The sequence below is a fragment of the Marinobacterium nitratireducens genome (genome assembly GCF_014645375.1).
Lineage (GTDB): Bacteria > Pseudomonadota > Gammaproteobacteria > Pseudomonadales > Balneatricaceae > Marinobacterium_A > Marinobacterium_A nitratireducens.
In genome coordinates this window covers 341,724-457,066 of record NZ_BMLT01000005.1, presented here as the reverse complement: position 1 = coordinate 457,066, position 115,343 = coordinate 341,724, and the positions used below count along the sequence as shown (strand labels likewise).

The following is a 115,343-nucleotide window of genomic DNA, read 5'->3' as shown; positions in this document are numbered from 1 at the left end:
TTAAGATTCCTTGTGCCTGTTGTGGGGTGGTCAGTCTATAAAAATAGCTCAAATTTTTTCCCACGGTTCCTTAATGACGATTGAACGAAACCGTCACAACTCCGTGGTATCCGGGTTTGTTGACAGCTGTTGTCAGCTACCGTCTAGGGTACATCAAATCGACCATATACTAACATACAGATATTGGTCTTAAGGTAAAACTTTTTTGTACGGTTTAACCTGTACCCGATCGTAGACACCTGCCTTTATATAGGGATCTTCATCGGCCCATTGCTGTGCCGCATCGAGCGACTCGAATTCGGCGATCACCAGGCTGCCGCTGAAACCCGCAGGGCCCGGATCCTCGCTGTCAATGGCCGGGTGTGGGCCCGCGACCAGCAGGCGGCCTTCGTTCTTGAGCTGTTCAAGTCGAGCCAGGTGGTCGGGACGGGCCTGCATTCTCTTTTCAAGACTGTTGGGCCTATCCTCGGCCATGATTGCGTAAAACATGTTACGGTCTCTTCCTCTTTCCGGATTATCGATTATTCCCGGGAATCACTCTGGATATGGCGGGACATATAGAGCCCCTGCAGCAGGATAAAGATCAGGGTCAGTCCCAGCATGCCGAACAGTTTGAAATTGACCCAGGCTTCTTCACTGAGGCTGTAGGCGACCGCGAGGTTGAGGCCGCCCATTAGGATAAAGAAGATCACCCAGGCAATATTGAGTTTGCGCCAGACGAAATCCGGCAGTTCCAGATTGCTTTCCATCAGTCGCTGTACGATGGGCTTGCTGCCAATGTACTGGCTGCCGAGAAAGGCGAGAGCAAAGAGCCAGTTGACCACCGTCGGCTTCCACTGGATGAAAGTCTTGTCGTGAAAGAGTACAGTGGCGCCGCCCAGCAGCACGACCAGTGCCAGGGTGACAAGCTGCATCTTCTCGATGGTGTGGGTGCGGATCCAGGTATAGAGCATCTGGGCCAGCGTCGCCGGGATCAGCACGGCGGTGGCGAGGATGATGTTGTCTGTCGCCTTGTAGACGATAAAGAAGATGATGACCGGAAGAAAATCGAGCAGCAGTTTCATGAGCTTGGCGTCTACTGAGTGGACACCCAGTATAATGGTCGTACAGACAGTAATAAAGAAACCTGCGTTCAAGTCCCGGACCGCCGGGCCGCGGACGGTATGCGGTTTCCCCGGGACGTGCCGATGACCCTGCCAAAATACGATCTTCATTGCCATACCACCGCCTCGGACGGCTCCCTTGCGCCGGCGCAGCTGGTGGAGCGCGCCGCCGGGCAAGGCGTCGAGGTGCTGGCCATCACCGATCATGACAGTGTCGCCGGTCTCGACGAGGCCAGCGAGGCTGCGCGCTCGCACGGGCTCGTCCTGGTGAGCGGCGTCGAGCTGACCGCGCTCTGGGGGCGTCAGGTGGTGCACCTGGTCGGGCTTGGTTTCGACCGCCATGCCGACAGTCTGCAACGTTATCTGGTCCGCCTGGAGGACATGCGGCGCGAGCGGGCCGAGCGAATCGCCCACAAGCTGCAGCAGCGCAACCTTCCGGATCTTCTGCCCGATGTGACCGCGCGCGCCGGCGCAGGCCAGGTCGGGCGGCCGCATTTCGCCGCGGCGCTGGTCGCGGCCGGCGTGTGCGAAAACGAGCAGCAGGCCTTCAAGCGTTATCTGGGGCCGGGCAAGGTGGGCGACGTCAAGATGCCCTGGCCGGCAATGAGCGAGGCGCTGGAGATGCTGCACGGTGTCGGTGGTCTCGGCGTGCTGGCCCATCCAACCAAGTATCGTCTGACCTTCACCCGGCTGCGCTCGCTGCTCAATGATTTCGTCAAGGCCGGTGGCGACGGTCTGGAGGTGAGCTATTCCGGAATCAAGCCGGATCACCAGCGGGAAATGCACAAGATCGCCCGCAGGGCGGAGTTATTGCTCTCTGCCGGCAGCGATTTTCATCATCCGGGCCAGGTCTGGGTGGAACTGGGGCGTTTCATGCCGCTTGAAGAAAACGGGCGGCATGTTCTCGAGCGGCTTCTTTAGACGAAGGTGCCTGCTGTCGGCTACACTCCGTGCTACAGGAGCTTCAAATAGAAGGCGGGGAAATGAGCCAGTTTTTCCAGATTCATCCGGAAAATCCGCAGAAGCGGCTAATCAATCAGGCTGTTGAGATATTAAACAAGGGTGGGGTCATCGTATATCCCACCGACAGTGCCTATGCCCTTGGCTGTCATTTGGGTGACAAGTCGGCAATGGAACGCATACAGCGTATCCGCCAGCTCGACGACAAGCATAACTTTACGCTGGTCTGCCAGGACCTCAGCCAGATTGGCATCTATGCCAAGATGGATAATCAATGCTACCGACTGATCAAGGCGCATACGCCGGGAGCCTATACCTTTATCCTCAATGCGACGACGGAGGTGCCGCGCCGGCTGTTGCACCCGAAGCGCCGAACGATTGGCATCCGTATACCGGATAACCCCATTGCGCTCGATCTGATGGCGGCGCTGGGCGAGCCGATTATGAGTACGACGCTGATAATGCCGGGCGAGGACCAGCCATTGATGGATCCCTACGAAATTCGTGAGTTGCTGCAGCACAGCGTCGACCTGGTCATCGACGGCGGTTATTGCGGTATGGAGGCCACGACCGTTGTGAGCCTTGTGGAAGGCGTGCCCGAGGTCGTGCGTTCCGGCGCCGGGCCGGTCGATGTTTTTGGCTAAGGCCTTTTCGGCTGGCGACTTAATCGTTTATGCGGGAGCGGTTTTCGCTGGCAATAAATAAAATTCTTACTAAACGATGCTCTTCCTTGAAAATGTATTATTTATAACGATAATTGCAGTATCAGGTTCATCAATTAAAGAGCATCCCGAGACATGTCAGATTTTGTTAAAAACCTCACCCGCAAGAATTCGCTGCGTAAACACTGTCAGGAGCTGTCGGTAGGCGATATTGAGAAGGCGCTGGCGGATCTCGGCGAGATAATCGAAGAACGCAAAGCCGCAGAGGCTGAAATGCAGGCGGAACTCGAGGCGCGCAAGGCCAAGATTGAAGAGATCCGCAAGCAGATGGAAGCGGCGGGCATCGGTCTCGACGAACTGCAGGCGCTGAAAGGCGGTGAAACCGGCAAGCGCAAGGTCGAAGCCAAATACCGCATCACCGATGAAGAAGGGCAGGTCCACGAGTGGTCCGGTCGCGGTCGTACGCCGGTCGTTTTCAAGGAATACTTCGAGAAGCACGGTGTGAGCAAGGAAGATACCCGCATCTGATCGGCTCCGTGCTATGATTCACCGAAGCTCTCCGGGTCTGTCCTGGGGAGCTTTTTTTATTCGCGCGTAACGCGTAACGTTTTAATAGGAAGCGTCAAATGTCAGATGAAAAGCTGCAAAAGGTATTGGCGCGCTCCGGTTTGGGCTCACGTCGTGAGATGGAGCGTTGGATAGAAGAAGGGCGGTTCAGCATCGATGGTGAGCGCGCGGGCCTTGGTGACCGTATCGGTCCTGCTGCTCGGGTCACGCTCGATGGCCGCCCGGTGAAGTTGATTTTCGAGCGCGAGAGCCAGCGGCGGGTGCTGATCTACAACAAGCCGCTGGGCGAGATTTCGACGCGGCACGACCCGGAAGGGCGCAAGACGGTGTTCGATCACCTGCCGGCGCTCAGTCAGGGGCGCTGGATTGCCATCGGGCGCCTCGATATCAATACCACGGGTCTGTTGCTGTTCACCACCGATGGTGAACTGGCCAACGCCATGATGCACCCGTCGGCGCAGATCGATCGCGAATACGCGGTACGTGTGCTGGGTGATGTCGACGATGCCATGCTCGAGCGGCTCAAGCAGGGGGTTCTGCTGGAAGACGGTATGGCGCGTTTTACCGACGTGCAGTACTTCGACGGCGAAGGCGCCAACAAGTGGTACCACTGCGTGGTCATGGAAGGGCGCAATCGCGAGGTGCGCAGGCTCTGGGAATCCCAGGGGGTCCAGGTCAGCCGGCTCAAGCGCGTCCGCTACGGGCCGCTGTTCCTGCCGAGCGACGTGCCGGTCGGTACCTGGAAGGAGCTGACGCCGAAGGAGATCAAGGCCTTGTCGAAGATGCTGGGCCTGGCGGATAAAAAGCCAACGCGTCTCAAGCCTGCCGAAAAGGCCAGCCTGGAGCGCCGCTTCAAGCGCCAGCGCAGCCGTCGCGAAGAAGGGCCGAAGCACAAGCCCAAGGGCGACGCTCAGGTTTGAGCATGGGGGGAGCGGCGCCTCGCCGCGAATTGCCCGGGCGGAGTTAAAAGCTTCGCCGCGGGGCGCGGCTCCTACGGTAACCGGTAGGCGCCGCGATATCCGTAGGAGCGGCGTCACGCCGCGAACGGTTTGGCACGATGCGGGTTTGATTCGCCGCTGCAGCAGTCGCCAAGTTGGCTGTTAGGGTGCGGTTCGCTGCGTTCACCGGCACCCTATCACTCACCACTCACCACTCACCACTCACCACTCACCACTCACCGCTCCTGCCTACTGCGCATCCAGAGACTGGCCGTTGACCTCGCGGCTGTCAGGTCCCAGCAGGTAGAGATACACCGGCATGATCTCATCCGGTGCCGGGTTGCTGTTCGGGTCCTCGGCGGGGTAGGCGTTGGCGCGCATCTGGGTGCGGGTGGCGCCGGGGTTGATGCAGTTGACGCGGATGTTGGTGGTGTTTTCCAGTTCGTCCGCCAGGATCTGCGACAGCCCCTCGGTGGCGAACTTGGATACGCTGTAGGCGCCCCAGAAGGCGCGTCCCTTTCGACCCACGCCGGAGCTGGTGAAAATGATCGAGGCGTCCTCGGATTGCGCCAGCAGCGGCAGCAGGGCCTGGGTCAGCAGAAAGGCGGCGGTGACGTTGACCTGCATGACCTGGTTCCAGACCACCGGATCGTAGGATTCCACCGGCGTGCGCAGGCCCAGCAGACTGGCGTTGTGCAGCAGTCCGTCGATCTTTCCGAATTCCTGCTCCAGCTTGGCGGCGAGCTCCTGGTAATCGTGCTCGCCGGCGCTTTCCAGGTTCATCGGTACGATTGCCGGCTGAGGATGTCCGGCCGCCTCGATTTCGTCATACACCTTTTCCAGCTTTTCCAGCGTGCGCCCGAGCAGGACCACGGTCGCGCCGCGGGCGGCGCAGGCCTTTGCCGCCGCCCGGCCAATGCCGTCTCCGGCGCCGGTAATGACGATGGTACGGTCTTGCAGCAGATTTTCCGGGGCGCTGTAGTCGAACATGGTACTTCCTTGCGGGCACTTAGCCAGGTTAAAGATGATACAGGGATTGTAGCAGCGGTTTGATGGCGCGGGCGCTGTCGACGCCGTGATCGGCCTGCCAGTCGTCCGGGTTTTCCCCGGGGGCGACATAGCCGTATCGGGCGGCGATGGTGGGCATGCCGGCATTGCGGCCGGCCTCGATATCGCGCACGTGGTCACCGATGTACAGACTGTGCTCGGGGCGACAGCCGAGCTCGCGGCAGGCCAGCCACAGCGACTCGGGGTGCGGTTTGCGCTCGCACACCTGTTCCGGACAAACGATACTGCCGGCGCGGCGGTCGAGCTGCAGCGCCGCCAGCAGGCCGCGGGTATAGCGTTCGGGTTTGTTGGTCACCACGCCCCAGGGAATGCCGATCTCGTCGAGCCAGAACAGCAGCTCGTCGATACCGTCGAAAGCGCGGCTCTCGATCGCCAGGTGATCGCCGTAGATATCCAGAAAGCGCGTGCGCAGGCCGGCGAACTCCTCATGCGTCTCGTCGATGCCGAAAGCGGTGCGGATCATGGCATTGGCGCCGTTCGACACCTGCTCGCGCAGGCTGTCGAACGCCATCACTGGCCTGCCTTCCTCGCCCAGCAGGCGGTTGATGACCCAGATGAAGTCCGGTGCGGTGTCGAGCAGGGTGCCGTCGAGGTCGAACAGCACGGCGTCCAGCGGCTGTTTCATCTCAAACGGGTTTCCGGGTGGCGATCATGTAGTTGACGTCGACATCCTTCGGGTCGAGCCGGTAGCTCTTGGTCAGAGGGTTGTAGACCAGACCGGTGATGTCTTCCATGCGCAGGCCGGCGGCGCGAATCCAGGCGCCGAGCTGCGAAGGCCGGATGAATTTGCTGAAGTCGTGGGTGCCCTGCGGGACCAGCTTGAGCAGCCGTTCGGCGCCAAGGATGGCGAACAGGTAGCTCTTGGGGTTCTTGTTCAGCGTGGAAAAGAACAGGTGGCCGCCCGGGCGGGCCAGGCGCGCGCAGGCGGTGACGATCGAAGCGGGGTCCGGCACGTGCTCGAGCATTTCCATGCAGGTCACGACGTCATAGTGCTCCGGGCGCTCGTCTGCCAGCTGCTCGACGGTGATCTGGCGGTACTCGATCGCCAGTTCGCTCTCCAGGCTGTGCAGTCTGGCCACCTTGAGCGGGGCTTCGCCCATGTCGATACCGTTGACCTCGGCGCCGCGCCGGGCCATCGACTCGGAGAGGATGCCGCCGCCGCAGCCGACGTCCAGAACCTTCTTGCCGGCAAGCGAGGCGATACGGTCTATATAGCCGACCCGCAGCGGATTGATATCGTGCAGCGGCTTGAACTCGCTGTTGCGATCCCACCAGCGGCTGGCCAGTTCTTCGAATTTGGCAATTTCGTCCGGGTCGATATTGAGGCTTCGGGTATCGGTCATTGCGGTCGCTGCTGCAGGACTGGAGTTGAAAGTCGGCCATTCTAGCATTTAACAGAAGAGAAGACAGAAGGCTGTCGCAGGGTGTCGGTGAGTCCTGCGAGGCACCGGCTGTCTCGGGGCGCCCCGGGTGTTCGGTGCGCATCGTCGGTATCTGCTCCTGCTATACCGATCTTCCCTCCATCCATGGAGCTTGCGGCGCTCAGCAGCAACCTGCTCGGTCGCAAGGCATTGGGCGGCAACTGTTAACTCCCAACTGTGAAGGCGCGTCTTTGTGGTATACTCGCGCGGTTATTCAGGCCGGCAAGTGGGCCTCTATCGAGCAGACCGGATCTAAGGAAAGCTGAGACGAATGGGTGATCTAGCCAAAGAAATTTTGCCAGTCAATATCGAGGACGAGCTCAAGCAGTCGTATCTCGATTACGCCATGAGCGTCATCGTCGGCCGCGCGCTGCCGGATGTGCGTGACGGCCTCAAGCCTGTGCATCGACGCGTGCTGTTCGCGATGAGCGAGCTGGGCAACGACTGGAACAAACCGTACAAGAAGTCCGCGCGTGTCGTCGGCGATGTTATCGGTAAATATCACCCGCACGGCGACAGCGCGGTATACGACACCATCGTGCGTCTGGCGCAGGATTTCTCGATGCGCTACCCGCTGATCGATGGCCAGGGGAACTTTGGCTCCATCGACGGCGACTCCGCCGCGGCCATGCGTTACACCGAGATTCGCATGGCCAAGATCGCCCACGAGCTGCTGGCCGATCTCGACAAGGAAACCGTCGATTACGTGCCCAACTATGACGGCACCGAAGAAATACCGGACGTGCTGCCGACCAAGGTGCCGAACCTGCTGATCAACGGCTCCTCCGGCATCGCCGTGGGCATGGCGACCAATATTCCGCCGCACAACCTGACCGAGGTGGTGCGCGGATGTATCGCGCTGATCGACAACAGCCAGCTCTCCGTCGACGAGCTGATGGAATACATCCCGGGTCCCGATTTTCCGACCGGTGGCATCATCAACGGCCGTGCCGGCATACTCGAGGCTTACCGCACCGGTCGCGGCCGCATCTACGTGCGTGCCAAGCACCATGTGGAGGAAGATCCGAAGACCAGCCGTGCCGCCATCATCGTCACCGAGATCCCGTACCAGCTCAACAAGGCGCGGCTGATCGAGAAGATCGCGGATCTGGTCAAGGAAAAGCGTATCGAGGGCATCTCGGAGCTGCGCGACGAGTCCGACAAGGACGGCATGCGCATCGTTATCGAGCTGCGCCGCGGCGAAGTGCCCGATGTGGTGGTCAACAACCTGTTCGCCCAGACGCAGATGGAAAGTGTCTTCGGCATCAACGTGGTGGCGCTGGTGGACGGCCAGCCCAAGGTGCTCGATCTCAAGGCGCTGCTGGAGAACTTCATCCGCCATCGCCGCGAGGTGGTGACCCGTCGCACCGTCTACCTGCTGCGCAAGGCGCGCGAACGCGGCCATATTCTCGAGGGTCTGGCGGTCGCGCTGGCCAATATCGACCCGGTGATCGAGCTGATCAAGAACTCGCCGACGCCGGCCGAGGCGAAGGAAGCGCTGATCGCGCGCGGCTGGGCACCGGGCGACGTACTGCAGATGCTCGAGCGCGCCGGCGAAGATGCCTGCCGTCCCGAGGACCTGGAAGAGCGGTACGGGCTGCGAGAAGGCCTTTACCACCTGTCGCCGGCCCAGGCGCAGGCGATTCTCGACCTGCGGCTGCACCGCCTGACCGGCCTCGAGCACGAAAAGCTGATCGCCGAGTATCGCGAGCTGCTCGATCGTATCGCCGAGCTGCTGAAGATTCTCGGCTCCCACGAGCGCCTGATGGAGGTGATCCGCGAGGAACTCGAGGCGATCCTCGAGGAATACGGCGACGAGCGCCGCACTGAAATCACCGCGTCGCGCCGTGACCTGACCGTCGCCGACCTGATCACCGAAGAGGATATGGTCGTGACCATTTCCCACGGTGGTTACGCCAAGACGCAGCCGCTGGCGGACTATCAGGCACAGCGTCGCGGCGGCCGTGGCAAGTCGGCAACGTCGATGAAGGACGAGGACTTCATCGAGCACCTGCTGATCGCCAGCACCCACGACACCATCCTGTGCTTCACCAGCCGCGGCAAGGTGTACTGGCTGCGGGTGTTCGAGATTCCGCAGGCCAGCCGTACGGCGCGGGGGCGGCCGATCGTCAATATTCTGCCACTGGAGGAGGGGGAGCGCATCACCACCATCCTGCCGGTCAACGAATACAGCGAAGACCGGTTCGTGTTCATGGCGACCGCCAACGGCACCGTCAAGAAAACCCCGCTGGACAGCTTCTCGCGGCCGCGCAGCAATGGCCTCATCGCACTGGGTCTGGACGAGGGCGATCACTTGATCGGCGCCGCCATCACCGACGGTGACAACGATGTGCTGCTGGTGACGAGCGCCGGCAAGGCGATGCGCTTCGACGAGGCTCAGGTGCGCGCCATGGGGCGCACGGCGCGTGGTGTGCGCGGCATTCGCATGGCGGACGATACCGCGGTGATCTCGTTGATCATTCCGCGCCCGGGCGGCAAGATCCTGACCGCTTCCGATCGCGGCTACGGCAAGAAGACCTCGGTCGACGAATTCCCGATCAAGGGGCGCGGCGGACAGGGCGTGATTGCCATGCAGTGCACCGAGCGCAACGGCGGCCTGGCCGGCGCGGTGCAGGTGTTCGAGGGTGACGATGTGATGCTGATCAGCAATCGCGGCACCATGGTGCGTACCCGTACCGAGGAAATCTCGGAGCTGAGTCGCAATACCCAGGGTGTGATGCTGATCCGGGTCGCCGAGGACGAAACCCTTGTCGGTCTGGCGCGTATCGAGGAGGCCGACGAGCCGGAGAGTGCCGAGGCCATCGAGGCGCAGGAGCCGGCCACCGGGACAGCGCCAGGTGAAGCGGGTGATGGCGTCGCCGACGCCGACGCCGACGAATAGGCCGCCGGCAACTGCGGTCGGGTGGCGCAGCCGCCCGGTCGCGTAACCTGAAGCCAATCTTGCCGCGGGTTCAGACACCCGCGGCATTGCCAGAATATCAGTCTGTCGAGTTCGAACGAGAAAATGAGCCGCAAATTCAATTTCAGTGCAGGTCCGGCGGCATTGCCGGATGAGGTCCTCCAACAGGCGCGCGACGAGATGCTCGACTGGCACGGTGAGGGCCTGTCGATCATGGAAATGAGCCACCGCAGCGATGCCTTCGTCTCGGTGGCCACGCAGGCCGAACAGGATCTGCGCGAGCTGATGGGTATTCCGGACAACTACCGGGTGCTGTTCCTGCAGGGCGGTGCGACCAGCCAGTTCGCGATGGTGCCGCTGAACCTGCTCGGCGGCAGGGACAGTGCGGATTACATCAACACCGGCATCTGGTCGAAAAAGGCGATCCAGGAAGCCGGCCGCTACGCCACGGCGCGCATCGCCGCGAGCACCGAGAGCGCGGGCTTTACCCGGGTGCCTTCGCAGGACGAACTCGACCTGGATCCGTCGGCGGCCTATGTCCATTACACCCCGAACGAAACCATCGGTGGCGTGGAGTTCGGCTATGTGCCGGAAACCGGCGAGGTGCCGCTGGTCGCGGACATGTCCTCGACCATACTGTCACGTCCCTGCGACGTCAGCCGCTTCGGTCTGATTTACGCCGGCGCTCAGAAGAATATCGGACCGGCGGGTCTTACGGTGGTGATTGTGCGTGACGACCTGCTGGGCAGGGCCGCCGCCAGCGCGCCGACCATGTTCGACTACCAGGTCCATGCCGAGGCCGACTCGATGAACAATACCCCGCCGACCTTCGGCTGGTATCTGGCCGGGCTGGTGTTTCAGTGGCTCAAGCGCCAGGGTGGCGTGGAGGCGATGGAGGCGATCAACCGTCGCAAGGCCGACAAGCTCTATGGTTATATCGATGGCAGCGACTTTTACGCCAATCCCATCGATGCCGGCAGCCGCTCCTGGATGAACGTGCCCTTCACCCTCGCCGACAGCGCGCTGGACAAGCTTTTCCTCGAGCAGGCGGATGCCGCGGGGCTGTTGAACCTGAAGGGGCATCGCTCGGTTGGCGGCATGCGCGCCAGTCTCTACAACGCCGTACCCGAAGCGGCGGTCGATGCCCTGATCGACTTCATGCGAGAGTTCGAGAAGAGCAACGGTTGAATACCAGGGCGTTAAAGGAGTAGCTATTGCCGGACCGGAACATAGGGCAGCCTTTATCTCCATGGATGGCGTGTATCCCGGTATTGCAGGAGCGAATACCGGGAAAGCGGAGCGAAACGTGCCGCCATTGATGCCTCTGCAAAGGGCACGGTGCGCTTCGCTGCGCTCAGGGCACCCTACGTCGATTGGTCAGGTAATGTCGGCCGAAGCGATACTCTTCGGTATCGACAAGGCGCGATGAACACAGAAGAGCGGCATGAATATGAGCGACCAGGAAAAGGAACTGCGGGTACTGCGGGATCAGATCGACCAGATCGACCAGCAGATTCAGTCCCTGCTCAACCAGCGGGCGCTCTGCGCCCAGCAGGTGGCGGAGGTCAAGCAGAAGCATCAGGGACAGGGCGATGCGGTGTTCTATCGCCCGGAGCGCGAAGCTCAGGTACTGCGCCGGGTCATGGCACGCAACAGCGGGCCCTTGCCGGCGCAGGACGTGGCGCGGCTGTTCCGCGAAATCATGTCGGTGTGCCTGGCGCTGGAGCAGCCGATGCGCATTGCCTTTCTGGGGCCGGAGGGCACCTTCACCCAGCAGGCCGCGGTCAAGCATTTTGGTCTCTCGGCGATCACCGCGCCGCTGGGTACGCTTGACGAAGTCTTCCGCGAGGTCGAAGCCGGCACCGCCCACTATGGCGTGGTGCCGGTCGAGAACTCCAATGAGGGTATGGTCAACCATACCCTCGACCTGTTTGGCCGTTTCCAGCTATCGATCGTCGGAGAGGTCGAGCTGAAGATCCATCACCACCTGCTGATGAAAGCCGGCGCCGACCGTCATCATGTGACGCGCATCTATGCCACCCAGCAGGCACTGGCGCAGTGCCGCCGCTGGCTCGACGCCCACTATCCGTCGGTGGAACGCATCACTGTCGCGACCAACGCCGATGCGGCGCGGCAGGCGTCCGCCGATGCCGAGGTCGGTCTCGGCGCGGCAATCGGAACTGAACTTGCGATCGAGCTGTACCCGCTGCAGGTCGCGGTGCGCAATGTCGAGGATCAGGCCGAGAGCAGCAGCCGCTTCCTGATACTGGGGCGTCAGGAGGTCGGGCCCAGCGGCAAGGACAAGACCTCGCTGCTGATCTGCGCCCATGACAAGCCGGGTGCGCTGTACGAGCTGCTGGCGCCGTTTCGCGCGCGCGGCATCAGTCTGACCCGTATCGAGACCCGCACGTTGTCCGGTCCCTGGAACATGGTGTTCTATATTGATTTTGAAGGCCATGTGGCCGATCCGGAAGTGCAGGCGCTGATCAAGGAGCTTGAATCGGAGTCGGTCGAGCTGAAACTCCTCGGTTCCTATCCGCAGGCGGTTCTGTAAGCTTATCCACCGGAGTCCCGTTATGGGTTGTGATTTTATCGCCCGGGCCACGCCGGGCGTTCAGGGGCTGGAGCCCTACGTGCCGGGCAAACCGGCCCAGGAGCTCGAGCGTGAGCTCGGGCTCAGCCAGGTGGTCAAGCTGGCAAGCAACGAAAACCCCCTGGGACCGAGCAGGGTGGCGCTTGCCGCGGCGCAGCAGGCGCTGTCGCAACTGCATCTGTATCCCGATGCCAGCGGCTACCGCTTCAAGCAGGCGCTGCAGCGGGTACTGGGTCTGGCGCCCGAACACCTGACCCTGGGCAATGGCTCCAACGACGTGCTCGAGCTGCTGGCGCGTACCTTTGTGCGACCGGGCGACGAGGTCATCTATTCTCAATACGCTTTTCTTGTCTATCCGATCGTGACCCGTGCCAGCGGCGCTACCGCGGTGGTGACGCCGGCGCACAACTGGGGGCACGACCTTGACGCCATGCTGGCGGCGGTGACCGAACGCACCCGTCTGATTTTCATCGCCAACCCCAACAACCCGACCGGCACCTGGCTCGACGAAACCGCACTGACGGCCTTTCTCGACGCCCTTCCCGAGCAGGTGATAGTGGTGCTGGACGAGGCCTACACCGAGTATGTGCGCGAGCCCGGTTTCCCCGACGGGCTCGAGCTGCTGCGGCGTTACCGGAATCTGGTGGTGACACGCACCTTCTCCAAGGCCTACGGCCTGGCCGGCCTTCGGGTGGGCTACGCCGCGGCGGATCTCCAGATCACCGATCTGCTGAACCGGGTGCGCCAGCCCTTCAACGTCAGCGTTCCGGCGCTGGCGGCCGCCGAAGCCGTGCTTGACGATCACGACTACCTTGCCCGCACCCGTGACTGCAACAGTGCGGGCATGGCGCAGCTGACCGAGGGGCTGCGACGGCTTGGGCTCGACTTTATCCCGTCGGCGGGCAATTTCGTCGCGTTCGACTGCGGGCGTCCGGCGGCGCCGGTGTATCAGCAGCTGCTCGAGCGCGGCGTGATACTGCGGCCGGTGGCGAACTATGCAATGCCCAATCATCTGCGGGCGACCATCGGTCTGGCGGCGGAAAACGAGCGCTGCCTCGAGGCGCTGGCCGAGGTGCTGACGTGAGGCATTCGGTCGACCGGATACTGGTTGTCGGGCTGGGACTGATCGGCGGTTCGCTGGCGAAGGCGCTGAGGGAGCGCCGCTATTGCCGAACGCTGGTCGGTTACGATCGTAATACCGACGAACTCGAAGCCGGGCTGGCGCTCGGGGTGATCGACGAAGCGGCGACAGACCTTGCCGAGGCGGTCCATGCCGCCGATATCGTGGTGCTGGCGGTACCGGTGAAGGCGACCGACGCGGTGCTGGCCGAGATCCGGCCCGCGCTGCGCCCTGAAACCCTGCTGACGGACGTCGGCAGCACCAAAGGCAATGTGGTCGAGGCGGCGCGGGCGGTATTCGGCCAGCTGCCGCCGACCTTCGTGCCGGGCCACCCGATCGCCGGCTCGGAAAAAAGCGGTGTAGCGGCGGCCGATGCGCAGCTGTTCGAGCGCCACAAGGTCATCCTGACGCTGACCGAGACCAGTTCGGCGCAGGCGACGCTGGCGATCGCGCGCATGTGGCAGGCGACCGGGGCCGAAGTGCTGCAGATGGAGCTGTCGCGCCACGACGAGGTGCTTGCGGCCACCAGTCATCTGCCGCACCTGCTGGCGTTTTCGCTGGTGGATACCCTCGCCGCCGAGGCCGAAAACACCGATATCTTCCGCTACGCCGCCGGCGGTTTTCGCGACTTCACCCGCATCGCGGCCTCCGATCCGACCATGTGGCACGATATCTGCTTGGCCAACCGCGAGGCGATCCTCGGCCAGATCGACCGCTTCAGCGAAGGCGTGGCGCGGCTGCGCCAGGCCGTGGCGACGTCGGACAGCCAGACGATGCTGGGCATCTTCACCCGCGCCAAGGCCTCGCGAGACCACTTCACGCGGATTCTGTCCAGTTCCGCCTATTCACAGAAACAGCATCCGGGACCGGTAAACTTCGTGCTCCAGCCCGGTGGTGCCCTGAGCGGCCAGCTGCGCCTGCCCGGCGATATGTCGATTTCGCATCGCGCCATCATGCTCGGCTCGCTGGCGGACGGCATCACCGAAATCGAGGGCTTTGCCGAAAGCGAGGACAGCCTGGCGACGCTGCAGGCGTTTCGCGATATGGGCGTGGTGATCGAAGGGCCGCATCAGGGGGCGGTGAAAATATACGGTGTTGGCCTCGAGGGCCTGCAGCCGCCGCCGGGGCCGCTGTACCTGGGCGATTCCGGCACCACCATGCGTCTGCTTGCAGGGGTGCTGGCGGGGCAGCCGTTCGATACCGAGCTGACCGGCGGGGCCGGACTGTCGCGGCGCAGTATGGCCGCCGTTATCGAGCCGTTGCAGAACATGGGCGCCGGCATCGAGGCGCAAGATGCCGGCCGCCCGCCGCTGCGTATCCGCGGCGGGCAGCGGCTGCGGGGGATCGAACACCGGCTGCCGGCCGCCAGCGCCCAGGTCAAGTCGGCGCTGCTGCTGGCTGGCCTGCGTGCCGAGGGCGCCACCCGGGTGCTGGAGCCTGCGGCGACGCGGGATCATACCGAACGCATGCTGCGCGGCTTCGGCTGGCCGGTCGAGGTGGTGAGCGGCTGCAGTACGGTCCATAGTGGCGGTCGCCTGAGTGGGGCTAAAATCGCGGTACCGGGCGATATCTCCGCCGCCGCGGCCTTCATCGTCGCGGCGTCGATCGCCCCGGGCTCGGACATCCGGCTCGAGCACGTCGGCATCAACCCGACGCGCCGCGGGGTGATCGATATCCTGCTGCTGATGGGGGCCGATATCGAGCTGTGCAACGAGGACCTGGTCGGTGCGGAGCCTGTCGCGGATATTCAGGTGCGCTATCGTCCCCTGCAGGGGATCGAACTGCCGTCACAGCTGCTGACGACGGCGCTGGACGAGTGCCCGCTGCTGATGGTGGCGGCCGCCTGCGCAGTCGGCGAAAGCCGCTTTCACGGACTCGGAGAGCGTGGCGCCCGGGTGCAGGAGCGGCTGGCTGTCACAGCCTCGGCGCTGCGTGCGCTGGGAGTCGATGCGGTGCTGGAGGGCGACGGCGCCCGGGTCCGTGGCGGCCGTATCGGCGGCGGCTCGCTCGACTGCGGCGGTGATGCGCGGGTGGCGGTGGCGCTGGCGGTGGCGGCGCTGCGCGCCGAGAACGAAATTCATATAGGGGGCTGCGACGCCGTCGCGGCGTCGTTTCCCGACTTTATCGCTCTCGCCCGACGGGCGGGAATCAGAATACGTAAGGAGGAGGCCTGATGGCCGCAAGAGAGAAGCAGGTGCCGGTAATCAGTGTCGATGGACCCAGCGGGTCCGGAAAAGGCACCATCTGCCGGCTGCTCGCACGTCAGCTCGGCTGGCACCTGCTCGACAGCGGCGCACTCTACCGGCTGACTGCGCTGGCGGCGCAGCACCATGGAGTGGCGCTGGATGATGAGCAGGCGCTGGTCGTGCTGGCGGCTCACCTGGATGTGAAGTTCGTCGCCCGGGGCGAGGACGACGAGGTGCAGATCTTCCTCGAAGGTGAGGAGGTCACGCATGCGATCCGGACCGAAGAGGTCGGTAACGCCGCCTCGAAGGCTGCCGCCAGTGGCCCGGTTCGCGAGGCATTGCTGGAGCGCCAGCGGGCGTTTCGCGAAGCCCCGGGCCTGATTGCCGATGGCCGGGATATGGGTACCGTGGTATTCCCCGGCGCGGAGCTGAAAATCTACCTCGACGCCAGTGCCGAAGAGCGCGCGCGACGCCGTTATAACCAGTTGATAAATAAGGGGGTCGGTGCTAGCCTTGAAGCAATATTGGTTGATATTCAGGCACGTGACGACCGTGACATGAAACGTCCGGTGGCGCCGCTGAAGCCCGCGTCCGACGCGGTGATTCTCGATTCCACCTCGATGTCGATCGACGAAGTCCTCAACGTGGTTCTGGATCAGGCGAGGCACAAGGGGTTGACCGGGTAGGCCATCCCGATGGCGAAGGTGAGCATTGATGAGCGAAAGTTTTGCCGAACTCTTTGAGGAGAGCCTCAAGGATATAGAAATGGCACCGGGTTCGATCGTGACCGGCACAGTGGTGGCGATCGATACCGAGGTGGTCACGGTGCATGCCGGGCTCAAGTCCGAAGGTATCATTCCGCGCTCCCAGTTCGAGGACGAGAACGGGGAGCTGACCGTCAAGGTCGGCGACGAGGTCCAGGTGGCGCTCGAGTCGGTCGAGGACGGCTTCGGCGCCACCCAGCTCTCGCGCGAGAAAGCCAAGCGTGCCGAGACCTGGAAAGAGCTGGAGCGCGCCTACGAAAACGACGAGGTGGTCAAGGGCCAGATCATCGGCAAGGTGCGCGGCGGCTTTACCGTTGGCCTCGACACCGTGCAGGCATTTCTGCCGGGGTCGCTGGTGGATGTGCGCCCGACCCGGGACGTGTCCCATCTCGAGGGTCACGAACTCGAGTTCAAGCTCGTCAAGCTGGACCCCCGCCGCAACAATATCGTCGTGTCCCGTCGCGCGGTGCTGGAAGCTGCCAACAGCGAGGAGCGCGAAAAGCTTATCGAGCAGTTGCAGGAAGGCGTCGTGCTCAAGGGCATCGTCAAGAATCTCACCGACTACGGTGCCTTCATCGACCTTGGTGGCATCGACGGCCTGCTGCACATCACCGACATCGCCTGGAAAAGGGTCAAGCATCCGAGCGAGGTGCTCAACGTCGGTGACGAGATCGACGTCAAGGTGCTGAAATTCGACCGCGAGCGCAACCGCGTTTCGCTGGGTCTCAAGCAGCTGAGCGAAGACCCCTGGAACCAGCTGCTCGACAACTACGCGGTGGGCTCCAGGGTCAAGGCGCGGGTGACCAACGTGGCCGATTACGGCTGCTTCGCCGAGCTGGAAAGTGGCGTCGAAGGGTTGGTGCACGTGTCCGAGATGGACTGGACCAACAAGAACATCCACCCGTCCAAAGTGGTGCAGATCGGCGACGAGATCGAGGTCATGGTGCTCGATATCGATACCGAGCGCCGGCGTATCTCGCTGGGTATGAAGCAGTGTCAGGAAAACCCCTGGCAGGCCTTCGCCAACAGCTACGGCAAGGGCGACATCCTCACCGGCAAAATCCGTTCGATTACCGACTTCGGTGTCTTCATCGGACTGGAAGGTGGTATCGACGGCCTGGTGCATCTCTCCGATCTGTCCTGGGATGAGCCCGGTGAGCAGGTGGTCAAGGAGCTGAACAAGGGCGACGAGCTGACTGCCGTGGTGCTGTCGGTCGATCCCGAACGCGAGCGTATTGCGCTCGGAGTCAAGCAGCTGGCGGGCGACCCCTTCGGCGACTTCGTGTCGGCTCATGGCAAGGGCTCGGCGGTTCGCGGCCGGGTCACCGAAGTCACGGACCGTCAGGCAACCCTGGAGCTGGCCGAGGGCGTGAGCGGGCAGTTGCGTATCGCCGAGGCTTCGCGCGATCGCATCGACAGCCTGACGTCACTGTACAAGGTCGGCGACGAAGTCGAGGCGGCGATCATCAATATCGACCGTCGCAGCCGCAATATTCAGCTCTCCGTCAAGCAGCTGGATGCGCAGGCCGAAAAACAGGCGTTGAAGTCGATTCAGGACAAGCCGGTCGAAGCGGCGGGTCCCACGACCATCGGCGAGCTGATAAAGGCTCAGATGAACAAGTCGTCGGATAACGACTGAGGCGCAGGGGAGGGCAATAGCTCTCCTCTGCGGTTTTCCGCGCAGCGTAGTCGTGCGGAATCAGGGGCTGCAACGCGGCCTGAATCTTTGGGAGAGTTGTCATGACCAAGTCGGAACTGATCGAACGACTGATAGACCGTCATAATCAGCTGTCTGTAAAAGATGTCGAGCTGGCCGTGAAGACCATGCTGGACCACATGACCGAGGCGCTGGCCCATGGCGACCGTATCGAAATTCGCGGCTTCGGCAGTTTTTCGTTACACTACCGCGCGCCGCGAATCGGCCGTAATCCGAAGACTGGCGAGTCGGTCCCCCTGACCGCCAAGCACGTACCCCATTTCAAGCCGGGCAAAGAGCTGCGAGAGCAGGTCAACGACAGTATGGCGGAGCGCCCGGGATATTAGTCATGCACGCCGGAGGCCATATCAAGTGCGCTGGTTGAGATCTTTGCTGACAGGCCTCGTATGCCTGCTAATCCTGCTGATCGGTATACTGTTCACCATTCACAATACCGACAAGGTCGCTATCGACCTGATTTTCGTGCAACTGCCCCAGGCGAGTCTGTCGCTCTGGCTGATCGCCGCTTTCGTCTGTGGCGGCATCCTTGGCGTGGTGCTCAGCAGTTTCGCCATTCTCGGGCTCAAGACCCGGTTGCGCTCGGCGCGCAAGCGTGCCACCCAGGCGTATCGTGAACTCGACCAGCTAAGGACGACCGGCGCCAAAGACAGCGCCTGAAATGGCCGACTATCTGCTGATCGTACCGCTGTTTCTGGCGGTTGCAGCCGGCTGGTGGCTGGGGCGACGGGAAGCCGGGGTCCGCGCGATGGCGCGGGAACAGGCGTTGAGTCGCGACTACCTGACAGGCCTCGATCACCTCGTCGACGAGCGCACGGATGATGCCATCGAGAGCTTTATCCGTGCCCTCGAATTCAAGCCCGAAAGTCTTACCGCCCATCTGGCGCTGGCCAAGCTGCTGCGCAAGAAGGGCGACGTCGAGCGCGCCATCAAGTTGCATCAGGGGTTACTGGACCGTCCGGGACTGGCGCCCAACGATCGCCTCCGGGTGCAGATGGCGCAGGCGCGCGATTACGATGCCGTCGGTCTGCTGGACCGTGCCGAAGTCCTGTTGCAGGAAGTGATCGACAGTTCGCCGCCGGCCGAGATGCGGATCGAAGCGCTGCAACTGCTGGTCAAGCTGTACGAGAAGGAAGGCGAATGGCAGCGGGCGCTCGAGGTCGCGGCGTCTCTGGATCGCGACTGTCGCAAGGATATCCGCCATGAGCTGGCGCATTATTGTTGCGAGCTGGCGGAGCATCAGTTGCGTCATGCCGGGTACGATGCGGCCGAGGACTGGCTGAAGCGGGCGCTGAAGCACGATCCGCAGGCGGTCAGGGCAAGTCTGCTGCAGGCAGGGGTGCGTATTGCCCGGCAACAGTGGCGCCCGGCCATTCAGGCGCTGCAGCAGGTGGTGGAGCAGGACCCGCTGTTCGTGTCCGAGATCCTGCAGCCGCTGCAGCAGTGCTATCGCGGGCTGGATCGGGAGGACGACTACCAGAACAGCCTGCGCGGGTTGATGGCGCGGGCGCCCTCGACCAGCCTGATTCTGGCCCTGGCGGAGCAGATACGCGACACCCGGGGTGTTTACGCCGCGGGGGCCTTTATCACCGCAGAGCTGAAACGGCGCCCGTCCATCCGGGGCTTCAATCGCCTGATCGACATGCACATCGAGCATGGCGCGCGCAGCGCCCGGGACAGCCTCGAGGTACTGCACGGTCTTACCGACCAGCTTGAGCAGAGCAAGCCGCGCTACCGCTGCGACCAGTGCGGGTTTGCGGGCCGGCTGTTGCTCTGGCAATGCCCGTCCTGTCGGCAGTGGGGCTCGACCCGGCCGATCCAGGGCCTCGAGGGCGAATAGCGTTCAACCGATTACCAAGCGGTGACGGTCATCGACCGGCACCGGCCAATAGGCGAGACAACGATGACGACAGATTCGAAGCAGATACTGGTGGCGCTGGATTATCCGGATCAGGCGCAGGCCCTGGCAATGGCACAGCGGCTCGATCCGGCGCAGTGCCGGGTCAAGGTGGGCAAGGAGCTGTTCACGCGCAGCGGGCCAGCGGTGGTCGAGGCGCTGCAGGCGCGCGGGTTCGATGTTTTTCTGGACCTCAAGTTTCATGATATTCCCAATACCACGGCGATGGCCGTGCGTGCGGCCGCAGAGCTCGGCGTCTGGATGGTGAACGTGCACGCCAGCGGCGGGCGCCGGATGATGGAGGCGGCCCGTAACGAGCTGGAAAAGGTGGCCGGCGAGCGGCGTACCCTGCTGATCGCGGTTACGGTGCTGACCAGCATGGAACAGCAGGATCTGCGCGAGATCGGCATCGACCTGGAGCCCCTGGAGCAGGTCCGGCGGTTGGCGCAGCTGACCGAGCGCAGCGGGCTCGACGGCGTGGTCTGTTCGGCGCAGGAGGTCGAGCCGCTGCGTGAACTGATTTCCCCGTCCTTCAAGCTGGTAACGCCGGGTATTCGTCCGGCCGATGCCGAGGCGGGTGATCAGCGTCGGATCATGACGCCGGGTCAGGCCGTGACCGCCGGAAGCGACTACCTGGTCATCGGCCGTCCGATCACGCGTGCCAGCGATCCGCTCGCCACGTTGTCTGCTATCCAGCAAGAGATTGCCGAGGCTCGCGCAGTCTGAGTCGCGCTGGCGATCACGGAACCTCTGTGCTATTCGTTTATGGGCCGGAACGGATGTCCGGCTCAATGATGACAATACATGGAGGTTCATGATGAACAGTCCCCTTGCACGGGCGCTGATGCTGGCTTTTTGCCTCGTCTTTCTGCCCTTTTCCGCAGCGAATGCCGAAACCCTCGATATCAACAGCGCCAGCGCCGAACAGCTGTCCAGCGTGATGGTGGGTATCGGGCCGGCCAAGGCCAAGGCAATTGTCGAATACCGGCAGGCCAACGGCCCCTTTAGCAGCGTCGATCAGCTCAGTGCCGTCAAAGGCATCGGCAGCGCGACGATCGACAAAAACCGCGACCTGATCGGCGTGTCCACGCCGGCGGAGTAGACGGAACCCGGCGCCTCCGCCGGAGGCGCCGTCATCTTTTCTTTGTCGTCCCGCAGGTTGGGTCTAGGTCCGAAGGACCGTAACCAACACCCTAATACCTCGGTGCCAACCGACACCAATCGATCTGGAATGCGATCGATATTGCGGGTTACGGCGCGGTATGGATCCATGCTGGCCGGAACGATTTACCGGTGTTGCGTCTTCACCCACCCTCCGCTTCGTGCCTTCGATATCTCCTGTAGGTTGGGTGAAGCGGCGAAGCCGCGGAACCCAACACCCGCTCTGCCAGCCGACACCAATCGATCTGCAATGCGATCGATTTGACGGGTTTCGCGATGCCCGAGCAACGTGGAAACCGTTTGGTTTCATTGGGATGCATCGCTCTACCCATCCTCCGGCCCGTGCCTTTTATCACTTCGGGTCAGAGTATAAACGCCAGCACCAGTGGAATGATGATCAGGCTCGCCATATTGCTAAGCAAAACGATGGAGGCGACCTGCTGCGGCTCCTGGTTGTAACGCTCTGCGACCAGGTAGTTGAGCAGTGCCGGCGGCAGCGCGCCGAACAGCAGCAGGTACAGGTACTGGGTTTCGTCGAGTTGCAGGATCTGCTGTACCGCGACCGCCAGCAGCAGGCCGCTTGCAGGGCAAAGGATGGCGCCGAGCACGCCGCTGCGCCAGTTGGTGAAATCGATGCTGAGCATTCTTACGCCGAGCGAAAACAGCATCAGTGGAATGGCGATCTGGCCGAGCATGTCGATGAAGGTTTTAATCGCCGCCGGCAGCGCCAGGCCGGCGCTGCTGATAACCAGCCCCGCAATCGCCGCCAGAATCATCGGGATGCGCAGCAGCGACAAGGGGTGGACGCGAGGGTTCAGCATGTACATTCCCACGGTGAAATGCAGGCTGTTCTCGACCAGAAACAGCACCACCGCGGCAGGCAGTGCCTGTTCGCCGAACGCCAGTACGGCCAGCGGTATGCCGAGGTTGCCGCTGTTGTTGAACATCATCGGAGGCAGGAAGGTTTTCGGCGCGATCCCGATCAGGCGGCACAGCGGAAGCAGCAGCAGGCCGGAGCCCAGCACCACGCAGAGCGCACCGATCGCCAGCGGCTGGTAAAGCGCCAGGTCGAACGACTTGTCCGCCATGACCGAGAGGATCAGGGCCGGCGTGAACACGTCCATGTTGATGCGGTTGGCCACCGACATGTCGGTATGGACCCGGCGGGCGTAGAGGTAGCCGACCGAAACGATCGCCAGCAGCGGGAAAACGACCTGGAAGATACGCTCCAGCAGAGAATAGGTGGTGCCGTCCATCAAGCGTCCTTAATCTGAAGTCCGTGCGGCCGTGGCTGCTGCGGGCGATGACCCGGCCAGGCAGCGCCCATGATACTGTGAACGCCGGCGGCCGTCATATATACGCTGTTGGGCTTCGTCCTGCGTCCTCCGCCCAACCTACGCGCTTCTCGCCATCCCTGGCGGTTGCTGCGCTCAAGGTGCCCTACCTGTAGGGCGCACCGAGCGAAGCGAGCTGCGCCGCCCGTGGCTCCGGCGTATAAATCCGGCACGTTTCGCTGCGCTCAAGGTGCCCTACACGAAGCGCACCGGAAAAGTCGGTGCGGTTCGCTGCGCTCTACTGTAAACCGCTCCTGCGTTTACAGCATTTCCATCGTCCATGGCGGTTACCGGCACCCTACGGCTGCACATTCATCGCTCGGCTGCAGCGGTCGAGCAGGTAGACGATCGAGTGGTAGTCGATGCCGCTGTGGTGGGTCAGGCCGATCTCGCAGGTGCGGCTGGTCGATACGCCTTCGCCGCAGTGCTGCACGGTGTCTTTCAATGTCCGCAGCGCCGAGGCATTGAGCTCCGGCGTGCTGAAACCCTTGTCGCCGGCGAAGCCGCAGCAGCCGATCTGCTCTGGAACCACGACCTGGCGGCTGCAGAAGTCGGCGATTCTTTTCAGCTTCCCGGTCTGGTCCAGGCGGGTGGCGCTGCAGGTGACATGCAGCGCGACCGGTTCGTCGAGCGGCTCGAATTGCAGCCGCTCGAGGAGGAAAGCGTCGATGAAGTCGACGCTGTCGTAGAGGCGAATACGCGGATCCAGCTGCTCTTTCAGTTGCAGGCTGCAGGGACTGGTATCGGAGTACACCGGCAGCGCGCCGTTGCCGGTTGCCTCTAGCAGCAGTCGCTCCGTCTCGCGGGCTTTGTTATCGGCGGCATCGAACATCCCCTTCGACTGGAAGGGCATGCCGCAGCACTGGGCGTCCAGGCCCTGTGGATAAATCACTTCGTAACCGGCCTTGCGCAGCAGCTGTTCGGTAACCTCCGCCAGCGAGCGGCTGTCGATGGCGCCGCGCGGCGGGCCCATGGTGCGGCTGGCGCAGCTGGGCAGATAGACGACCTTCGGTCGATGCGTATCGGCCCCCTTCGTTGCCAGCGGGATTCTCGCCGCTGCGGTCGGCATCGCCGGCGTCCACTGCTGCAGCCGGTTGCCGGACAGCCGGCGCAGGCCGCCGGTCAGCCGCTGCATACGTTCGCGGCCCAGCACTCCGTGGGTGGCATCGGCCAGGCGGAACAGGGTTCGGCTGGTGCGGGTCACGCCGCCGTAGTGGTCTGCCAGCCACTGCGCCAGCCGGGCATGGTTCCCGTTGTCGCGGCTGCGGATCGAGCGCGTCAGATCGCCGGTATTGATACCGACCGGGCAGGTGGTGGAGCAGAGGCCGCAGCCGGCGCAGGTATCGGTGCCCTGATAGCGATACTCCTGACGCATCGCCGCCAGACGTTCGGGGTCCTCGCCGCTGGCCTCGAGCCGGGCGATTTCGCGCCAGATGACGATCCGCTGGCGCGGCGTCAGGGTCAGGTCCCGGGACGGACAACTCGGCTCGCAGAAGCCGCACTCGATGCATTTGTCGACCAGCGGATCGGCGGCCGGCAGCGGCTTGAGATTGTCGAGATGCACCCGCGGGTCGCGGTTGAGCAGCACGCCCGGATTGAGAATGTTGCCAGGGTCCAACAATTCCTTGAGCTGCCACATCAGGCGGTAGGCGTCCTGGCCCCACTCGAGTTCGACGAAGGGGGCCATGTTGCGGCCGGTGCCGTGCTCGGCCTTCAGCGAGCCGTCGAACCGGCCGACCACGAGCTGCGCCACATCCTCCATCAGGCCTTCGTAGCGTTGCAGTGCGTCGGCGGTATCGAATGCCTGGGTGAAGACGAAATGCAGGTTGCCCTCCAGCGCATGGCCGAAGATCAGCGCTTCCGGATAATGCCACTTCCGGAACAGCGCGTGCAGTTCGGTGACGGCTTCCGCCAGGCGCTCGACCGGGAAGGCGACATCCTCGATGATCACCGTGGTGCCGGTTTTCCGGACTGCCCCCACGGCCGGAAACAGGCCCTTGCGGATGGCCCAGTAGCGGCCGTACTCGACGGGGTCGGTGGTAAAGGACAGCGGCTGGCTGGTGGGCAGGTGGGCAATCGCCGAGCTGATGGCGGCCACCTGGGTTTCGAGTTGTTCCGGCGTCGCGGCCCGGGTTTCGACCAGCAGCGCGGCGGCATCGTTCGGCAGCGCGCGGATGAAATCCGGCAGGCCCGGCTTGTCCTCCACCGAGCGCAGACCGGCGCGGTCGATCAGCTCGACCGCAGAAACCGGTGTGGCCTTGAGCAGCGCCACGGCTTCGCAACAGGTCTGCAGCCGGTCGAAAGCGATCAGCGCCGATGCCTTGTGCGGATGTTCTTCGACGGTGTGGTAGCCGATCTCGGCCATGAAGCCGAGTGTCCCCTCGGAGCCGATCATCAGATGCTGCAGGATCTCGACCGGATCCTCGAAGTCGACCAGGGCGTTGAGCGCATAGCCGGTGGTGTTCTTGAGCCGGTACTTGTGCTCGATGCGTGCCCGCAGCGCTTCGTTGGACCGGGTTTCCCGCGCCAGCCGATCGAGCTCGGCCAGCAGTGAACCATGGCTTTGGCGCAAGGCCGCGACCGACACGGGGTCGGCGGTATCGACCAGGGTGCCGTCGGCCAGGATCAGTCGCATCGACGCCAGGGTGCGGTAGCTGTTCTGGGCGGTGCCGCAGCACATGCCGCTGGCGTTGTTGGCGGCGATGCCGCCGATACGGGCGGCGTTGATCGAGGCCGGGTCGGGGCCGATCTTGCGGTTGAAGGGCGCCAGAATGCGGTTTGCCTGGGCGCCGATCACGCCGGGCCGAAGCCGTATCCGCCGTGCTCCGTCCTCAAGACGATGCCCGTTCCAGCCGTCCCCGAGCTGCACCAGCACCGAGTCGGTGATGGCCTGGCCCGAAAGGCTGGTGCCGGCGGCGCGAAAGGTCAGGGGTATCCGCTCGGCGCCCGCCCGTGCGATCAGCTCGATCACTTCCTGCTCCGACTCGACGCGGACCACGATCTGCGGAATCAGCCGGTAGAAGCTGGCATCGGTACCGTAGGCCAGTGTTCGCAGCGGATCGGTGATCAGCCGCGACTCCGGTATGAAGGTTTCGAGCTGCTGCAGGAATGCCCGGTAAGCCGGTTTCATCGTTGTGGACCTCGATTGGAAATCATAAGGCGTGACGGGTGACGGGTGACGGGTTACGGGTTACGGGTTACGGGTTACGCGTAACCCGTAACCCGTAACCTGTTACCCGTAGGCTTTCGCTGGCAGCCAGAGCACCAGCTCCGGTGCGAACACCAGGATCAGCAGGCCGATCAGCTGCAGCACGATGAACGGAATCACGCCGCGGTAGATCTGGCTCAGCTTGACCCCCGGCGGGCAGACGCCCTTGAGGTAGAACAGCGCGAAGCCCACCGGCGGTGTCAGGAAGCTGGTCTGCAGCGTCATCGCCACCAGCATCACGAACCACACCAGCTCCGGGTTGTCGACCACGCCGTAGCCGTCGATGCTCAGCCCCAGTGCCGAGATCACCGGCGCCAGCAGTGGCAGCACGATCAGGGTGATCTCGATCCAGTCGAGGAAGAAGCCGAGCAGGAAGATCACCCCGAGGATAAAGAAGATGATGCCGTAGGGGCCGAACGGCAGTCCGGTGAGGAAGGACTCGATCAGCTCGTCGCCGCCGAGCTCGCGCAGCACCAGCGCGAAACAGGTGGCGCCGATGAAGATCGCGAAGATGTAGGCAGTGGTGTTGGTGGTGCCGGCGACCACGTCCTTCAGCACCTTGAGACTGAACTTGCGGTTGTAGACCGCCAGCAGAGTGGCCCCCAGGGCACCGACGCCGGAAGCCTCGGTCGGGGTGGCGATACCGGTGAAGATCGAGCCCAGCACCACCAGTATCAGCAGCAGCGTCGGCAGCACCGCGCGCAGCACGTTGAACACCACCTTGAATGTCACCGGCTGGGCATCGGCCGGTACCGGCGCCGCCGCGGGTTTGAGCAGGCCGTAGCCGAGGATGTAGACGATGTAGAGCGCGCCCAGCATCAGTCCCGGCGCCACCGCGCCCATGAACAGGTCGCCCACCGACAGCGCCAGCTGATCGGCCATGATCACCAGCATGATGCTGGGCGGTATCAGGATGCCGAGGGTCCCTGCCGAGGCGATGGTCCCGAGCGCCAGCGGCATCGAATAGCCCTGGCGGGTCATCGCCGGCAGCGACATCACCGCCAGCAGCACCACCGAAGCGCCGATGATGCCGGTCGAGGCGGCGAGGATGATACCGATGGCGGTGACGGTGACGGCAAGACCGCCGCGCACCCGGCCGAACAGTTCCTGCATCGAGTGCATCAGCTTTTCGGCGACGCCGGACTTGTCGAGCATGATGCCCATGAAGATAAACATCGGCAGCGCCACCAGGATCCAGTTGTCCATGATCTTCCAGAGCCGGTTCACCACCAGCCCCAGGGTCAGGAAGTCGAGCCCGGTAATGGTATCGAAATAGGTATCGGACAGCTGGCCGATAAAGGCGAAAATGATGCCGATGCCGCCCAGCACCCAGGCCACCGGAAAGCCGGTGAACAGCAGTGCGATGAACGACAAAAACATCGCTATTACGAGTATTTCGTTGGCTTCCATCAGAATCAGACTCCCCGGCAAGCCGTTATATCAAGCGACAGGAACCGGCCTTCCCGGGACACGAGAACTTCATTGATTTCCATCGTTTTTATTCTCCCCGCGCCAGCAATACGATTTCACGGTAAAGCCGCGACAGCACGGCCAGCGCCAGCAGCGCCATGCTGACCGGGATCGCGCCCTTGATCAGCCAGCGCCAGGGCAGGCCGGACGGCGCCGAGGAGCTCTCGTTGATGCGCCAGGAATCGGCGACGAAGTCGAGGCTGTGCAGAAAGATCACCGCGATGAACGGCAGCAGCAGCAGCAGGATACCGAGGATCTCGATGATGCGCTTGTTGGCGGTCTTGAAGCCGGTGTGGAACAGATCCACGCGGATATGGGAGTCGGTGGTCTGGGCCAGGCTAAGGCCGAACATCACGCCGATGGCGTAGAGGTGCCACTGCAGCTCTTCGAGAGCGATCAGTCCGTGGGAAAAGCCCTTGCGCAGCACCACCTGCAGCATGATCACCAGAACCAGCGCCACGTAGCACCAGCCGATGCCGAGCGTCAGGCGTCGGATGCCTCTGTCGATGCGGTCCGCCAGCGGCACCGCCGGCAGTGTGTTGTTGTCATGCACGAAGTAATACCTTCCAAAGAAGCTGGCTGAAAAAGTGAAGGATTCTGGGGGGGCTCGTAAGGCGTAAGGCGTTAGGCGTGAGACGTAAGGATGAAACTTTACGTCCTCACGTCCTCACGTCCTCACGTCCTTACGCCTAGTTCGCCTGCTTGCGCGGCAGGAAGGCGTTGCTTTCCCACAGGTCGTAGCCCTGGCGGAACTGGCTCAGGTCATCCCAGACCTTCTTGAAGAAGGGGTCCTCGGCGGATTTCTCGGCCGCCACTTCCTGCCATTTTTCGCTGAAGGTATCAAGCATGGTCTGGTTCCAGTAGCGGATCTCGACGCCGTTTTGCCTGGCATCGGCCATCACTGGGAACTGCATCGCCTCGCCCTCGGCGATGGAGTTGGTCACCGAGGCCATGCAGGTGGTCTCGACCACGGCCTGCTGGCCTTCGCTCATGCCGTTCCAGGCGTCTTTGTTGACCAGCAGCTCGAAGATGGTCGCCTGCTGGTGCCAGCCCGGGAAGTAGTTGTACTTGACGATCTTGTTGAGACCCAGGCGGGTATCGATCGCCGGCTGGGAGAATTCGGTGGCATCGATGGCGCCCTTTTCCAGGGCGCCGAAGATTTCACCGCCCGGCAGCTGCACGGTGCCGACGCCGAGCTTTTCCATCACCGAGGCGCCGAGGCCGAAAAAGCGCATGTTCAGCCCCTGCAGGTCTTCCGGCTTCTCGATGGGCTTGGAAAACCAGCCGGAGGTCTCCGGGGACAGGATGGCGCAGGGCAGCACCTTCACGTTGTAGCCGGCGCTGTCGTACATCTCCTGGTAGAGGTTCATGCCGTTGCCGTAGTACAGCCAGGCCATGTACTCGCCGGCCTCCGGGCCGAAGGGCACGGCGGAGAACAACGCCGCGGCCGGAATCTTGCCCTGCCAGTAGCCGGCGGTGGCGTAGCCGGAGTTGACCTTGCCGGACGAGACGGCATCGAGGATCTCCGGTGGACTGACCAGTTTTCCGGGCTCGTAGATTTTCATCCGTATGGAGCCGTCGCTGACCTTGTCGAGGCGGTCGGCAACCCAGGTGATGGTAGTGCCTAGCGCCGGCAGGTTGGTGCCGAAGGCGACCGGGGTTTTCAGCAGTACCCTGTCTGCGGCGAGGCTGGATGTGGCGGCAGCGGCGAGTGTTGTGCCCAGTACGGCGGCGGAAAGCATGGACTTGGCAAAAGTTCTCATGAGGCATCCTCGATAGCAGTTCATTGTTGTTGTTGCTTCGCCGGGAGGCCGTCCGGCGTGGTCGGCCCGAAGTTTTTACGCCTAAATTGGTAATACCAATTTACCATCGGCTTGCGTTGTACTGTATTTTTTTTGATCGCTGCTTGTCAATCCCTTCCTTGTGGGTAATTCCCGGGTTCGGGAAAGGTGGTTGAACAACGGCAGGCTCAGGAGTGATAATTGGTTTTACCAATTGTTGTGCATCAGTCGGCTGTCGGCTATTCACTCATGTCATCGGCCGGAAAGGTGGCCTTGCCGCTTCCGCCGCCATCAGCGTCGAGGGAGGAACCCATCCAATGGCCTATCAAAGGGTCAAGCAGCCCCGGATTTCCGATGTCATCGTGCAGCAGCTGGAAGAGATGATTCTGGAGGGAACTTTCAAGCCGGGACAAAAGCTGCCGCCGGAGCGACAGCTGGCCGTACAGTTCGAGGTATCCCGGCCATCGCTGCGCGAAGCGCTGCAGAAACTGACCGCCAAGGGGTTGCTGGTCAGCCGTCAGGGTGGCGGAACCTATGTCTCCGAGGACCTGGGCGGGTCCTTTTCGGATCCGCTGCTCGAGCTGTTCAAGACCCACCCGGAAGCCCAGTACGATTTGCTCGAGTTCCGTCATGCCCTGGAGGGGGTGTCGGCCTATTATGCGGCGCTGCGGAGCACGGCTGCGGATCGCGAGGAGATCAAGGCGCGTTATGAGGACCTGCAGCGCTTTCATGTTGCCAAGGCGTTCGAAAAGGAGGTCGACGCCGACCTCGACTTTCACCTGGCCATCGCCGCCGCCACCCACAATATGGTGCTGCTGCACATGATGCGGGCGCTTTTCACCCTTCTGCGCCAGCACATCACCGACAACCTGCTCAATATCTATCCCCGGGCGGGCTACCGCGAGAAGATCCATGATCAGCACAGGGAGCTGATGGATGCTATCCTTGCCGGAGAGCCGGACAACGCACGCAAGGCCGCGCATCATCATCTGTCCTATGTCGAAGAGGCGCTGCTCGAGGGCGAGCGCGAGCATACGCGGCTGGAGAGGTCCCTGCGGCGGGCCAATATCAGTCAGTAGGCGCGGTCAGGGCAGTGCAGGGTCTGAAGGGCATGCCGTTTTGCGACGGTTTTGTAGTGGCTATGTCACGAAATGTATTTTTACTACAAGAAAGGCCGTGAAAGCGGTGGTTGTTGCGATCTTTTGTTGATCTGTGCATAATCGTCGACACCATTATGTAGTATTACTACAAGATAATAAGAACGAAACGATGGTCGGCGGGGCGGAGCCTGCACAACAGGCCGAACGCCTTGGCGCTTAAAGTGGGATTGACTGCTCGAACAATAATGAGTGGAGAAGGCAAAGTGCTAGATTTCGTAGAAGACATAGATCCGATTGAAACCCAGGAATGGCTGGACGCGCTGGAGTCGGTCGCCAAGAACGACGGTGACGAGCGCGCGCGCTACATATTGAAACAGCTGGGTCAGAAAGCGACCGATATCGGCGTCGGCGGCGCCGGTGCCATGACCACCCCCTACCGCAACACTATCAAGCCGAAAGACGAAGCCCGTATGCCGGGCGACCTGTTCGTCGAACGCCGCATCCGATCCTTTATCCGCTGGAACGCCATGGCCATGGTCATGCGCGCCAACGACAACAAGGAAGGTCTGGGCGGCCACATCTCGAGTTTTTCTTCGTCGGCGACGCTGTACGATATCGGCTTCAACTACTTCTTCCGGGGTAACGAAGGCGAGCAGGACTCCGACATGGTGTTCTTCCAGGGGCATATCGCGCCGGGCATCTACGCCCGTGCTTACCTCGAGGGGCGTCTGACCGAGGAGCAGCTGGACAACTTCCGCCGCGAGGTGGATGGCAACGGTCTGTCCTCCTACCCGCACCCCTGGCTGATGCCGGACTTCTGGCAGTTCCCGACCGTTTCCATGGGTCTGGGTCCGATCCAGGCGATCTACCAGGCGCACGTGATGCGTTACCTGTCCGCGCGCAGCCTGATCAACCGCGGCGACCGCAAGGTCTGGGCTTTCCTCGGCGACGGCGAGTGCGACGAACCGGAAACCCTGGGCGCCATTTCCCTGGCCGGCCGCGAGCAGCTGGAAAACCTGATCTTCGTCATCAACTGCAACCTGCAGCGTCTGGACGGACCGGTGCGCGGCAACGGCAAGATCGTCCAGGAACTGGAAGGCATTTTCCGTGGTGCCGGCTGGAACGTGATCAAGTGCCTCTGGGGTCGTCACTGGGATCCGCTGTTCGAGAAGGACGACAAGGGTCTGCTGCAGAAGCGCATGGACGAGGTCGTCGACGGCGAGCTGCAGAACTACAAGGCCAACGGCGGCGCCTATACCCGCGAGCACTTCTTCGGCAAGTACCCGGAGCTGGCGGAGATGGTTGCCGACCTGTCCGACGACGACATCATGAAGCTGAACCGCGGCGGCCACGACCCCTACAAGGTTTACGCGGCCTATCACGAGGCCTACCACCACAAGGGCCAGCCGACCGTCATCCTGGCGCAGACCGTCAAGGGTTACGGTACCGGTACTTCCGGTCAGGCGAAGAACGATACCCACTCGATCAAGAAAGTTGCGCTGGAGGATCTCAAGGCGTTCCGCGACAACTTCAACATTCCGCTTAGCGACGATCAGCTCAAGGACGTGCCGTACTACCGTCCGTCGCCCGAGTCGCCGGAAATGAAGTACATGTTCGAGCGCCGCAAGAGCCTCGGCGGTTTCTATCCGACCCGTCGTTCCGAGTTCGAGAAGCTGGAAACCCCGGCGCTGGATGCTTTCTCCGGTCAGCTCAAGTCCAGCGGCGAGCGTGAGCTCTCGACCCAGATGGCGCTGAACCGTGTGCTCAACGTGCTGGTCAAGGACAAGCAGATCGGCGAGCGCATCGTGCCGATCGTGCCGGACGAGGCCCGTACCTTCGGTATGGAAGGCATGTTCCGACAGCTCGGCATTTACAGTTCCGAAGGTCAGCGTTACGTGCCGCACGACTCCGATCAGATCATGTTCTACAAGGAGTCCAAGACCGGCCAGATCCTTGAAGAGGGCATCAACGAGTCCGGTGCTTTCTCGGCCTGGCTGGCCTGTGCGACCTCGTACAGCAACAACAACTGCCCGATGGTGCCGTTCTACATCTTCTACTCGATGTTCGGTTTCCAGCGTGTGATGGACCTGACCTGGGCCGCCGGCGACAGCCAGGCCCGCGGTTTCCTGATCGGCGCGACCTCCGGTCGTACCACCCTGAACGGCGAAGGCCTGCAGCACCAGGACGGTCACAGCCACCTGATGGCGCAGATGATCCCGAACTGCGTCAGCTACGATCCGACCTACAGCTACGAGGTTGCGGTCATCATCCAGGACGGCCTCAAGCGCATGTACCAGGATCAGGAGAACAAGTTCTACTACGTCACCACGCTGAACGAGAACTACACCCATCCGGAAATGCCGGTCGGCGCCGAAGAAGGCATCGTCAAGGGCATGTACCTGCTCAAGGAAGGCAAGGATGCGGAACTCAAGGTTCAGCTGATGGGTTGCGGTTCCATCCTGCGCGAGGTCGAGGCGGCTGCGGACATCCTGCGCGACGAGTACGGCATCGAGTCCGATGTCTGGAGCACCACCTCCATCAACGAGCTGCGCCGTGACGCTCAGGCGGCCGATCGCTGGAACCTGATGCACCCGGAAGCCGAGCCGAAAGTGGCCTACGTCACCGAGTGCCTGCAGGGTCGCAAGGGGCCGGTCATCGCATCGACCGACTACATGCGCATGTATGCCGATCAGCTGCGCGAGTTCATCCCGGCGCGCTACAAGGTGCTGGGCACCGACGGCTTCGGCCGTTCCGACACCCGCACCAAGCTGCGCGAGTTCTTCGAAGTCAACCGTCACTACGTCGTACTGGCGGCGCTGAAAGCGCTGCAGGAAGAGGGCAAGGTGCCGGTCTCCGATGTCGCCAAGGCGATGCAGAAGTTCAACCTGAACCCGGAAAAGCCGGCCCCCTGGACCGTCTGACCCGCAGGTACCCGCCGGCGACGGCCGGCGGGCTTTCAGAACTTCGAACGGTTGAAAAGATTTTGAGGACATTATCGTGAGCACAATCACCATTACAGTTCCCGACCTGAGCGGCGCTTCCGATGTGGATGTCATCGAGGTGCTGGTCAAAGCAGGCGACGTCATCGCCGAAGGCGACAGCCTGATCGCGCTGGAAACCGACAAGGCTTCGATGGAAGTGCCGGCCACCGAGGGCGGTACCGTCAAGGAAGTCATCATCCAGGAAGGCGCTACCTGCAACGAAGGCGACCAGATCCTGGTACTCGAAACCGAAGCCGCCGCGTCGGCCGAGGCGCCGGCCGAGCCGGCTCCTGCAGCCGAAGCGCCCGCTGCCGAGGCGCCGCAGGCTCCCGCGGCGGCACCGGCGGCCGCCGGCGCTGTCGAGGAAGTACGCGTTCCGGATCTCAGCGGCGCCAGCGACGTTGACGTTATCGAAGTGCTGGTCAAGGCTGGCGATGTCATCAGCGAGGGCGACAGCCTGATCGCGCTGGAGACCGACAAGGCCTCGATGGAAGTGCCTGCTCCGGCGGCCGGCACCGTCAAGGAAGTCAAAATCAGCGAAGGCGGCACCTGCAACGAAGGTGACCTGATTCTGCTGCTGGAAGTCGCGGGCAGCACCGCGGCAGCCGAAGCGCCCAAGGCCTCGGCTCCGGCTGCAGAAGCACCGGCGCCTGCCGCTGCAGCACCGGCACCGGCTCAGTCCGGCGGCACCGAAGAGGTCAAGGTTCCGGATCTGAGCGGCGCCAGCGACGTCGATGTCATCGAGGTCATGGTCAAGGCCGGCGATGTGATCGAAGAGGGCGACAGCCTGATCGCGCTGGAGACCGACAAGGCTTCCATGGAAGTGCCGGCGCCCAAGGGCGGCACCGTCAAGGAAGTCAAAATCAGTGAAGGCGGCACCTGCAACGAAGGTGACCTGATCCTGATTCTGGAAGTCGCGGGCGCGGCGCCGGCTCCGGCCGCTCAGGCCGCCGCTCCGGCACCTGCTCCGGCCGCTCAGGCACCGGCAAAAGCCCCGGCGGCAAGCGCTCCGGCGCGGGCCGAAGCCGGCGAAGCGGTTACCGCAGACCTGGTGGCGCTCGAGCAGAAGAATCGCAAGGTTCACGCAGGCCCCGCGGTACGTGCCATCGCGCGCGAGTTCGGCGTCGAGCTTGAAAAGGTCAGCGGTACCGGCCGCAAGGGACGTATCCTGAAGGAAGATGTGCAGAAGTTCGTCCGCGAGACGCTCAAGCGCATTTCCCAGCAGCCGTCGTCCGCCGCAACCGTGACCAGTGGCAGCGGCATTCCTGCGGTGCCCGAGATCGATTTCAGCCAGTTCGGCGAAATCGAGATGCAGAAGATGAGCAAGGTGGCCAAGGTCACCGCCGCGAACATGACCCGCTGCTGGCTCAACGTGCCGCACGTGACCCAGTTCGACAAGGCCGACATTACCGAGCTCGAAGCCTTCCGCAAGGAAATGAAGGATGCGGCGTTGAAGGAAGGCGTCAAGCTGACCCCGCTGCCGTTCATGATCAAGGCCGTCGCCAAGGCGCTGCAGGAGAACCCGAAGTTCAACGCTTCACTGCACGCCGATGGCGAGCACATCGTGTACAAGAAGTACATCAACATCGGTCTGGCGGTGGATACGCCGAATGGCCTGATGGTGCCGGTGATCAAGGATGCCGACAAGAAGTCGATCTACGAGCTGTCGCGTGAAGCCGTGGAACTGGCCGGCAAGGCCAAGGACCGCAAGCTGAAGCCGAACGAGATGCAGGGCTCCTGCTTCACCATCTCGAGTCTGGGCGGCATCGGCGGCACCGGCTTCACGCCGATCGTACCGACACCGGAAGTGGGCATCCTCGGCGTATCGAAGGCGGACATCGAACCGCGCTGGAATGGCAAGGAGTTCGAGCCGCGCATGATGCTGCCGCTGTGCCTGTCCTACGACCACCGGGCGATCAACGGCGGTGACGCAGGTCGCTTCCTGACCTACCTGAACAGTCTGCTGAGCGATATCCGTCGCCTGGCGCTGTAGCACTTTGGAAAAACCTTTCCAAAATCCCTTGGCTTGGGGTCCCCCGGGACCCCGGTTTTTAGCGGAAGCTACAGATAGACAGCAACAAAAAAGGCTACTCTAACGAGTGGCCTTTTTTGTTGCGTACAGAACGCACGAATCGGAGGGTGGGTGAAGGCGCGAATCCCGCGGTTCTTTCCGATTGGCACCGCATATCAACGCGCCGTAACCCGCCATATCGATCGCAGTGCAGATCGATTGGTGTCGGCTGGCAGAGCGGGTGTTGGGTTCCGCGGCTGCGCCGCTTCACCCAACCTACAGGAGATATCGAAGGCGCGAACCGGAGGGTGGGTGAAGGCGCGAATCCCGCCGTTCTTTCCGATTGGCACCGCATATCAACGCGCCGTAACCCGCCATATTGATCGCATTGCAGATCGATTGGTGTCGGCTGGCAGAGCGGTTGTTGGGTTACGCGACTTCGTCGCTAGACCCAACCTACGGGAGATATCGAAGGCGCGAACCGGGGGGGGTGAAGGCGCGAATCCGCCGTTCTTTCCGATTGGCACCGCATATCAACGCGCCGTAACCCGCCATATCGATCGCATTGCAGATCGATTGGTGTCGGCTGGCAGAGCGGGTGTTGGGTTCCGCGGCTGCGCCGCTTCACCCAACCTACAGGAGATATCGTTCCCGTCACCCGTCACCCGTCACCCGTCACCCGTCACCCATCATTCCTCGGCCAGCTGGCGTTCGAGGAAGGCGCGCAGCTCGTTGCCGGTCTGCGGGTTCTGCAGACCCCAGACCATGTTGGCCTGCAGGTAGCCGAGCTTGTTGCCGCAGTCGTAGGACTTGCCGTGCATATGGTAGGCCTCGATCGGCATCTGCTCGAGCAGGGCGGCCAGGGCATCGGTCAGCTGGATTTCGCCACCGGCGCCGCGGGGGGTGGTTTTGAGCAGCTGCATGATCTGCGCCGGCAGAATGTAACGGCCGACGATGGCGAGGTTGGAAGGAGCGCTGCCCTGCGGCGGCTTTTCGACCATGCCGCGGATGGGGTGAGCGTCGCCGCCGCTGAGGCTGGCGCCCCCGCAGTCGACGATGCCGTAGCGCTCGGCGTGAGCTTCCGGCACCGGCTCGACCATGATCTGGGCCGTGCCCTCGCGGGCAAACGCCTGCATCATGCCGGCCATGTCTGCAGGGTGGCGGTCGGTGATCTTGCGGTTTATCAGCACGTCCGGAAGCAGTACCGCGAAAGGTTCGTCGCCGACGATGCCGGCGGCGCAGAGTACCGCGTGCCCGAGGCCCAGCGCACGGGGCTGGCGTACCGACACGATCTCGACTTCAGGCGGCTGAATATTGCGCACCGAGGCCAGCTCGGCGATCTTGCCCTTGATCTCCAGCTCCGCTTCCAGCTCGTAGTGGGCGTCGAAGTGGTTTTCGATCGCCTCTTTCCCGGAGCGTGTGACCAGGATGATCTGGGTGATGCCGGCGGCGATGGCTTCCTCGACCACATGCTGGATGACGGGCTTGTCGCCGACCGGCAGCATCTCCTTGGGAATGGCCTTGCTGGCCGGCAGTACCCGGGTGCCGAGGCCGGCAACTGGAATTACGGCTTTGGTGACGGTTCGCATCGTGACAGGTTCCTGTTTTCGATTCCTGTTTGGCAGCCTGTTCTGTGCTACCCCTTAAATCAGATTAGAAGCAAGTTCCGGGCCGTGCAGCCCGGATGCCGTCAGGCGCGCGCCATGAACTTGCCGGTTTCGGTATTGATCTTCACCATCTCGCCCTGTTTGATGTATTCCGGCACCTGAATCTCCAGCCCGTTGGCGAGAATCGCCGGCTTGGTGCGACCGGTGGCGCTGGCCGACTGCATGCCGGGCACGCATTCCCGGACCTCGAGTACCACGGAGGAGGGCAGTTCGACGGTGACGATCTGGCCGTCGATCAGCAGCGCCATGATGCCTTCGAGGCCGTCGCTGAGGAAAGCGGCCTGGTCTTCGATGGTGGAGGCATTGAGGCTGTACTGGTTGTAGTCCTCAAGGTCCATGAAGGTCAGCAGGTCGTCTTCGCGATAGAGGTACGAAACCCTGCGACGCTCCAGCGCCACGCTTTTGACGACATCGTCGCCGCTGAAGGTGACTTCGTGCTTGCCGCCGTCCGGCAGCTTGCTGAAGCGGATCTTGTACAGGGTATTGGCGCCGCGCGAGGTGGGGTTGCGCACGTCGATATGCTGCACCACATAGTTGTTGCCGTTGAGTTCTACGACATGGCCACGCTTCAGTTCGGACGCTTTGGGCATCGCAGCAAACCTCATGATGAATGGTAGAGAACCGGCATTCTATTGGAAATCCATGTTTGCCTGATAGCGATATTGTAATCGTGCATTGCGTAAAAATGCCGCACCACGCATTCCCGAAACCATAGATTGGAGGATGGGTGCAGCGATGCATCGCAGAAGATTTTGGCTCTGCAGCGGATAATTGGCATCGCGGAACCCGTCATATCGATCGCATTACAGATCGATTGATGTCGGTTGGCAGAGGCTGTGTTGGGTTACGGCCCTTCGGGCCTGCAGCCAACCTACAAACTTACCGCTCCTTGATCCTGTCGACATCGACTGCGACCCGTGGCGGCTGGGATTTGCCGCCGTCGAAGATGATGCCGCCGAGCGGCGTCACGTCCGAGTAGTCGCGTCCCCAGGCGGTGGTGATGTGCTGATGTGCCGGCATGTTGTTGTTGGTCGGGTCGAACTCGAACCAGCCTTCGCCGGGCGAGTATACCGAGAACCAGGCATGGGAGGCGTCGGAGCCGACCAGCTTCTCCTGTCCCGGCGGCGGCAGGGTCTCGAGGTAGCCGCTGACGTAGCGGGCCGGGAAGCCGAGCGCGCGCAGGCAGCCGATCGCCAGGTGCGCGAAGTCCTGACAGACGCCGCGCCGGTGTTCCAGCACGTCGGACAAGGGCGTCGCCACGGTGGTGAATTCGGGATCGTAGGTAAAGTCGGTGAAGATGCGCTGGGTCAGTTCTCGCGCCGCCGACAGCAGCGGCCGGTCGGGGGCGAAGGAGGGTTCGGCATACTCGCGCAGCTCGTCTATGGTGCGCACCATTGGCGAATCGAGCACGAACTCCCGCGCCGCCAGGGTGTTCTTGCCCTGGCCTGCGCTCAGAGCCTCGAGCGCCTGGGCGCAGGTGTTGCCCAGATCCAGGTTCAGCTCGGGACTGGCGCGGGCTTCGTCGATACGAACCTCGCTGATGACCTCGATGCTGAGTTTCTTGTGCGGCACCTCGATCGAGAAGTGCAGGGTATTGTTGCCGAAGTAGTCCTTGCGCTTACGGCTGTAGGACGGCAGCGGATCGATATGCAGCTTGCTGCTGACGCAGCTCTGGTAGCTGGTATTGCGCGGCTGCAGGTGGGCCAGGTTGTAGCACAGGCTCACCGGCGACTGGTACTCGTATTCGGTCAGGTGGCGGATGCGGTAGATCATAGTTCGCTTTTCCATCCGGTGTTCACCAGCTGCTGCGGGCCGCCGGTGTGGTCGAAGAAGTCTTCGGAGATCGCCACGGCAACGGCATTGAGGCGCTGTTGCACCAGCTTCAGCAGGGTGTCGAGGGCGACCCGGCTGGCGGCGGTGGCATCGGGACCTGCCAGCAGTCGCATCTCGGCAAGCTGCACGGCGGAGTAGACCTCCAGCACCAGGCGCTGTTCGCGGGGCATCTCGGGGCCCTGGCTGCGCTTCGGCAGCTGGGCGAGGTCGGTGCGCAGCTTGTCGAGCTGATAGATCAGCGAGCGCGGGTTGCTGCGGTCGACCAGCAGCAGTCCCAGACCGCTGACGATATTGGTTTCGGCCCGGTAGCGTCGACGGTAGGTGTTGAGGGCTTCGGCGGTGAGCAGGGCCGACTCCAGCGCCAGGCCGTCGTCGCTGTCGCCGTGCACCGGAACCAGCAGGGTGCGCAGCAGGGTGGCGACCTGCTGGGCCTTTTCGAGGCGCCGGCCGATCTGCAGGAAGCGCCAGCCCAGGCCGCGGAACATGCTGTCCTGATAAAGGCCGCTGAGCGCCAGCAGGGCGGTGATCAAAGGATCCAGTGACTCTTCCGGCGCCGAGGTCATGCCGCGGGATACCGAGCCCTCGAGGCCGTTGAGCTCGTCGCGTATATCGTTGATGATGCGCTGGATGTCGGCCGACAGCAGTTCCTTCACTTCTTCGGCGCAGTTGAGCATTGCCATCAGCGAAGACTTGACGCTGCCGGTGCGATGGCTGTCGCAGATGACCGAGAGCAGCTCGGCTTCCGGGTGGGCGTAGAGTTTTGGGTCGTCGCTGGTAAAGCCCGGCAGTGTCAGCGTCATCTCGGTAACGGCGCGCAGCAGCAGCCGTTCGGAGTCCTCCGGCAGGCGTTGGGCGGCGTTCAGCTGCATGAAGACGGTTCGCAGCAGGCGGATGGCGGTATCCGCTCTTTCGCCGTAGCGGCCCATCCAGAACAGGTTTTCCACCATTCGGCTTGGCAGGTTGGTGTACTGGCGCAGCTGAGGCTGGGGTTCGTCGCCCGGGCGCGGCTGCAGCGACAGGTGTTTTTCCGGTTCCGAGGCCAGAACCCAGGTGTCCTTGCTGAGCGAGCCGATCTGGTTGGCGATCAGTCGGCTGTCGATATCGACGCCGATACGGGTGAGCCCGCCCGGCATCACGGCGTAGGCGCCCTGGCCGGCAACGGTGAAGCTGCGCAGCAATGACGGCCGCGAGGTCAGGCTGTTGTCATGCCAGCTCGGCGTCAGTGACGGCGACAGGAAGTCCTGGGCGGCGAAGTGATGGGGGTGCTGCTTGATGCGTGCGATCAGCTCCTGCTTCTGTCGGGCATCGAGGTCGCTGACGAAGACGCCGTATTCGCCGCTTCGGCGCGAGCAGCGCTTGATGACCAGCTTGTCCAGGTTGGCGAGCACGTACGCCAGGTCGTCCGGCTCGCCGCACCAGTAGCTCGGGACCGAGCTCAGCTGCAGGTCGTGGCCGAGGAAATACTGGCTGATCCTGGGCAGGTACTTGAGCAGCGCCGGGTTCTCCAGCACGCCGCTGCCCAGCGGGTTGGCGACCGCGACCCGGCCCGCGCGCAGGACCTCGAGCAGGCCGGGCACGCCCAGGTGCGAATCGCTGCGCAGTTCGACCGGGTCGCAGAAGTTGTCGTCGACCCGGCGCAGGATGACGTCGACCCGTGTCAGGCCGTCGAGGGACTTCATCCAGACGTAGCCGTTGCGCACCGTGAGGTCGCCGCCCTGTACCAGGGGGTAGCCCAGGTAGTTGGCGAGGTAGGTGTGTTCGAAATAGGTTTCGCTGTAGGCGCCGGGCGTCAGGATGACCACCGTCGGCAGGTCGCCGTTGGACAGGTTGCCCGGCGGCGCCAGCCGGTTGAGCGTATGACGCAGGGTGTTGAAAAACAGCGACAGCCGGTGGACGTGACTGTCGCGGAACAGGCTGGGAAAGACGCGCCGCATCACGGTACGGTTTTCCAGCGCGTAGCCGGCGCCGCTCGGGGTCTGGGTACGGTCGCCGATGACGACCATGCTGCCGTCGGCCGCGCGCAGCATGTCGGCGCTGTGCAGTATCAGCTGGTGCTCGCCGGGCAGCTGGACTCCCTGGCAGGGGCGCAGGAATCCCTGGTGACTGTAGATCAGCTCCGGTGGCAGGATGCCGCAGCGCAGCAGTTCACGCGGGCCGTAGATATCCTGCAGCAGCAGGTTGAGCAGCTCTGTGCGTTCAATGAGCCCGGCTTCGATCTGGCTCCATTCCTCGCTTTCCAGCAGCAGCGGGACGGGGTCGAGCCCCCAGGTGCGGCTGTTGAGGCTGTCGCTGGCCAGGGTATAGGTCGCGCCGTCGTCGCGCAGGATCCGCTCGGCCTTTAGCTGGCGCTCCCTGAGGCTGTCGCTGCCCAGCTGCTGCAGGCTGTCCAGCAGATACTGCCAGTGGCCGCGCATGCGGCCTTCCCGGTCGTAAACCTCGTCGGTCAAGCCCGGCGGCCGGGTGTAGACCATCGGGTCCGGCGGGTCGCCGGTCATTTTGTTTCCGGTCACGCTCATCGAAAGTTAACCTGTCCCGTTGCGCACGGTTGTATACCGAAGTCGGATAGTATATCCGACAATCGACCGCAACTGCGTACCCGGTGATGCGGCATTTGCCCTGGGCGCTTCAGGGGGCGGACTCCGGCACGCGCCGGCGGCCCCGAAGCGGGGCCGCTGACGCCGTCGGCGGTCATGCACGGCTCCGTCAGGGCTGACGGCGGAGGTCGAGGGTATGGGGGTACTCGCCGGTCGGCTCCTCCGGCGGCGGCGCCATCGGTTTAGGCGCCTCCTCGTGGGGGAAGAACTCGCGAATGGCATCGAACTCCGGCCGTGGCGTGAAGGGGCCCGGGGTGTGGCCATAATCCCAGAAACGGTTGACGCGGCGCGACTCGGCTTCGAAATCGTTGACCGGGTAGGTGTCGTAGCTGCGCCCGCCGGGATGGCTGACATGATAGGTGCAGCCGCCGACCGACAGGCCGTTCCAGGTATCGATCAGGTCGAACACCAGCGGTGCATGGATGCCGATGGTCGGGTGCAGCGCCGAGGGCGGCTGCCAGGCACGAAAGCGCACGCCGGCGACATATTCGCCGTGACGGCCGGTATTGTGCAGCGGCACCCGGCGGCCATTGCAGGCCAGCACGTAGCGCCCGTCGGTGAGGCCGTCGAGTTTGATCTGCACACGCTCGACCGACGAGTCGACGTAGCGCGCGGTGCCGAAACTGCTGATTTCCTCGCCGAGCACGTGCCAGGGCTCGATCGCCCAGCGCAGCTCCAGCGACATGTCGTCGATCTGTACCCGGCCGTAGTGGGGATAACGAAACTCCTCGAACGGCGCCAGCCATTCCAGCTGGAACGGGATGCCGTGCGACTGGAGGTCCGCAACCACGTCCTTGACGTCGGACCAGGCATAGTGCGGCAGCATGAAGCGGTCGTGCAGCGCAGTGCCCCAGCGCACCAGCGGCTTGCGATAGGGTTCTTTCCAGAAGCGCACCAGCAGCGCCCGCAGCAGCAGCGCCTGCACCAGCGCCATGCGCGAGTGCGGCGGCATCTCGAAGCCGCGGAACTCCAGCAGCCCGAGGCGGCCGGTGGGGCTGCCGGGCGCGTAGAGCTTGTCGATACAGAACTCGGCGCGGTGGGTGTTGCCGGTGATGTCGACCAGCAGATTGCGCATCAGGCGGTCGACCAGCCAGGGCTGATCGACGATGCCTTCGGGCATCTGCTGGAAGGCGATTTCGAGTTCGTACAGGGCTTCGTCCCGGCCCTCGTCGACGCGGGGAGCCTGGCTGGTGGGGCCGATGAACATGCCCGAGAACAGATACGAAAGGCTCGGGTGGTGCTGCCAGTAGGTGACGAAACTGCGCAGCAGGTCAGGGCGGCGCAGCATCGGGCTGTCGGCGGGCGTGCGGCCGCCGAGGGTGATATGGTTGCCGCCGCCGGTGCCGCTGTGGCGGCCGTCGAGCATAAAGGCTTCGGTACCGAGGCGCGACTGGTGCGCTTCCTCGTACAGCGCGCTGGTGTTGTCGACCAGCTCCTTCCAGCTGCCCGCCGGATGGATGTTGACCTCGATGACCCCCGGGTCCGGGGTCACCAGCAGGCGCTGCAGGCGGTGGTCCCGCGGCGGCTCGTAGCCTTCCAGTATCACCGGCAGCTTGAGCTGGGCGGCGGTGCGCTCGATGGCGTTGATCAGCTCGACGTAGTGCTCGAGGTACTGCAGCGGCGGCAGGAAAACGTGCAGCTTGCCGTCGCGCGGTTCGACGCACAGCGTGGTACGGATAACCTCGGTCACCCGGTTGTCCTCAGGCCGGGCGTCGGCCGGGGTGTCCATCACGGTGCGGTTTTCCCGCGGCGAGTCCGAATGGGACACCTGATAGGCGGTATCGGGGAGCGGCTCGCGCTCGGCGAAGGGGTCGCGTTCGGCTTCGCGCTCGCGTTTTTCCTCCGCCACCCAGGGCAGGGAATTCAGCGGCAGGCGAAAGCCCATGGGCGAATCGCCGGGGATCAGGGTCAGGGTGTCGCGTCGCAGCGGCCAATGACAGCTGCGCCATTGCGAGACGCCATAATCCCAGCTCAGTGGCAGGATGTAGCCGGTGGCGGTATTGAGGCCCCGCTGCAGCAGCCTGGCGATACGCCGGCGCTCAAGGTCGTCGGAAAGGTCGGCCTTGAGCGGGTCTACGTTGGCCGGGAGTTCCTGTTCCCTGGCGATATAGTGCAGTACGTCCTCGTAGGCCGTCTGGATGTAGCTGCTGTCCAGCTGAAGCTCGCTGCACAGATGTGCCATGAAGCGCTCTGCATCCGCGACGCTGTGGCCAAGATCCTTGTCGACCCGGGCCAGCAGTTTGGGATCATGCCACAGCGGCTTGTCGTCGAGCCGCCAGAAACAGCCCAGCGCCCAGCGCGGTACCTCCTCGCCCGGATACCATTTGCCCTGGCCGTAGTGCAGCATGCCGCCGGGGGCGAAGCGCTCGCGCAGGCGTATCAGCAGGTCCTTGGCCAGGCGCAGCTTGTCTGCGCCGAGGGCCTCGGTGTTCCACTGCGCCGACTCCATGTCGTCCACCGAGACGAACGTCGGTTCGCCGCCCATGGTCAGGCGCACGTCGAGTGCCTGCAGCTCGGCCTCGACGGCTTCGCCGACGGCCATGATTTCCGCCCACTGCTCATCGCTGTAAGGCTTGGTGGTCCTTGGGTCCTCGTGAATGCGGTAGACGTTGTTGCTGTACTCGAACTCGACCTCGCACTTGTCGGTGAAGCCGGTGATCGGTGCCGCCGAGCCCGGGCTCGGCGTGCAGGCCAGCGGGATATGGCCTTCGCCGGCGAACAGGCCGGAGGTCGGGTCGAGGCCGACCCAGCCCGCGCCGGGGATGTAGACTTCGCACCAGGCGTGCAGGTCGGTGAAGTCCTCCGTCGCACCGGCCGGGCCGTCGAGCGGCTTGACGTCGGGCTTGAGCTGGATCAGATAGCCCGAAACGAAGCGCGCGGCGAGCCCGAGGTGACGCAGAATCTGTACCAGCAGCCAGCCGGTATCGCGGCAGGAGCCCTTTTTCAGCTCGAGGGTTTCCTGGCAGCTTTGCACGCCGGGCTCGAAACGCAGGCTGTACTCGATCTCCTGCTCCAGGCGGTGGTTCAGCGACACCAGGAAGTCGATGATACGGATTTTCTCGCGCGGCACCCTGGCGAGCCAGGCCTGCAGCAGCGGGCTGTCGTGTTCTTCTGTTTCGAGGTAGGGTGCCAGCTCCTTCTTGAGTTCGGCTTCGTACTTGAAGGGGTAGTCCTCGGCGTACTCCTCGACGAAGAAGTCGAAGGGGTTGATCACCGTCATATCGGCGATCACTTCGACTTCGATGCTCAGCTCGTCGGTTTTCTCCGGGAACACCAGGCGCGCAAGGTAGTTGCCGTAAACATCCTGTTGCCAGTTTATGAAGTGGTTTTCCGGCTTCACCCTCAGCGAATAGCCGTGAATCGGCGTCCGTGAGTGTGCCGCCGGACGCAGCCTGACGACGTGCGGCGACAGACTGATATGCCGGTCGAACTTGTAGCGGGTCAGGTGGTGCAGCTTGGTGCGAATCGTCATCTTGACCTCTGTTTACCCGGTAAACAAACAGGTAACTCTGGCAGTTTAGTTGTCGTGCAGGAACCAGTTTTCGGCAATGCTGGCGTGAACCTCCATCAGTCGCAGCTGAAGGTCGTTCAGGTGATCGCGGAACGCCTGTCCCAGATGTTCGTCGTTTTCGATGCTGTACGGTGGCAGCTCCAGCTTGAGCGAGCGGTGCTGCTTGCCGGCCTTGGGCAGGTGGCTGGCGGCGGCCGCTATCCGTTCGAGACAAAAATGCACCGATCGCGGAAAGTGCTCGTCGCTAAGCAGGAAGTTGGCAACGTCCGGTCCGTTGACCGCGGTGCGCATGGTGCGGCGGTAGGGCATGTAGGCGCCCGCCGAGCGCAGTACGTTGCCCCAGACCAGCTGTTCCAGACCGGCGATATCGTCTTCGTCGCTGGTAAGCAGTACCGCGGCGCCGGCATCCAGCAGCCGCGTCGCCATATCGGCGCGCTCCAGGTTGCAGCCCAGACGCATGAAATCCCAGGCCGGGTCGCGGCTCATGGTGCCTTCCATAAGACCGTTGATGCCCTGACAGCCCTCGATAATGCCGTTGAGGAAGGCGTGGCGACCGCTGCGATTGATACCCTGCTGGATGTTGTGGGTGGCGAACAGCCGCAGCTCGTTGACCAGTTCCCAGGCTTCGGCGGGCAGGACGTCGCGGGCGGTGCGGATGTTTTCGCGCACCAGCAGCAGCGACGACAGCATGGAGCTGGGATTGGTGTCGTCGGCCAGGGTGAATTTCACCACGTTGCGCTCGTCCTGAATCCGGTAGCGCTCGTGGAACAGCTCGGTGCCGCTATTGATGACCACCAGGTTGAACCAGCCAATATTGACGCTGCGTGGCAGGTCAAACAGCAGATTGTCGTACACGCTCACCAGGCGGGCGGTGTTCTCGACACGCTCGAGATAGCGTGCCGCCCAATAGATCCTTTCTGCAACTCTGGACAGCATCATTTCACCTCCGTATCGACGATCCAGGTATCCTTGCTGCCGCCGCCCTGGGACGAGTTGACGACCAGCGAGCCCTTCTTCATCGCCACCCGGGTCAGGCCGCCGGTGGTGCAGTAGGTGTCCCTGGCCTGCAGAATGAACGGTCGCAGGTCGAGATGACGCGGCTCGAGGTTGTCGCTGTCGACCAGGGTCGGCGCGGTGGACAGTGCCAGTGTCGGCTGGGCGATGTAGTTGCGCGGATTGGCCTGTATCAGCTCGGCGAAACGCGCCTGGTCCTTCTTGGTGGAGTGGGGGCCGACCAGCATGCCGTAGCCGCCGGATTCGTTCGCCGGCTTGACCACCAGCTTGTCGAGATTGGCGAGGACGTACTCGCGCTGTTTCTCGTCTTCGCAGAGGAAGGTTTCGACGTTGTTGATCAGCGGTTCCTCGTCGAGGTAGTACTTGATGATCTTCGGTACGTAGGCATAGATCACCTTGTCGTCGGCGACGCCGGCGCCGGGGGCGTTGGCCAGTGCCACGTTGCCTTTTTTCCAGGCGCGCATCAGGCCGGGAACGCCGAGCACCGAGTCCTTGTTGAACACTTCCGGGTCCAGAAACAGGTCGTCGATGCGGCGGTAGATGACGTCGACCCGGCTCAGGCCGCCGATGGTGCGCATGTAGACGCGGTCGTCGTCGCCGACCACCAGGTCGCTGCCCTCGACCAGCTCGGCGCCCATCTGCTGCGCCAGGAAGGCGTGTTCGAAGTAGGCGGAGTTGAAGATGCCGGGGGTGAGCACCACGATTTCGGGTTGCTTGACGCGGCGCGGCGACAGTGAGGCCAGGGTGTCGAACAGCCGTGCCGGGTAGTCGTCGATCGGCATGATGTTGTCATTCTCGAACAGCTCCGGCAGCACGCGCTTGGTGATGGCCCGGTTTTCCAGCATGTAGGAGACGCCCGAAGGTACGCGAAGGTTGTCCTCGAGAACGTAAAACTCACCGTCGCTGTCGCGCACCAGGTCGGTACCGCAAATGTGGGCCCAGACGCCGTGGGGCGGCGATATGCCGACGCATTCGGGCCTGAAGTTCTTCGAGTTCTCGATCAGGTAGCGCGGCACGATCTTGTCGTCGAGTATCCGCTGCTCGTGATAGAGGTCGTCGATGAACATGTTGAGCGCCTTGAGGCGCTGCTTGAGGCCGGCGGCGGTTTTCTCCCACTGCTGACGCGAAATGGTGCGCGGGATGATATCGAAGGGCCAGGCACGATCGATGTTGCCCTCTTCTGTGTAGACCGTGAAGCTGACGCCCATTTCCTGGATGGTGGCCTCGGCCATCTTGCGCCGCTTTGCCAGCTCTTCGGAGTCGAGGTCCCCAAGATATTTGGCGAGCTTGCAGGCGGGTGTCCGTGGGCGACCCTTGGGGTCTATCAGTTCATCGAAAAAATTACCCGGTTCATATTGCTTCCAGTCGATGCTCATAAACGAGACCTTCGTGCTAATAGTGTGCGATGTCCATTCACCATAATGAGGCACTTATCAGTTTAGGCGACATGGAGCGCCCTGTTTTGGTGATCCTTCAGCAGGCACTCGATTCGATGTGACTCATGCTATCGGGGCCGGGTGACCGGCTCCGCTATTCCACGCAATATCCGGGCCATTGGAGTGGCAGGGGCTCGACAATCGGATCCTCGGCTGCTGACTGCAGCAGGGGACGCGGGAGATTAGCAACGAATTGTGACAGTTTTCTGCACAGGGTGCTGGAAGCGAACGGGGCTGAGGGCGCGGTTCAGCGCTCGGCGGATCGGAGATGCCGGTCTGATGAAGGCAGCGGAAACGGATTGCCGGTGTCAGGTGCTTGGGTAACGAAGCGAAGATGTTGCTGGATGCGGTGGCGTATATCGCCTGATGATTAGGATCAGAATTGGTCGGGGTGACAGGATTTGAACCTACGACCCCTGCCTCCCGAAGACAGTGCTCTACCAGGCTGAGCTACACCCCGACGTATCTGAAACCTTTGGCCACTTGGGGCCGCGACTGCTGGGCAGTCGATGAAGCGGGAAAATTGTTGGTCGGGGTGACAGGATTTGAACCTACGACCCCTGCCTCCCGAAGACAGTGCTCTACCAGGCTGAGCTACACCCCGAACCAGTGTTCAGCCGGCTGTTGCAAAACAATCCGTGCTGAACTGGGCGCAAATTTTACGCCTGGAGCTTTTGAAGTCAAGCGTTTTTGAAAACAAATATTTACAGAGCTTCAGGAATGTAGGAGCCCACTCCGTGGGCGAGTGGTTGAAAGTGGCTGGATGGGTTTTCGCCCGGGGACCGGGCACCTGCAGACTGTGGTTGTATCACTGCATTTCCACCTCGCCGAGTTGCTCTGCGGTGTCCGGGCAGCCGAGACGGTCTGTGGCGGTCAGCACATTGGCCAGATGGTCGTAGGCGACGCGTTGCTGCTTGAGAATCTGTTCGGCTTCGCTGAGGGCTTCGTTGACGCTGAGTTGGCCATTGCGGTGCTCTTCGCTGACGGTCAGGCTGCGCTTGTCATTGGCGACGATGCGCTTGTAGGTGTTCTTGGCCTCGATGTTCATGCGAAAGCAGGCGGCATAGATGCCGTCTTTCACGGCTTGAGCGTTTTTCACTTCTTCGGCCATTGCCGGCAGGCTCAGGGCGCACAACAGGACGGTACAAAAAGTCCTTTTCATTCAACTACTCCAGACGCAATAGGCGGGGGCTGCCCCATTATAGCGAAGAAGGAGCAGGAGTGGCGCCCCACGGCGAATGCTGTGGTGAAGGTGGTGGTTCACGGAGCGGCGGCTGTCGCTTGAAGCTTTCATTCGTGCTGGGTAAAGTGCGCGCACGAATTTTGAACGACAGGGTGAGGGTATTCATGACGCCGTTGGAGCGGTACAAGAAAGATCTCGAAAGGGATGATTTTTCCTACGACCCGGCCCAGGAAATGGCGGTCAAGCACCTGCAGCGCCTTTTTGACGATCTGGTCGCGGTTCCTGTGGAGCCCAGGCGCGGGCTGATGCAAAGACTGGCCGGAGGCTGGAAAAAGCAGCCGAAGGAGCCGCTGATGGGCCTCTATTTCTGGGGTGGCGTCGGGCGGGGGAAGACCTACCTGATGGATACCTTCTACGACTGTCTGCCGTTCGAGCAGAAGACGCGTACCCACTTTCACCGTTTTATGCAGCGCGTGCATCAGGATCTCAAGTCGCTGGCCGGGACCAAGAACCCGCTCGAAGAGATCGGGCGCCGCTACGCCGCCGAGACGCGGGTGATCTGCTTCGATGAATTCTTTGTCTCCGATATCACCGACGCCATGATACTGGGCGGGCTGCTGGAACAGTTGTTCGCCAACGGCGTTACGCTGGTGGCGACGTCCAACATAGTGCCGGACGGTCTTTACAAGGACGGGCTGCAGCGCGCGCGATTCCTGCCGGCTATCGACCTGCTCAACCGCTATACCGAGGTGGTCAACGTCGACAGCGGCGTGGACTACCGGTTGCGGGCGCTGGAGCAGGCGGAGCTTTATCACTGTCCGCTGGATGCGCACGCCGATGAAAGCCTGAATGCCAGTTTCGAGGCGCTGGCGCCGGATCTCGACGAGGTCGTCGAGGGCGAGGTGCTGGACGTGAACGGGCGCGGTATCCGCAGCCGGCGCTGCTGCGAGGACGTGGTCTGGTTCGACTTCTCCGATATCTGTCTGGGGCCGCGCTCGCAGAACGACTATATCGAGCTGGCCAAACTCTACCATGCGGTGCTGGTATCGAACGTGCCGCAGCTTGGCCGCAACAATGACGACGCGGCGCGGCGTTTCATCAACATGGTCGATGAATTCTACGATAGCGGCGTCAAGCTGATCCTGTCCGCGGCGGTGCCAATCCATGAAATCTATACTGAAGGGCGGCTGGAGTTCGAGATTCAGCGTACCCAGAGCCGTCTGCTGGAAATGCAGTCGCACGAGTATCTGGCCAGAGAACATAGAGCGTAAATGGTGAATGGGTAGGGTGCTGCTGAGCGCAGCGATGCGCACCGAGACAGATGGTGCGGTGCGCTTCGCTTACCGGCACCCTACCCGTCACCCGTCACCCGTCACCCGTCACCCGTCACCCGTCACCCGTCACCCGTCACCTAAATGGTGCGGCCTTGCAGTCGCAAAAAAGTTGCCGAATGTCCCTCGCTTTCGGCTCGCAACTCGCCTATAATGCGCGCCTCCCTTTTTCAGGGGGTCTGATCGTTGTGCCGGCCTGGTCCGGGGCAACCAAGAATTATAAGTCAGTTCGGCGGCGGTCCATGGATCGTGGCGAGAGCTGAGTTAATTGAAGGCTATTTACAGATGAAAACTTTTGTCGCTAAGCCAGCCGAAGTAAAACGCGACTGGTACGTTATCGATGCCGAGGGCAAGACCCTGGGTCGTCTGGCTACCGAAATTGCCCGTCGTCTGCGTGGCAAGCATAAGCCGGAATACACCCCGCACGTCGACACCGGTGATTACATCGTTGTTGTCAACGCCGAAAAAGTTGGCGTGACCGGCACCAAGCGCACTGACAAGATGTACTACCGTCACACCGGTTATCCGGGCGGTCTGCGCGAAGCTTCCTTCCAGAAAATGATCGACTCTCACCCGGAGCGGGTGATCGAGATCGCGGTCAAGGGCATGCTGCCGAAAGGTCCGCTGGGTCGTGCCATGCACAGCAAGCTGAAAGTCTACGCTGGCACCGAACATCCGCATCAGGCTCAGCAGCCGAAAGAACTGAACATCTAAGGGGAAGGCAGACTATGTCCACTACTCAGTATTACGGTACCGGTCGTCGTAAAACCTCCACTGCCCGTGTCTTCCTGCGCCCGGGTACTGGTGCGATCAAGATCAACAACCGCAGCATCGAAGAATACTTCGGTCGCGAAACTGCGCGCATGATCGTCAAGCAGCCGCTGGAACTGACCGACACTGTCGAGAAGTTCGATGTCTACGTTACTGTCGCCGGTGGTGGCGGTTTCGGTCAGGCCGGCGCTATCCGCCACGGTATCACCCGTGCGCTGATGGAGTACGACGAGACTCTGCGCCCGACTCTGCGTCAGGCTGGTTTCGTGACCCGCGACGCCCGTATGGTCGAGCGTAAGAAAGTCGGTCTGCGCAAGGCGCGTAAGCGTCCGCAGTTCTCCAAGCGTTAATACCTGTCCGGCCGAGGTCGGAACGGTGCTTGCGAAGAAACGCCCGAACCCTTGCGGTTCGGGCGTTTTTTTATATATACGACCTGGGTCAAGGTTCCTTTCGAAATGGGCTAATGTCCTTGTAAGAAAAGGGTATTTTCATTACCATTTGTGCCATTTTGAAAATCCGTGGTTTGGCGGTTTTTTATTGAGCGGCCCAAAAACTTGCGTGGCACAACAAAGCGCAGGATGGCGGGCCGAATGAGGGGAGAGAAACTTAATGAGCAATGACGGCGTGAACAAGGGGCGGCGTCGACTGCTGATCGGCGCGACCTCTGCGGTCGGGGCGGTCGGTGCGGTCGGGGTGGCCGTTCCGTTCGTGGCATCCTGGCAGCCCAGTGCCAAGGCGCGTACTGCAGGCGCGCCCGTGCGGGCCGATGTCAGCAAGCTTGAGCCGGGTCAGCAGGCGGTCGTCAAATGGCGCGGCAAGCCGGTCTGGATTATCAAGCGTGGTGAAGAGACACTGGAAAACCTGGCCAAGATTTCCGATCGTCTTTCCGATCCGAACTCCGAAATGCCGCAGCAGCCGGACTACATCCCGCACGACGCCAACCGTTCCCTGCGCCCGGATATCGTCGTGCTGGTCGGCATTTGCACGCACCTGGGCTGCTCGCCCACCTACCGTCCGGAAGTGGCGCCGGACGATCTCGGGCCTGAATGGGTCGGTGGTTTCTACTGCCCCTGTCACGGCTCCCGCTTCGACCTGTCCGGTCGCGTGCTGAAGGGCTCGCCGGCCCCGTCCAATCTGGTGATTCCGCCGCATTTTTATGAAAACGACAACGTCATCGTCGTTGGCCTGGATCAGGAGACTGCATAATGGCTAACCCGAACAAGAGCAAGGCCGAAAGCGGGCTGATGCGCTGGATCGACGATCGTTTTCCGGCGACCCAGATGTGGGAAGACCATCTGTCCAAGTACTACGCGCCGAAAAACTTCAACTTCTGGTATTTCTTCGGCTCCCTGGCGCTGCTGGTGCTGGTTAACCAGATCCTGACCGGCATCTGGCTGACCATGAGCTATAACCCTTCCGCGGAAGGCGCCTTCGCCTCCGTGGAATACATCATGCGCGACGTCGAGTACGGTTGGCTATTGCGCTACATGCATTCCACCGGTGCCTCTGCGTTCTTCGTGGTGGTTTATCTGCATATGTTCCGCGGCATGATGTACGGTTCCTACCGCAAGCCGCGCGAGCTGGTGTGGATCTTCGGCATGACCATCTATCTGGCGCTGATGGCCGAGGCCTTCTTCGGCTACCTGCTGCCCTGGGGGCAGATGTCCTACTGGGGTGCCCAGGTAATCGTATCGCTGTTCTCCGCGGTGCCTGTGGTCGGTGAAGATCTGGCGCTGTGGATCCGCGGCGACTACCTGATCTCCGGCATTACCCTGAACCGTTTCTTCTCGCTGCACGTGATCGCGCTGCCGATCGTGCTGCTGGCGCTGGTTGTGCTGCACATCATCGCGCTGCACGAAGTCGGCTCCAACAACCCGGACGGCATCGAGATCAAGAAGAACAAGGATGCCAACGGTGTGCCGGTCGACGGTATTCCGTTCCATCCTTACTACACCGTCAAGGATATCGTCGGTGTCGTGGTCTTCCTGTTCGTCTTCAGCATTGTGGTGTTCTTCTTCCCTGAAGGCGGCGGTTACTTCATCGAGGCGCCGAACTTCGAGCCGGCCAACCCGCTGAAGACACCCGAGCATATCGCGCCGGTCTGGTACTTCACGCCGTTCTACGCCATGTTGCGCGCCATTCCGCCGATCGCCGGCTCCCAGTTCCCGGGTGTCGTCGTGATGGGAGCCGCGATTGCGATTCTGTTCGTGCTGCCCTGGCTCGACCGTAGCCCGGTCAAGTCGCTGCGCTACAAGGGTCTGGCGAGCAAGGTCATGCTGGCGGTATTCGCGGTCAGCTTCGTCATCCTCGGTTATCTGGGTGTCGTGGCGTCGACTCCGACCCGCACGCTGGTTGCTCAGATCTGCACCGCGCTGTACTTCGCGTACTTCCTGCTGATGCCGATCTACACCAGGATGGAGAGCACTAAACCGGTTCCGCAGAGGGTTACAGGCTGATGAAAAAGTATCTGATTGCATTGTTCATGGCCGTGTTGCCGGTGACGGCCATGGCTGCCGGCGGCGGTGCGCCGCTGGACCACATCGAGGTGGACCTGGAAAACAAGCCGTCGCTGCAGCGTGGTATGGCGACCTTCGTCAACCGCTGTCTCGGCTGCCACTCCGCCGACTATCAGCGCTACGAGCGTGCCGCCAACGATATTGGTCTGCCGCCTGAGCTGGTGCAGGAGTACATGATCTTCGGCGATCAGAAGGTCGGTGAGCAGATGCACAACGCCATGAGCAAGGACGATGCAGCGAACTGGTTCGGCAATCCTCCGCCGGATCTGTCGCTGGAAGCGCGCCTGCGTGGACCGGACTGGATCTACACCTACCTGCGAAGCTTCTACCAGGACCCGGCACGCCCCTGGGGTGTAAACAACGTGGTATTCAAGGACGTGGGCATGCCCAACGTGCTGGAGGACCTGCAGGGTGTGCAGATCAATAACTGTACCCCGGAAGAGTTGCTGCACCACGGCGATGCCGAAATCGACCCGCTGACCGGCGCGCGCATGTCCGAGTGCCTGACGGTGGTTGACGGCACCGGCAAGCTGAGCGAGGAAGAGTTCGATCAGACCATCTACGATCTGACCAACTTCCTGACTTACATGGGCGAGCCGTACCGTCTCGAATCCGAGCGTCTGGGAACCAAGGTGCTGATCTTCCTGGCTATCTTCTTCGTATTCGCCTACGCGCTGAAGAAGGAATACTGGAAAGACGTGCACTAAGGCCTTTTCGGTCCGAGTGTCAGGATCGCGGCCCGAAGGATCGGGTCGCGACCATTTTTTTTTTAGACTGACGGGGATTATCCGATGGGAGTTGTGGCAAAGCGTTCTTCCATGACCTTCTTTTCCAATGGCGAAGACCATTACAGCCACCGCGTGCGTATCGTGCTGGCCGAAAAAGGGGTCGCGGTCGATATCGTCGACTGCACCGAAAATGATCTGCCGGAGGATCTGTCGTCACTGAACCCATACAACAGCCTGCCGACCCTGCTGGATCGTGAGCTGGTTCTGTATGAGCCGAATGTGATGATGGAATACCTCGACGAGCGTTTTCCGCATCCTCCGCTGTTGCCGGTTTACCCGGTGGCCCGCGCCGAAAGCCGGCTTTACATGTACCGAATTCAGCGCGACTGGTGCGTGCTGGCGGATACCATTCTGGCCGGCAAGGCGGACGACGCCGAGATCGAGCGCTGCCGCAAGGAGCTGCGGGACAGCCTGGTCGCCATTTCGCCGATCTTTACCGACAAGGAATTCTTCATGAGTGAAGAGTTCTCGCTTGTCGACTGCTGCCTGGCGCCGTTGCTGTGGCGTCTGCCGGTGATGGGCATCGAGCTGCCGGAAGCGCAGTGCAAGGCGTTGCTGCGCTACATGAAACGCATCTTCGAGCGCGATGCCTTCCAGGAGAGTCTCTCCGAAGCCGAGCGCGAAATGCGCGACTGAAACGTCGCCGGCAAGACTGTTTGATACCGAGGGATGGGGGAGACTCCGTCCCTTTTTGTATTTATGGTGACGGGTTACGGGTTACAAGTTGCGCGTAACCCGTCACCTGTCACGCGTCACTCTGATTGGAGAAACCAATGAATCCGAGTCGCCCTTATATCGCACGGGCTCTTTATGAATGGATCCTCGACAACGACTGTACGCCCCATCTGCTGGTGGATGCTCAGGCGCCCGGTGTGGTGGTGCCGACTCAGTTCGTTCAGGATGGTCAGATCGTGCTCAATGTCACGCCGTCCGCCGTCCGTAATCTGATGATGGATGGCGACGAGATAGGTTTTGGTGCGCGTTTCGGTGGCGTGCCGATGCAGGTGCGGGTGCCCTATGCGGCGCTGCTGGCGATCTATGCGCGGGAAAACGGCATGGGCATGGGCTTTGGTATGGAGCCCGGTGCGGATGCCTATGAGCGTCTACAGCCGCTCGGCGAACCGGTCGAAGGCGAGGGTGGTGAAGGTCCGGAGCCGCCGGAGCCGCCCAAGGGCGGCGGTCGTCCGAAGCTGAAGGTGGTCAAGTAGGTTGGGTCTAGCGGCGAAGCCGTGTAACCCAACACTTCTCTGCCATCTGCGACCAATCGATCTGTAATGCGATCGATATTGCGGGTTCCCAAAAAACCGCTCCTGCGTTTTCTGGATTTCCGCCATCCTTGGCGGTTACGGCGCGGTATTTTTCGGTACAAACCGTAAACACCTGCGGGATTCGCGCCGTCGCCCACCCTCCGCGCGCGCCACTATTGGCTTTTGGGCTTTGGCTAACATTTGATGGGGCGAAGCCCCGTCAAATGTATTCGAACACCTTCACGATCTTCTGCACCCCGGTGATCTGGCGCGTGATCTTGACCGCGACGTCGGCTTCGTTTTTGCTGACCAGTCCCATCAGGAATACGGTGCCGTTCTCGGTGACCACCTTGATGCGGCCGCCTTCGAGGTTTTTCTCTGCGTAGAGCTTCAGCTTGACCCGGCTGGTGAGATAAGCGTCGTTGGTGCGGACGATGGCCGAGGTCGGGCCGGCGATCTGGAGTTCGTTGTGTACCTTGCGTACCTCGCGGATCTGGCTGGCAATTTTTTCGGCTTCGGCACGGGTGGCATCGCTCGGCACCTGGCCGGTCAGCAGCACCAGGCCGTTGTAGCTGGTGACGCTGACGTGGGCCTGGCTCAGCGCCTGCGAGCCCTTGCTGAGGTTGACCAGGGTTTTGGTTTCGATGACCTCGTCCTCGAGGTAATTGCCGAGGGTGCGCTCGCCCCGGTCTTCCTGGATGGGCTCGTCGCGGGTGGCGCTGATCAGGCTCGAGCAGCCGGACAACAGGACCAGGGATCCCAGCACGGCGGCGGCAACGCGTTTACTCATTTACTTCAGGCTCCAAAGAGTTGGTAGTCGATCAGGTCGCACAGGCAGTGCAGTACCAGCAGGTGGGCGTCGTGTATCAGGACGTCGTCATCTGCCGGAACGCAGATTTCGATTTCGTCGGGGCGTAAAAGTGCCGTGGTATTGCCGCCATCGTAGCCGGTCAGCGCGATCACCATCATTTCCCGGTCGTGGGCGGCCTGTATCGCCTGCACCAGGTTGTTGGCGCGGCCGTGGGTCGATATCACCAGCAGTACGTCGCCGGGCTGCCCCAGGGCGCGGATCTGCTTGGAATAGATGTCGCTGAAGCTGCTGTCTTCGCTGATAGCGGTGAGGGTGGCGCTGTCGGCGGAAAGGGCGATTGCCGGCAGCCCCGGGCGCTCGTGGCGGTAGCGATTGAGCAGCAGGGCGCTGAAATGCTGCGCCAGCGCGGCAGAGCCGCCGTTGCCGACACAGAGAATCTTGTTCTCGTTGACGAGGCAGTGCAGCAGCAGCTCGCCGGCGTGGGCGATCATCGGGGTGTAGTGCTCGATGGTATGGGCGTTGATGTCCATCGAGCTGTGAAACTGGCTGACAATGCGGTCTTCAAGTTCCATTCAGCGGTTTTTCCGGTCTCAGGGTCTAAAGGCGTCTTTATACCATAGCGGGGTCGCGCGCTCCGAATCCGATGCCAGGGCTATCAGGTCGAAGCGGCAGGGCTGGCTGGCCCGCCGCGGATATCGGCTCAGGTAAAGGTTGGCGGCATGGATCAGCTTTTGCTGTTTGCGGGCGTCGACCGAAGCTTCGGCGCTGACCCGGCTGCCATGGCCGCGCTTGCGCACCTCGACGAAGACCAGGCAGTCCCGGTCCTCCATGATCAGGTCGATCTCGCCGAGGCGGCAGCGGTAATTGCGTTCGATCAGGCGCAGTCCCTGCTGCAGCAGCCATTGCAGGGCTCTGTCTTCGGCCGCCCGCCCGCTGGCTTGCCGGTCCATCAGTAGCTGGTGGGCGACAGCAGTTGGGGCACGCCGTTCCTGAACTGGGCCCAGGGCAGCTCACGACCGATCCGGCTGCCGTCCTCGAGGTACAGCTCACCGGTTTCGCCGCTGATGCGTGCCATCGGGCTGGCTTCCAGCTGATCCAGATACGGATGCAGGCGGTAGGCGTCGACGCCGAGTGCATAGAGGCGGCCAAAGCGCGTATCGGTGTCGTCGCGCTCCTGGCTCAGGCTCAGCTTCAGGGTGCTGGGCGGGCCCAGTACCCAGGGCAGGTCGCAGAACTGCACGTTGTTGAGGTCGATGTCGCTGATGCTGTTGGGGCTGCCGCTGTAGATGTGCGAGGTGGCGTAGACCGGCAGATCCTGGGCGTAGTTGTAATCCAGCAGCGGCTTGATCTGGCGGGCGTCGACCGGCATGGCGCTGAGGAAGAGGCCGTCGGCATCGCCGCGCGGCTGCTTCTCGAATTCGACATTGTTGCCGATGACCTGCTGCACGCGTTCGGCGCGGGCCGCGCTGCTGTCAGTGTTCAGCAGCGCGGCGACCTTGGGCGCAAGATCGCTCTGCTCGGCAAAGCTGACGGCGCCGACGATATGGCCGCCGAGATACTCGAACTGGCGCAGGAAGGCCTGGCCGACGCGGGTGCCCCACTCGGTTTCGGGAATCATCATCAGCATGTTGCGACGCCCGTCCTGCCAGGCTCGCAGCGCCGCGGCCTTGGCTTCGTCTTCGGCGGCGAGGCCCAGCTGGTAAAAGTGGCGCGGCGTGAGGCCGTCGGTGTTGTTCAGTGCCATGACCGGTACCGGCAGCGAGGGGCTGCGCGCGATGGCGGTGACGAAGTCCTTGTCCAGCGGCCCGATGATCATGTCCAGCTGCATGGTGCGGGTGACGTCGATCAGCTGCTCCGGTGTATTGATCAGTGTCGAGTCGAGCAGCTGCAGCTCCGGCACCGGCATGCCGTCACGCTGGGCTTCGAAGTAGGCGGCCATAAAACCATCGCTGATGGCGCCGGCGGCCCGGGCCAGGGGGCCGCTCTGCGGCAGCAGCAGACCGATACGGCCGGCCGGAGCGAGGCTGGAGCTCAGCAGCGCGGACACGGCAGCCGGCGGTTGCAGCATCGCCGGGTGCGATTGCCACAGCAGCTGCCAGTCGTTGAGCGCGTTGTACTGCTGCGCAAGGTCCGTGCTGGTGCGCAAATCGTACGCCAGTTCGTACCAGCCCTGCTCGTAATAGGAGCCGCGGTGATCGCGGACCAGCTCGGCGAGGCCGGGCGTGGGAATGTCGTTGAGCAGTGCCCAGATGCGTTCGTGCAGCGCCTGCCGGTCCTGCTGCAGCTGCGACACCTGTATCAGTTCCCGCAGTTCGCCCAGGGTGTCGTGCTGTTGCTGGTAGGCGCGCGCGCGCAGCTCGCCGAGCTCGATGGCCTGGGCTGTGGGAAGGGGTTCGCTGCTGGGCATCTCCGCCAGATAGGCCAGTGCCTGCTGGCTGTCCTGCTGCTCCAGCGCCGTGCCGGCCTTGAGCTTGGCGATATCGAATCGCAGGATGGGCGGCAGCGACGCGGTGTCGATGCGTTCGAGTATGCGAATGGCCTCGTCGCGACGGTTCTGCTGAATCAGCAGGCGGGCCGCTTCGGTGCGCAGCTCGGCGGCGCGGATCGGCTGGGCGCGGGTGGCTTCGTCCAGCAGGTCGGCGATCTTGTTCTGCTGCTGTTCGGCCTTAGTCGTGGCGACCGGAGCCGGGCGCATAAAGGACGGTGTAGAACAGCCTGCCAGCAGCGCCGCGGTGAGGGCGGCGGCCAGAGACAGGCGCAGCGGATTCGTCATATACTCTGTCACCCCAAACGATGGATGGATTTACAATGTCGGAAGCGGTTCTGTACGTTGTCGCGACACCGATCGGCAACCTTGCAGATATGACGCCCCGCGCCATTGAGGTGTTGCAGTCGGTGTCGCTGATCGCGGCGGAGGATACCCGCCACAGCGCACGTCTGATGGCGCACTTTAACATTAAAACGCCGATGATTTCAGTGCATGATCACAATGAACGGCAGCGTATCGACAAGATACTGCAACTGTTGGGCCAGGGTGACAGTCTGGCGCTGATTTCCGACGCCGGCACGCCGCTGATTTCCGACCCGGGGTTCGTTCTGGTGCGTGCAGTCCGGGAGGCGGGCTATCGCGTCTTGCCGGTGCCGGGTTGCAGTGCGCTGGTCGCTGCGCTTTGTGTCGCGGGCTTGCCCTCCGACCGCTTTATCTTCGAGGGTTTTTTGCCGGCCAAGTCCGGTTCGCGCCGTCAGGTTCTCGAGGCGCTGGCCTGCGAACCGCGCACGCTGGTTTTTTACGAGTCTCCGCACCGTATTCTTGCCTCGCTCGAGGATATGCTGATCTGTTTCGGTGCGGACCGCTTCGTGGTGCTGGCGCGCGAGCTCACCAAAACCTTCGAGACCGTGGAAGGCAGGCCGCTGGGCGAGTTGCTCGAGTGGGTGCGCAGCGACGCCAACCAGCAGAAGGGGGAGTTTGTAGTGCTGGTGCAGGGCGCGCCGGCGCCAGGGGGCGATGCGTTCGATCCCGAGGCGCTGCGGGTGCTGGATCTGCTGCTGGAAGAGCTGCCGGTGAAGCAGGCCGCGGCGCTGGCGGCGAAGATCACCGGGCTGAAGAAGAATGCTCTCTATCAGGTGGCGCTGGGGCGGCGGGAATAGCTTTTGCAAGAGTCCAGCGTCGGAGCTGTACGGCGTAGCAGCATGGGTTCGCCCACAGAGTGGGCTCCTACGGCCGTTTGGCCCGCGGCGGTGGCTTTTTCGTAGGAGCCCGCTCCGCGGGCGAAGGGTCGGGCGCAGGATAAGGCCAGTGGTGCTGCGAGTGCCCGCAATCGGTTTCGTGTCTTGTTTTCGCTTGCGTGTTCCTCGCAAGGTGCTATTATCGCGCCCGGAGGAGTTCGCCAGGCAGTCGCTGCTGCGTTCGCGCAGGGGAGGAAAGTCCGGGCTCCATAGGGCAGAGTGCCAGATAACGTCTGGGCGGCGTAAGCCGACGGCCAGTGCAACAGAGAGCAGACCGCCTAAGCATCTTCGGATGCCGGTAAGGGTGAAAGGGTGCGGTAAGAGCGCACCGCGTGGGTGGCAACATTCCACGGCACGGTAAACCCCACTCGGAGCAAGACCAAATAGGGACCCTTAAGGCGTGGCCCGCGCCGGGTCCGGGTAGGTTGCTAAAGGTGTCCGGTGACGGCCACCGTAGATGAATGACTGTCCACGACAGAACCCGGCTTACAGGCGGGCTCCTCCATTTAATTTCCTCATGTTTGCTGCTTCCAGGATCGCCCAGATTCGCAACGAATTATGTTAATTCGCTGATTTTCACAGCAGTTATCCACAAGCCGTAGTTTGGCTCCCAGGTCCGGCTTCAATATTTCTAATTCACCCTGTCAAAACCACGGATGGCGCAGGTTTGGCCGCCTTGCATTGCCTGTGGTTAATTCCTATAGTGTGCGCCAGTGGGATAAAGTGGGTGAATGTGGGTAATTTTGGGGCTCACGTGGTAAAAGTGGCGTAAACGAACGCAGGAAATCGCCGAATGTTCCGGGGCGTTAATCCGATCAATCTCGATGCCAAGGGGCGCATGGCGATCCCGGCGCGCTACCGCGATCAGATCCAGGCGAGCTGTGACGGTTACCTCGTGGCCACGATCGACACCGAAGAGCGCTGCCTGCTGCTTTACCCGCTCCCCGAATGGGAAGAGATACAGCGCAAGATCGAGGCCCTGCCGAGCTTCAATCCGGCGGCCCGGCGTATCCAGCGCCTGCTGATCGGTCACGCCACGGACCTCGAGATGGACGGCAGCGGACGCTTGCTGCTGCCGGCGCCGCTGCGGGAATACGCGGAACTGGACAAGAAAGTGGTGCTGCTCGGTCAGGGGCGCAAGTTCGAGATCTGGAGCGAATCGCACTGGAATCAGACCCGCGAGCAGTATCTCAAGGAAGTAGAGGGTGGTAATGCGCTGCCGGATGACCTGCAGACGCTGTCACTGTAAATCGAAGCTAACAGGCTATCAGCGCAGATGATTGAGGATTTCAGCCATACCACCGTGTTGCTGCAGGAGGCGGTAGATGCCCTGGTACAGGACCCGGCTGCCTTCTATATAGACGGCACTTTCGGTCGCGGCGGGCACAGTGCGCTGATCCTGGAGCAGCTGGGTGCCGAAGGGCGCCTGATGGGCATCGACAAGGATCCCGAAGCGGTCGCCTATGCAACCGAGCGCTTTGCCGCTGAACCGCGCTTTTCCATCGAGCGGGGTTCCTTTGCCGATATGGCGGCGTTTGTCCGCGATCGCGGGCTCGAGGGCAAGGTCGGTGGAATTCTGCTCGATCTTGGCGTCAGCTCGCCGCAGCTCGATGATCCGGCCCGCGGCTTCAGTTTTCTCAACGAGGGGCCGCTGGATATGCGGATGAACCCCGATGTCGGCCAGAGCGCGGCGCAGTGGCTCGCGAGTGCCGGCGAAAAGGAAATTGCCGACGTGATCTTCACGTACGGCGAAGAACGCTTCGCCCGTCGAATGGCACGTGCCATCGTCGCGGCGCGGCAAGAGGTGGCGATCACCACCACGGCGCAGTTGGCCAGAATTATCGCGGAAGCGAACCCCGCCTGGGAGAAGGGGAAACATCCGGCGACGCGTGCCTTTCAGGCTATCCGGATTCATATAAACCGGGAACTGGAAGACCTCGAGCGTTGCCTGGACCAGGCGTTGGATCTGTTGGCGATAGGTGGCCGCCTGGTGGTGATCAGCTTTCACTCGCTGGAGGACCGCATCGTCAAGCGGTTTATCCGCAAGCACGTCAAGGGCGACGAACACCTGCCGCCGGGGATTCCGGTGACCCAGGACATGCTGCGGCAGCGTCTCAGGTCCGTGGGCAAGGCGGTCAAGGCCGGTACGGTGGAAGTCAGTTCCAACCCCAGGGCGCGCAGCGCCGTGATGCGGGTCGCGGAGCGCATAGCGTGAAGTTCCCCGCCATGGACTGGCGACGGCTGATACCCCGGCGTCCCACGAGTCCTGCACGGGCGGCCGGCGGTGCGCCGGAGCCTCGGCCGCAACCCTTGCTGGGTGCTGCCGAGATGGCGCGTCCCGGGCTGTGGCTGGCCCTCCTGGTGCTGCTGGTGATCTGCAGTGCGCTGGCGGTTATCTACAGCGCCTATCAGTACCGGGTGCTTTTCAACCAGCATCAGAACCTCGTGTCGGACTGGGATGAGCTGCAGGTGGAGTGGGGCCAGCTGGTACTGGAGGAAAGCGCCTGGGCGGCCAACAACCGTATCGAGCAGGTGGCGAGTAAACGTTTGGACATGCAGGTTCCCGAACCAGGGATGATCGAGATCGTGCGGCATGAGCGCTGAAGGAAAGAACATCGCCGAGGCGACAGAGAACCAGGCGGCCCGCAGCTGGCGGCTGGTGCTGCTGTTCGTGTTGCTGGCGCTGATCGCGTCGGCGATTCTGTTCAAGCTGTTGACGCTCTATGTCCAGGATCAGGACTTCCTGCAGAGCCAGGGTGATGCCCGGACCCTGCGCACGACCCTGATACCCGCCCATCGCGGCCAGATCACAGACCGCAACGGCGAACCGCTGGCGGTCAGCGCGCCGGTGGCCACCATCTGGGCCGACCCCAGCAAGGCCGACCTCAATCACCCGTCGATCGGCCGTCTCGCCAAGCTGCTGGGACAGGAGCGTGGCGAACTGGTCGGCCGTCTCAATGAGTTCCGTTCACGGCAGTTCCTCTACCTCAAACGCCAGGTGACGCCGGAGCTGGCGCAGCAGATCACCCGTCTGCGCATTCCCGGCATCCATGTCGATCGCGAATACAAGCGCTACTACCCCGCCGCCGAAGTCACCAGTCATCTGGTGGGTTTCACCAGTGTCGACGGTGAGGGCCAGGAGGGCATGGAGCTGGCCTACAACGAGGGCCTGCGCGGAGAACCGGGGCAGAAACTGGTGCTCAAGGACCGGCTCGGTCGCACCATCAAGCATATCCGCTCGCTGGAGGAGCCCAATCCGGGTGAGGATCTGCAGCTGAGCATCGACCTGCGCCTGCAGTATCTGGCGTACCGTGAACTGAAAGCTGCGGTGCAGGTGCACGGCGCCGACGGCGCCGCGGCGGTGGTGCTGGATGCCCACACCGGTGAGGTGCTGGCGCTGGTCAACCAGCCCTCCTACAACCCCAACGATCGCAGCGAGCTGCACAGCAGCGCCCTGCGCAACCGGGCCCTGACCGATGTTTTCGAGCCGGGTTCGCCGATGAAATCGCTGACCGTTGCCGCGGCGCTGATGAGCGGCCAGTACCGCCCGGACACGCCGATCGACGTTTCGCCCGGGTATATCCGCGTCAAGGGCCATACCATCCGCGACCATCGCAACTACAAGGAGCTGGACCTCACCGGCATCATCACCAAGTCCAGCAACGTCGGTGTCACCAAGCTGACGCTGAGCATGGACCCCGATGCGGTACGCAACCTGATGGTCAACGTCGGTCTCGGGCAGGCGCTGGGTACCGGTTTCCCGGGCGAGCAGACAGGTTCCCTGCCGTATATCTCGGAGAAACAGGTGGTCGAGCGCGCCACCATGTCTTACGGCTACGGGCTTTCGGTAACCCCGCTGCAGCTTGCCCACGCCTACCTGCCGTTCGCCAACGGCGGGCTGATCCGGCCGGTGTCGCTGATCAAACAGGACGAATTGCCGCCGGCCACCCGGGTGATGCCCGAACAAGTGGCCGACGATGTGCTGGCGATGATGGAAACCGTGACCAATACCGGCGGAACCGGTACCCGCGCGCGGGTACCGGGGTACCGAGTTGCCGGCAAGACCGGCACCACCCACAAGATCGGCAGCGGTGGTTATCTCGCCCATCAGTACGTGTCGGTATTCGCCGGGGTGGCGCCGGTCACCGACCCGGAACTTGTGATCGTGGTGATGGTGGACAACCCCAAGGGACAGGAATACTACGGCGGCGAGGTCGCCGCGCCGGTGTTCTCGAGAATAGGCGCCGGGGCCCTGCGGCTGCTCAATGTGGCGCCCGACAGCTGGCCCGAACCGGACGGCAAACGAATGGCGATGAATTAGCATGACGGCAACGCGCAAATTCGAACTGCAACAACTGTTGCCAGAGGCGGTGGGAACCCCTCTGGCATCGCTCGTTATCGGGGGGCTGTCCCAGGACAGCCGCTGCGTGCGTGAAGGCGATCTGTTTTTTGCCCGCTCCGGTACCCGGCATCGCGGGCTCGACTTCGTTGCCGCGGCGGCGGAACAGGGCGCTGTGGCGGCGCTGGTCGACCGTGCCGAGCTCGAAGGCTTGGCGGTGCAGGCGCCGATACCGCTGCTGGCGGTCGACGACCTGGCGTTTCGCATCGGCGAAGTGGCATCGCGCTTCTACGGAGAACCTAGCCGGCAGCTGACCATGATCGGCGTGACCGGTACCAACGGCAAGACCTCCTGCAGTCACTACATCGCCCAGGCGCTGAATGATGCCGGCGTGCGCAGCGCGCTGCTCGGCACCGTCGGCAACGGCTTTCCCGGCGCCCTGGTTGCCGCAAGCCACACCACGCCGGATCCGATCGCGCTGCAGCGCCTGCTGGCCGAATTCGTTGCCGAAGGGGCTGCGGCCGCGGTGATGGAGGTCTCGTCCCACGCCCTGGAGCAGGGGCGGGTGTCGGGTATCGCCTTCGATATCGCCGCTTTCAGCAACCTCAGTCGCGATCACCTCGACTACCACGGCTCGATGGAGGCCTACGGCGAGGCCAAGGCCAGGCTTTTCGATGCCATGGATGTGCCGCTGCAGGCGATCAACGCCGACGATGCCTTCGGTCGTACCCTGATCGGGCGTCGCGGCAGCCATGTGCGCGAGGCGGTGCGCTTTGGCAGCGACGCGAAGCTGGATCTGTATCCGCTCGACAGCCGGCTCGACGCCTCGGGGCTCGCCGCGCGTCTGCAAACGCCGGCGGGCGTTATCGAGGTGGGCAACCGTCTGCTCGGCCATTTCAACCTCAGCAACCTGATGCTCTGTGCTTCGGTGCTGTACCTGGCCGGTCTTGCGCCCGAGGCGATCCGGCAGGGTCTCAACCGGCTGCAGCCGGTGAGCGGGCGCATGGAATGCTTCGGCGGCGGCGACCAGCCGCTGGTGGTGGTGGACTACGCCCATACGCCCGATGCACTGGAGAAGGCGCTCGAGGCGCTGGTCGAGCATGTCGAGGGCGAGCTCTGGTGCGTCTTCGGCTGCGGCGGCGACCGCGATACCGGCAAGCGCGCGGAAATGGGCGCCATCGCCGCGCGTCTGGCGCACCGCGTCCGGGTCACCTCCGACAACCCGCGCACCGAGGACCCGCAGCGCATTATCGAGATGATCGTTGCCGGCACCGCCGGGGCCCGCGAAGTGGCGGTGCAGGCGGATCGCGCCCAGGCCATTCGCGAGGCCATCCTCGACGCCCGCCCCGGCGACATCGTGCTGATCGCCGGCAAGGGGCACGAGGATTATCAGGAAATCAACGGCCGGCGTTTCCCGTTCAGCGACCAGCAGGTGGCCCGGGATGCGCTGGCGCAGCGCAATGGGGAGCAGGCCGGATGATGTTCAGTCTTGCAAAGCTGGTACCGGTGCTTGAAGCCCGTCTCGAAGGCACGGATCTCGATGTCGAGGGCGTCAGCACCGATACCCGGCAGATCGGGCCGGGAGATCTGTTCGTGGCGCTGCGGGGCGAGCGCTTCGATGCCCACGACTTCGTCGCCGAGGCACAGCGCCAGGGCGCGGTTGCCGCGGTGGTCGATCATGCGCTGCCGCTCGAGCTGCCGCAACTGGTGGTGGCCGATACGCGCATCGCGCTGGGGCGCCTGGCGCAGCATCACCGCGGCCGCTTCACCGGCACCCTGGTGGCGGTCACCGGTAGCAGCGGTAAAACCAGTGTTAAGGAAATGCTTGCTAGTATCTTCGCCGGTGCCGGCTCGACACTGGCGACGCGGGGCAACTTCAACAACGATATCGGCGTGCCGCTGACGCTGTTCCGGCTGGAGCCGCAGCACCGTTACGCGGTGATCGAAATGGGCGCCAGTGGCCCCGGCGAGATCGACTACGTCACCCGGCTGGCAAGTCCGGACGTGGCCATTCTCAACAATGCCATGGGCGCGCACCTGGAGGGCTTCGGCTCGCTCGAGGGTGTGGTGCGGGCCAAGGGCGAAATTTTCAACGGTCTTGGGCCGGACGGCACTGCGGTGGTCAATGCCGACGACCCCCATGCACAGGTCTGGCTGGCGCAGCTTGTCGGCCGCCGGGTGCTGCGGTTCGGTCTGGAGCGTGACGATGTCGAGGTTACCGCGCGCCACTTGCATCGCCAGGATAACGGCTGCTACGGCTTCGACCTGGCAATCGTCGACGACAGCGTGCCGGTGCGTCTGCAGGTGCTCGGGCGCCACAATGTCGCCAATGCGCTGGCCGCGGCGGCAGCGGCCTTCGCGGCCGGCATGACGCCGTTGCAGATCGCCGATGGCCTGGGCCGTTTCGAGGCGGTGCCGGGTCGTATGCGACCGCTGGCGGGGCCTGCCGGCTGCCGGCTGATCGATGACAGCTACAACGCCAATCCGGGCTCGGTGCGGGCGGCGATCGACATGCTGGCGGACATGCCGGGCGCGCGGGCGCTGGTGCTCGGCGATATGGCGGAACTCGGCGCCGACAGCGCAGAACAGCACGCCGGGATCGGCCGTCATGCCGCGGAGCGGGGGATCGAGCATCTGTTTGGCCTTGGCCGGCTGAGCGCCGAGGCGGTAAAGGCGTTCAACGCAGCAGGCGGGCGTGACGCCATGGCGTTCCACGACCGCGAACAACTGATCAATCATCTCAAGGGGCTGCTGCACGACGACCTGACCCTGCTGGTCAAGGGGTCGCGCAGTGCCGCCATGGAAAAGGTCATCGCTGGCCTTACAACAGGAGAAATTTAGTGTTCCGTCCCGGACAAATATTTTTATTCAGCGCGCCTGGACGGAGTCTGCACCAAGGCGCACGAGTGCAGGACTGGTCCGTCCAATTCAAGCGAGTGCAACAACGGTGCAGGCCCGTCCAGGCGCGCCCGAAGGGAGCCCATCCAGTGGGCCAATACTGCGTTGCGCCTCTTGGAAAGGCTCACGGCATTCCCTGCGAGTCGCGCCTTGCCTTGGCCCACTGGATGGGCTCTGAACTTCAATATTTGCCCGGGAAGGAGCACTGATGCTGGTATATATCGCCGAATTCCTGGCGCAGTATTACAAGGGCTTTGCCGTATTTCAGTACATTACGCTGCGCGGAATACTCGGTGTCCTGACCGCCCTGAGCCTGTCGCTCTGGGCCGGCCCCAAGCTGATCAACCGTCTCAAAAGCCGACAGATCGGCCAGTCCGTGCGCGACGACGGGCCCCAGTCCCATCTCAGCAAGGCCGGCACGCCGACCATGGGCGGTGCGCTGATTCTGCTCGCCATCGGTATCAGCACGCTGCTGTGGAGCGATCTGGGCAATCGCTACGTCTGGATTCTGATCCTTGTCACCTTCATCTTCGGCGCCGTCGGCTGGGTCGACGACTGGCGCAAGGTGGTGGAGAAAAATTCCCGCGGCCTGCCGGCGCGCTGGAAGTACTTCTGGCAGTCGGTCGGTGGCTTCGGCGCCGCCATCGCGCTCTACGCCACCGCCCAGAGCCCGGCGGAAACCGCGCTGATCGTGCCGTTTTTCAAGGAAGTGGCGATCGATCTCGGCCTGTTCTTCATCGTCTTTACCTATTTCGTCATCGTCGGCAGCTCCAACGCGGTCAACCTGACCGATGGCCTGGATGGCCTGGCGATCATGCCCACGGTGATGGTCGCAGGGGCGCTGGCGGTGTTCGCCTACCTCAGTGGCCACAGCCAGTTCGCCGGCTATCTGAACATTCCCTACGTCGCCGGCGCCGGCGAGCTGATCATCTTCTGCGGCGCCATTGTCGGCGCCGGACTCGGGTTTCTGTGGTTCAACACCTATCCGGCGCAGGTGTTCATGGGCGACGTCGGCGCACTGGCGCTGGGTGCCGCGCTCGGCACCGTGGCGGTGATCGTGCGGCAGGAGCTGGTGCTGGTGATCATGGGCGGCGTTTTCGTCATGGAAACGGTGTCGGTGATTCTGCAGGTGGCGTCTTTCAAGCTGACCGGGCGGCGCATCTTCCGGATGGCGCCGATCCACCATCATTTCGAACTCAAGGGCTGGCCCGAGCCGCGCGTTATCGTGCGATTCTGGATCATCACCGTGGTACTGGTGCTGATCGGGCTGGCGACGCTGAAGATCCGCTAGGGGAATGTTGAACGGCATGGCAAGGATTACGCGGATATGAGCCTGATTTCGACGGACAGACTGTCGATCGTCATCGGTCTGGGCCAGACCGGGCTGTCCTGCGTGCGGCATCTGCTGCGCAGCGGCAAGCGCTTCGCCGTGGCCGATACCCGCGAGCAGCCGCCGGGGCTGGAGCAACTGCAAACACTGGCGCCGGACGTCGAAGTGCGCTGCGGCGAGCTCGACGCCGATTTTCTGTCCCGCGCCGACGAGCTGGTGCTGAGTCCCGGCGTCGATCAGCGCCACCCGGCCATTCGCGCGGCGGTTGCCCGCGGCGCCCGCCTGACCGGCGATATCGACCTGTTCTGTCGCGAAATCAGTGCGCCGGTGATCGCCATCACCGGCTCTAACGCCAAGAGCACCGTCACCACCCTGGTCGGCGAGATGGCCAGAGCTGCAGGCATCGACGTCGGAGTCGGGGGCAACCTCGGCACGCCGGTGCTGGATATGCTCGCGGCCGGCGAACAGGCGCTGTATGTGCTGGAGCTGTCGAGCTTCCAGCTCGAGACCACGTCGGATCTGCGCGCCGAGGTCGCCACGGTGCTGAATGTCAGCCCCGATCACATGGATCGCTACGACAGCGTGCAGGACTACTACCGCGCCAAGCACCGCATCTTCCGCGGCGCGCGCAAGGTGGTCGAAAATCGCGATGACCCGCTGACGCATCCACTGCTGCCCGGCGGTGTGGACGTCTGGGGCTACCGGCTCGGCAAGCCCGATCTCAAGGTGTTCGGCCTGCTCGATGACGCCCAGGGCCAGTCCTGGCTGGCGCTTGGACTCGAGCGCCTGCTGCCGGTCTCGGAACTGCGTATCCGCGGCATGCACAATGTCGCCAATGCGCTTGCGGCGCTTGCGATCGGCACCGCGGCGGGCCTCCCGCGCGCGGCGATGCTGACGACGCTGCGGGCGTTTTCCGGTCTCGAGCACCGTTGTCAGTGGGTGGCCGAAAAGCGGGGTGTGGCCTGGTTCAACGACTCCAAGGGCACCAACGTCGGTGCCACCGTGGCCGCCCTCAATGGCCTTGGGCCGACGCTGGCGCCGGGGGCAGGGGTGGTGCTGATCGCCGGCGGCGACGGCAAGGGCGCCGAATTCGGCGAGCTCGACGGGCCCCTGGCGCGCTTTGGCCGCGCACTGGTGCTGATCGGTCGCGATGCTCCGCGGATCGACGGGGCCGTCGGCAGCCTGACGCAGAAGTGCTATGCCAGCTCCATGGACGAGGCGGTGGAGAAGGCCGCCGCGCTGGCGCAGCCGGGGGATCTGGTGCTGCTGTCGCCGGCCTGCGCCAGCTTCGACATGTTCAGCGGTTATGGCGAGCGTGGCCGTCAGTTCGTCGACGCCGTCGGGAGGCTGACATGATCAGGACGCTGTGGCGCAACTGGCAACCGGTGGCGCCGGGGACGACACCGTTCGACCCCTGGCTGCTGATGGCCGCGGTCTGCCTGGTGCTGACCGGTTTCGTCATGATTACCTCGGCGTCGATGGATGTCGCCGCCGAGCGCTACGGTGGCGCCTTCTTCTTCAGTATCCGCCATGGCGTCTTCATGGTGATGGCGCTGATTACCGCCGTCATCGTCTCGCGGATACCCGTTGCGGTCTGGCATCGATACGGGCCGCACCTGCTGCTGATCGGGGCCCTGCTGTTGCTGCTGGTGCTGGTTCCCGGCGTCGGTCGCGAGGTCAACGGCAGCCGTCGCTGGATTGGCCTTGGCCCCGTCAACCTGCAGGCGTCCGAGCTGGCAAAATTTTTCATGGTGCTGTACCTGAGCGGCTACCTGGTGCGTCGTCTGTCGGAGGTACGCAACGGCTGGGGCGGCGTGATCAAACCGACGCTGCCGTTGGGGGCGCTGGTGGTCCTGCTGATCCTGGAACCGGACTATGGCGCTGCGGTGGTGCTGATGGGCACCGTGATGGGCATGATCTTTCTCGGTGGCATGCGCTTCGGCCAGTTTCTGGTGGTGGTGGGCGTGGCCTCGGCGCTGACCGCGCTGCTGGCGATCGCGCAGCCCTACCGCCTGGAGCGCCTGAAGTCGTTCCAGGACCCCTGGGCCGACCCCTTCGGCGCCGGCTATCAGCTGTCACAGGCGCAGATCGCTTTCGGGCGTGGCGACTGGTTCGGCACCGGGCTTGGCAACAGCGTGCAGAAGCTGTTTTACCTGCCCGAGGCCCATACCGACTTCGTGTTTTCGGTGCTGGCCGAGGAGTTCGGCCTGATCGGCGCGCTGGCGGTAATCGCGCTCTATGTGCTGCTGGTGGCGCGGATCTTCTTGATCGGACGCCAGGCGGAAAAGCAGAAGGCGTTTTTCATGGCCTACAGCTGCTACGGCTTCGGTTTCATCTTCGCCGGCCAGGCGCTGATCAATATCGGCGTCAACGTCGGCGCGCTGCCGACCAAGGGGCTGACGCTGCCGCTGCTGAGTTACGGCGGCAGCAGTCTGCTGGTCTGCGCCGCGATGATCGCCATCGTTCAGCGCATCGATTACGAACTCAAGTGCCAGCGCGCCGCACAGGGGCACGGGGGCAAACAAAAGGACCAGCCGACGTCCGGCAGCCGGGGGCGTCGCGGCCGGAACAGGGAGCAGCCGGCATGAGCGCCTATCGGGGAAAACGCGTGCTGGTGATGGCCGGCGGTACCGGCGGTCATGTCTTTCCGGCGCTGGCGACCGCCGACGAGTTGCGACGCCAGGGCGTCGAGGTGCAGTGGCTCGGCACCCGCAAGGGCATCGAAGCCGAGGTGGTGCCGGCGGCCGATATTCCGTTGCATTGCATCGATGTCACCGGTCTGCGCGGCAAGGGGCGTTTGAGTCTGCTGCTGGCGCCGGTACGGTTGCTGCGCGCGCTCTGGCAGGCGCTGGCGGTGGTGCGAAGGGTCAGGCCGGACCTGGTGCTGGGGATGGGCGGCTTCGCTTCGGGCCCCGGCGGGCTCGCCGCCTGGCTGACCGGGTGTCCGCTGGTGATCCACGAGCAGAACGCCACCGCCGGCATGACCAACCGGATTCTGGCGCGACTGGCCAAACGGGTGCTGGAAGCCTTCAGCGGCGCCTTCGGCGACCGACGCGGCGTGACCTCCACCGGCAATCCGGTGCGCGGGCCCATCCTCGAGCTGGCGCCGCCCGAGGCGCGTCTGGCCGGGCGGGAGGGGCCGCTGCGCCTGCTGGTCGTCGGCGGCAGCCTCGGCGCCCGCGCCATCAACCAGCTGGTACCGAAGGTGCTGGCGTCGCTGCCGCCTTCGGCGCGGCCGCAGGTCAGGCACCAGACCGGCAAGAAGCTGCTGGATGAAACCCGCGGCTACTACGCCCAGGCCGGGGTCGAAGCCGAGGTCGTGCCCTTTATCGAACGCATGGATGAGGCCTACGGCTGGGCGGATCTGGTGCTGTGCCGCGCCGGCGCGCTGACGGTAAGCGAGCTGTCGATTGCAGGCGTGGCGGCGGTGCTGGTGCCTTTCCCGTTTGCGGTGGACGATCACCAGACCGGCAACGCCGGATACCTGGCCGGCCCCGGGGCCGCGCTGCTGGTGCAGCAGCGCGATCTCGACGAGGCCGCCCTGAAGCGAATGCTGGAACAGTTGAGCGACCGCGAAACCCTGCTGGGCATGGCCAGGATCGCGCGCGCCCAGGGCCGGCCCGACGCCAGTCGCGAGGTCGCCCGGATATGTTTGGAAACCATGAAGTGAAAACTATGCAGAACAGCCCGACGGTGTTTGAAGTCCCGGAAATGCGCCGGATCCGCCGCATTCATTTCGTCGGTATCGGCGGCGTCGGCATGTGCGGTATCGCCGAGGTGCTGGTCAACCAGGGCTATCAGGTGAGCGGCTCCGATATCCGCGCCTCGGCCGCCACCGAGCGCCTCGAGGCGATGGGCGCGCGCATTCATATCGGGCATGCCGCGGAGCATGTCGATGATATCGACGTGGTGGTGACCTCGACCGCGGTCAACGAGCGCAACCCGGAAGTGGCCGCCGCCCGCGAGCGCCGCGTGCCGGTGGTGCGCCGCGCCGAGATGCTCGCCGAGCTGATGCGTTACCGTCACGGCATCGCGGTCGCCGGCACTCACGGCAAGACCACCACGACCAGCCTGATGGCATCGGTCTTTGCCGAAGCCGGGCTGGACCCGACCTTCGTTATCGGCGGGCGGCTCAACAGCGCCGGCACCAACGCCAAGCTCGGCGCCAGCCGCTACCTGGTGGCCGAGGCGGACGAAAGCGATGCGTCCTTTTTGCATCTGCAGCCGATGGTCGCGATCGTCACCAATATCGACGCCGACCACATGGAGACCTACGACGGCGACTTCAACCGCCTGAAGAAGACCTTCGTCGACTTCCTGCACAACCTGCCGTTCTACGGTCTGGCGGTGGTCTGCAGCGACGACGAGACGGTGCGGGAAATCCTGCCCCAGGTCGGTCGGCCGATGCTGACCTACGGCTTTAACGAGGAGGCCGACTACCGCGCCCTGGTGCTGGAACAGAACGGTCTGCGGACGCGCTTTCGCGCGCAGCGGCCGGACGGTCATGCCGATCTCGAGGTGACGCTGAACATGCCGGGCCGTCACAACGTGCTCAACGCTCTGGCGACCGTCGCCGTGGCCACCGACGAAGGCATCGGCGACGAGGCGATCTGCCGAGCGCTGGAAAATTTCGAGGGCGTCGGCCGCCGCTTCCAGGTGCTCGGCGAGCTGCCGGTCGATGGCGGCAGCGCCATGCTGGTGGATGATTACGGCCATCATCCGCGTGAGGTGCAGGCAACGATCCGCGCGGTGCGCGAGGGCTGGCCCGAGCGGCGGCTGGTGATGATCTACCAGCCGCACCGCTACAGCCGTACCCGGGATCTGTACGAGGACTTCGTGCAGGTGCTGTCGGAAGTCGACACCCTGCTGCTGATGGAAGTCTACGCCGCCGGCGAGGAGCCGGTCCCCGGTGCCGACAGCCGCAGTCTGTGTCGCAGCATCCGCCAGCGCGGACGCCTCGATCCGGTCTACGTCGAGAACGGCGACCAGGTGGCCGAGGTGCTGCGGGACATTCTGCGCCCGGGCGACCTGCTGTTGACCCAGGGGGCCGGCAACATCACAGCGCTGGCCCATGAACTGAAGTCGCAGACACTGACGCATGAGAGTTGAGGACAGAAACGAGATGGCGAGCGAGTTTCGTGTGGATGCAGCAGAGGCCGAACGTTTCGGCCGCGTCGCCGTAATCATGGGAGGCGACTCGGCGGAGCGTCCGGTATCGCTGAAAAGCGGCGCCGCGGTGCTGGCGGCGCTGCAGCGCGCCGGCGTCGACGCCTTCGGTATCGACCTGTACGGCGAGTCCGGCGAGCTTTGCCCCGTCGCGCAGCTGCAGGCGCAGCCGATCGACCATGCCTTCCTGATACTGCATGGCCGCGGTGGCGAGGACGGCGTGATCCAGGGCGTGCTGGAAATGCTGCGTATTCCCTATACCGGCAGCGGCGTCGAGGCATCGGCGCTGGGCATGGACAAGCTGCGCAGCAAGCAGCTGTTCGTCGGCGCCGGGCTGCCGACGGCACCGTTCGCGGTGCTGACCGACGCGGCCGGACTCGACGAGGCGCAGGAGCGGCTCGGCTACCCGATGATGATCAAGCCGGCGCACGAGGGTTCGAGCATCGGCATGAGCAAGGTCGCCAGCCGCGATCAGCTTGACCGCGCCTTCGCCGAGGCGGTGCGCTTCGACCGCAGCGTCATCGCCGAACAGTGGATCAGCGGCGCCGAATTCACCGTTGCGGTGCTCGATGGCGAGGCGCTGCCGCTGATCCGGCTCGAGACGCCGCACGAGTTCTACGACTACGACGCCAAGTACCAGGCCAACGATACCCGCTACCTGTTCGAGCACGGCCTCGATGCGGCGGCGGAAGCCGAGCTCAGGCGGCTGGCGGTCGAGGCGTTCGAGGTGGTGGGCTGCCGCGGCTGGGGCCGCATCGACGTGATGCAGGACGATAGCGGGCGTTTCTGCCTGCTCGAGGTGAATACCGCGCCGGGGATGACCGATCACAGCCTGGTGCCGATGGCGGCGCAGCGCGCCGGGATCGGCTTCGAGGAGCTGGTGGTGCGCATCCTGAGGTCCGCCGCCTGATGGGCAGCGCGCGTCGCATCGACCCCGCGCCTGCGGCAGCAGCGGCGCTGCCGGCCATGCCGCGAGGCGGCTGGCTGCGACCGCTGCTGTTGCTGGCGTCGCTGGGTCTGTTTGCGGCGCTGGTCTGGGCGCTGGCGCAGCAGGCCTGGCGCTGGCTCGACCAGCCGGTGGCCGAGGTCAGGGTGCTGGGCGAGGCGCGGCACCTGGATCGTTCGGCGCTGGCGCAGCGGCTCGCGGCCGGGCTCGGCAAGCCGTTGCTGCAGCTCGATCTGGCGCAGCTGGAGGAGCGGGTGCTGGACGAGCCCTGGGTGCATGGCGCGCGGATCAGGCGCGACTGGCCGCCGGCGATCGAGGTGCACATTGACGAAGAAGTGCCGGTGGCGCGCTGGGGCGACAAGGGTCTCCTGAATCATCAGGGCGACATCTTCTGGCCCGAGCTCAAACCCGAATATCAGACGCTGCCGCGACTGAACGGGCCGGCCAGCGATACCGGGCGGGTGATGGCGCAGTTCCATGACCTGACGCGAATGTTCCAGGGGGCGGGGCTCAGGCTCGTCAGTCTGTCGCTCGAAGCCCGAGGGGCCTGGACCCTGGAGCTGGACAACGGCATGCGCGTGGTGGTCGGGCGCGAACGGGTGGCGGAGCGGCTCAGGCGCTTTCTGAGCATTTATCGCGAGCGGCTGGCGGACGAAGCGCCGCGGATCGAGCAGGTGGATATTCGTTATACCAACGGCGTGGCGGTGAAGTGGAAGCCCGAGCCGGAGGCAGAGGAAAAGGCGGCAGGGTAGCGCCGTCGTCAGGGATACGCCGGCCCCGCAAGGGGGCGGTCACAGGTTGATGGGCCGGTTCAGACCGGACGAAACAGACGAGACAGCGGGTTAGCATTATGTCTGACAGTAACATGATCGTAGCGCTCGACATTGGCACCTCGAAGGTGGTGTGCCTGGTTGGCGAAGTCGGGCCGGAGGGCCGCATCGAGATCGTCGGTGTCGGTTCGCAGCCGTCCCGCGGCCTCAAGCGCGGCGTGGTGGTAAATATCGAGTCGACGGTGAGCTCGATTCAGCGTGCGGTCGAGGAAGCCGAGCTGATGGCCGGCTGCAAGATCCATTCGGTCACCGTCGGCATCGCCGGCAGTCATATCAGCAGCGTCAACTCTCACGGCATTGTCGCGGTGAAGGACCGGGAGGTGACCGAGCACGATCTCGAGCGCGTCATCGACGCGGCACGGGCGGTGGCCATTCCGGCGGACCAGAAAATTCTGCATATCCTGCCGCAGGAGTACCTGATCGACAACCAGGAGGGTATCCGAGAGCCGCTGGGCATGTCCGGCGTGCGGCTGGAGGCCCGTGTGCACCTGGTCAACGGCGCCACCAACGCGGTGCAGAATATCGAAAAATGCATCCGGCGCTGCGGCCTCGAAGTCGACCATATCGTGCTCGAGCAGCTCGCTTCGAGCTTCTCGGTGCTGACCGACGACGAGAAGGAGCTGGGCGTCTGCATGGTCGATATCGGCGGCGGCACCACCGACATGGCGATTTTCGTCGGCGGCGCCATCCGCCACACCGCGGTGATCCCGATTGCCGGCGACCAGGTGACCAACGATATCGCCATGGCGCTGCGCACGCCGACGCTGCACGCCGAACAGATCAAGATCAAGTATGCCTGCGCGCTGGCGCAGCTGGCCGGTGTCGACGAGACCATCAAGGTGCCGAGCGTCGGCGACCGCCCGGCGCGGGATCTGTCGCGCCAGGCGCTGGCCGAAGTGGTCGAACCGCGCTACGACGAGCTGTTCTCGCTGATCCAGGCGGAACTGCGGCGCAGCGGCCTCGAGGACCTGGTCGCGGCGGGCATCGTGCTCACCGGCGGTACCGCCAAGATGGAAGGCGCCGTGGAACTGGCGGAGGAAATCTTCCATATGCCGGTAAGGCTGGCGATGCCCAGCGGCGTCTACGGCATGGAGGACGTGCTGCGCAACCCGATCTATGCCACCGGCATCGGTCTTTTGCATTACGCGCGTCAGGAACACCAGTACCAGGCCCCGGTGGAAAAACTGCCGGTGCCGGCTCGAAGCGCGGCGCGCGATGCGCACCCGGCGCCGCGCAGCAGCGAGCTGCCGAGTCTTGGCAGTCTGTTCGGACGCATGAAAACCTGGTTTCAGGGCAACTTCTGAACCAGCTGAAGGATTTGAAGCTCGGATGGCTGGCGCTCCCCGCGGACCGCAGCCAACCAAGGTGCCATCAAGGCACGACAACGGAGGGAAGGGGAAATGTTTGAACTGGTCGATAACGTACCGCAAAGCGCGGTCATCAAGGTAATAGGCGTTGGTGGTGGTGGCGGTAATGCCGTGCATCACATGGTCAGCAGCGAAGTCGAAGGCGTCGAGTTCATCTGCGCCAACACCGATGCGCAGGCGCTCAATCACATGTCGGCGCGTTCGGTGCTGCAGATCGGCGGTGAGCTGACCAAGGGGCTCGGCGCCGGCGCCAATCCGGAAGTCGGGCGTCAGGCGGCGGTTGAGGACCGCGACCGCATCGCCGAAATGATCCGCGGCGCGGACATGGTGTTCATCACCGCCGGCATGGGCGGCGGCACCGGCACGGGAGCGGCTCCGATCGTCGCCGAGGTGGCGCGCGAAATGGGCATCCTGACCGTCGCGGTGGTGACCAAACCGTTCCCGTTCGAGGGGCGCAAGCGTCTCAAGATCGCCGAGGAAGGCATCAAGGAGCTGCGCGATTCGGTGGACTCGCTGATCATCATTCCGAACGAGAAGCTGATGCAGGTGCTCGGTCGCAACTGCAGCCTGATGAACGCTTTCAGCACCGCCAACGACGTGCTCAAGGGCGCGGTTCAGGGTATCGCCGATCTGATCACCCGTCCCGGCATGATCAACGTCGACTTCGCCGACGTGCGCACCGTGATGTCCGAGATGGGCATGGCGATGATGGGTACCGGTCTTGCCCGCGGCGACGAGCGCGCGGCGCTGGCGGCGGAAGCGGCGATCAAGAGCCCGCTGCTCGAAGACGTCGATCTCAAGGGCGCCAGCGGCATTCTGGTCAACATCACCGCAGGCCTGGATCTGAGCCTGGGCGAGTTCACCGAAGTCGGCAACATCGTCGAGGAGTATGCATCGGACGACGCCACCATCGTGGTCGGTACCGTTATCGATCCGGAGCTCACCGACGACATCAAGGTGACCGTGGTCGCCACCGGTCTCGATAAGCGCCGCGACGAGATCCGCGTGGTCAGCAACAATGGTGCCCGCAAGCCCGATGGCGGGCTGGATATGAACAATATCGAGCTGCCGACGGTGCTGCGCCGCCGCCGCCAGGAAGCGCTGCTGGACGAGCCGGAAGGCCCGGTCGAGCAGGAAAGCCAGCCGAGCCGCCTGCGTCAGACCGGAACCGGTCAGGCCGAGTACGGCGCGCTGGATATTCCGACCTTCCTGCGACGTCAGGCTGACTGATGGGGGACGAAGGTGACGGGTTACGGGTGACAGGTTACACGGTCAAGCGGAACGATGTGCCCGTAACCCGTAACCCGTAACCCGTAACCCGTAACCCGTAACCCGTAACCCGTAACCCGTAACCCGTAACCCGTAACCCGTAACCCAGGGGCCGTTCCCCTGTGCGATCGGCAGCGTTTTGTTGCGGTGCAGCATTTTCATTTGCCTCCGTCGTCATACCTTTGATACTATGCGCGGCTAATCTGGGTGAACTCTATTTTCGGCGGAACGAATGATCAGACAACGTACACTGAAGAACAGCATCAAGGCGACGGGTATAGGCCTGCATACCGGCCAGAAAGTCTACCTGACCCTGAAGCCGGCGCCGGTCGATACCGGCATTCTGTTCCGACGTGTCGATCTGGATCCGGTTGCGGAAATCACCGCTTTTGCCGACAAGGTGGTCGATACCACCCTGTCCAGCAACCTGTCCAACGATGACGGTATTCGCGTCGCCACCGTCGAGCACCTGCTGTCCGCCATGGCGGGCCTGGGCATCGACAACGCCTACGTCGAGCTCAGCGCCGAAGAAGTGCCGATCATGGATGGCAGCGCCGCGCCGTTCGTGTTCCTGATACAGTCCGCCGGTATCCAGGAGCAGGAAGCGCCGAAGAAGTTCATCCGTATCAAGCGCGAGGTCACTGTCACCTCCGAGGACAAGTCCGCCACCTTCAAGCCCTACGACGGTTTCAAGGTCGGTTTTACTATCGACTTCGACCACCCGGCCTTCGCCAACCGTAACATGAAGGCCAGTCTGGATTTTTCCAGCACCTCCTTCGTCAAGGAAGTGAGCCGGGCGCGGACCTTCGGGTTCATGCGCGATATCGAATACCTGCGCTCGCAGAATCTGGCGCTCGGCGGCAGCTTCGACAATGCCATCGTGGTCGATGACTACCGCATCCTCAACACTGACGGCCTGCGCTACGACGACGAGTTCGTCAAGCACAAGATTCTCGATGCCGTCGGCGACCTCTACCTGCTGGGCAAGAGCCTGATCGGCGAGTTCATCGGGCACAAGTCCGGTCATTACCTGAACAACATGCTTCTGCGCGAACTTCTGGCCCACGAAGATGCCTACGAAGTGGTGACCTTCGAGGGCGAGGAAACGGAGCGCTCGCCGATTTCCTACGCGGGTCCCGCGGTCGCGGCGGGCTGAAAAAAGGTGACGAGTTACGCGTGATAGGTGACGCGTGATATGCGCAGCCATCGTAGGATGGGTTTAGCGATGCATCTGCAGCGACCTCAACGGCTTCACTGCACTTTGGGCATCGCGTAACCCATCATATCGATCGTATTGCGGATCGATTGGCCCGGGTCGGCAGAGAATGGCTGCATCGTCGGCGTTCGAGCCTGTACCAAGTGCCAAAAGAACCCAAGGTGCCTGCGGCACCTATGATGGGTTGCGCCGCCGACAAGCAATGTTGGAAAACGGACATTCAATGCCAGCGGCGGCTAAACCCATCCTACGCATACTTTGCGTGTTACCCAGACAAAGCCGGGCACTGCCCGGCTTTGTCGTACCTGGGAACCCGGGATTCCCTTACGCATTTGCAAAAATATGGGCTTTAACATTCTACTCTGTGCCCCAATATGGGTAGAATGGCGAGTTGTTTTTCGTCGTGGGTACGTAAAACGCTTTGTATTCAACTGGTTGAAATTCGGATTATGCTGACATCACTACTGAAGAAAGTTTTCGGGAGCAAAAACGACCGGGAACTCAAGCGCATGGGCAAGATTGTCGATCAGGTTAATGCGCTCGAGTCCGAATTCGAGCAGTTGAGTGATGAGGCGCTCAAGGCCAAGACGGAGGAGTTCCGCCAGCGCCTGGAGCAGGACGAGGATCTTGACCGGCTGCTGCCCGAGGCTTTCGCCGCGGTGCGCGAGGCCTCCAAGCGCGCCATGGGCATGCGCCATTTCGATGTCCAGCTGATCGGCGGCATCGCGCTGCACGAAGGCAAGGTTTCCGAGATGCGCACCGGCGAGGGCAAGACGCTGGTGGCGACCCTGGCGGTCTATCTCAATGCCCTCGGTGGCAAGGGCGTTCACGTCGTCACCGTCAACGACTATTTGGCGCGCCGCGACGCCGAGTGGATGCGCCCGCTGTACGAGGCGCTGGGGCTGAGCGTCGGCGTGGTGCTTTCGGGCCAGGACCAGGCGACCAAGCGGGCCGCCTACGCCTCGGATATCACCTACGGCACCAACAATGAATTCGGCTTCGATTACCTGCGCGACAACATGGCGTTCAGCCTCGCCGACAAGGTACAGCGCGACTTCAACTTCGCCGTGGTCGACGAGGTCGACTCCATCCTGATCGATGAAGCGCGCACCCCGCTGATCATCTCCGGCCCGGCCGAGGACAGCTCGGCGATGTACCGCAAGATCAACGAACTGATCCCGCAGCTCAAGCGCTTCGAGGGCGAGATCGATCCCAAGGACGACAGCCAGGTCATCGATGAGCATTTCGTCGTCGACGAGAAGAACCGCACCGTCGAGCTGACCGAGGCCGGTCACGCGCTGGTGGAGGAAATCCTGGTCAGCAACAAGCTGCTGGGCGAGGGCGAGAGTCTCTACGCGCCGCAGAACCTGAGCCTGCTGCACCACGTGCTGGCGGCCCTGCGGGCGCACAATCTGTTCCAGCGCGACGTCGATTACATCGTGCAGGACAATCAGGTGGTCATCGTCGACGAGCATACCGGCCGAATCATGCCCGGCCGCCGCTGGTCCGAGGGGCTGCACCAGGCGGTGGAGGCGAAGGAGGGCGTGCAGGTGCAGCTCGAGAGCCAGACCCTGGCATCGACCACCTTCCAGAACTACTTCCGTCTCTACGACAAGCTTTCCGGCATGACCGGCACCGCCGATACCGAGGCCTTCGAGCTGCGTCAGATCTACGGTCTCGATGTGGTGGTGATCCCGACCAACAGGCCCGTTGCGCGTCAGGATCACAACGACGTCGTCTTCCTGACCATGGAAGAGAAGTACGAGGCGATCATCGAAGAGATCAAGAAGTGCCGCGAAGAGGGCCGGCCGGTGCTGGTGGGTACCGCGTCGGTGGAGTCGTCCGAACTGATCTCGACGCTGCTGCGCAAGCAGAAGCTGCCGCACAACGTGCTGAACGCGAAGAATCATGCCATGGAGGCGGGCATCATCGCCGACGCCGGTCGTCCTGGCGCCGTCACCATCGCCACCAACATGGCCGGCCGCGGTACCGATATCGTGCTCGGCGGCAAGCTCGAGGCCGAACTCGACAACCTCGAGAATCCCAGCGTGGAGAAGGTCGAGGAGGCCACCGAAAACTGGCGCCTGCGTCACCAGCAGGTACTCGATGCGGGTGGTCTGCACATCATCGGCACCGAGCGGCACGAGTCCCGCCGTATCGACAATCAGCTGCGCGGCCGCGCCGGCCGTCAGGGCGACCCGGGCTCGTCCCGCTTCTTCCTGTCGCTGGAGGATGATCTGATGCGTATCTTCGCCTCCGAGCGGGTGCGTCAGTTCATGCAGGCGCTGGGCATGGAACGCGGCGAGGCGATCGAGCACAAGATGGTCAGCAACGCTATCGAGAAGGCTCAGCGCAAGGTCGAGGGGCGCAACTTCGATATCCGTAAATCGCTGCTCGAATACGACGACGTCGCCAACGATCAGCGTACCGTGATCTATCGTCAGCGCAACGAACTGATGGCCAGCGACGATATCTCCGAAATCATCGACGATGTGCGCGCCGAGGTGGTGGAAAACACCATCAGCGAGTATATCCCGCCGCAGAGCCTGGCCGAGCAGTGGGACGTGCCGGGTCTGGAGAAGGCGCTGGAAGCGGACCTTGGCGCGAAACTGCCGGTGCAGCAGTGGCTCGATAACGACGACTCGTTGCACGAGGAATCGCTGCGAGAGAAAATTCTCGAGGCGGTGGTACAGCAGTACCGCGAGAAAGAGGCGCTGGTCGGCGCGCAAGGCATGCGTACCTTCGAGAAACAGGTCATGCTGCAGGTGCTCGATACGCTGTGGAAGGAACATCTGCAGACCATGGATCATCTGCGCCAGGGCATTCATCTGCGCGGCTACGCCCAGAAGAATCCGAAGCAGGAATACAAGCGCGAGGCGTTCCAGCTGTTCCAGGAACTGCTGGAGAACATCAAGCGAGACGTCGTCAAGGTGCTGTGTCACGTCCAGGTACGCCAGCCGGAAGAGGTCGAGGCGATGGAACAGCAGCGTCGCGAGCAGGCGGAGCGTCAGCAAATGAACTATCAGCACGCCGAGAGCAGCGCCATGAAGGCCGACGAAGGCGAGCCCGCTCAGGCCTCCGAGAAGGACGCCGAGCCGGTCGAAACCTTCGTCCGCGATCAGCCCAAGGTGGGCCGCAACGACCCCTGCCCCTGTGGGTCCGGCAAGAAATTCAAGCACTGCCACGGGCAGTTGAGTTAACGGTCGTAGGATGGGTGGAGCCGCAGTGGCCCGCTTACTAGCTGTAAGCGGCTATCTGTCCGCGGCGTAACCCATCATCGTTTCGGTCGGCACCATGCCGCTCCGAACCGCAATGATGGGTTGCGCGACGCTCGGGCTGGGTCACAGTCGGAGAGCTCAAACCTCAGCGTCGCTGCACCCATCCTACGTTTCTATCAGATGCTCTTTTTAAGGGTTTACGAATCATGGCTGTAGGTCCCGGAACTCTTCCGACGCTGCACCCGGTCGAGGGCATGCGTCTTGGCACCGCGTCTGCGGGGATCAAGAAACCTGGTCGACAGGACCTGGTGGTGATGGAGCTGTGCGAAGGCGCCACCGTCGCCGGTGTGTTCACGCTGAACGCGTTCTGCGCCGCGCCGGTGCAGATCGCCAAGCGGCATCTGGCCTCTGCGCCGCGCTACCTGCTGGTCAATACCGGTAATGCCAATGCCGGTACCGGGCAGGAGGGCTACCAGGACGCCATTCGCTGCTGCGAGGCGCTGGCGAATCTGGTGCAGGCGAGCGTCGAGCAGGTGCTGCCGTTTTCCACCGGCGTGATCGGCGAGAAGCTGCCGGTCGAGAAGATTGTCGCGGCGCTGCCGGCGGCGCTGTCGGCGCTGGACGAAAACGGCTGGGAAAAGGCCGCCAGCGGTATCATGACCACCGATACCCGTCCCAAGGCCGCCTCGCGGCAGTTCGAGCACCAGGGGCGGACGGTCACCGTGACCGGGATCTCCAAGGGAGCCGGCATGATCATGCCGAACATGGCGACGATGCTGGCCTATATCGGCACCGATGCGGGCGTCGAGGCGCAGCTGCTGCAGCAGGTGCTGTCGGCCGCGGCGGACAGGTCATTCAACCGCATCACCATCGACGGCGACACCTCCACCAACGACAGCTGCATGCTGGTCGCTACCGGCCGGAGCGGAGTGGCGATCGACAGGCAGAACGCGGAGCTGTTCGGCAAGTTCGTCGAGACCGTCGAGGCGGTGCTGCTGGAGCTCTCCCATGCCATCGTGCGTGACGGCGAAGGGGCGACCAAGTTCGTCACCATCCGTGTGGAGGAGGCGCGTGATAGCAAGGAGGCGCTGCAGGCGGCCTATACCATTGCCCACTCGCCGCTGGTCAAGACGGCGCTGTTCGCCAGCGACCCGAACTGGGGGCGCATTCTCGCTGCCGTCGGTCGTACCGGCATCGACAACCTTGACCTGGATGCGCTGCGTATCTATCTGGATGATGTCTGCATCGTCGAGAACGGCGGCCGCTCGCCCGGCTACACCGAAGCGGCGGGTCAGCGCGTGATGCAGCAGGAAGAGATCCTGATTCGCGTGATACTGGCGCGCGGTGGCGTCACCGAGACGGTCTGGACCACCGATTTCTCCCACGACTACGTCAGCATCAACGCGGACTATCGTAGTTAAATGACTGGTGACGGGTGACGGGTGACGCGTTAAAAGCCGGTGCGGTTCGTACCTCACCGGCACCCTACGAGTAAGCCACGCTCGCTGTGATCGGGCACTCTGGAATGCTGCACCGGTCGGATATCCAGGGACAAGTCACCCGTAACGCGTCACGTGTCACGCGTCACCTTAATTTCGAATCTGCCGCTCTGTCAGCCATTACCGACCTAAAAACTCTCCATGACCCATCCGCACCGCAAACTGATCCATGTCGCCGCCGCCGTCATTGTCGATGAGAACCGGCGGATACTGCTGGCGCGCCGTCCCGACGACAAACACCAGGGCGGGCTCTGGGAGTTTCCGGGCGGCAAGGTCGAGCCCGGGGAGCCGGTGCCGGAGGCGCTCGATCGCGAGCTTCATGAAGAGCTGGGGATTCGGGTGCAACGTGCCCGTCCGCTGATCCGGATCCCGCACCATTATCCCGACAAGTCGGTGCTGCTGGATGTCTTTCTGGTCGACGCTTTCACTGGCGAGGCGCACGGTCGCGAAGGGCAGCCGGTGCGCTGGGTCGCGGCGCGCGAGCTCGACGACTACGACTTCCCGGCGGCCAACCGGCCGATACTGGCGGCCGCGCAACTGCCGGACCGGATTCTGATCACCGGCCAGGCCGAAAGAGCCGAGGATTACCTCATCCGCACGAGGGCGGCGCTTGCGCAAGGAGTGCGTTGGGTCATGCTGCGCGCACCGGAGCTGTCGGATGGTGCTTTCGCCGATCTCTATCGCGTGCTGCGTCCGCTCTGTGATGATGCTGGGGCCGTGTTGGCGGTGAACTGCGATCCGGGCCTGGCGAATGCTCTGGGTGCCGAGGCGCTGCATCTGAACGGCGAGCGACTGGCCGGGTTCGGGTCCCGCGAAGCGTTCGGCGGGCGCTGGATCGGCGCTTCCTGTCACGATACCGCGCAGCTGGAGCGAGCCGCAGCGCTGGGGCTGGATTTCGCAACCCTGTCGCCGGTTGCGGACACCGCTTCACATCCGGGGGTAGCGCCGCTGGGCTGGGCAGCTTTCGGTGAATTGGTGGCCGAGGCAACATTGCCGGTCTATGCGCTCGGCGGCATGACCGAAAACGATATTCCGAGAGCCTGGGCGCGGGGCGCCCAGGGGATCGCCGCGATAAGAGAGTGGTGGTGAAAAGACGTTACGTGTGACGGGTGACGCGTTGAAAGCGCATATCCGTAGGTAGGGTGCCCTGAGCGAAGCAACCGCCATGGATGGCGGGAAGCCCTGCAATGCAGGAGCAATTGCAGGCGAACGGCACCGCAGGGGCGGCACGTTTCGTTACACTCAAGGTGCCCTACGTGAAACGGCGCGCACCAGGCAGTTGAAAGGCAACTCCATTCTCTGGGCAGAGTCCACTTACGCCTCAATGCCTGAGCGGCGTAAACTCCCGTTCCTCCGACTCCAGTCCGGTGCTGTAGTCGTCTTCGGACTTGTCCGTCGGAATCTGGTATTCCTCGTTGGCCCAGGCGCCGAGGTCGATCAGGCGGCAGCGTTCGGAGCAGAAGGGGCGGTTGCTGTTCTCCGGGCTCCAGACGGCAGGCGCGCCGCACTGGGGGCATTTAACGGTTTTCACGGTTTTTTGCGTTTCGCTCATCGGTTGCTCCGGTTGCGGGCGAGGGATAGCAGCGCCTGGTGCAACTTCAGGGTCGCTTCGGTCAGGGCTTCCGGTGTCCCCGAATTGTCGATGATGCTGTCCGCCTTCGCAACCCGGTCCTCGCGACTCATCTGCGCCGCCATGATACGTTCGACCTGTTCCCGGCTGTTGCCATCGCGCGAGGCGGTGCGTGCAATCTGTGTCTCCTCCGGTACATCGACGACCACGATATGATCCACCAGGCTGTGCTGGTCGGTTTCCAGCAGCAGCGGCGAGACCAGCAAAGCATATTCGGACTTCGCCGTATGGAGCCGGTGGATGATCCGTTCGCGAATCAGTGGGTGCAGCAGGCCTTCCAGCCAGCTGCGGGCTTCAGGGTCGGCAAAAACGATCTGCCGCAGGCGGGCGCGGTCGAGCGAGCCGTCGGCCTGCAGCAGTTCGGCGCCGAAGTGGTCGGCGATGCGCTCCAGCGCCGGCTCTCCGGGCTCGACGACTTCACGCGCGATGATATCGGCATCGACACAGACAATGCCTTGGCTTTCCAGAATGTGTGCAGCGGCGCTCTTGCCGCTGCCGATACCGCCGGTCAGTCCTATTACGAACATGGAAGATCCTTGCCTGATACGAATACGGGGCAGGATACGCGGAATGTTTGTAGGAGCCCACTCCGTGGGCGATGCTTTTCGATATTCGCGGTTGTTCGCCCGGAGACCGGGCTCCTACAATCTGACCCGTAACCCGTAACCCGTAACCCGTAACCCGTAACCCGTAACCCGTAACCTATCAAAACATCCCCAGGTACGCCCCGGTGATCTCCGGTCCCCAGATTACCGCAATCCAGCCGGCGATCGCGAGATAGGGGCCGAACGGCAGCGGGTTGGCGGCCTGATGACGGCGCAGCAGCATCAGGATCAGCGCCAGCGCCACGCCGACGACTGACGAGAGCAGGATGATTAGCGGCAGTTGCTGTGCGCCGCACCAGGCGCCGAGCGCGGCCAGCAGCTTGAAGTCGCCGTAGCCCATGCCTTCCTTACCGGTCAGCAGCTTGAAGATCCAATAGATCGACCAGAACGACAGGTAGCCGATCACCGCGCCCCAGAGTGCAGACTGCAGACTGGTGAACAGCTCGAAGCTGTTGAGAATCAGTCCGAGCCAGAGCAGCGGCAGGGTGATCCGGTCGGGCAGCAACTGATGATCGAGGTCGATAAAGCTGAGCGCGATCAGCCCCCAGCTCAGCAGCATCAGGCTGATGCCCTGGGTATTGAGGCCGAAGTGCCAGATCACCAGTGCGCTGGTGACGCCGGTCAGCAGTTCGACCAGCGGATAGCGCAGCGGGATTGCTGTGGCGCACCCCGAGCATCGGCCCCTGAGCGCCAGGTAGCTGATCAGTGGAATATTCTCGTACCAGCGGATGTGATGACCGCACTGCGGGCAGCTGGACGCGGGTACCGCCAGATTGAATGGCTCGCCCGGCTCCGGTGCGTGGGCGTTGTCGTCCGTCTGGTGCTCGGCGGCCATCGCCTGCCATTCTCGCTCCATCATCAGGGGCAGGCGATAAATGACCACGTTGAGGAAGCTGCCGACCAGAAGGGAAAAAACGAAGGCGAGCGCGATGGCGGCAGCGGGGGTGTCCGCCAGGAATTCGAAGTGCATGTGAAAATTCAGTCAGTGTCCATGTAAGTTGGATGGGCGATAGTGGAGATAACCTGTGAGGGGCGCGCGCCGTAGGAGTCCGGTTTCCGGGCGAACCCAGTGGTTGCGGAAAAATTGCTCGCCCACGGAGTGGGCTCCGACAAGTCGGCTACCCAACCACGTTGCCGAGCTGGAATATCGGCAGGTACATGGCGATCACCAGGCCGCCGACCAGGGTGCCGAGAACGACCATGATCATCGGCTCCATCAGGCTGGACAGCGCATCGACGGCGTTATCGACCTGCTCCTCGTAGAAGGAAGCGATTTTGTCGAGCATGGCTTCGAGGGAGCCGGCCTCTTCGCCAATACCAATCATCTGAATCGCCATGTTCGGGAAGACGCCGGTCATAGTGACCGCGTTCTGCAGTGACTGGCCGGTCGAGACGCCGTTGCGGATCTGCAAAATCGCGTTGCGATAGACAACGTTGCCGACGGCGCCGGCGGCCGAGTCAAGCGCCTCGACCAGCGGTACGCCCGCTGCGAAAGTGGTCGAGAGGGTGCGGGCAAAGCGCGCAATGGCCGCCTGGTGCAGTATCTTTCCGATAACCGGTATTTTCAGAACGGCCCGGTCAACCCAGTCATGAAAACGCTGCGATTTCTTATGAGTCCTCTGAAACGCATAGCCCGTTAGCGCGACAGCCAGCAAGGCGACGAACCACCATTTTTGGGCATACTCGGACAGATCGACGACAAAGCGGGTAAAGGCGGGCAGGTCGGCACCAAAACTCGTAAAGAGGTCCTCGAAAACGGGCACCACCTTGACCAGCAGAATCGCCGTGACGACGATGCCGACCACGACGACCGCGGCGGGGTAGGTCATCGCCTTGCGGATCTTGGCTTTCAGCGCCTCGATCTTTTCTTTATACGACGCGATGCGATCCAGCATGGTTTCCAGGGCGCCGGACTGCTCACCGGCCCTGACCAGGTTGCAGTAGAGGTCGTCGAAGTAGTCCGGAAACTGGGCCAGGGCTGTGGAAAAATCCGTACCGCTGCTGACGCTGTCGCGGATCTGGTAGATCATCTTCTTGAGCTTGTCTTTCTCGGCGCCGTTGGCGACGATTTCGAGGCCCTGGATCAGGGGGACGCCGGATTTCATCATCGTTGCCATCTGGCGGGTGAAGAAGGCAATGTCCAGCGGCTTGATCGCCTTGTTTTTATTGCTGAACATCGAGACGCGCTCTTTCGAGACGCGTTTGGGGATGATGCCCTGGCTGCGCAGGCGAGCCTTGGCGGCGGCGACGTTGGTCGCATCCAGCTTGCCCTTGGTGGCGTTTCCGCTTTTATCCTTGCCCTGCCACTCGAAAGTCTGAAGTTTTACTTCTTTTACCGCCATAATGATCCATCTCTGTTCGGTAGGGTGCGTGCATCCAATTGTGCCGGTATCCTTCGCGGCGGGGAAGTGCCCTTCGGGTGCGCCGCTCCTACGTATATCGCTAGGTGACGATCACCCGGTTCATTTCTTCGAGGCTGGTGATGCCCTTGGCCACCTTCAGCAGACCCGACATGCGCAGTGTTCGGAAACCCTGGGTTCTGGCCACCTTGACGATATCGTGCGAGTTGCCGTTGTTCATGATGACGTCGGCGATCTCGTCGGTCATTCGCAGCATTTCGTAAATGCCCACGCGCCCCTTGTAGCCCCGGTTGCACTTGGGGCAGCCGTCGGAATTGGCCTCGTAAAGTGTAGTCAGGTTTTCCAGCTGCTCGGCGGTGAATCCTTCCTCGAGCAGCGCGGCTTCCGGAATGCTGGTGGGACGCTTGCAGGATTCGCAAAGACGACGGGCCAGGCGCTGGGCGATGATCAGCGAGACGGAGGTGGCAATATTGAAGGCGGGAACGCCCATATTGCGAAGGCGGGTCAGGGTTTCGGGTGAGCTGTTGGTGTGCAGGGTCGAGAGCACCATATGGCCGGTCTGGGCGGCCTTGATGGCGATTTCCGCGGTTTCGAGGTCGCGGATCTCGCCGACCATCACCACATCGGGGTCCTGGCGCAGGAAGGCGCGCAGGGATTCCGCGAAGGTCAGTCCGACCTTGGTGTTGACGTGGACCTGGTTGATGCCTTCGAGGTTGATCTCGACCGGGTCCTCCGCGGTGGAAATATTGCGCTCGTCTTCGTTGAGGATATTGATCCCGGTGTAGAGCGTGACGGTCTTGCCGCTGCCGGTCGGGCCCGTGACCAGTACCATGCCCTGGGGTTTGGCGAGTGTCGCCAGATAGAGCTCCTTCTGATCCTGCTCGAAGCCCAGGGCATCAACCCCTAGCTTGGCGCTGGCGGGGTCCAGAATACGCAGTACGATTTTCTCGCCCCAGAGCGTCGGCAGGCTGTTGACACGAAAGTCGATTGCGCGTTTTGCCGAAATTTTCATTTTGATCCGGCCGTCCTGCGGAACCCGCCGTTCGGATATATCCATTTTGGACATGACCTTGAGGCGTGCCGCGAGCCGGGGTGCCAGGTTGGCCGGTGGCTTGGCCACTTCCTGCAGGATGCCGTCGATACGGCTGCGGATGCGATAGATCCTTTCGTAGGGCTCGAAGTGGATATCGGAGGCGCCGTTCTTGATGGCATCTAGCAGTATCTTGTTGACGAAGCGTACGATAGGGGCATCGTTGGCGGCTTCTTCAGCGGTGTCGTTCTGCTCGGGTTCTCCTCCGCCCTCGGCAATATCAAGATTGTCTAGGTCAGTATCGGCCAAGTCATCCAAGGCGCTGTGCTGATTGTCAAGGAAGGCGTCGATCATCCGGCGCAGCTTGTCTTCCTCGACGATCACGCCTTCGGTGGTGGTGCCGGTATGAAATTTTATCTCGTCGAGGGCCTGGATATTGGTCGGGTCGGCGATGGCGATAAAGAGCCGGTTGTCCCGTTTCATCAGCGGCAGCGCCCGGTGCTTGCTGATCAGGGCCTCGGAGACCAGGCTCTGGGGCAGGTTCTCGCGGGAGATAACGTCCAGGTCCATCAACGGCAGGCCGAACTCGTCGGACGCCGCACAGGCTGCACGGTGCGCGCTGACCAGGCGCTTCTCGATGATGTGGCTGATAAAGGGCTTCTGCGCGGCCCGGGCCTGCTGGATCGCATCCATGGCAACCTCGGCCGAGAAGACCCCATCATTGACCAGTCGCTTGGCCAAACCGCTCAGAGGTTGAAAGGCGTTCACTTTTGTTCCCCGTACAGACCTGTCCCTGGATTTCACGCGCTTCGTGTAACATAGCACTTGCGTGATTCTTTGAAAATGCCGACTATACTGAACCTTGGTCACTGGGGTGTAACAGATATGATACGATTCGGTGCAATCATGCTTCGGGCGTAGGCCTGTTGCGACAACCCGGATCGTTCGGGCTGTTCTGAACACAGGGCCAGTTTGGTTGGGCTTGCCTGATCACGGAAGACTCAAGAAATGGAAAACTCGCTGGAGAGAAAAATGAACAGATCGATCAAGATGGTGCAAAAGGGTTTTACCCTGATCGAACTGATGATCGTGGTCGCGATCATCGGCATCCTGGCGGCGCTGGCAATCCCGGCCTACCAGGATTATGTGGCCCGCACCCAAGCGGCTGAAGCGCTCACCATTGCTGATAGTTTGAAAGTGGATATTCAGGAAACGTATGCCGATTATGGTGCTTGTCCGCTTACTGGAAGTGTCGCAGGCGTGAGTACCATGGAAGGCAACTATGTTGCTAGTGTTGCTCTATCTGCGAGTGGCGCAACCACTTGTGTAATTACTTCTACGTACAAAGGCTCCGGTGTTGCTGCTGGCATTCAGAGCAAGACGCTTGAAATTAGTGGTGATGTAAGTACTGGTGCGCGGAATGTCAAGTGGGTATGTACAGGTGGTGATCTAGACGATAAATACCGCCCGAATGCTTGCAAAGAACCGATTTGATTTGGTTTTGTATGATTCTCAATACGGTTCCGTAGACGCTACTGGGTTATCTGATTAAAATCAGATAACCCAGTTAAAGAAAGAGCTTCGGTGTAGTTTGGGGCTCTTTCTTGTAACTCAACAATACGCTTCATTCAAATTGCTGCTCGCAGGCCATATTTTTTATTGCCCGCTTTTTATTACCCGAAAGGTCGTATTTCTTTTAGTTTGTGATTACGTCAAACTCGTCTCCATGCAAAGAATCATTCTGATAGGCCTTGTCGTGCTTTCCATCGGAGTAACAATCTTCTTGAATCAAAAAGAAGAGGCTGTTCCCGATCCCGCCCGTGCCGCATTGGAGCAGCAGTTGATGCAGGATCCCCGCTTCCCCGCCCGCCCCGTCTGGTGGCACGAAGGCACAGTGCTGGCCGTTGGTATGATCAACGATGGCGGAGTTAAGGATAAGGCGGCCGAGGATGTCTGTCAGTTGCTGCACCAGCAGGGGCTGAACAATACCTCGGTGGAGGTCTACGACCTGCTGAAGATTCAGCAGGACGATGACTGGAATCTGATTGGGAAGGCTTCTTGCAGGTAGGAGCCCACTCTGTGGGCGAATAACCTCGGTGCCACATTTATTCGCCCGGAGACCGGGCTCCTACGCGATATCGTAGGTTTAGCTGCAATTTTCTCCAGCGATTCCAGTCTTCCTGTCGTCCCCGCTATTTGTTGCGTTTATTTGTTGCGTTCAAGGTGCCCTTATACCAGCCTCATCGACAAATCCACGGCCCGGCAATGCTTGGTCAAGGCGCCGATGGAAATGTAATCCACGCCGGTTTCGGCAATGTCCTTCAATGTTTCTTCGCTGACTCCGCCCGACGCTTCCAGTTTTGCCCGTCCTGCCGTGGTTTTAACGGCGGTGCGCATGTCCTCGAGGCTGAAATTGTCCAGCATCACGATATCGGCGCCGGCGGCGAGGGCTTCGTCGAGCTGCGAAAGGGTTTCGACTTCGATTTCCACCGGCTTGCCGGGTTCGTTCCGGCGCGCGGTTTCGATCGCTTCGGCGATGCCGCCGCAGGCGAGGATATGGTTTTCCTTGATCAGGAAGGCATCAAAGAGGCCGATGCGGTGGTTGAAGCAGCCGCCGCAGGTGACCGCGTATTTCTGCGCCTTGCGCAGGCCCGGCAGGGTTTTGCGGGTGTCGAGCAGGCGCACGCGGGTGTCGGCGACGAGATCTGCGTAGTGGCGGCTGACCGTGGCGGTGCCGGAGAGGGTCTGCAGGAAGTTGAGTGCGGCGCGCTCGGCGGTCAGCAGCGAGCGGGCTGGGCCCTTTGCCTCGAACAGCAGCTGGTCGGGCGCGACGCTGGCCTCGTCGCTGACGTGCCAGGTGAGCTCGACGTCGGGGTCGACCTGGCGAAACACCTCGTTGACCCAGTCCTGGCCGCAGATGACCGCCTTCTCGCGAGAGATCACACGGGCGTGTCCGGGCTGGTCGGCCGGGATCAGGCGTGCGGTGATGTCGCCGTCGCCGATATCCTCGGCCAGTGCAATGGCGACGCTCTGGGTGATGGTATCTTTCAGGTCCTGTTCGGTCAGCATGGAATTCGGTCTGCTACGGCTGGATGGGTTGGATGTGATAGCTGCGTAATATAGCGGATCCGGGCGGGGATCTCATCCTGCTGTGCACAGAGATGTTGGTTGGGTGGAGTCTAGAAGGGGGGCTCAGATGGGTCTTGTTGCGGTGTCGGTCGGTGCCTGTAGGTCAGGGGGATCATTAAACTACGACAGGGGGCTAACGGTAGGATGGGTGGAGCCGCGATGGCATTGTGCTTAACGCCTGTGGCGAGGTTGCGCGGCGTAACCCATCAATATCTCGGTTGCATGCGTATTACTGCAAGATGGGTTGCACGAGGCCTTGACCGCATAGTGGCGGATGGCATCGTGCCGCCCATCCTACGATTTATGCTTTTTCCGGTAATACGTAAAAAATAAAGCGCCCCCTCACCATCCTTGGATTGGGGGCGTCTTGCGCGGGGTATCCTTGCTGTCCCTGGCATGATCGGCGACGACCTGTCGCTGTCAGATCCCTCTGAACCCGTGCGCAGGTGGAAGTATGGTCGAAGCTGGCGGAGCTGCCATAGGAAAAATTCCTAAAATATCCGCTGGCTCCCTGATCGACCCATCTCTTTGCATGGCCCGTCGCCAGGTACGCCTATGCTGAGGTTACGGATATTGGAGGTAGGCGCGACGGCCGTTAAATGGTAAAAAGCGCCGGTCCTGTCCATTGAACACTAGGGAGTGCTATGTACAACGATGAAGATGTGCGCCGGCTGAGGTGGCAGAGCCGCCGCGGGATGCTGGAGCTGGATGTGCTGCTGGTGCCTTTTGTCGACGAGGCCTTTGTGCATTTGCCAGAGGAGGATCAGGATCGCTTCGTAAAGCTGCTGGCCTGCGAGGATCAGGATCTGTTCGGCTGGTTTATGCAGCGGGCGGTGCCGCAGGACCCGGATCTGGCCCGCATCGTCAAGATTATCCTGGATCGTGTTCAGCCCGATTGAGGTTGCCATCGGGCCGTCGCGACGCCTGTGCTGGCTGAGCGCTGCTGCGCATCTTTGTCTGCTGGCACTGCTTGGTCTCTCGAGTCTGCCGCCCTATGTGCTTGTGCCTGCCTTGCCGGCGGTCTCTCTTCACGGCTACTGCATGTACCGCCGGCTGGCGGGTATGGCAGCGGGGCTTCGCTGGGATGCCGACCTGCGGCAACTGGCCGTGCGCGAGCGCGGTGCGGACTGGCGGCCCGTCGAGCAGGTGGAGTCGGTAGCGGTGCTGCCCTGGTTGCTGATCATCAGGTTGCGGCAGGACGGGCGGCGAAGGCGGCTGGTCATCGCCGCCGACAGTCTGAGTGCGGAAGCCTTCAGGCGTCTTAGCGTCGTGGCAAGGCTGGCGCCGATCAGTGAACCTGATCGGGCCAGAGGTAGTTGACGGGCGTCAGAATGGTGTCGCGGGCTTCCGGCGCCAGGTCTGGGTAGTCCAGGGTGTAGTGCAGGCCACGGCTTTCCCGGCGCTGCATCGCGGACTGGATGATCAGGTCGGAGACCAGCGCCAGGTTGCGCAGCTCCAGCAGATCCCGGGTGATCCTGTAGTTGCTGTAGTACTCGGTGATTTCCTGCTGCAGCAGGTCCACGCGGTGCTTGGCGCGCTGCAGGCGCTTGGTGGTGCGGACGATGCCGACATAGTCCCACATGAAACGCCGCAGTTCGTCCCAGTTGTGCGAGATGATAACGTCTTCGTCCGAGTCGGTGACCTGGGACGCGTCCCAGGCGGGGACCTTGAGGTGGCTGTCCTGCGCCATGCACTGCTGCCCGGCAATATCCTGCGCCGCCGCCGAGGCGAATACCAGGCACTCGAGCAGGGAGTTGGACGCCAGCCGGTTGGCGCCGTGCAGTCCGGTGAAGGCGGTCTCGCCGATGGCGTAGAGTCCCGGCACGTCGGTGCGCCCGCGAATGTCGGTGACGACGCCGCCGCAGGTATAGTGCGCGGCGGGGACGATCGGGATCGGCTCGCGGGTGATGTCGATGCCGAATTCCAGGCAGCGCTGGCGAATGGTCGGAAAGTGCGACTGGATGAATTCCGGGCTCTTGTGGGAGATATCCAGGTACAGGCAGTCGCAGCCCAGTCGTTTCATCTCGTGGTCGATCGCCCTGGCGACGATGTCGCGCGGCGCCAGTTCCTCGCGCGGGTCGAAGCGTGACATGAAACGGCTGCCGTCGGGCAGCAGCAGGTGGCCGCCTTCGCCCCGCACCGCCTCGGTGATGAGGAACGACTTGGCCTGGGGGTGATAGAGGCAGGTCGGGTGGAACTGGTTGAACTCCAGGTTGGCGACCCGGCAGCCGGCGCGCCAGGCCATGGCGATGCCATCGCCCGAGGCGCCGTCGGAGTTGCTGCTGTAGAGATAGGCCTTGGATGCGCCGCCGGTCGCCAGCACCACATGGCCGGCGCGGAACAGTTTCACGGCGCCGGTGCGGTTGTCGAGCACGTAGGCGCCGACGCAGCGGTTGGCCGACAGTTGCAGCTTGTGGCGCGTGATCAGATCGACCGCGATGCAGGATTCGTAAAGGTCGATATTCGGCGCCTTGCGGGCGTTCTCGATCAGGGTCTGCTGGACGGCCTGGCCGGTGGCGTCGGCGGCATGGATGATGCGGCGATGGGAGTGGCCGCCCTCCTTGGTCAGGTGGTAATGGCTGTCCTCGCGGGTGAATGGTACGCCCTGTTCGATCAGCCACTCGATGCATTCGCGACCGTGGGTAACGGTGTATTCGACCGCCGCCTGGCGGCTGAGATTGCCGCCGGCGATCATGGTGTCGCAGACATGGTCGCTGGCGGTGTCGGTCTCGTCCAGTACTGCCGCGATGCCGCCCTGGGCCAGCCAGGTGGAGCCGCTGGTCAGGTCGCCCTTGCTGAGCACGGCTACGCGCTTGTGGGCCGGCAGCTTCAGCGCGAGGCTGAGGCCGGCGGCACCGCAGCCAATGATCAAAACGTCATAAAGGTGTTCACTGGTCATATAGAGCCCTGGTTACCTTTGATACCTGTACTGCGAAGGCGGCAATTATGCCTTGTGCGCAGCCCTTGCGTGAATTTTTTGCCCGCCTGGCACGAATTTTTTGTATTACGGCCGGAACTTAAAATTCACCTCAGGTTCATATCAGTTAGCTTGCGCCAGCCGGATTCCGCAGAGGTTGCAATGTTGTAGTGGCCGCCCCCATACTTCACGACATTATGCCCCGGAGCGGGGTAGTAACGCAGCGTGGATATTAAGGATCCGGAGTGTCAAACGAGAGTCAGAGCGCGATTGACGAACAGTTGGTTAAGCGCGTGCAGGCTGGTGACAGCCGTGCGTTCGATCTGTTGGTAAAAAAATACCAGCACAAGATTGTCGGCCTGATCGGACGCTATGTCTACGACCATCACGAGGCACTCGATGTGGCTCAGGAGGCCTTTATCAAGGCCTACCGCGCCCTGCCGAAGTTTCGCGGTGACAGCGCCTTTTATACCTGGCTGTACCGGATCGCGATCAACACCGCGAAGAATCATCTGGTGGCCAAGGGGCGCCGCCCTCCTGACGTGGACGTGATGGTCGAGGATGCACACTACATCGGAGGTGACAACGACCTCAAGGACATAGAGTCGCCGGAAAACAACCTTTACCGGGACGAGCTCGAGGCGATGGTCAAGCGGGTGCTCGATCGTCTGCCCGAAGACCTGCGGGTCGCCTTGACCCTGCGGGAGTTCGAGGGGCTCAGTTATGAAGATATCGCCAACGTCATGGACTGCCCTGTGGGAACCGTTCGTTCCCGCATATTCAGGGCGCGGGAGGCGATAGACAAAGAGATTGAACCTTTCCTCGCGGAGTGACGGATAGCCGTGGGAGACGTGTTGGAAAAGTGTTTGAGGAACAACCATGGGTGAACAGTTCAACGACTCTTTATCTGCGCTTGTGGATGGCGAAGCCAGCGAGTTTGAAGTACGCAGGCTGCTCGACCGGATGGAGCAGCAGTCGGAGCTGGGACAGAAATGGCAGCGTTATCACCTGGCTCGCTCGGCGATGCGGGGTGAGCGCGACAGCGTCAGGGTCGACATCAGCCAGGCCGTGATGGCCAGGCTCGACAGTCTTTCGGCCGACGAGCCGCAGCCGGACATCGGCGCCGAAGTCGCCACGGCGGTGGCCGCCGGCGCGGGCTCTTCGCGCGCCTCGGGTACCTTCTGGAAGCCGCTGGTCAGCATGGCGACGGCGGCTTCAGTGACCGCCGCGGTCATTCTCGGTGTTCAGGGGTTCAACCGCGAGGCCGTTACCGAGGTCGCCGATGCGCGGCCGCAGTACAGTCTGCCGGGTATCGGTACCTCTGACGATTTCGTCAGGGCGCACTTCGGGCAGCAGCGCACGCTGTCCGCCCTCGAGCCCCAGGGCGATGTGATCCGGCTGTCGCGAGGCCTCGAGCGTTATATCGATCAGCATCAGCACATGCTCAGCGTCAGAAAGCCCGTATGCAAGGCCAAGTGGCTGCCGGACGGCTTCAGGAGCGTGCGGCACGAGGTGCTGCCGGGGTCCGAGGTGATGCTGTACTCGGACGGTCGCCATTCGGTGTCGGTTTCGGTCGAGCCCTTTGGCCAGCAGTCCGTTGCCGAGGGCGTGGCGCAGTCGTCCGATATGGTCGCGGTCGGCAAGCGCCAGGGCGACTACTTCATTACCGTGGTCGGTGACGTGCCGCTGATGATCGCCGACCGGATCGCCACTGCCATTCAGGTCGACTGAGGATGCTCGAGGAGTCGGGCCTCGTCGTGGCAATCGACGGCCGTGACATCTGGATTACATCCAGCCGTACCAGCAGCTGCATGTCCTGCAGCGCCAGCAAGGGGTGCGGCCAGAAAGCGCTGGCGGAGTATGCCGGCAAAAAAGCCGAAGATCTGTGCATCGAGAACACTGCCGGCGTCGACGTTCGAGTTGGCGATCGGGTGGTGGTCGGCATTAACGAAGGCGCCTTCCTGAAGGCGTCTTTGCTGCTCTACACTTTGCCTCTGCTGCTGCTGTTTGCGGGCGGCTATCTGGGAACCCTGCGAAGCGACTCCGAACTGCCCGCGATACTGGGGGCGGGTATCGGTCTGGCCGCAGGCCTGCTGATCGCCCGGACGCTTGGGCAGCGGCTCGGTCGCAGCTGCCGGTATCGGCCGGAGCTGTTAAAGGTCATATCCCAGGGCACCTCGAAAAACCGTAATGAGCAGGCTTAGCTGCAAGGCGCGTGGCGCGCAGGAACCGCAGTGTATGTGTATACATGAGGATTCCGAGCACCGCGCAACGCAGCAGGTGAGTCGCGCAGTAGGTTGTTCGAGGTGCCTACCAATCATCATAAGGTAGGAATTCATGCAGTCTGTCAGAATGGTGCTGGGTTTGCTGCTGTGTCTGGTCTGGCTTCCGGCCTCGGCGCAGTTGCCCGACTTCAAGTCTCTGGTGAAGGAAACCGCGCCGGCGGTGGTGAATATCAGCACCGTGCCGAAAGAGCGGGGCGAAGAAGTTTATTCGTTCGATCCCTTCGAGGGTCCCGGCGCCGATCAGCTGCCGGAAATGTTCAAGCACTTCTTTCGTCAGCTGCCCGAGCTCGGTGAGCGCGCCAGGCCCGCGCCGCGCTCGCTCGGGTCCGGTTTTATCATCAGTGAAGACGGCTACATCCTCACCAATCACCATGTCGTCAGCGGCGCCAGCAAGGTGCTGGTGCGTCTCAACGACCGTCGCGAACTCGAGGCCGAGGTGATCGGTTCGGACGAGCGCTCGGACGTCGCGGTGCTGAAAATCGAGGCCTCGGGGCTGCCGGCAGTCAGGCTGGGAGCGTCGGATAAGCTGGAAGTCGGCGAATGGGTGCTCGCCATCGGTTCGCCATTCGGCTTCGATCACAGCGTGACCGCCGGCATCGTCAGCGCCACCGAACGGGCGCTGGCGAACGAGACCTATGTGCCCTTCATCCAGACGGATGTGGCCATCAATCCCGGCAACTCCGGAGGTCCGCTGTTCAATCTCGACGGTGAAGTGGTCGGGATCAATTCGCAGATCTACACCCGCTCGGGCGGCTTTATGGGACTGTCGTTCGCCATTCCGATCGATGTTGCCATCGATGTCGCCGATCAGCTGCGCACCCAGGGGCATGTCACCCGTGGCTGGCTGGGGGTGATCATTCAGGAGGTCAGCCGCGAGCTGGCGGAATCCTTCGGTCTCGACAAACCCGCCGGTGCGCTGATCGCCAAGGTGCTGCCGGGCAGCCCGGCCGAGTCGGCCGGCTTCAGGGAAGGGGATGTGATCTATCGCTTCGACGGCAAACCGATCGACCTGTCATCCGATCTGCCGCCGCAGGTCGGGCGCATCAAGCCGGGCGAGTCGGTGATGGTCGATATCTTTCGTGGCGGCGAGCACGAACGCGTGAAGGTGACGATCGGCACGCTGCCCGAGGAGCGGGAGCTGCTGGCGGGATCGTCCGACCAGAGCGCGCCGCAGAGCAACCGCCTCAAGCTGCAGGTGGCGGCGCTCGACGAGGAGCGCCGTAGCAAATGGAACCTGCGCTCGGGCGTGGTGATCGAAAGCGTCGAGCCCGGCCCGGGTGCCGAGGCGGGGCTCGTCGTGGGCGACGTTATCACCATGGTGAACGGCCAGGTGGTCGAAAACGTCGAACAGTTCGAGCAAAGCGTGGAGGCCTTGCCGGCCGACCGGCCTGTGCCGCTGCGCATCGTTCGTCGCGGCAGTCCGATGTTCATACCCCTGAAGCTCGACTGACCGGACCCGAAGGGGCTGCGTTGGCAGCCCCTTCGCTCCGAGCCCGCCTGCCCCCTGTGCCCGTTGACCGCGGCCCGATAGCCGATGCCCGGCAAATGCGGTAAACTGCGTCGCTTTGAACGGCCACCCTCTATCCAGGATCAAGAGATCCCGAGTATTGCCAACGTGAGTAACCTCGATCATATTCGCAACTTTTCCATTATCGCCCACATTGACCATGGCAAGTCCACACTTGCCGACCGCTTCATTCAGACCTGTGGCGGTCTGACCGAACGGGAAATGGCGGAGCAGGTCCTCGACTCCATGGATCTGGAGCGCGAACGGGGTATTACCATCAAGGCGCAGAGCGTCACGCTGAATTACAGCGCACGCGACGGCAAGACCTATCAGCTGAATTTTATCGATACTCCGGGACACGTGGACTTCTCCTATGAGGTGTCGCGGTCGCTGGCGGCCTGCGAGGGTGCGCTGCTCGTCGTCGATGCCGCCCAGGGGGTCGAGGCGCAGTCCGTCGCCAACTGCTACACCGCACTCGAGCAAGGGCTCGAGGTATTGCCGATCCTCAACAAGATGGATCTGCCGCAGGCGGAGCCCGAGCGGGTCCGCCAGGAGATCGAGGAAGTCATCGGCATCGAGGCGGACGGCGCCGTGCCCTGTTCGGCCAAGAGCGGCCTGGGTGTCGAGGATGTACTGGAGGCGCTGATCGAGAAGATCCCGGCGCCGGAAGGCAACGTCGAGGGACCGCTGCAGGCGCTGATCATCGACTCCTGGTTCGACAAGTACCAGGGGGTGGTGTCGCTGGTGCGGGTCAAGCACGGGGTGCTGCGCAGGAAAGACAGGGTGCTGGTCAAGTCGACCGGTCTGTCCTATCCGGTCGACCAGGTGGGCATCTTCACGCCCAAGCAGACCGCGACCGGCGAGCTCAAGGCGGGCGAGGTGGGCTACGTCATCGCCGGCATCAAGGATATCCACGGTGCACCCGTCGGCGATACCCTGACGCTGGCGAAGACACCGGACGTACCGAGCCTGCCGGGTTTCCAGAAGGTGCAGCCGCAGGTCTACGCCGGCCTGTTCCCGACCGATGCGGACGACTACGAGGACTTCCGCGAAGCGCTGGACAAGCTTACCCTCAACGATGCCTCGCTGTTCTTCGAGCCCGAGACCTCCGACGCCCTCGGCTTCGGTTTCCGCTGCGGCTTCCTCGGCATGCTGCACATGGAAATCATCCAGGAGCGTCTCGAGCGGGAATACGATCTCGACCTGGTGACCACCGCGCCGACGGTGGTGTACGAACTCGAGCTCAACAGCGGCGAGGTCATCCATATCGACAGCCCGTCGAAACTGCCGGATCCCGGGTCGATTCGCGAGATGCGCGAACCCATCGTCGAGGCCAACATCCTGGTGCCCCAGGAGTATGTCGGCCAGGTCATCGGGCTCTGCGTCGAGAAGCGCGGCAACCAGATCAACATGCACTATGTCGGCCGCCAGGTGCAGCTCAAGTACGAGCTGCCGATGGCCGAAGTGGTGCTGGATTTCTTCGACCGCCTGAAATCGGTCAGCCGCGGCTACGCCTCGCTGGAGTACAATTTCGTGCGCTTCGAGGCCGCCAGGCTGGTGCGCATGGACATTCTGATCAACGGCGAGAAGGTCGACGCCCTGGCGGTTATCCTGCACAAGGACAACGCCCAGTACCGCGGCCGCCAGCTGTGCGAAAAGATGAAGGAGCTGATTCCCCGGCAGATGTTCGATGTTGCCATTCAGGCAGCGCTGGGGGGCAAGGTCATCGCCCGTACCACGGTCAAGGCGTTGCGCAAGAACGTCCTTGCCAAGTGTTACGGCGGCGACGTCAGCCGCAAGAAAAAGCTTCTGGCCAAGCAGAAAGAAGGCAAGAAGCGGATGAAGCAGGTGGGCCGGGTCGAAATCCCGCAGGATGCATTCCTCGCCGTACTCAAGGTGGACAGTTAAGGACTAAGGATGAATTTCGATTTTGCACTGGTGCTGGTTGTCGCAACCCTGCTGACGGCGGTTGGCTGGATCACCGACCGCTTCTGGCTGGCGCCGGCGCGACAGGAGCGCATCCGCCAGGCCGGAGCCCAGTTCGCCGCGGGCATACCGGAAGACACGATGGTTCAGCTCAACCGGGTGCCCGGCTGGGTGGATCTGTCGCGCTCGCTGTTTCCGGTGCTGCTGCTGGTGCTGCTGCTGCGCTCCTTCCTGGTGGAGCCGTTTCAGATTCCGTCCGGCTCCATGTTGCCGACGCTGAAAATCGGCGATTTCATTCTGGTCAACAAGTTCCATTACGGCCTGCGCCTGCCGGTGCTCAACTCCAAGATCGTGCCGGTCAGCGATCCCAAGGCCGGCGACGTCGTCGTTTTCAAGTATCCCAAGGACCCGTCGGTCAACTACATCAAGCGCGTGGTCGGGGTGCCGGGCGACCGCATCCGCTACCAGAACAAGATGCTGTTCATCAACGGCAAGCCCCAGCCGCAGGAGCTGCTGGCGCAGCTGCCGCCGACCAGTCCCCGGCAGTTGCTGCTGGTGGAGAATCTGGACGGGGTTCAGCACCAGGTCTACCATGATGTAGCCAACCCGGGGATCGTCGGGGAGTGGGTGGTGCCCGACGGACAGTACTTCGTGATGGGCGACAATCGCGACAACAGCAATGACAGCCGTTACTGGGGATTCGTGCCGGATGAGCTGCTGGTGGGCAAGGCTTTCGCCGTGTGGATGCACTGGGAAACCTTCTTCAGCCTGCCGAGCTTCGGTGACGTGCGCCTGATCGACTAACAGGGGATTGAAAATGGCGGTACTCAAGAGGGAACGGGGCGCTTCATTTTTTTCGATAATGGTGGTGCTGATCGTCGCGGGAATCTTTTTCGCCGTCGGCTTCAAGCTGTTCACGCCATACAAGGATCACGCGACCTTCAAGTCGATTCTCGAAAACGTCGTGCACGACCGGGATCAGGTCAGCAAGGAGTTCAGGTCGATTCGGCGCACGATCTATGATCGAGCGGTGATAAACCAGGTGCGTGAAGACCTGTCGACCGAGGATTACCTGAAGATCGAGAATATCGACGGGGTCATTCATTTCGACCTGGCCTATGAAGAGCGGGTGCCGATGTTTTACAACGTCGACGCCGTGGTCAAATTCCAAGAGCATTACGAAGTTACCAAACCTTGATCAAACCCACCGCTGAACTGAGCCGGCGTATCGGCTACGAATTCCAGGATCCTGCGCTGCTGGAGCTTGCCCTGACCCATCGCAGCTGCGGCAAGCGCAACAACGAGCGTCTCGAGTTCCTTGGCGACTCCATCGTCAATTTCGTTATCGCCGATGCGCTTTACGCGCGCTTTCCCCAGGCGCGCGAAGGTCAGCTGAGTCGCCTGCGGGCCCGCCTGGTCAAGGGTGAAACCCTGGCCGAGATCGCCCGCGAGCTCAATCTCGGCGATTACCTGCGCCTGGGATCGGGTGAGCTCAAGAGCGGCGGCTACCGTCGCGACTCCATCCTTGCCGACGCCACCGAAGCCGTGATGGGCGCTATCTATCTCGACAGCGACCTCGAGTGCTGCCGCGGCTTTATTCTGCGCTGGTTCCGGGAGCGTCTCGACGAGCTCGACCTCAACGAGACCCTCAAAGATGCCAAGACCCGTCTGCAGGAGCACCTGCAGGCGCGCCGGCTGGCGCTGCCGCAGTACGATCTGGTCGGGGTCGAGGGCGAGGCGCATTCGCAGACCTTTCATATCCGTTGCCATGTCGAGGGACTCGGCCAGGCCACCGAGGGAGTCGGCAGCAGCCGGCGTCAGGCGGAGCAGGAGGCGGCCCGCCAGGCGCTGGCCGCGTTGCAGCAGGAGTCGGCGTCATGAGCGATGAATTCGAACTGCCGGAAATGCCGCAGTACGAGGGCAGCGAGCATTGCGGCTACGTTGCCATCGTCGGACGCCCGAATGTCGGCAAATCGACGCTGCTCAACCGCATTCTGGGCCAGAAGCTCAGCATCACCTCGCGCAAGCCGCAGACCACGCGCCACCAGATTCTCGGCATCAAGACCGAGGGCGACCTGCAGGTGGTTTACGTCGATACGCCGGGGCTGCACAGGGAGCAGGGCAAGGCGCTCAACCGCTACATGAACAAGGCCGCCTCGGATGCGCTGCGGGACGTCGATCTGGTGGTGTTCCTGGTCGACCGTACCGCCTGGACCGACGAGGACGAGCTGGTACTGAAAAAAGTCGCCCGCGTCCGCTGCCCGGTGGTGCTGGCGGTGAACAAGGTCGACCAGCTCAAGGACAAGGCCGAGCTGCTGCCGCATCTCGAGGCGCTCACCGCCAAACTGGAGTTCGCCGAGATCGTGCCGCTGTCGGCCAAGAGCGGGCACAACGTCGACCGGCTCGAGGAAATCGTTGCCGAGAAAATGCCCCCCGGCATGCATTTCTATCCGGAAGACCAGATCACCGACCGCAGTTCCCGTTTCGTCGCCGCAGAGCTGGTACGGGAAAAGCTGATGCGCAACCTCGGCGACGAGATTCCCTACGGCACCACCGTCGAGATCGAGGAATTCGTGATGCACGAAGACGGTCTGCTGACGATCAGCGCGCTGATTCTGGTGGAGCGCGAAGGGCAGAAACGTATCGTGATCGGCGACAAGGGCGCCCGGCTCAAGACCATCGGGCGCGACGCGCGACTGGAGATGGAGCGGATGTTCGACTGCAAGGTCATGCTCAATCTCTGGGTCAAGGTGCGCAAGGGCTGGGCCGACGACGACCGCGCCCTGCGCAGTCTCGGCTATGACGATCCGCAGTGACGGGCGTGGCAGGCTTCGCGGCTTCTGCACGGCTCCACCTGCACTGAGAGGGGCCCATGGACTTTCGCCTGGACGGACAGGCCGCCTATGTGCTGCACGCGCGCCCCTATCGTGACACCAGTCTGCTGACGGACTGCTTCACCCTCGAATACGGCAAGGTCAGTCTGGTGGTGCGGGGCGCGCGCCGGCCGGGCTCCCGGCTGCGCGCCGCCATGCAGCCGTTCGTACCCTTGCAGCTGAGCTGGCAGGGACGGCAGGAACTCAAGACCCTGAGTCTGGCGGAGCCCGTGGCGCCGCCGCTGTTTCTTACCGGGCGGGCGCTGCTCTGCGGGCTCTATGTCAACGAACTGCTGCAGCGTCTGCTGCAGCCGCTCGACCCCCACCCGCGTCTCTATGTCTATTATCAGTACGTACTCAACGAGCTGGTCAGCGGCGAGGATATCGAAGGCGCCCTGCGCACCTTCGAGCGCCAGCTGCTCAGCGAAGCCGGTTTTGCGCCGGACCTCGGCGGGCTCGAGCCGTCCCGGGTCTACCTGCTCGATCGGGACGGTTGCCTCGTTCCGGTATCGCAGGTGGCGGCGGGAGCGGCGCCGCGCTGCTTTCACGGCTGGCAGCTGCAGGCGGTGGCGCAGGACGACTACCGGGATCCCGCCGTACGCCGCGCCGCCAAGCGGCTGATGCGGCTGCTGATAGACCGGTTGCTCGAGGGCAGGGCACTGCGCAGCCGGGATCTTTTTCAGAAGACGAGGCCGGCACCAGGTCCGGCGTCAGACGTTTCATAAGAAGGAGTCAGACATGATTGAACCGAGCCGCTTGCTGCTGGGGGTCAACATCGATCATATCGCCACCCTGCGCCAGGCCCGCGGAACCCGCTATCCCGATCCGGTTCAGGCGGCCATCCTGGCCGAGGAGGCCGGTGCCGACGGTATCACCGTGCACCTGCGCGAGGACCGGCGCCATATTCAGGAACGGGATATCCGTCTGCTCAGCGAGGTGCTGCAGACGCGCATGAACCTGGAAATGGCCGTGACCGAGGAAATGCTGGCCTTCGCCGCCGAGATTCGTCCGGCCCACAGCTGCCTGGTGCCTGAAAAGCGCGAAGAGCTCACCACCGAAGGCGGGCTGGACATCGTGGGTCAGGAGGCGAAGATCAAGGACGCCTGCGAGCGTCTGGCAGCCGACGGTATCGAGGTGTCTCTGTTCATCGATCCCGAGCCTGCGCAGATCGATGCCACCCTGCGCTGCGGCGCTCCGGTGATCGAGCTGCATACAGGCGCCTACGCGGATGCAACCGGCGCCGCCGAGCAGAAGGCGGAGCTGGCGCGCATTCGCGAGGCTGCTCAGTACGCCTGGGAGCGCGGTCTGGTAGTGAACGCGGGACACGGCCTTCACTACCACAATGTCGAGCAGATCGCCGAGATCCCCCATCTCACCGAGCTCAATATCGGCCACGGGCTGATCGCGCGGGCACTGTTCGTCGGTCTCAAGGAAGCGGTGGCCGAAATGCGCCGGCTGATGCTGGAGGCGCAGGCCCGGGTTCAGCCGCAGCGGGACGCACTCGGGCGATGATCGCCGGCATTGGCACCGACCTGCTGGAAATTGCCCGGATCGAGGCGGCGCTGGCCCGCACTCCCGGTCTGGCTGCGCGCATTCTGACACCGGCCGAACTCGTCGCATACGAGGCCAGCCGCGACCGGCCGCGCTATCTGGCCAAGCGTTTCGCCGCCAAGGAAGCGGCGGTCAAGGCGCTGGGCACCGGCATCGGTCGCGGTGTCAGCTGGCAGCATCTGGAGGTCGGACACGACAGCCTTGGCAAGCCGGAGTTGCGTCTGAGCGGCGGTGCCGACGCCCGCGCCCGGGAGCTGGGCGTCGCGCGCATGCACCTGTCCTACAGCGACGAGCAGCAAATGATCGTGGCCTTCGTGGTTGCCGAAAGCGGCGGCGCTGGCATCTGACGTCACAGAGAGTATTCTGCTGTGTTAAGGGAAGCCGGATCGAACCGGCGATTGCCGGTCGATGCGACATGACGGCGGGGTCAACGGAAGCACTATGGGAAAAGTCAACTCTCCAGCTGCATGGATGGTCGCGGCCCGCGCCACGACGGTCTATCTGTCTCTGGCGGTGGCCTGGATCATGCTGTCCGGCCAGGTGCTCGATGCACTGGTGTCGGATGTCGAAACCCGCGCGCGCCTGGAAACCGCCAAGGGCATCGGCTTTGTGTTGTTTACCGCGGCGCTGCTGTACCTGCTGATCTATCGTCAGGTGCATCGCCTCAATGGGGTGCTGGAGCGGCAGCAACAGGACCAGGAGGCGCTGCGCGAGAGTGAGCAGCGCTGGATCTTCGCCCTTGAGGCTGCCGGCCACGGTGTCTGGGACTGGGACGCATCCAGCGACAAGGTCTATTTTTCGCCGCAGTGGAAGCGAATGCTGGGGTACGACGATGCCGACGTCGGCAATAGCCTTGACGACTGGTCGTCGCGGGTGCATCCCGATGATCTCGAAGGCTGTTACGCCGACCTGCAAAGCCATTTCAGCGGCGATGCGCCGGTGTACCGCAACGAGCACCGGATGCTGTGCAAGGACGGCAGTTATCGCTGGATTATAGACTCCGGGATGGTCTGTGCCTGGGACGATGACGGCCAGCCGCTGCGGGTTGTCGGCACTCACACCGATATCACCCGGCTCAAGGAGGCCGAGCAAAAGCTCCGGCAGGCGTCCATTATCTTCGAAAGCACCCAGGAAGGCTTCATGATCACCGACGGCGAGCAGCGTATCCTTGCGGTGAATCCGGCTTTCAGCCGTATCACCGGGTACAGCGAAGCCGAAGTGCTGGGTGATACGCCGCGCCTGCTGCGTTCCGGTCGTCAGGGCCCGGAGTTCTACCGCGAGCTCTGGCGTGAGCTTAACGATACCGGCGGCTGGTGCGGCGAGATCTGGAATCGCGCCAAGGATGGCCGGGTCTATCCACAGCTGCTGACACTCAACGCGGTTCGGGACGAGCAGGGCAGGGTCAGCAACTATATCGCGGTGATGTCCGACATCAGCCAGCTCAGGCGTACCGAGCAGGAGCTCGAGCACCTGGCGCACCATGACCCGCTGACCGGATTGCCCAACCGGGTGCTGCTGCGCGCGCGGATGGAGCAGCTGATGCCGGTCGCCGACCGGGAAGGCCTGCATCTGGCGGTGCTTTGCCTCGACCTCGACCGTTTCAAGCATATCAACGACAGCCTGGGGCACCAGGCCGGCGACGATCTATTGTGCCAGGTGGCCCAGCGGCTGATGTCGGTGGTGCGCGCGGAAGATACGGTGTCGCGTTCGGGCGGCGACGAATTTCTGGTGCTGATGGCGGAGCTGCGGGATATCCATACCGCGACGCTGATGGCGGCAAGGCTCAACCGCGTACTGGAGCAGCCGTTTCACGTCAGGGGCCAGGAACTGTTCGTCAACGCCAGCATCGGCATCAGCCTCTACCCCGACGACGGGCGCAGCTTCGGTGAGCTGCTGCAGTTTGGCGATGTGGCAATGTACGAAGCCAAGAAAGCCGGGGGCGCGGGCTACCACTTCTATGCCAGCGCCCTGACCGAGCGTTCGCAGCAACGCGTCCGGCTTGAGTCGGACCTGCGCCGGGCGCTGGAGGCCGGGGAGCTGGCGTTGCACTACCAGCCGCTGGTGGATCTGCGAGGCGGTCGACTGGTCGGCTTCGAGGCGTTGCTGCGCTGGCAGCATCCGCGGCAGGGCTGGATCGCGCCGGATACCTTCATCCCGCTGGCGGAAGAGAGCGGGCTGATAAAGCCGCTGGGGGACTGGGTGCTGCGGGAGGCTTTCGCCCAGGCATGCACCTGGCACGAAGCCGGGCTCGAATTCGGTACCATCGCGGTCAACGTCTCGCCCCGTCAGCTCGATCAGGACGATCTGCCGGCGCTGGTGCGAAGGCTGTTGCAGGAAACGGGGCTGCCGCCTGGCCGGGTGTCGCTGGAACTGACGGAAACGGCGGTCATGGGGCAGCCGGAACGCGCCCGCAGCGCCCTGGACGAGATCTTCGCCCAGGGAATCGAGCTGTCCATCGACGACTTCGGTACCGGCTATTCCTCGCTGGCCTATCTCAAGCAGCTGCCGTTCGGCAAGCTCAAGATCGATCGCAGTTTCGTGCGCGATATTCCGGGCGATAGCAACGATGTTCAGATCACCCGCGCGATTGTCGCGCTGGGTCATTCGCTGGGGCTGCGTATCGTGGCCGAGGGTGTCGAAACCGAAGCGCAGCGCGATCTTCTGCTCGAACTTGGATGCGATGTGGCGCAGGGCTATCTGTTCGACAGGCCGGTGCCTGCGGACGAAGCGCAGCAGCGCTGGCTGTCGTTCGCGATGGAGCCCTGTCGCAGGAGCGAGTGCAATTGACGCGGCGGCGGCCTTTACCCTAAGATGGCGGACCGCATATCGGTATAAGATACGCGTTTTATATATTATTTCGCTATAAGATTCTAACTGTCTCCGGTAATACGCCATGAGTATCGAATTTCCCACCATCGAAGAGTTCGTCGGCAAGACGCCGCTGGTCCGGCTGCAGCGCCTGCCCGGAGACAGCTCCAACATCATTCTGTGCAAGCTCGAGGGCAACAATCCCGCCGGCTCGGTCAAGGACCGGCCGGCGATGAGCATGATCCAGCAGGCCGAAGCCCGCGGGGATATCAGACCGGGCGACACCCTGATCGAGGCGACGTCCGGCAATACAGGTATCGCGCTGGCGATGGCGGCGGCCATCAAGGGCTACAAGCTGATCCTGATCATGCCGGACAACGCCAGCGAGGAGCGCAAGTCGTCGATGACCGCCTATGGCGCCGAGCTGATCACCGTGACCGCCGAGCAGGGCATGGAGGGCGCCAGGGACCTGGCCGACCAGCTCGAGGCGGAAGGTCGGGGGCGGGTGCTGGATCAGTTCGCCAACCTCGACAATCCCCAGGCGCACTACCTGGGCACGGGCCCTGAGATCTGGCAGCAGACCCACGGACGCGTGACCCATTTTGTCTCGTCGATGGGCACCACCGGCACCATTATGGGGACCTCGCGCTACCTCAAGGAGCAGAATCCGGACATCCGCATCATTGGCCTGCAGCCGGCGGACGGATCCCATATCCCGGGTATCCGCCGCTGGCCCGAGGCTTACCTGCCGAAGATATTCGACCCGGCGCGGGTCGACCAGGTGCTGGACATCGGCCAGCGTGAAGCGGAAGACTGCATGCGTGCGCTGGCAAGACAGGAGGGCATCTTCTGCGGCGTATCCTCGGGCGGTGCGGTGGCGGGCGCGCTGCGGTTGTCGCAGCAGGTCGAAAACGCCGTTATCGTGTGCATCATCTGCGATCGCGGTGATCGCTACCTGTCGACCGGCGTCTACAGCCAGGGTTGAGACTAAAATCGGAATTACCGGAAAGGCCCTGAGGGGCCTTTCGTCGTTTCGGGCCGGGGCGGGCCCTGTGCACGGAACTTGCGTGCGATTGCCGGTCGAAACGACTAGAATGTGCCGCTTGTTCGCCGGAGTCCCCTGAGCCGACCGGCGATTCTGAACAGAAGAATAACAGGCAAGTCAGGTGGCCGTTGTCGGGCTTTCAACCTAAGCAGACGGATCGTGCCATCCGGAAACAGCGTCAGGGTTTCCGTGAATACAGGAGTGGCTCAGTGCCATGGTAAAAGTAAGAGAAGACCATCCGGTTCGCAAGGATGGCAGCGTGGATCTGGACCTGTGGCTGGAAAAACTGCAGCAACAGACGCCGATCGCCGATATCGACGAAATTCGCCGGGCCTGCGAGCTGGCCCGGACCGCCCAGGAGCAGGCGGCGGTCAACAGCCAGGACGATGATCTCTGGTCCACCCAAACCAATGAGGCCACGGGCAGTTACCGCACCGGTCTCGACATGGCCAGTATTCTGGCCGAACTGCAGCAGGATCAGGTCACCCTGGTCGCGGCCATCCTCTACCGCTCCGTTCGCGAAGGCAAACTCAGCCTGGCACGGGTAGCGGAACTCTTCGGCGCCGAGGCGTCGCATCTGATCGACGGCGTGCTGCAGATGGCCGCCATCGGCACCCGCAAGAATCCGCGCTTCGAGGAAACGGTGCTCGGTACCGGCGTCAACCAGGTCGACAACGTCCGCAAGATGCTGGTGGCGATGATCGATGACGTGCGTGTCGCCCTGATCAAGATCGCCGAACGCACCTGCGCCATTCGCGGCGTGAAGACGGGCTCGAGGCGCAAACGCTACCTGGTGGCGCGGGAAGTTTTCGATATCTATGCGCCGCTGGCGCATCGTCTTGGTATCGGGCATATCAAGTGGGAGCTCGAGGACCTTTCGTTCCGCTACCTGAAGCCGAATGACTACAAGGAAATCGCCAAGCTGCTGGATGAGAAGCGGCTCGATCGCCAGGAGTACATCGACAAGGTGGTCGAGCTGCTCAAGGGCGAGCTGCGGGGCGTGAATATCGACGGTCAGGTGATGGGCCGGGCCAAGCATATTTACAGCATCTGGCGCAAAATGCAGCGCAAGAACATCGAGTTCAGCCAGGTCTACGATGTTCGTGCGGTGCGTATCCTGGTGCCCGAAACCCGCGACTGTTACACCGCGCTGGGTATCGTGCACGGTCTGTGGCGCAACATCCCCCATGAATTCGACGACTATATCGCCTCGCCCAAGCCCAATGGCTACCGTTCGCTGCACACCGCGGTGATCGGCCCCGAGGGCAAGGTACTGGAGATTCAGATCCGGACCCGAGAAATGCACGACGAGGCGGAATTAGGCGTCTGTGCGCACCACCTTTACAAGGGCACGGACACCAACAGCCGCAGCACCTCCTACGAGGACAAGATCGCCTGGCTGCGGCAGGTACTCGAGTGGCACGATGACCTGGGGCAGAGCGAAGCCTTCGGCGAGATGCTTCGCGGCGACGTCGCCCAGGACCGGGTTTACGTCTTCACTCCGGACGGGCACGTGCTGGATCTGCCCAACGGCGCCACGGCGCTGGATTTCGCCTACCGCGTCCACACCGAGATCGGGCACCGTTGCCGCGGCGCCAAGGTCAATGGCCGTATCATCCCGCTGACGCGGGCGCTGCAGACCGGCGATCAGGTCGAGATCATGACCTCGAAGGAGGCGCAGCCGCGGCGCGACTGGCTCAATGCCAACCTGGGGTATGTCACCACTTCGCGGGCCAGGGCCAAGATCTCGCACTGGTTCAAGACCCAGGCGCGGGAGCAGAACGCCGACGCCGGTCGCCATATCGTCGAGCGGGAGTTCAAGCGCCTGGCGCTCGATATCCGGGAGATTGACCTCGGAAGGATCGCCCACGACCTGCATTATCGCGCCATCGAAGACATGTACTCGGGGGTCGGTGCCGGCGACCTGCGCCTGTCGCAGATCATCAACGCCGCCCAGCGTCAGGTCGAGGTCGATCACCATGACGAGCAGCTCGACCTGGAGCTGCCGTCGTCGGCGCCCCGGGGCAAGGGTTCCGCCGACGAGGGGATCCGCATCCGTGGCGTCGGCAATCTGCTGACCTTCATGGCCAGCTGCTGCAAGCCGGTTCCGGGCGATCCGATCGTCGGCTACATCACCCAGGGTCGCGGCGTCTCGATTCACCGCGAGGACTGCAGCAATGCCCTGGGACTGCGCGAGCAGGAGCCGGAGCGGATGATCGAGGTCGACTGGGGCGAGAAGAGCGAAGCGACCTATCCCGTCGATATCCTGATCGAGGCCTACGACCGCTCCGGTCTGCTGCGCGATATCATGATGGAACTGGCCAACAGCAACCTCAACGTACTGGCGGCCAACACCCTGACCGACCGCAAGAGCAATATCGCCCGGCTGTCGTTCACCATCGAAATCGCGCGTCTGGAGCTGCTCGGACGCATCATGGACAAGATCAACCAGATCCCGAACGTGATCGACGTGCACCGCCAGCGCAGCGGGTTCACGACTTGAGGAGCCAAGATGCAATACCGAATCGACGACCTCGTGACCCTGATGGCGCGCCTGCGCGATCCCGGCGACGGCTGTCCCTGGGATCTGAAGCAGGATTTCGCCAGCATCGTGCCGCATACACTGGAGGAGGCTTACGAGGTCGCGGACACCATCGAGCGGCAGGACTGGGCGCATCTGCGTGACGAGCTCGGCGACCTGCTGTTTCAGGTGATCTTTTACGCCCGCCTCGGCGAGGAGCAGCAGCGCTTCGATTTCGACGCCATCGTCGATGCCCTGGTGCGCAAGCTAATCCGGCGCCATCCCCATGTCTTCCCGGCCGGGACCCTCGAGTCGCGGGCCGGCGATCAATCGCGCAGCGAAGCCCAGATTCGTGAGAGCTGGGAGACGATCAAACAGCAGGAGCGCGACGACAAGGCAAAGGGCGGTGTGCTCGACGACGTGCCGTTGTCGCTGCCGGCCCTGAGCCGGGCGGCCAAGCTGCAAAAGCGTGCGGCCCGGGTCGGCTTCGACTGGCCCGAGACGCTGCAGGTACTGGACAAGATCGAAGAGGAAATCGCCGAGCTGCGCGAAGCGATCGGACGTGGCGCCGAGGACGAGATTCGCGACGAGCTTGGCGACCTGATGTTCGCCCAGGTCAATCTAGCGCGTCATCTCGGCGTCGACCCGGAAGCGGCGCTGCGCGGTACCAACGCCAAGTTTTCTCGCCGCTTCGCCCATATCGAGGATGCCGTCGAGGCGTCCGGTCAGGACTGGGGCGACTTCAGCCTTGCCGAGCTCGACGCCCTCTGGAACGAGGCCAAGACCAGGGGCCTCTGACTGCCGCGGCTGAGCCTGCCGCCACTGCTGTCGACGGTATTCCGTTGTTCTGTCCACTTTCTTTTGCCACGACAAATCTATTATCGTCGGGGTATGGGAAAAGCCGGCGTTGCCGGTCTGAGAAGGGGGAAACAGGATGACCGATTTGCACGAAGCCCTGAGAGACGATGTCCGCATGCTGGGCGACTGCCTGGGACAGACGATCGAGAATCAGCTCGGTGAGGCTTTTCTGGCGAAGGTGGAACATATTCGCAAGCTCGCCAAGGCCGGCCGGATCGAGGAGGACAGCGAGCACGACCAGCTGCTCGAGGCCCTCGAGGCGCTGAGCGAGGACGAGGTGCTGCCGGTGGCGCGCGCCTTCACCCAGTTTCTCAACCTCGCCAATATTGCCGAAGAGCACCACCGCGTGCGTCGTCATCTCGAGGCCGCGGGCCAGGATACGCCCGAATCCATCGGTCAGCTGTTCCGGCGCCTGCTCGACGGCGGCAGCAGCGTCGAGCAGATCGTCGACGGCCTTGGCGGCATGTCGGTGGATCTGGTGCTCACCGCCCACCCGACCGAGGTCAACCGCCGTACCCTGATTCAGAAGTTCGACGCCATCGCCGACTGTCTCAAACGGCTCGACCGGGGCGAGAAGGTCGAGCACCGGCTGCGCGAGCTGATCAGCCAGATCTGGCATACCGACGAGATCCGCCAGCAGCGGCCGACGCCGGTGGAAGAGGCCAAATGGGGCTTCGCGGTGATCGAAAACTCGCTGTGGGAAGCGGTGCCGAAGTTTCTGCGCGCGCTCGATGAACAGCTGCACGAGGTGCTCGGGGTCTGCCTGCCGCTGGATTGCTGCCCGGTCCGCTTCGCCTCCTGGATGGGGGGAGACCGCGACGGCAACCCCAACGTGACCGCTACGGTCACCGAAGAGGTGCTGCTGCTGTCGCGCTGGCAGGCGGCGGATCTTTACTACCGCGATATCGACCGCCTGCGCGCGGAGCTTTCCATGAGCCGCTGCAACAGCGAACTGCGCAGCCGCGTCGGCGATGTCGGCGAGCCCTATCGCGAGCTGCTGGCGCAGCTTCGCGAGTCCCTCGGTCGTACCAAAACCTGGATCAAGGCGCGGCTGGACGGCGAGCAGGTGCCGCCGCAGTCGGTGCTGCTGCGCGAGGACGATCTGCTCGAGCCGCTTTTGCTGTGCTACCGGTCGCTCAGCGAGTGCGGCATGCAGATTATCGCAGAGGGCTTGCTGCAGGACGTTATCCGCCGCGTCGCCTGCTTCGGCATGACGCTGGTGCGGCTCGATATCCGCCAGAACGCCGACCGCCACGCCGAGGTATTCGACGAGCTGACGGGGTTTTACGGTTTGGGCCGTTTCAGCGACTGGAGCGAGCGCCAGCGCTGCGATTACCTGCTCGAAGAACTGCGCAGCCGCCGGCCTCTGTTGCCGAGGCACTGGCAGCCGTCGGAGTCGGTGCAGGAGGTGCTCGATACCTGCGCGGTGGTGGCCCGGACCGAACCCAACTCCCTTGGCAGCTACGTGATATCGATGGCGAGCAGCCCGTCCGACGTGCTGGCGGTGGTGCTGCTGCTGCAGGAGATGGGCTTGCGCCACAATATGCGCGTGGTGCCCTTGTTCGAAACCCTGGACGACCTCGACGGCGCCAGCGACTGCATCGACGCGCTGCTGTCGCTGGACTGGTACCGGGACTATATCGAGGGCCATCAGGAAGTGATGATCGGCTATTCCGACTCGGCCAAGGACGCCGGCCAGCTGGCCGCGGCCTGGGGGCAGTTCAAGGCCCAGGAATCGCTGACGGCGCTGTGCCAGCGGCACGGCGTGCGGCTGACGCTGTTCCACGGCCGCGGCGGTACCGTGGCGCGCGGCGGCGGTCCGAGTCACACCGCGATACTGGCGCAGCCGCCGGGGTCGGTCGACCGTAGCCTGCGGGTGACCGAGCAGGGCGAAATGATCCGCTTCAAGTTCGGTATTCCGGAGATCGCCACGCGCAACCTGGAGCTGTACGCGGGCGCCGTGCTGCAGGCGACGCTGGATCCGGCGCCGGGCCCGGAGTCCGAATGGCGCGAGCAGATGGAGCGGATGGCGTCGGAAGGGATGCGCGAGTACCGCGCCGTGGTGCGGGCCGACGAGCATTTCGTGCCCTATTTCCGTGCCGCCACGCCGGAGCTGGAGCTGGCCAAGCTGCCACTGGGCTCGCGTCCCGCCAAGCGCCGGGCCGAAGGCGGTATCGAGAGCCTGCGGGCGATCCCCTGGATCTTCGCCTGGACCCAGATCCGGCTGATGCTGCCGGCCTGGCTCGGCTCCGACAATGCCCTGGACAGCGCCACAGCAGCGGGGCAACTGCCGCTGTTGCACCGCATGTACCGCGACTGGCCGTTTTTCCATGCCAATATCGACATGCTGGAGATGGTGTTGGCCAAGAGCGACCCGGATATCGCCGCCTTCTACGACACCCGGCTGGTGTCGGAGGAACTGCGGGTGCTCGGTTCGAGTCTGCGATCCCGGCTGCGCCGTGCCGTCGAACTGGTCAACGACATCAAGCAGCAGACCCGGCTGCTGACCGACAACCCGGTCATCCGCCAGTCCATCGAGGTGCGCAACCCCTATATCGATCCGCTGCACTTTCTGCAGGCCGAGCTGCTGCTGCGCGACCGCACTCAGCCCGACAGCCGCCTGGAGCGGGCGTTGATGGTGACGATGTCTGGCATCTCGGCGGGGATGCGCAATACCGGATAGCTCCGGGGGAGCCGCCTCGTGGGAGCCGCGCCCCGCGGCGAAGTCTTGTCTGGCTCCATGCCGGGTCCATTCGCGGCGAGACGCCGCTCCCACAGCCAGTTTCGCGTAGGAGCCGCGCCCCGCGGCGAAGCTTTGTCGGGCTTCATGCCG

At 62.9% G+C, this 115,343-nt stretch carries 96 protein-coding genes, 2 tRNA genes, 1 other RNA gene and 1 pseudogene; 69 read left to right on the top strand and 31 right to left on the bottom strand.

What is annotated here, in order from left to right:
* Window positions 1-189 precede the first annotated feature (189 nt).
* Both IEX85_RS12390 and IEX85_RS12385 read right to left on the bottom strand, forming a co-directional pair.
* The gene (locus IEX85_RS12390; RefSeq protein WP_188860898.1) at window positions 190-489 is read right to left on the bottom strand and encodes a YciI family protein; all 300 of its coding nucleotides are present in this window, start codon (window positions 487-489) and stop codon (window positions 190-192) included.
* A gap of 32 nt (window positions 490-521) precedes the next feature.
* Window positions 522-1,064, bottom strand: a complete 543-nt coding sequence (locus tag IEX85_RS12385) for a septation protein A (RefSeq protein WP_188860897.1) — start codon at window positions 1,062-1,064, stop codon at window positions 522-524.
* Between the two features lie 123 nt (window positions 1,065-1,187).
* Here IEX85_RS12385 and IEX85_RS12380 point away from each other — a divergent pair, with 123 nt between their 5' ends.
* The 4 genes from IEX85_RS12380 to rluB all read left to right on the top strand — a co-directional run bounded on the left by IEX85_RS12380 (window position 1,188) and on the right by rluB (window position 4,212).
* A complete protein-coding gene (locus IEX85_RS12380; RefSeq protein ID WP_188860896.1) occupies window positions 1,188-2,024 on the top strand; it encodes a PHP domain-containing protein in 837 nt (278 codons plus the stop codon).
* Window positions 2,025-2,086: 62 nt separating this feature from the next.
* Window positions 2,087-2,707: an L-threonylcarbamoyladenylate synthase gene (locus tag IEX85_RS12375; RefSeq protein WP_188860895.1), complete on the top strand. Its 621-nt coding sequence runs from the start codon at window positions 2,087-2,089 to the stop codon at window positions 2,705-2,707.
* Between the two features lie 153 nt (window positions 2,708-2,860).
* Entirely contained in the window at window positions 2,861-3,253 is a 393-nt protein-coding gene (locus IEX85_RS12370) for an H-NS histone family protein (protein WP_188860894.1), read from the top strand.
* A gap of 98 nt (window positions 3,254-3,351) precedes the next feature.
* Window positions 3,352-4,212, top strand: a complete 861-nt coding sequence (gene rluB, locus IEX85_RS12365; RefSeq protein WP_188860893.1) for a 23S rRNA pseudouridine(2605) synthase RluB — start codon at window positions 3,352-3,354, stop codon at window positions 4,210-4,212.
* Between the two features lie 267 nt (window positions 4,213-4,479).
* On the opposite strand, the gene IEX85_RS12360 is transcribed toward rluB, so the two are convergent.
* From IEX85_RS12360 to ubiG, 3 genes are read right to left on the bottom strand one after another with little or no spacing between them, the layout of a single operon-like run.
* Window positions 4,480-5,220 carry a YciK family oxidoreductase gene (locus IEX85_RS12360; RefSeq protein ID WP_188860892.1) on the bottom strand — a complete coding sequence of 247 codons (741 nt, stop codon included), beginning with the start codon at window positions 5,218-5,220 and terminating at the stop codon, window positions 4,480-4,482.
* A gap of 28 nt (window positions 5,221-5,248) precedes the next feature.
* Window positions 5,249-5,923 (bottom strand): HAD-IA family hydrolase, encoded by a 675-nt coding sequence (locus tag IEX85_RS12355; protein WP_188860891.1) that lies wholly within the window; start codon window positions 5,921-5,923, stop codon window positions 5,249-5,251.
* A gap of 1 nt (window position 5,924) precedes the next feature.
* Window positions 5,925-6,641, bottom strand: a complete 717-nt coding sequence (ubiG, locus tag IEX85_RS12350) for a bifunctional 2-polyprenyl-6-hydroxyphenol methylase/3-demethylubiquinol 3-O-methyltransferase UbiG (RefSeq protein ID WP_188860890.1) — start codon at window positions 6,639-6,641, stop codon at window positions 5,925-5,927.
* Window positions 6,642-6,990: 349 nt separating this feature from the next.
* Between ubiG and gyrA the strand changes: the two genes are divergently transcribed.
* The 12 genes from gyrA (at window position 6,991) to IEX85_RS12290 (ending at window position 21,015) form a co-directional block, all read left to right on the top strand.
* A complete protein-coding gene (gene gyrA, locus IEX85_RS12345) occupies window positions 6,991-9,621 on the top strand; it encodes a DNA gyrase subunit A (protein WP_188860889.1) in 2,631 nt (876 codons plus the stop codon).
* A 123-nt stretch (window positions 9,622-9,744) separates the two neighbouring features.
* Window positions 9,745-10,827 (top strand): 3-phosphoserine/phosphohydroxythreonine transaminase, encoded by a 1,083-nt coding sequence (gene serC / locus IEX85_RS12340; RefSeq protein WP_188860888.1) that lies wholly within the window; start codon window positions 9,745-9,747, stop codon window positions 10,825-10,827.
* A 262-nt stretch (window positions 10,828-11,089) separates the two neighbouring features.
* A complete protein-coding gene (gene pheA, locus IEX85_RS12335; RefSeq protein ID WP_188860926.1) occupies window positions 11,090-12,193 on the top strand; it encodes a prephenate dehydratase in 1,104 nt (367 codons plus the stop codon).
* Window positions 12,194-12,215: 22 nt separating this feature from the next.
* The gene (gene hisC / locus IEX85_RS12330; protein ID WP_188860887.1) at window positions 12,216-13,316 is read left to right on the top strand and encodes a histidinol-phosphate transaminase; all 1,101 of its coding nucleotides are present in this window, start codon (window positions 12,216-12,218) and stop codon (window positions 13,314-13,316) included.
* A complete protein-coding gene (locus IEX85_RS12325; protein WP_188860886.1) occupies window positions 13,313-15,526 on the top strand; it encodes a bifunctional prephenate dehydrogenase/3-phosphoshikimate 1-carboxyvinyltransferase in 2,214 nt (737 codons plus the stop codon). The genes hisC and IEX85_RS12325 overlap by 4 nt, the downstream gene beginning before the upstream one ends.
* Complete coding sequence (gene cmk / locus IEX85_RS12320) at window positions 15,526-16,224, top strand: (d)CMP kinase (protein ID WP_188860885.1); 699 nt, start codon at window positions 15,526-15,528, stop codon at window positions 16,222-16,224. Before IEX85_RS12325 ends, cmk begins: the two co-directional genes overlap by 1 nt.
* A 28-nt stretch (window positions 16,225-16,252) precedes the next feature.
* Window positions 16,253-17,941 carry a 30S ribosomal protein S1 gene (gene rpsA / locus IEX85_RS12315; protein WP_188860884.1) on the top strand — a complete coding sequence of 563 codons (1,689 nt, stop codon included), beginning with the start codon at window positions 16,253-16,255 and terminating at the stop codon, window positions 17,939-17,941.
* Window positions 17,942-18,042: 101 nt separating this feature from the next.
* Window positions 18,043-18,345 carry an integration host factor subunit beta gene (gene ihfB / locus IEX85_RS12310; RefSeq protein WP_188860883.1) on the top strand — a complete coding sequence of 101 codons (303 nt, stop codon included), beginning with the start codon at window positions 18,043-18,045 and terminating at the stop codon, window positions 18,343-18,345.
* Between the two features lie 25 nt (window positions 18,346-18,370).
* On the top strand, window positions 18,371-18,676 hold the full coding sequence (locus IEX85_RS12305) for a LapA family protein (RefSeq protein WP_188860882.1): 306 nt from the start codon (window positions 18,371-18,373) through the stop codon (window positions 18,674-18,676).
* 1 nt (window position 18,677) lies between these two features.
* Window positions 18,678-19,856 carry a lipopolysaccharide assembly protein LapB gene (lapB, locus tag IEX85_RS12300; RefSeq protein ID WP_188860881.1) on the top strand — a complete coding sequence of 393 codons (1,179 nt, stop codon included), beginning with the start codon at window positions 18,678-18,680 and terminating at the stop codon, window positions 19,854-19,856.
* 63 nt (window positions 19,857-19,919) lie between these two features.
* Window positions 19,920-20,639, top strand: coding sequence for an orotidine-5'-phosphate decarboxylase (pyrF, locus tag IEX85_RS12295; RefSeq protein ID WP_188860880.1), 720 nt, complete (start codon window positions 19,920-19,922; stop codon window positions 20,637-20,639).
* 91 nt (window positions 20,640-20,730) lie between these two features.
* Window positions 20,731-21,015 (top strand): ComEA family DNA-binding protein, encoded by a 285-nt coding sequence (locus IEX85_RS12290; RefSeq protein WP_188860879.1) that lies wholly within the window; start codon window positions 20,731-20,733, stop codon window positions 21,013-21,015.
* A gap of 421 nt (window positions 21,016-21,436) precedes the next feature.
* Here IEX85_RS12290 and IEX85_RS12285 read toward each other — a convergent pair whose 3' ends face one another.
* The 5 genes from IEX85_RS12285 to IEX85_RS12265 all read right to left on the bottom strand — a co-directional run bounded on the left by IEX85_RS12285 (window position 21,437) and on the right by IEX85_RS12265 (window position 28,849).
* Window positions 21,437-22,330, bottom strand: a complete 894-nt coding sequence (locus IEX85_RS12285; RefSeq protein ID WP_188860878.1) for an AEC family transporter — start codon at window positions 22,328-22,330, stop codon at window positions 21,437-21,439.
* 376 nt (window positions 22,331-22,706) lie between these two features.
* A complete protein-coding gene (locus tag IEX85_RS12280; protein WP_188860877.1) occupies window positions 22,707-25,538 on the bottom strand; it encodes an FAD-binding and (Fe-S)-binding domain-containing protein in 2,832 nt (943 codons plus the stop codon).
* Between the two features lie 102 nt (window positions 25,539-25,640).
* Window positions 25,641-27,026: a TRAP transporter large permease gene (locus IEX85_RS12275; RefSeq protein WP_188860876.1), complete on the bottom strand. Its 1,386-nt coding sequence runs from the start codon at window positions 27,024-27,026 to the stop codon at window positions 25,641-25,643.
* Window positions 27,027-27,114: 88 nt separating this feature from the next.
* Window positions 27,115-27,639: a TRAP transporter small permease subunit gene (locus IEX85_RS12270; protein ID WP_188860875.1), complete on the bottom strand. Its 525-nt coding sequence runs from the start codon at window positions 27,637-27,639 to the stop codon at window positions 27,115-27,117.
* Window positions 27,640-27,775: 136 nt separating this feature from the next.
* Entirely contained in the window at window positions 27,776-28,849 is a 1,074-nt protein-coding gene (locus tag IEX85_RS12265; RefSeq protein ID WP_188860874.1) for a TRAP transporter substrate-binding protein, read from the bottom strand.
* A 335-nt stretch (window positions 28,850-29,184) separates the two neighbouring features.
* Between IEX85_RS12265 and pdhR the strand changes: the two genes are divergently transcribed.
* The 3 genes from pdhR to aceF all read left to right on the top strand — a co-directional run bounded on the left by pdhR (window position 29,185) and on the right by aceF (window position 34,941).
* The gene (pdhR, locus tag IEX85_RS12260; RefSeq protein WP_188860873.1) at window positions 29,185-29,946 is read left to right on the top strand and encodes a pyruvate dehydrogenase complex transcriptional repressor PdhR; all 762 of its coding nucleotides are present in this window, start codon (window positions 29,185-29,187) and stop codon (window positions 29,944-29,946) included.
* A 266-nt stretch (window positions 29,947-30,212) separates the two neighbouring features.
* Complete coding sequence (aceE, locus tag IEX85_RS12255; RefSeq protein ID WP_188860872.1) at window positions 30,213-32,888, top strand: pyruvate dehydrogenase (acetyl-transferring), homodimeric type; 2,676 nt, start codon at window positions 30,213-30,215, stop codon at window positions 32,886-32,888.
* Between the two features lie 76 nt (window positions 32,889-32,964).
* Window positions 32,965-34,941 carry a dihydrolipoyllysine-residue acetyltransferase gene (gene aceF / locus IEX85_RS12250; protein WP_188860871.1) on the top strand — a complete coding sequence of 659 codons (1,977 nt, stop codon included), beginning with the start codon at window positions 32,965-32,967 and terminating at the stop codon, window positions 34,939-34,941.
* A gap of 707 nt (window positions 34,942-35,648) precedes the next feature.
* On the opposite strand, the gene galU is transcribed toward aceF, so the two are convergent.
* From galU to IEX85_RS12200, 10 genes and pseudogenes are all read right to left on the bottom strand, one after another.
* Window positions 35,649-36,548: a UTP--glucose-1-phosphate uridylyltransferase GalU gene (gene galU, locus IEX85_RS12245; RefSeq protein WP_188860870.1), complete on the bottom strand. Its 900-nt coding sequence runs from the start codon at window positions 36,546-36,548 to the stop codon at window positions 35,649-35,651.
* 101 nt (window positions 36,549-36,649) lie between these two features.
* Window positions 36,650-37,216 carry an elongation factor P-like protein EfpL gene (efpL, locus tag IEX85_RS12240; protein WP_188860869.1) on the bottom strand — a complete coding sequence of 189 codons (567 nt, stop codon included), beginning with the start codon at window positions 37,214-37,216 and terminating at the stop codon, window positions 36,650-36,652.
* A 289-nt stretch (window positions 37,217-37,505) separates the two neighbouring features.
* Window positions 37,506-38,399 (bottom strand): transglutaminase family protein, encoded by an 894-nt coding sequence (locus tag IEX85_RS12235; RefSeq protein ID WP_188860925.1) that lies wholly within the window; start codon window positions 38,397-38,399, stop codon window positions 37,506-37,508.
* Window positions 38,396-40,975 (bottom strand): circularly permuted type 2 ATP-grasp protein, encoded by a 2,580-nt coding sequence (locus IEX85_RS12230; RefSeq protein ID WP_229721896.1) that lies wholly within the window; start codon window positions 40,973-40,975, stop codon window positions 38,396-38,398. Before IEX85_RS12230 ends, IEX85_RS12235 begins: the two co-directional genes overlap by 4 nt.
* Before the next feature lie 187 nt (window positions 40,976-41,162).
* Complete coding sequence (locus IEX85_RS12225) at window positions 41,163-44,525, bottom strand: transglutaminase family protein (RefSeq protein ID WP_188860868.1); 3,363 nt, start codon at window positions 44,523-44,525, stop codon at window positions 41,163-41,165.
* Between the two features lie 45 nt (window positions 44,526-44,570).
* A complete protein-coding gene (locus tag IEX85_RS12220; protein ID WP_229721895.1) occupies window positions 44,571-45,503 on the bottom strand; it encodes an alpha-E domain-containing protein in 933 nt (310 codons plus the stop codon).
* Window positions 45,500-46,657: pseudogene (locus IEX85_RS12215) on the bottom strand (circularly permuted type 2 ATP-grasp protein); the annotation flags it as partial. The gene IEX85_RS12220 and the pseudogene IEX85_RS12215, both read right to left, overlap by 4 nt.
* Before the next feature lie 740 nt (window positions 46,658-47,397).
* Window positions 47,398-47,474: transfer RNA gene (locus IEX85_RS12210), tRNA-Pro, on the bottom strand.
* Between the two features lie 67 nt (window positions 47,475-47,541).
* Window positions 47,542-47,618 (bottom strand) — tRNA-Pro (locus tag IEX85_RS12205).
* A 204-nt stretch (window positions 47,619-47,822) separates the two neighbouring features.
* On the bottom strand, window positions 47,823-48,176 hold the full coding sequence (locus IEX85_RS12200) for a hypothetical protein (RefSeq protein WP_188860866.1): 354 nt from the start codon (window positions 48,174-48,176) through the stop codon (window positions 47,823-47,825).
* A 185-nt stretch (window positions 48,177-48,361) separates the two neighbouring features.
* On the opposite strand from IEX85_RS12200, the gene zapE reads away from it, so the two are divergent.
* The 8 genes from zapE to IEX85_RS12160 all read left to right on the top strand — a co-directional run bounded on the left by zapE (window position 48,362) and on the right by IEX85_RS12160 (window position 54,811).
* Window positions 48,362-49,468 carry a cell division protein ZapE gene (gene zapE / locus IEX85_RS12195; protein WP_188860865.1) on the top strand — a complete coding sequence of 369 codons (1,107 nt, stop codon included), beginning with the start codon at window positions 48,362-48,364 and terminating at the stop codon, window positions 49,466-49,468.
* A gap of 345 nt (window positions 49,469-49,813) precedes the next feature.
* Window positions 49,814-50,242, top strand: a complete 429-nt coding sequence (rplM, locus tag IEX85_RS12190; RefSeq protein ID WP_188860864.1) for a 50S ribosomal protein L13 — start codon at window positions 49,814-49,816, stop codon at window positions 50,240-50,242.
* 14 nt (window positions 50,243-50,256) lie between these two features.
* Complete coding sequence (rpsI, locus tag IEX85_RS12185; protein WP_188860863.1) at window positions 50,257-50,649, top strand: 30S ribosomal protein S9; 393 nt, start codon at window positions 50,257-50,259, stop codon at window positions 50,647-50,649.
* Window positions 50,650-50,908: 259 nt separating this feature from the next.
* Window positions 50,909-51,505, top strand: coding sequence for a ubiquinol-cytochrome c reductase iron-sulfur subunit (gene petA, locus IEX85_RS12180; protein ID WP_188860862.1), 597 nt, complete (start codon window positions 50,909-50,911; stop codon window positions 51,503-51,505).
* Complete coding sequence (locus IEX85_RS12175) at window positions 51,505-52,755, top strand: cytochrome b (RefSeq protein WP_188860861.1); 1,251 nt, start codon at window positions 51,505-51,507, stop codon at window positions 52,753-52,755. The genes petA and IEX85_RS12175 overlap by 1 nt, the downstream gene beginning before the upstream one ends.
* Window positions 52,755-53,522: a cytochrome c1 gene (locus IEX85_RS12170; RefSeq protein WP_188860860.1), complete on the top strand. Its 768-nt coding sequence runs from the start codon at window positions 52,755-52,757 to the stop codon at window positions 53,520-53,522. The genes IEX85_RS12175 and IEX85_RS12170 overlap by 1 nt, the downstream gene beginning before the upstream one ends.
* 84 nt (window positions 53,523-53,606) lie before the next feature.
* The gene (sspA, locus tag IEX85_RS12165; RefSeq protein ID WP_188860859.1) at window positions 53,607-54,239 is read left to right on the top strand and encodes a stringent starvation protein SspA; all 633 of its coding nucleotides are present in this window, start codon (window positions 53,607-53,609) and stop codon (window positions 54,237-54,239) included.
* Between the two features lie 137 nt (window positions 54,240-54,376).
* Window positions 54,377-54,811, top strand: coding sequence for a ClpXP protease specificity-enhancing factor (locus IEX85_RS12160; protein ID WP_188860858.1), 435 nt, complete (start codon window positions 54,377-54,379; stop codon window positions 54,809-54,811).
* Between the two features lie 259 nt (window positions 54,812-55,070).
* Here the strand turns inward: IEX85_RS12160 and IEX85_RS12155 are convergent, their stop codons facing one another.
* Genes IEX85_RS12155 through IEX85_RS12140 form a run of 4 tightly spaced genes read right to left on the bottom strand, consistent with a single transcriptional unit; the run spans window position 55,071 to window position 58,434 of the window.
* Window positions 55,071-55,640: a BON domain-containing protein gene (locus IEX85_RS12155; RefSeq protein ID WP_188860857.1), complete on the bottom strand. Its 570-nt coding sequence runs from the start codon at window positions 55,638-55,640 to the stop codon at window positions 55,071-55,073.
* A gap of 5 nt (window positions 55,641-55,645) precedes the next feature.
* Window positions 55,646-56,233 (bottom strand): SIS domain-containing protein, encoded by a 588-nt coding sequence (locus IEX85_RS12150; protein ID WP_188860856.1) that lies wholly within the window; start codon window positions 56,231-56,233, stop codon window positions 55,646-55,648.
* Window positions 56,234-56,251: 18 nt separating this feature from the next.
* Entirely contained in the window at window positions 56,252-56,611 is a 360-nt protein-coding gene (locus tag IEX85_RS12145) for a YraN family protein (protein WP_229721894.1), read from the bottom strand.
* Window positions 56,611-58,434 (bottom strand): penicillin-binding protein activator, encoded by a 1,824-nt coding sequence (locus tag IEX85_RS12140; RefSeq protein ID WP_188860855.1) that lies wholly within the window; start codon window positions 58,432-58,434, stop codon window positions 56,611-56,613. The genes IEX85_RS12145 and IEX85_RS12140 overlap by 1 nt, the downstream gene beginning before the upstream one ends.
* Window positions 58,435-58,469: 35 nt before the next feature.
* Here IEX85_RS12140 and rsmI point away from each other — a divergent pair, with 35 nt between their 5' ends.
* From rsmI to IEX85_RS12035, 21 genes are all read left to right on the top strand, one after another.
* Window positions 58,470-59,309 (top strand): 16S rRNA (cytidine(1402)-2'-O)-methyltransferase, encoded by an 840-nt coding sequence (gene rsmI / locus IEX85_RS12135; protein ID WP_188860854.1) that lies wholly within the window; start codon window positions 58,470-58,472, stop codon window positions 59,307-59,309.
* 231 nt (window positions 59,310-59,540) lie between these two features.
* Window positions 59,541-59,892, top strand: an RNA gene (gene rnpB / locus IEX85_RS12130) — RNase P RNA component class A.
* 288 nt (window positions 59,893-60,180) lie between these two features.
* Entirely contained in the window at window positions 60,181-60,636 is a 456-nt protein-coding gene (gene mraZ / locus IEX85_RS12125) for a division/cell wall cluster transcriptional repressor MraZ (protein ID WP_188860853.1), read from the top strand.
* 27 nt (window positions 60,637-60,663) lie between these two features.
* Window positions 60,664-61,602 carry a 16S rRNA (cytosine(1402)-N(4))-methyltransferase RsmH gene (rsmH, locus tag IEX85_RS12120; protein WP_188860852.1) on the top strand — a complete coding sequence of 313 codons (939 nt, stop codon included), beginning with the start codon at window positions 60,664-60,666 and terminating at the stop codon, window positions 61,600-61,602.
* Window positions 61,599-61,991 carry a cell division protein FtsL gene (ftsL, locus tag IEX85_RS12115; RefSeq protein ID WP_229721893.1) on the top strand — a complete coding sequence of 131 codons (393 nt, stop codon included), beginning with the start codon at window positions 61,599-61,601 and terminating at the stop codon, window positions 61,989-61,991. Before rsmH ends, ftsL begins: the two co-directional genes overlap by 4 nt.
* Window positions 61,981-63,708: a peptidoglycan D,D-transpeptidase FtsI family protein gene (locus IEX85_RS12110; protein WP_188860851.1), complete on the top strand. Its 1,728-nt coding sequence runs from the start codon at window positions 61,981-61,983 to the stop codon at window positions 63,706-63,708. The genes ftsL and IEX85_RS12110 overlap by 11 nt, the downstream gene beginning before the upstream one ends.
* A gap of 1 nt (window position 63,709) precedes the next feature.
* Window positions 63,710-65,206, top strand: a complete 1,497-nt coding sequence (locus IEX85_RS12105; RefSeq protein WP_188860850.1) for a UDP-N-acetylmuramoyl-L-alanyl-D-glutamate--2,6-diaminopimelate ligase — start codon at window positions 63,710-63,712, stop codon at window positions 65,204-65,206.
* Window positions 65,203-66,567: a UDP-N-acetylmuramoyl-tripeptide--D-alanyl-D-alanine ligase gene (locus tag IEX85_RS12100; protein ID WP_188860849.1), complete on the top strand. Its 1,365-nt coding sequence runs from the start codon at window positions 65,203-65,205 to the stop codon at window positions 66,565-66,567. Before IEX85_RS12105 ends, IEX85_RS12100 begins: the two co-directional genes overlap by 4 nt.
* Window positions 66,568-66,832: 265 nt before the next feature.
* A complete protein-coding gene (mraY, locus tag IEX85_RS12095; RefSeq protein WP_188860848.1) occupies window positions 66,833-67,915 on the top strand; it encodes a phospho-N-acetylmuramoyl-pentapeptide-transferase in 1,083 nt (360 codons plus the stop codon).
* Window positions 67,916-67,951: 36 nt separating this feature from the next.
* Complete coding sequence (gene murD, locus IEX85_RS12090; protein WP_188860847.1) at window positions 67,952-69,310, top strand: UDP-N-acetylmuramoyl-L-alanine--D-glutamate ligase; 1,359 nt, start codon at window positions 67,952-67,954, stop codon at window positions 69,308-69,310.
* A complete protein-coding gene (gene ftsW / locus IEX85_RS12085) occupies window positions 69,307-70,542 on the top strand; it encodes a putative lipid II flippase FtsW (RefSeq protein ID WP_188860846.1) in 1,236 nt (411 codons plus the stop codon). The genes murD and ftsW overlap by 4 nt, the downstream gene beginning before the upstream one ends.
* Window positions 70,539-71,624, top strand: a complete 1,086-nt coding sequence (gene murG / locus IEX85_RS12080) for an undecaprenyldiphospho-muramoylpentapeptide beta-N-acetylglucosaminyltransferase (protein WP_188860845.1) — start codon at window positions 70,539-70,541, stop codon at window positions 71,622-71,624. The genes ftsW and murG overlap by 4 nt, the downstream gene beginning before the upstream one ends.
* A 5-nt stretch (window positions 71,625-71,629) precedes the next feature.
* Complete coding sequence (gene murC / locus IEX85_RS12075; RefSeq protein WP_188860920.1) at window positions 71,630-73,063, top strand: UDP-N-acetylmuramate--L-alanine ligase; 1,434 nt, start codon at window positions 71,630-71,632, stop codon at window positions 73,061-73,063.
* A gap of 13 nt (window positions 73,064-73,076) precedes the next feature.
* Entirely contained in the window at window positions 73,077-74,030 is a 954-nt protein-coding gene (locus IEX85_RS12070; protein ID WP_188860844.1) for a D-alanine--D-alanine ligase, read from the top strand.
* Window positions 74,030-74,818, top strand: a complete 789-nt coding sequence (locus tag IEX85_RS12065; RefSeq protein WP_188860843.1) for a cell division protein FtsQ/DivIB — start codon at window positions 74,030-74,032, stop codon at window positions 74,816-74,818. Before IEX85_RS12070 ends, IEX85_RS12065 begins: the two co-directional genes overlap by 1 nt.
* Before the next feature lie 98 nt (window positions 74,819-74,916).
* Entirely contained in the window at window positions 74,917-76,200 is a 1,284-nt protein-coding gene (gene ftsA, locus IEX85_RS12060) for a cell division protein FtsA (RefSeq protein WP_188860842.1), read from the top strand.
* 96 nt (window positions 76,201-76,296) lie between these two features.
* Complete coding sequence (gene ftsZ, locus IEX85_RS12055; RefSeq protein WP_188860841.1) at window positions 76,297-77,493, top strand: cell division protein FtsZ; 1,197 nt, start codon at window positions 76,297-76,299, stop codon at window positions 77,491-77,493.
* Between the two features lie 271 nt (window positions 77,494-77,764).
* Window positions 77,765-78,688 carry a UDP-3-O-acyl-N-acetylglucosamine deacetylase gene (gene lpxC / locus IEX85_RS12050; protein ID WP_188860840.1) on the top strand — a complete coding sequence of 308 codons (924 nt, stop codon included), beginning with the start codon at window positions 77,765-77,767 and terminating at the stop codon, window positions 78,686-78,688.
* Window positions 78,689-79,197: 509 nt separating this feature from the next.
* Complete coding sequence (secA, locus tag IEX85_RS12045) at window positions 79,198-81,948, top strand: preprotein translocase subunit SecA (protein ID WP_188860839.1); 2,751 nt, start codon at window positions 79,198-79,200, stop codon at window positions 81,946-81,948.
* A gap of 224 nt (window positions 81,949-82,172) precedes the next feature.
* On the top strand, window positions 82,173-83,387 hold the full coding sequence (gene argJ, locus IEX85_RS12040) for a bifunctional glutamate N-acetyltransferase/amino-acid acetyltransferase ArgJ (protein WP_188860838.1): 1,215 nt from the start codon (window positions 82,173-82,175) through the stop codon (window positions 83,385-83,387).
* A gap of 219 nt (window positions 83,388-83,606) precedes the next feature.
* The gene (locus tag IEX85_RS12035) at window positions 83,607-84,554 is read left to right on the top strand and encodes a Nudix family hydrolase (protein WP_188860837.1); all 948 of its coding nucleotides are present in this window, start codon (window positions 83,607-83,609) and stop codon (window positions 84,552-84,554) included.
* 232 nt (window positions 84,555-84,786) lie between these two features.
* Here IEX85_RS12035 and yacG read toward each other — a convergent pair whose 3' ends face one another.
* From yacG to pilB, 5 genes are all read right to left on the bottom strand, one after another.
* Window positions 84,787-85,017: a DNA gyrase inhibitor YacG gene (yacG, locus tag IEX85_RS12030; protein ID WP_188860836.1), complete on the bottom strand. Its 231-nt coding sequence runs from the start codon at window positions 85,015-85,017 to the stop codon at window positions 84,787-84,789.
* On the bottom strand, window positions 85,014-85,622 hold the full coding sequence (coaE, locus tag IEX85_RS12025) for a dephospho-CoA kinase (RefSeq protein ID WP_188860835.1): 609 nt from the start codon (window positions 85,620-85,622) through the stop codon (window positions 85,014-85,016). Before coaE ends, yacG begins: the two co-directional genes overlap by 4 nt.
* Window positions 85,623-85,800: 178 nt before the next feature.
* Window positions 85,801-86,670, bottom strand: coding sequence for a prepilin peptidase (locus IEX85_RS12020; RefSeq protein ID WP_188860834.1), 870 nt, complete (start codon window positions 86,668-86,670; stop codon window positions 85,801-85,803).
* Window positions 86,671-86,818: 148 nt separating this feature from the next.
* Window positions 86,819-88,042, bottom strand: a complete 1,224-nt coding sequence (locus IEX85_RS12015; RefSeq protein ID WP_188860833.1) for a type II secretion system F family protein — start codon at window positions 88,040-88,042, stop codon at window positions 86,819-86,821.
* Between the two features lie 100 nt (window positions 88,043-88,142).
* Window positions 88,143-89,858: a type IV-A pilus assembly ATPase PilB gene (pilB, locus tag IEX85_RS12010; RefSeq protein ID WP_188860832.1), complete on the bottom strand. Its 1,716-nt coding sequence runs from the start codon at window positions 89,856-89,858 to the stop codon at window positions 88,143-88,145.
* A gap of 264 nt (window positions 89,859-90,122) precedes the next feature.
* On the opposite strand from pilB, the gene IEX85_RS12005 reads away from it, so the two are divergent.
* A complete protein-coding gene (locus tag IEX85_RS12005) occupies window positions 90,123-90,584 on the top strand; it encodes a pilin (RefSeq protein WP_308425648.1) in 462 nt (153 codons plus the stop codon).
* Window positions 90,585-90,681: 97 nt separating this feature from the next.
* On the top strand, window positions 90,682-91,158 hold the full coding sequence (locus tag IEX85_RS12000) for a hypothetical protein (RefSeq protein ID WP_188860831.1): 477 nt from the start codon (window positions 90,682-90,684) through the stop codon (window positions 91,156-91,158).
* A gap of 161 nt (window positions 91,159-91,319) precedes the next feature.
* On the opposite strand, the gene nadC is transcribed toward IEX85_RS12000, so the two are convergent.
* Window positions 91,320-92,159: a carboxylating nicotinate-nucleotide diphosphorylase gene (nadC, locus tag IEX85_RS11995; RefSeq protein ID WP_188860830.1), complete on the bottom strand. Its 840-nt coding sequence runs from the start codon at window positions 92,157-92,159 to the stop codon at window positions 91,320-91,322.
* 704 nt (window positions 92,160-92,863) lie between these two features.
* Between nadC and IEX85_RS11990 the strand changes: the two genes are divergently transcribed.
* Together IEX85_RS11990 and IEX85_RS11985 are read left to right on the top strand one after the other, a co-directional pair.
* Window positions 92,864-93,118 carry an FAD assembly factor SdhE gene (locus IEX85_RS11990; protein ID WP_188860829.1) on the top strand — a complete coding sequence of 85 codons (255 nt, stop codon included), beginning with the start codon at window positions 92,864-92,866 and terminating at the stop codon, window positions 93,116-93,118.
* Window positions 93,102-93,539: a protein YgfX gene (locus IEX85_RS11985; RefSeq protein ID WP_188860828.1), complete on the top strand. Its 438-nt coding sequence runs from the start codon at window positions 93,102-93,104 to the stop codon at window positions 93,537-93,539. The genes IEX85_RS11990 and IEX85_RS11985 overlap by 17 nt, the downstream gene beginning before the upstream one ends.
* Here the strand turns inward: IEX85_RS11985 and nadB are convergent.
* A complete protein-coding gene (nadB, locus tag IEX85_RS11980; RefSeq protein ID WP_188860827.1) occupies window positions 93,508-95,118 on the bottom strand; it encodes an L-aspartate oxidase in 1,611 nt (536 codons plus the stop codon). The genes IEX85_RS11985 and nadB overlap by 32 nt on opposite strands.
* A gap of 263 nt (window positions 95,119-95,381) precedes the next feature.
* Between nadB and rpoE the strand changes: the two genes are divergently transcribed.
* The 17 genes from rpoE to ppc all read left to right on the top strand — a co-directional run bounded on the left by rpoE (window position 95,382) and on the right by ppc (window position 115,193).
* The gene (gene rpoE / locus IEX85_RS11975; RefSeq protein ID WP_229721892.1) at window positions 95,382-95,969 is read left to right on the top strand and encodes an RNA polymerase sigma factor RpoE; all 588 of its coding nucleotides are present in this window, start codon (window positions 95,382-95,384) and stop codon (window positions 95,967-95,969) included.
* A gap of 46 nt (window positions 95,970-96,015) precedes the next feature.
* The gene (locus tag IEX85_RS11970; protein ID WP_188860826.1) at window positions 96,016-96,867 is read left to right on the top strand and encodes a MucB/RseB C-terminal domain-containing protein; all 852 of its coding nucleotides are present in this window, start codon (window positions 96,016-96,018) and stop codon (window positions 96,865-96,867) included.
* Window positions 96,868-96,869: 2 nt separating this feature from the next.
* Window positions 96,870-97,340, top strand: a complete 471-nt coding sequence (locus tag IEX85_RS11965) for a SoxR reducing system RseC family protein (protein ID WP_188860825.1) — start codon at window positions 96,870-96,872, stop codon at window positions 97,338-97,340.
* 133 nt (window positions 97,341-97,473) lie between these two features.
* Window positions 97,474-98,871 (top strand): DegQ family serine endoprotease, encoded by a 1,398-nt coding sequence (locus IEX85_RS11960; protein ID WP_188860824.1) that lies wholly within the window; start codon window positions 97,474-97,476, stop codon window positions 98,869-98,871.
* A 165-nt stretch (window positions 98,872-99,036) separates the two neighbouring features.
* Window positions 99,037-100,836 (top strand): translation elongation factor 4, encoded by a 1,800-nt coding sequence (lepA, locus tag IEX85_RS11955; protein ID WP_229721891.1) that lies wholly within the window; start codon window positions 99,037-99,039, stop codon window positions 100,834-100,836.
* A gap of 9 nt (window positions 100,837-100,845) precedes the next feature.
* Window positions 100,846-101,658: a signal peptidase I gene (gene lepB, locus IEX85_RS11950; RefSeq protein WP_188860822.1), complete on the top strand. Its 813-nt coding sequence runs from the start codon at window positions 100,846-100,848 to the stop codon at window positions 101,656-101,658.
* Window positions 101,659-101,671: 13 nt separating this feature from the next.
* The gene (locus tag IEX85_RS11945; RefSeq protein WP_188860821.1) at window positions 101,672-102,052 is read left to right on the top strand and encodes a DUF4845 domain-containing protein; all 381 of its coding nucleotides are present in this window, start codon (window positions 101,672-101,674) and stop codon (window positions 102,050-102,052) included.
* Window positions 102,049-102,735 carry a ribonuclease III gene (rnc, locus tag IEX85_RS11940; RefSeq protein ID WP_188860820.1) on the top strand — a complete coding sequence of 229 codons (687 nt, stop codon included), beginning with the start codon at window positions 102,049-102,051 and terminating at the stop codon, window positions 102,733-102,735. The genes IEX85_RS11945 and rnc overlap by 4 nt, the downstream gene beginning before the upstream one ends.
* A complete protein-coding gene (gene era / locus IEX85_RS11935; RefSeq protein ID WP_188860819.1) occupies window positions 102,732-103,670 on the top strand; it encodes a GTPase Era in 939 nt (312 codons plus the stop codon). Before rnc ends, era begins: the two co-directional genes overlap by 4 nt.
* Before the next feature lie 56 nt (window positions 103,671-103,726).
* Entirely contained in the window at window positions 103,727-104,452 is a 726-nt protein-coding gene (gene recO, locus IEX85_RS11930; RefSeq protein ID WP_188860818.1) for a DNA repair protein RecO, read from the top strand.
* A 13-nt stretch (window positions 104,453-104,465) separates the two neighbouring features.
* The gene (pdxJ, locus tag IEX85_RS11925) at window positions 104,466-105,239 is read left to right on the top strand and encodes a pyridoxine 5'-phosphate synthase (protein ID WP_188860817.1); all 774 of its coding nucleotides are present in this window, start codon (window positions 104,466-104,468) and stop codon (window positions 105,237-105,239) included.
* Entirely contained in the window at window positions 105,236-105,625 is a 390-nt protein-coding gene (gene acpS, locus IEX85_RS11920) for a holo-ACP synthase (RefSeq protein WP_188860816.1), read from the top strand. The genes pdxJ and acpS overlap by 4 nt, the downstream gene beginning before the upstream one ends.
* A gap of 94 nt (window positions 105,626-105,719) precedes the next feature.
* On the top strand, window positions 105,720-108,065 hold the full coding sequence (locus IEX85_RS11915) for a bifunctional diguanylate cyclase/phosphodiesterase (RefSeq protein ID WP_188860815.1): 2,346 nt from the start codon (window positions 105,720-105,722) through the stop codon (window positions 108,063-108,065).
* Between the two features lie 106 nt (window positions 108,066-108,171).
* A complete protein-coding gene (gene cysM / locus IEX85_RS11910) occupies window positions 108,172-109,071 on the top strand; it encodes a cysteine synthase CysM (RefSeq protein WP_188860814.1) in 900 nt (299 codons plus the stop codon).
* Between the two features lie 274 nt (window positions 109,072-109,345).
* The gene (gene relA / locus IEX85_RS11905; protein WP_188860813.1) at window positions 109,346-111,634 is read left to right on the top strand and encodes a GTP diphosphokinase; all 2,289 of its coding nucleotides are present in this window, start codon (window positions 109,346-109,348) and stop codon (window positions 111,632-111,634) included.
* A gap of 9 nt (window positions 111,635-111,643) precedes the next feature.
* Window positions 111,644-112,450, top strand: a complete 807-nt coding sequence (gene mazG, locus IEX85_RS11900; RefSeq protein ID WP_188860812.1) for a nucleoside triphosphate pyrophosphohydrolase — start codon at window positions 111,644-111,646, stop codon at window positions 112,448-112,450.
* A 136-nt stretch (window positions 112,451-112,586) separates the two neighbouring features.
* The gene (gene ppc / locus IEX85_RS11895; protein WP_188860811.1) at window positions 112,587-115,193 is read left to right on the top strand and encodes a phosphoenolpyruvate carboxylase; all 2,607 of its coding nucleotides are present in this window, start codon (window positions 112,587-112,589) and stop codon (window positions 115,191-115,193) included.
* Window positions 115,194-115,343: the final 150 nt, after the last annotated feature.

Excerpts from the sequence above, each read along its gene's own strand:
- IEX85_RS12390 (WP_188860898.1), bottom strand. The coding sequence starts at position 489 with ATGTTTTACGCAATCATGGCCGAGGATAGGCCCAACAGTCTTGAAAAG.
- IEX85_RS12385 (WP_188860897.1), bottom strand. The coding sequence starts at position 1,064 with ATGAAACTGCTGCTCGATTTTCTTCCGGTCATCATCTTCTTTATCGTC.
- IEX85_RS12380 (WP_188860896.1), top strand. The coding sequence starts at position 1,188 with ATGACCCTGCCAAAATACGATCTTCATTGCCATACCACCGCCTCGGAC.
- IEX85_RS12375 (WP_188860895.1), top strand. The coding sequence starts at position 2,087 with ATGAGCCAGTTTTTCCAGATTCATCCGGAAAATCCGCAGAAGCGGCTA.
- IEX85_RS12370 (WP_188860894.1), top strand. The coding sequence starts at position 2,861 with ATGTCAGATTTTGTTAAAAACCTCACCCGCAAGAATTCGCTGCGTAAA.
- rluB (WP_188860893.1), top strand. The coding sequence starts at position 3,352 with ATGTCAGATGAAAAGCTGCAAAAGGTATTGGCGCGCTCCGGTTTGGGC.
- IEX85_RS12360 (WP_188860892.1), bottom strand. The coding sequence starts at position 5,220 with ATGTTCGACTACAGCGCCCCGGAAAATCTGCTGCAAGACCGTACCATC.
- IEX85_RS12355 (WP_188860891.1), bottom strand. The coding sequence starts at position 5,923 with ATGAAACAGCCGCTGGACGCCGTGCTGTTCGACCTCGACGGCACCCTG.
- ubiG (WP_188860890.1), bottom strand. The coding sequence starts at position 6,641 with ATGACCGATACCCGAAGCCTCAATATCGACCCGGACGAAATTGCCAAA.
- gyrA (WP_188860889.1), top strand. The coding sequence starts at position 6,991 with ATGGGTGATCTAGCCAAAGAAATTTTGCCAGTCAATATCGAGGACGAG.
- serC (WP_188860888.1), top strand. The coding sequence starts at position 9,745 with ATGAGCCGCAAATTCAATTTCAGTGCAGGTCCGGCGGCATTGCCGGAT.
- pheA (WP_188860926.1), top strand. The coding sequence starts at position 11,090 with ATGAGCGACCAGGAAAAGGAACTGCGGGTACTGCGGGATCAGATCGAC.
- hisC (WP_188860887.1), top strand. The coding sequence starts at position 12,216 with ATGGGTTGTGATTTTATCGCCCGGGCCACGCCGGGCGTTCAGGGGCTG.
- cmk (WP_188860885.1), top strand. The coding sequence starts at position 15,526 with ATGGCCGCAAGAGAGAAGCAGGTGCCGGTAATCAGTGTCGATGGACCC.
- rpsA (WP_188860884.1), top strand. The coding sequence starts at position 16,253 with ATGAGCGAAAGTTTTGCCGAACTCTTTGAGGAGAGCCTCAAGGATATA.
- ihfB (WP_188860883.1), top strand. The coding sequence starts at position 18,043 with ATGACCAAGTCGGAACTGATCGAACGACTGATAGACCGTCATAATCAG.
- lapB (WP_188860881.1), top strand. The coding sequence starts at position 18,678 with ATGGCCGACTATCTGCTGATCGTACCGCTGTTTCTGGCGGTTGCAGCC.
- pyrF (WP_188860880.1), top strand. The coding sequence starts at position 19,920 with ATGACGACAGATTCGAAGCAGATACTGGTGGCGCTGGATTATCCGGAT.
- IEX85_RS12290 (WP_188860879.1), top strand. The coding sequence starts at position 20,731 with ATGAACAGTCCCCTTGCACGGGCGCTGATGCTGGCTTTTTGCCTCGTC.
- IEX85_RS12285 (WP_188860878.1), bottom strand. The coding sequence starts at position 22,330 with ATGGACGGCACCACCTATTCTCTGCTGGAGCGTATCTTCCAGGTCGTT.
- IEX85_RS12280 (WP_188860877.1), bottom strand. The coding sequence starts at position 25,538 with ATGAAACCGGCTTACCGGGCATTCCTGCAGCAGCTCGAAACCTTCATA.
- IEX85_RS12275 (WP_188860876.1), bottom strand. The coding sequence starts at position 27,026 with ATGGAAGCCAACGAAATACTCGTAATAGCGATGTTTTTGTCGTTCATC.
- IEX85_RS12265 (WP_188860874.1), bottom strand. The coding sequence starts at position 28,849 with ATGAGAACTTTTGCCAAGTCCATGCTTTCCGCCGCCGTACTGGGCACA.
- pdhR (WP_188860873.1), top strand. The coding sequence starts at position 29,185 with ATGGCCTATCAAAGGGTCAAGCAGCCCCGGATTTCCGATGTCATCGTG.
- aceE (WP_188860872.1), top strand. The coding sequence starts at position 30,213 with ATGAGTGGAGAAGGCAAAGTGCTAGATTTCGTAGAAGACATAGATCCG.
- galU (WP_188860870.1), bottom strand. The coding sequence starts at position 36,548 with ATGCGAACCGTCACCAAAGCCGTAATTCCAGTTGCCGGCCTCGGCACC.
- efpL (WP_188860869.1), bottom strand. The coding sequence starts at position 37,216 with ATGCCCAAAGCGTCCGAACTGAAGCGTGGCCATGTCGTAGAACTCAAC.
- IEX85_RS12235 (WP_188860925.1), bottom strand. The coding sequence starts at position 38,399 with ATGATCTACCGCATCCGCCACCTGACCGAATACGAGTACCAGTCGCCG.
- IEX85_RS12230 (WP_229721896.1), bottom strand. The coding sequence starts at position 40,975 with ATGAGCGTGACCGGAAACAAAATGACCGGCGACCCGCCGGACCCGATG.
- IEX85_RS12225 (WP_188860868.1), bottom strand. The coding sequence starts at position 44,525 with ATGACGATTCGCACCAAGCTGCACCACCTGACCCGCTACAAGTTCGAC.
- IEX85_RS12220 (WP_229721895.1), bottom strand. The coding sequence starts at position 45,503 with ATGATGCTGTCCAGAGTTGCAGAAAGGATCTATTGGGCGGCACGCTAT.
- IEX85_RS12200 (WP_188860866.1), bottom strand. The coding sequence starts at position 48,176 with ATGAAAAGGACTTTTTGTACCGTCCTGTTGTGCGCCCTGAGCCTGCCG.
- zapE (WP_188860865.1), top strand. The coding sequence starts at position 48,362 with ATGACGCCGTTGGAGCGGTACAAGAAAGATCTCGAAAGGGATGATTTT.
- rplM (WP_188860864.1), top strand. The coding sequence starts at position 49,814 with ATGAAAACTTTTGTCGCTAAGCCAGCCGAAGTAAAACGCGACTGGTAC.
- rpsI (WP_188860863.1), top strand. The coding sequence starts at position 50,257 with ATGTCCACTACTCAGTATTACGGTACCGGTCGTCGTAAAACCTCCACT.
- petA (WP_188860862.1), top strand. The coding sequence starts at position 50,909 with ATGAGCAATGACGGCGTGAACAAGGGGCGGCGTCGACTGCTGATCGGC.
- IEX85_RS12175 (WP_188860861.1), top strand. The coding sequence starts at position 51,505 with ATGGCTAACCCGAACAAGAGCAAGGCCGAAAGCGGGCTGATGCGCTGG.
- IEX85_RS12170 (WP_188860860.1), top strand. The coding sequence starts at position 52,755 with ATGAAAAAGTATCTGATTGCATTGTTCATGGCCGTGTTGCCGGTGACG.
- sspA (WP_188860859.1), top strand. The coding sequence starts at position 53,607 with ATGGGAGTTGTGGCAAAGCGTTCTTCCATGACCTTCTTTTCCAATGGC.
- IEX85_RS12160 (WP_188860858.1), top strand. The coding sequence starts at position 54,377 with ATGAATCCGAGTCGCCCTTATATCGCACGGGCTCTTTATGAATGGATC.
- IEX85_RS12155 (WP_188860857.1), bottom strand. The coding sequence starts at position 55,640 with ATGAGTAAACGCGTTGCCGCCGCCGTGCTGGGATCCCTGGTCCTGTTG.
- IEX85_RS12150 (WP_188860856.1), bottom strand. The coding sequence starts at position 56,233 with ATGGAACTTGAAGACCGCATTGTCAGCCAGTTTCACAGCTCGATGGAC.
- IEX85_RS12145 (WP_229721894.1), bottom strand. The coding sequence starts at position 56,611 with ATGGACCGGCAAGCCAGCGGGCGGGCGGCCGAAGACAGAGCCCTGCAA.
- IEX85_RS12140 (WP_188860855.1), bottom strand. The coding sequence starts at position 58,434 with ATGACGAATCCGCTGCGCCTGTCTCTGGCCGCCGCCCTCACCGCGGCG.
- rsmI (WP_188860854.1), top strand. The coding sequence starts at position 58,470 with ATGTCGGAAGCGGTTCTGTACGTTGTCGCGACACCGATCGGCAACCTT.
- mraZ (WP_188860853.1), top strand. The coding sequence starts at position 60,181 with ATGTTCCGGGGCGTTAATCCGATCAATCTCGATGCCAAGGGGCGCATG.
- rsmH (WP_188860852.1), top strand. The coding sequence starts at position 60,664 with ATGATTGAGGATTTCAGCCATACCACCGTGTTGCTGCAGGAGGCGGTA.
- IEX85_RS12110 (WP_188860851.1), top strand. The coding sequence starts at position 61,981 with ATGAGCGCTGAAGGAAAGAACATCGCCGAGGCGACAGAGAACCAGGCG.
- IEX85_RS12105 (WP_188860850.1), top strand. The coding sequence starts at position 63,710 with ATGACGGCAACGCGCAAATTCGAACTGCAACAACTGTTGCCAGAGGCG.
- IEX85_RS12100 (WP_188860849.1), top strand. The coding sequence starts at position 65,203 with ATGATGTTCAGTCTTGCAAAGCTGGTACCGGTGCTTGAAGCCCGTCTC.
- mraY (WP_188860848.1), top strand. The coding sequence starts at position 66,833 with ATGCTGGTATATATCGCCGAATTCCTGGCGCAGTATTACAAGGGCTTT.
- murD (WP_188860847.1), top strand. The coding sequence starts at position 67,952 with ATGAGCCTGATTTCGACGGACAGACTGTCGATCGTCATCGGTCTGGGC.
- ftsW (WP_188860846.1), top strand. The coding sequence starts at position 69,307 with ATGATCAGGACGCTGTGGCGCAACTGGCAACCGGTGGCGCCGGGGACG.
- murG (WP_188860845.1), top strand. The coding sequence starts at position 70,539 with ATGAGCGCCTATCGGGGAAAACGCGTGCTGGTGATGGCCGGCGGTACC.
- murC (WP_188860920.1), top strand. The coding sequence starts at position 71,630 with ATGCAGAACAGCCCGACGGTGTTTGAAGTCCCGGAAATGCGCCGGATC.
- IEX85_RS12070 (WP_188860844.1), top strand. The coding sequence starts at position 73,077 with ATGGCGAGCGAGTTTCGTGTGGATGCAGCAGAGGCCGAACGTTTCGGC.
- IEX85_RS12065 (WP_188860843.1), top strand. The coding sequence starts at position 74,030 with ATGGGCAGCGCGCGTCGCATCGACCCCGCGCCTGCGGCAGCAGCGGCG.
- ftsA (WP_188860842.1), top strand. The coding sequence starts at position 74,917 with ATGTCTGACAGTAACATGATCGTAGCGCTCGACATTGGCACCTCGAAG.
- ftsZ (WP_188860841.1), top strand. The coding sequence starts at position 76,297 with ATGTTTGAACTGGTCGATAACGTACCGCAAAGCGCGGTCATCAAGGTA.
- lpxC (WP_188860840.1), top strand. The coding sequence starts at position 77,765 with ATGATCAGACAACGTACACTGAAGAACAGCATCAAGGCGACGGGTATA.
- secA (WP_188860839.1), top strand. The coding sequence starts at position 79,198 with ATGCTGACATCACTACTGAAGAAAGTTTTCGGGAGCAAAAACGACCGG.
- argJ (WP_188860838.1), top strand. The coding sequence starts at position 82,173 with ATGGCTGTAGGTCCCGGAACTCTTCCGACGCTGCACCCGGTCGAGGGC.
- IEX85_RS12035 (WP_188860837.1), top strand. The coding sequence starts at position 83,607 with ATGACCCATCCGCACCGCAAACTGATCCATGTCGCCGCCGCCGTCATT.
- yacG (WP_188860836.1), bottom strand. The coding sequence starts at position 85,017 with ATGAGCGAAACGCAAAAAACCGTGAAAACCGTTAAATGCCCCCAGTGC.
- coaE (WP_188860835.1), bottom strand. The coding sequence starts at position 85,622 with ATGTTCGTAATAGGACTGACCGGCGGTATCGGCAGCGGCAAGAGCGCC.
- IEX85_RS12020 (WP_188860834.1), bottom strand. The coding sequence starts at position 86,670 with ATGCACTTCGAATTCCTGGCGGACACCCCCGCTGCCGCCATCGCGCTC.
- IEX85_RS12015 (WP_188860833.1), bottom strand. The coding sequence starts at position 88,042 with ATGGCGGTAAAAGAAGTAAAACTTCAGACTTTCGAGTGGCAGGGCAAG.
- IEX85_RS12005 (WP_308425648.1), top strand. The coding sequence starts at position 90,123 with ATGAACAGATCGATCAAGATGGTGCAAAAGGGTTTTACCCTGATCGAA.
- nadC (WP_188860830.1), bottom strand. The coding sequence starts at position 92,159 with ATGCTGACCGAACAGGACCTGAAAGATACCATCACCCAGAGCGTCGCC.
- IEX85_RS11990 (WP_188860829.1), top strand. The coding sequence starts at position 92,864 with ATGTACAACGATGAAGATGTGCGCCGGCTGAGGTGGCAGAGCCGCCGC.
- nadB (WP_188860827.1), bottom strand. The coding sequence starts at position 95,118 with ATGACCAGTGAACACCTTTATGACGTTTTGATCATTGGCTGCGGTGCC.
- IEX85_RS11970 (WP_188860826.1), top strand. The coding sequence starts at position 96,016 with ATGGGTGAACAGTTCAACGACTCTTTATCTGCGCTTGTGGATGGCGAA.
- IEX85_RS11965 (WP_188860825.1), top strand. The coding sequence starts at position 96,870 with ATGCTCGAGGAGTCGGGCCTCGTCGTGGCAATCGACGGCCGTGACATC.
- IEX85_RS11960 (WP_188860824.1), top strand. The coding sequence starts at position 97,474 with ATGCAGTCTGTCAGAATGGTGCTGGGTTTGCTGCTGTGTCTGGTCTGG.
- lepB (WP_188860822.1), top strand. The coding sequence starts at position 100,846 with ATGAATTTCGATTTTGCACTGGTGCTGGTTGTCGCAACCCTGCTGACG.
- IEX85_RS11945 (WP_188860821.1), top strand. The coding sequence starts at position 101,672 with ATGGCGGTACTCAAGAGGGAACGGGGCGCTTCATTTTTTTCGATAATG.
- era (WP_188860819.1), top strand. The coding sequence starts at position 102,732 with ATGAGCGATGAATTCGAACTGCCGGAAATGCCGCAGTACGAGGGCAGC.
- recO (WP_188860818.1), top strand. The coding sequence starts at position 103,727 with ATGGACTTTCGCCTGGACGGACAGGCCGCCTATGTGCTGCACGCGCGC.
- pdxJ (WP_188860817.1), top strand. The coding sequence starts at position 104,466 with ATGATTGAACCGAGCCGCTTGCTGCTGGGGGTCAACATCGATCATATC.
- acpS (WP_188860816.1), top strand. The coding sequence starts at position 105,236 with ATGATCGCCGGCATTGGCACCGACCTGCTGGAAATTGCCCGGATCGAG.
- IEX85_RS11915 (WP_188860815.1), top strand. The coding sequence starts at position 105,720 with ATGGGAAAAGTCAACTCTCCAGCTGCATGGATGGTCGCGGCCCGCGCC.
- cysM (WP_188860814.1), top strand. The coding sequence starts at position 108,172 with ATGAGTATCGAATTTCCCACCATCGAAGAGTTCGTCGGCAAGACGCCG.
- relA (WP_188860813.1), top strand. The coding sequence starts at position 109,346 with ATGGTAAAAGTAAGAGAAGACCATCCGGTTCGCAAGGATGGCAGCGTG.
- mazG (WP_188860812.1), top strand. The coding sequence starts at position 111,644 with ATGCAATACCGAATCGACGACCTCGTGACCCTGATGGCGCGCCTGCGC.
- ppc (WP_188860811.1), top strand. The coding sequence starts at position 112,587 with ATGACCGATTTGCACGAAGCCCTGAGAGACGATGTCCGCATGCTGGGC.